Source organism: Pseudomonas sp. RIT409 (assembly GCF_003052515.2).
Lineage (GTDB): Bacteria > Pseudomonadota > Gammaproteobacteria > Pseudomonadales > Pseudomonadaceae > Aquipseudomonas.
The window spans coordinates 170,712-286,054 of sequence record NZ_QARE02000007.1 but is presented as its reverse complement, the minus strand read 5'-3'; the positions used below and the strand labels follow the sequence as shown (position 1 = coordinate 286,054).

The following is a 115,343-nucleotide window of genomic DNA, read 5'->3' as shown; positions in this document are numbered from 1 at the left end:
CGAGTGTTTACCTGCGCTGGACGCTTGAAACGGCGCAACCTACGTTGTTCAAGGCCCTCAACGCCCGGCTGGAAGTGCTGGTCGCCGACGCTCATCAGGCGGGCGTGACGTTGGTCTTTTCGGCCTATGGCCCTCACTGGGAGCTGAAGCTCAGTGGTTGCGCCGAACCCTTTCCCGCCATCCTCGAACACGCGTTACAGCTACTGGCGCAGCCTATCGCTCGGCTCCAAGTCCCCCATGGTCAGGCAGCACCTTCTCCGAAGCTGATGCCCATTCGTCAGTTGCTCAAGACGCTACCTGATCATTATTTGAACAGCGCAGGCAGTGAGCAGGGCCACGATGTGCAAGCCGTGTGGGACCGGGCGCACTGGATCGGTTTCGCTGTCGGGCTCCATGGTGACGCTCGCAACGCGCTCGCTTGCGCACTAACGCGCACGCCGGGCACTCCAGTCACCGGCGCGCTGCATCTCGGTAAAAGCGCGACCTTGCCGCGATGGGCGGTGGAGCCCTCAGACTCGTCTGAAGATGCCGTGCTCCTGTTCTTGCCCACACCGTCGGGAAGCATCGAGGAGGAAGCGGTGTGGCGGGTGTTCGCCCAGTTGATCCAAGGCCCGTTCTATCAACGCCTGCGTGTGGAACTGCAACTGGGGTACGCCGTTTTCAGCGGTTTCCGACAGATCGCGGGGCAATCCGGGCTGCTGTGGGGCGTGCAATCGCCCACTGTGCATGTCGCGCAGTTGGTCGAACACGTCCGCGAGGTGCTGAATGGGTTACCCGCACTGGTAGAGCGAGCAGATCTGAATGCAGTAGCCGAAACGCTCAAAACTCAGCTCACACTCACCGCCCAAGACGGCCAAGCCGCCGCCGAGACGCTCTGGCAAGCTCATCTGGCTGGCCACGGTGCCGATTACCCCGAACGACTGCAACATTCGCTTTCACATTTACACCGCCAATCGTTGGGCGAGATCGCCAGTGGGGTAGCGCTACCTCAAGCACCGGTGCTCTACTTGTCCAACCGCGCGCTGCCAGGCGGGCTGCGGCTTGTACAGGCGTGATCATTGCTCGGTGTGCAAAACGCTTTATCCGATATTTCACCGTTGGCAAGCCGAGATTTTTAGTAACATAGCCGCCTAAGCATTTGAACGTCTCCTCGTGCAGGCGTACTAACGCTGTACCTCTCACCGTTGCATTCAATTGGAAGGAGTCTCCCATGTCGTGGACTAAACCTGCTTACACCGACCTGCGCATCGGCTTTGAAGTCACCATGTACTTCGCAAGCCGTTGATCGACGCGCGATGAAAAGCCTCGGTTCGCCGGGGCTTTTTTATTACAGGATTCAAGATTTTCGGGCCGGACAGCGCCGTTCTCCGGCTCATGGGTTACGGAGCACACATGCACATCCAGATTCTCGGGTCCGCAGCGGGCGGCGGCTTTCCTCAGTGGAACTGCAACTGCGCCAACTGCGCCGGTTTTCGCGACGGCAGCCTGCGAGCACAGGCGCGCACTCAGTCATCCATCGCGTTGTCGGATGACGGCGTGAACTGGGTCTTGTGCAACGCATCTCCCGACATTCGCGCACAACTCCAGGGTTTCGCCCCCATGCAGCCCAATCGCGGCCTGCGCGACACTGGCATCAGCGCGATCATCTTGATGGACAGCCAGATTGACCACACCACCGGACTGCTGAGCCTTCGCGAAGGCTGCCCGCATCAGGTGTGGTGCACCGACATGGTCCACGAAGACCTGACGACCGGTTTTCCGCTGTTCAACATGCTCAAGCATTGGAATGGTGGCCTCGTCTGGAACCGAATCGAATTGCAAGGCAGCTTCGTGGTTCCAGCCTGCCCTAACCTGCGCTTTACGCCCTTTCCCTTGCGCAGTGCCGCACCGCCCTACTCGCCGCATCGATTCGACCCTCATCCAGGGGACAACATCGGGCTGGTCGTCGAGGATCTGCGCACAGGGGGCACCCTGTTCTACGCACCAGGGCTTGGCCAGGTCGATGAACAACTGATGGAGAAAATGGGCAGCGCCGATTGCTTGCTGGTGGACGGCACGCTGTGGGACGACGACGAAATGAAGCGCCGAGGCGTGGGTACCCGCACCGGCACAGAGATGGGCCACCTGGCACAGAGTGGCCCCGGCGGCATGCTCGCCGTGCTGGAAAAGCTGCCCAAGCCGCGCAAGGTGCTTATCCACATCAACAATACCAATCCGATTCTCGACGAGGACTCCCCCGAGCGCGCCGAGCTGGCGCGACGTGAGGTGGAAGTAGCGTTCGACGGGATGAGTATTGCGTTGTAACCACGGAACGGATCAACCGAAGGAAACTGCCGAGATGAGCGACCAAAAGCCACTGTCCCCCTCCGAATTCGAACAGGCGCTGCGCGCCAAGGGCGCGTATTACCACATCTATCACCCCTACCATGTGGCCATGTACGAAGGCCGCGCGACGCGGGAGCAGATTCAGGGCTGGGTCGCCAACCGCTTTTACTACCAAGTGAACATTCCGTTGAAGGACGCCGCTATTCTGGCCAACTGTCCGGACCGGGAAGTCCGTCGCGAATGGATTCAACGCCTGCTCGATCATGATGGCGCACCTGGGGAAGACGGCGGGATCGAAGCCTGGCTGCGCCTGGGTCAGGCCGTGGGGTTGGACCCCGATCAACTGCGCTCGCAGGAACTGGTCCTGCCTGGCGTCAGATTCGCCGTCGACGCTTACGTGAACTTCGCCCGCCGAGCCACTTGGCAAGAGGCGGCGAGCAGTTCGCTCACTGAGCTGTTCGCCCCGCAGATCCACCAGTCTCGCCTGGACAGTTGGCCCCAGCACTACCCTTGGATCGACCCAGCGGGCTACGAGTATTTCCGCACGCGTCTGGGTCAGGCCCGTCGCGATGTCGAGCACGGCCTGACCATAACCCTGCAGCACTACACTACTTGGGAGAGTCAGCAGCGCATGCTCGAAATCCTGCAGTTCAAACTCGACATTTTGTGGAGCATGCTGGATGCCATGACCATGGCCTACGAGCTGAACCGCGCGCCCTACCACAGCGTCACCGATCAACGGGTCTGGCATAAAGGAATCGCCCTATGAGCTTCAATCGTCAACAAGTGCCCAACTGGCGCCGGGGGTATCGTTTTCAGTTCGAACCGGCACAGAATGGCCACGTGCTGCTGTACCCCGAGGGCATGATCAAACTCAACGAAAGCGCTGCGGCGATAGGTGGCCTGATCGACGGTCAGCGTGACGTGGGCGCGATCATTGCGATTCTCGACGAGAAATTCCCCGGCGTTCCGCAGTTGGGCGAAGACGTCGAGCAATTCATGGAGGTCGCCCGTGCCGAACACTGGATCGAACTGGCCTGATGCAATGAGCGAGCAGTCGACCGTTGGCAGCTCCAATGTCCACATCCCGCCCACGCCCCCGGTCGGCCTGCCGCTGTGGCTGCTCGCCGAACTGACCTACCGTTGCCCGCTGCAATGCCCGTATTGTTCCAATCCTTTGGATTTCGCCCGGCAAGGGGCCGAACTGACGACCGAGCAATGGTTCAAGGTAATGGCCGAAGCCCGGCAGATGGGCGCGGCACAGATCGGCTTTTCCGGTGGTGAACCCTTGGTCCGCCAGGACTTGGCGGAGCTGATCCGCGAGGCTCGTAGGCTGGGCTTCTACACCAACCTGATCACCTCCGGCATCGGCCTGACCGAGCAGAAAATCATCGATTTCAAGGCCGCCGGCCTCGACCATATCCAGATCAGCTTCCAGGCCAGCGACGAGCAAGTGAACAACATGCTCGCAGGCTCGAAAAAGGCATTTGCCCAAAAGCTGGAAATGGCCCGGGCGGTGAAGAAACACGGCTACCCGATGGTGCTTAACTTCGTCACGCATCGTCACAACATCGACCGAATCGACAAGATCATCGAACTGTGTGTGGCCTTGGAAGCGGATTTCGTCGAATTGGCCACCTGCCAATTCTATGGGTGGGCACATTTGAACCGGGTTGGGCTGCTGCCCACTCGAGCGCAACTGGAGCGCGCCGAGCGGATCACCAACGATTACCGGGCACGCCTTGCGGCGCAAAACCATCCGGTCAAATTGATCTTCGTAACGCCTGATTACTATGAAGAACGGCCAAAGGCGTGCATGAATGGCTGGGGCAACCTGTTCCTGACCGTCACCCCCGATGGCACGGCCCTGCCTTGCCATGGCGCACGCCAGATGCCGATCCAGTTCCCCAACGTGCGCGACCACAGCCTGCAGCACATCTGGTATGACTCGTTTGGCTTCAATCGCTTTCGCGGCTACGAATGGATGCCTGAGCCGTGCAGGTCTTGCGACGAGAAGGAAAAAGACTTTGGCGGGTGCCGCTGCCAGGCATTCATGCTGACGGGAGATGCCAGCAACGCGGACCCGGTGTGCGCCAAGTCGCCACAGCACAGCTTGATCACCCAAGCGCGTGAAGAAGCCGAGTATGCTAACCAGACCATCGAGCAACTGGCCTTCCGCAATGAACGAAACTCACGCCTCATCGCCAAATCCTGACCTGTTCACTGCCGCCCAGGCCGTGGCGGCGGGCATCGATTTCGCCGAACTGAGCGCCAGCCCTGCGGGCCTTTTCTGGAGTGAATTTCGCCCGCAGGATGCCGCTTCGCGCATCTGGCGCTGGCGCAATGGCGACAAGATCTGTTTGACGCCAGAGGGTTTCAGCGTTCGTAGTCGGGTCTACGAATACGGCGGTGGCTCGTTCTGCGTGACAGACAACGCGGTGGCATTCGTCAATGAGGCGGATCAGCAGATCTACGTGCAGGCGTTCGAGGGCGGGCTCCCCGAAGCACTGACCACCGACGACAAACGCTACGGCGATGTCCGATTCGCTCACGGACAGATTCTGGCGGTCGAAGAAGACGGCGATGTCCATCGACTCGTCGCCATCGATTTAGCGGACGCCCAGCGCCATGTCCTGGCCGAAGGTGCCGACTTCTACGCGTCGCCGGTGATGAGCCCTGATGGCAATCGACTTGTCTGGATCGAATGGTGGCGGCCTCATCAGCCGTGGACATCGACCCGTCTGATGAGCGTCGAGCGCCACAACGGTGGAAACTGGGGCCGGCCGCATTGTCTGGCAGGTGGACTGGGGCTGGAATCACTCCAGCAGCCGCGCTTCGATGCTTGCGGCCGTCTGTACTGCCTGACCGACCGCGCCGGCTTCTGGCAGCCGTGGGTCGAGACCCTGGAAGGCCTCAAAGCCTTGCCCGCCGCCAGCGCCGATCACGCGCCCGCGCCCTGGCAACTGGGGGGTTCGACCTGGTTGCCCATTGACCACACTACGTACCTGGCGACGTGGTCGGAAGATGGCGTAGGAAAGCTGGGCATCCAGTCAGCCAGGGGTGATTTGGACGATTTCAGCAGCAGCTACAGCCGGTTTCGCAGCTTGGCCATGGACGATGACTACTTGTATTGCATTGCTGCGTCGGCAGTCAGCCCCTCGGCGGTCCTGGCGATCGGGCGCACGGACAAAAACATTCGTGTGTTGGCAGGCGGCGTCGCGCCGCTGCCCCCGACACGCATCAGCCAGCCACAAACCCTGCGCTATCCCAGTGGCGGCGAAGAAGCCCATGGCTACTTTTACCCGGCCATGAATGGCGAAGAGAAACCGCCGCTGGTGGTGTTCATCCACGGCGGCCCGACATCTGCCTGCTACCCAGTGCTCGACCCGCGCATTCAATACTGGACGCAACGAGGCTTCGCGGTGGCCGACCTCAATTACCGAGGCAGTACCGGTTACGGACGCGCCTATCGGCAGGCGCTGTTTCTGGAATGGGGTGTGGCGGATGTCGAAGACGCTTGCGCAGCCGTGGAGTATTTGGGCGACCAAGGGCTGATCGACCCTGACAAGGCGTTCATACGCGGGGGCAGTGCAGGCGGTTACACGGCGTTGTGTGCGCTGGCGTTCAAAGACGTGTTTCGGGCCGGCGCCAGTCTTTATGGGGTCAGCGACCCTTTGGCATTGGCCGAGGCAACACACAAGTTCGAGGCGGACTACCTGGATTGGCTGATTGGCGATCCCGACATCGACATGGCTCGTTACAAGGAACGCACGCCGCTGTTACATGCCGATCGCATCACGGCGCCCGTCATCTTCTTCCAGGGCGAACTCGATGCGGTGGTCGTCCCGGCGCAGACTCGCGATATGCTCAACGCACTGTTGGACAGAGGGATTCTTGCGGAGGGGCATTTCTACCCGGATGAGCGCCATGGCTTCCGCAAGGCCAGCAATCAGGCCCACGCACTGGAGACCGAGTGGGCGTTTTATCGCAAGGTGCTTGAGGGGTGAGGCAGAGAGTCCGTCGCCCGTAGCAGCACGGCTGCTACAGACGAAAGCATGAGCCGGCAGGCTTATTTGCGGCTGGCGATGATGTACACGGCATGAACGATGCCGGGAATATAGCCCAAGAGCGTCAGCAGGATGTTGAGCCAAAAGGCCCCGCCGAAACCAACTTGCAGGAACACGCCCAGGGGTGGCAGCAGGATGGCGAAGATGATGCGAATGATGTCCATGGGAAAGGCTCCTGAGTGAGTTCGCGGCCTGTGAGGCCGCACAGTCAATCGACCTTGTTGGCACACAGGGGTTCCGCCTGACATGTCAGCAAGCCATTACCTGATGGCAAAAAAACGCCCCGCACCTATTTTTCCGGTGCAGGACGAGGCGTACGCAACGCAAGACGGTATAGGGTCGCTTCAAGCCATCAAGCCACGGGGCAGAAGGGCGCGCTGCGGTCGAATTGGCGCGACCGAGTACGCCGCGCGCACATCGGAAGATGGCTGCTGAACGTAGCCAGGCAGCACATTCATGGGTGCCATGCACGCGTGATCTCTTGCAAGCAGCGCCGCGATGCGCGGGCTGCGATTGGAGTGATCGCCCACCACGACGATGTCCCCGCGAACGCCATAGGCCTCCTCGCACAACAGGCCGCCAAGCGGGCCAGGCGTGCCGCGTGCCACATTGAGGATCAGCAGGATGTTCAACGCCCGGCATAACCGTTCCATACCCCGCACATAGGTGTGAGTGGCTGGCGTCACCACGGTTTCGCCCTGTATGGGCTCCAGAACGATGGCCACCGTGCGGGAATCCACGGCTGCTTCGACGGCGGCCAGATCGTTGAACGGGACACGGCAGAAATCGGTCGCGAGGGATTCGAGCAGTCCATCGAAACGGCCGCCGCTGGCCGAAAGCACGCCACAATGCCCGCGCCGGTGACGTTCGCCCCATAAGCGGGCAAGCTTCATCGCACCCGTAAAAGCGTCGTACTCGGCAGCGAAGAACCCGGCCTCATCGCTGCCGGTGCGCTGGCGCAGACGTTCCAAGGGCGGCAACAGGCTGGAAGGTTCGGCGACAGAAGAGGGCGATTCGGCGACTGAGCGCAGTCGTTTGAACAGGTTCATGCGCGCAATCCCTCGAGTGGCAGGCCAAGCAAGCGATCGCTCCAGTCCTCGACGCGACCGGTGCGCAGGCGTTTCAGGGCAATGTCCCGCCAGCGGGTCGACAATACCGGGCAATCGACAAGTTTCTTGAGGCCCGCGTGTTCGAGCGGCTCCTGGAAAAAACTGCGCAACGCCCAGGCCACGGTGAGGCCGGGGTAGCTGCGCTGAATAAGCTGGAACTCGTCCTCGGGGCTGACAAAGCCGGGTTTCAACACGCGATAGAACCAGCCACAACGGCCCGTTTCCTGGGCATGCTGGGGCAACCCTTCGATCCCCCAGCGGTGGCTCAGCCGGTAGCAAGGGGAGCGTGGCTGGCTGATCTGCAGAAGTGCCTCGCCCCAGCGAAAGAGATCCCCGAGGCAGGCATGCTCTTCGGTCAGCCCGCTGGACGACAGGTTTTCCCCAAACGCGGGCGCGCACCAGTCAACGTTCGGGTAATGCTTGCGCCAGTAGGCGTAATGCTCGGAAGGGTAATGGTGCAGGGCGCGTTCAGGCCCAGTGTGGAAGCGCGGATCGCCGTGCTCATCGGTGCCCAGCCCTTGCGGCCATAGCCATAAGCGTCGGTCCAACCGGTGCTTGTCGATATCGCTGATCAATCCATGACCCAGATTTTTCGCTTTACCTATGTAAACACCGTCAACACGAACACTGTTCATTCTGCCGCGAGGTCCTGTAACCCTGGAGAGTTGCGGGTAGACTATGCGTCAGCCAGGCAAACGACCATTTCGATTTTCCAGCCATTTCGATAAGCAGGGCTTATGGATTTCCGCCAACTGCGTTATTTCGTCGCGGTCTACGAAGAAGGCCATGTGGGGCGTGCGGCCGAACGGTTGTCCTTATCCCAACCGGCACTGTCGCAACAGATCCGCCTGCTCGAACACAGCCTCGATGTGAGCCTGTTCGAGCGCATTAGCAAGCGTTTGCTGCCGACCCTGGCCGCCCACACGCTGTACAACCACGCCGTTCCGTTGCTGGAGGGTATGCAGCGGGCACGCGATGCGCTGCGCAACTTCAAAGGTCAATCGCAAAGGACGCTGGCCATTGGCGTGATGCAGACCGTGCATTCGAGCCTGGTTCCGCAAATGCTGGAGCATGTGCGCAAGGAGCAGCCACATCTGGTGGTCCAGATTTACGAGTTGAGCGCGATGGAAATTGAACGACGTCTGCTCAACGGCTCGCTGGACATCGGCATCAGCTATTTGCCACCACGTCAGCCGGGGCTGCACGGACTGATGCTCTACGAAGACGAACTCAAGCTCGTCATCCCGGCCAATCATCCGTTGCGGGATTTCAAAAAAGTCTCGATGAGCCAGGCAGCCGAGCTGCCGATGTTGTTACTGGGTGAAGAATTCCAAGTGAGGCAGATCTGGCAGACGCAACTGAGCAATCTGGGGCGCCGCGCCCACGTCCAGGCCGAACTGAACAACATGGCGGGCATTCTCGACAGCCTCGCCCACATGAAACTGGCCACGGTGCTGCCGGGGCGGGCCGAGGGCATCCAAGATAATGAGGAGCTGTTGTGGAAGCCCCTGAGCGAGCCGCGAGTTCCACTGCAGATCGGGCTGGTCTACCGAGACGCACAACGGCAGCAAGCCACGTTGGCATTGTTGAAAACGGTGTTGGATGAGGTAGAGCAACCGGTGATCGTGCCCTGATCGACCGATACGGCAGCCATATACTCGCGTGAGGCTCAACGTGACACCCCAAAACCGATTTCCGGCATGCAGATAAAAGAAAACCCCGCCGAAGCGAGGTTTTCCAGACTGTTTCCCTTTTTGACTTCCCTTTCGCCCCACCGTCCTGGTAGGCAATCCTTACGTGTCCGTGTTATCTGTTTGCGCATCCTGCGCGACGTCCATGTGTGTAGATTAATGTTGGATCCATTAAAACGGTAGAGCTATTTTTCCAACACGTCGTGTAAGCAAAAGCTTACACGATGAGGACATTCAGAACTCAGAAGCGTCCAGCAGGTAGAGCGGTTCGCTCCCCGCCTGTACGGAGGCGGCGAGCGAGTGAATTCTCGGCAACAGCCGCGCGAAGAAGAACCGTGCAGTGCCTAGCTTGCTGGCGTAAAAGCTTTCCTCCGATGCCTTGTCGAGAGCGGCCTTGGCCGACATCGCCCACATATAGCCATAAGCGGTGTAGCCAAAGGCATGCAGATACTCGACGGACGCCGCGCCAATTTCATTCGGGTTGGATTTCGCGCGATCCAAGACCCAGTCAGTCAGTTCGTCCAGCTTAGTCAGCGCCATGGCCAAAGGCTTGGTGAATTCACTCAGAGCGCTGTCAGACGCCGCAATGAACTGGCGAACTTCATCGGAGAACAACCGGTAGTACGCCCCGCCGCTGGCGACGACTTTGCGCCCCATCAAATCCAGCGCCTGAATGCCGTTGGTGCCTTCATAGATCTGGGTAATGCGTACATCCCGCACCAACTGCTCCTGCCCCCATTCACGGATATAGCCGTGGCCGCCGAACACCTGTTGGCCATGGACCGTAGTTTCAAGACCCATGTCTGTCAGAAAAGCCTTGGCCACGGGAGTCAACAGTGCGACTAGGGCATCAGCGCGCTGGCGCGTCTCGGCGTCTTCGCTGTATTTGGCGATATCCAGCTGCAGCGCGACGTAGGTCGAAAACGCGCGGCCACCTTCGTTCAGCGCCTTCATGGTCAGCAGCATGCGACGTACATCGGGGTGCACGATAATCGGATCGGCGACCTTATCCTTCGCCTGAGCGCCGGTGGGTGCGCGGCTCTGCAGTCGATCACGGGCGTATTCGATTGCGTTCTGATAGGAGCGCTCACCCGAGGCCAGACCTTGAATACCCACGCCCAGGCGTTCGTAGTTCATCATGGTGAACATGGCGGCCAGCCCTTTGTTGGGCTCGCCGACCAGGTATCCCTCGGCCTGATCGAAATTCATTACGCAGGTGGCTGAGGCCTGAATCCCCATCTTGTGCTCGATGGAGCCGCAGGAAACGGCGTTGCGCGTTCCAAGGCTGCCGTCGTCATTGACCAGAAATTTCGGTACCAGGAAGAGCGAAATGCCTTTCGGCCCGGCTGGCGCATCCGGCAGTTTGGCCAGTACCAGGTGAATGATGTTTTCAGTGAGGTCATGCTCCCCACCCGTGATGAAGATCTTGGTGCCGCTGATCGTGTAGGAGCCGTCAGCCTGTGGCTCGGCCTTGGTGCGGATGATCCCAAGATCGGTGCCCGCATGAGCCTCGGTAAGGCACATGGAGCCTGCCCAGATTCCCGCGTACAGGTTAGGCAGGAATTTGGCTTTCAGGGTTTCGCTGGCGTGGGCATTGATGGAAACGCAAGCCCCCGACGTCAGCATCGGGTACAGCCCGAACGCCAGACTGGACGAGTTGACCATCTCCTCGACCTGCGCCGACACTGCCTTGGGCATGCCCATGCCACCAAACTCCGGGTTGCCCCCTACGCCCACCCAACCGCCTTCGGCGTAGGTCTTGTAGGCCTGCACGAAGCCTGCTGGAGTGGTCACGACGGTATCCTTCCAATGGCATCCTTCTTCATCGGCCGCTCGGCTGAGCGGCGCGACGGATTTGCCAGTGACCTTGCCTGCCTCTTCGAGGATCGCCTCGACGGTTTCCGCATCCACGGTTTCAGCCAATTCGGGCAGCGAGGCCCACAGGCTGGAGACGTCGAATACTTCATTGAGGACGAAGCGCATATCGCGCAACGGCGCTTTGTAGTCAGCCATGGCAAACCTCGCAAACAGCAACAGATACCCGGAAAGAGGAGCACCGCAGGTCATCGGCGGCGCCAAGTGTGTCAGCTGGCTCGAGTGTACAGGAACACCATTTGCGACACATAGGGTCAGGTAGTGACCATTTATCAATTAATGGTCACGAACAGATGAGCCCCGCCCTTTCGCCTCTACCAAAAAGGTCAAGGTGCTGCTTGATCACGTAGGAGAGAAAGGAGATCAGCCGACGGCAGCCATTCGGACAGCGCCGCGCTTGGTGGTCTGGCCGTATGCGATGACGCAATTCCGACCGGCGCCCTTGGCGGCGTACAGGGCCTGATCCGCAGCTTTGAGCACTTCTTCAGGATTGCGATGCTCTGGCTGACGTTCGGCAACGCCAATGCTGACGGTCACGGAAACGGTTGACGCTTGCGAACCGGCCCGGCGTTGACGCCCCTGCTGATCATCCTGGGGGCGGTTTTCCTGGTTGCGCAGGTGGATCGCGTAATTGGCGATGGTTTCGCGAATGACCTCAAGGTGAGGCATGCATTCGTCCAGCGTCTTGCCAGCAAATACAATGGCAAACTCTTCACCGCCGTAGCGGTAGGCGCGGCCGCCGCCATTCGTGATTTTGGACAGTTTGCTTGCCACCAGACGCAAGACTTGATCCCCCACGTCATGGCCGTGGGTGTCATTGAATTTTTTGAAATGATCGACATCACTCATGGCCAACACGTAATTGCGCCCCAGCCTCTGCATGCGTTCGTTGAGGGCCCGACGCCCGGGAAGGCCGGTCAACTCATCGCGAAACGCCATTTGATAGGCTTCATGAGCGACAGCCGCGGCAATCATCAGCATCACCTGACTGCACATGATGTTCAGCGTGAATGGCAGGATGAAGGTTTTCGGCAGCGCCCAGAACAACCCGAGCAGCCCCACGATCTGTGCGGCGTGCAAGGGGCGCGGCTTACGGACGTACTGCGTGATCAGGATCGCGAATGCGATGAGGAAGGTCGCGTAGGACAGCTGAATCAGACTCATCCATTCGCCATGCAGCGAGGGCCAGCGAATGTCGGCCAACCAGGCGAGCAGCGCCTCGGGAAAGCTCTGCTCAAGGCCCAACGCAACGCCCCCAACCGCCACCAACACCGCGAGCCGCGCAATCAGATCCTGGCCGAGGTGAGTGCGTTCTTCCCACGCGGCAAACAAGCCGTACATCACCGGCAACAGCAGACAGCAGAGGTGAAACACGACCGCTGCATCTTCCCGAACCTTGCCATGGTCGCGGTAGTAGTCCGTCTGCGTATCGAGCAGAAAATACGCGACGTAGACCGTCACCATCAAAAACAGCTCACGCTGACGCTTGTAGACACCGCAATACGCACCACCTAGCAACAGCACCAAGGTCGGCAGCACATTGAACAGTGACGTGAAGAACACATTGAGGTCCTTCACGTAGGCGGCAGCAAGCCCGGCGATAAATAACGCCAGCGACGGTAAAAAATGGCTGATCCGTGCAGTGGATGCGCCCAGCAAAAGGACTTTCTCCAACCCAAGTGAGGCGAGTGTAATTCAAAATGGCACAGTGCCTGTATCGGCGAGGTGCACAATATGATGAGAAAAAAGTGTGATTGGGTTGCACGAGAGCCGAAACGTGAAAACAAAAAAAGCCGCTGGGCCCGAAGGACCAGCGGCTTTGAACACAGACCGGACGTCGATCAGTACGCCAGACCGAAGTGCTCCTCGTTCATGTCCATCAGGTTACCGGCGCCCGACAGCATGGCCGCAACGTGAGTCCGGGTGCGTGGAAGGATGCGCTGGAAGTAGAACCGGGCGGTTTGCAACTTGGCGGTATAGAACGCTTCGTCTGTGGTGCCGGCAGCCAGCTTCTCGGCAGCGACCCGCGCCATGTCGGCCCAGAAATAGGCCAGACACGCATAACCTGAGAACATCAGGTAATCCACGGAAGCGGCGCCGACTTCTTCGCGGTCTTTCATGGCTGCCATCCCGACCTTCATGGTCAGCTCGCCCCACTCTTTGTTCAGCGCCGCCAATGGCGCGATGAACTCACTGACCGCTTCGTTGCCTTCCTGGGCCTGGCAGAACTTGTGGACAATCTTGGTGAAGCCTTTGAGCGCCTCGCCCTGCGTCATCAGCACTTTACGGCCCAGCAAGTCGAGGGCCTGCACGCCCGTGGTGCCTTCGTACAGCATCGAAATACGGCTGTCACGGACGTTCTGCTCCATGCCCCACTCGGCGATGAAGCCATGGCCACCGTAGATCTGGATGCCATGGTTGGCAGACTCGAAACCGACCTCGGTCATGAATGCCTTGGCGATCGGCGTCATGAACGCCAGCAGGCCATCGGCTTGCTTCTTGGCCTCGGCGTCTTCGCTGTACTTGACGATGTCCACCTGCTTGGCAGTGAAGTACACCATCGCCCGCGTGCCCTCGGCGAAGGCTTTCATGGTCAGCAGCATGCGACGCACATCAGGGTGCACGATGATGGGATCCGCCGCCTTGTCTGGCGCCTTCGGGCCGGTCAACGAACGCATCTGCAGGCGCTCACGGGCGTATTTCAAGCCACCCTGGAAGCCGATTTCGGCATGGGCCAGACCTTGAAGCGCCGTTCCCAGACGCGCGGTGTTCATGAAGGTGAACATGCAGTTCAGGCCTTTGTTCGGAGGCCCGATCAGAAAGCCTGTCGCGCCGTCGAAGTTCATCACGCAGGTGGCGTTGCCATGGATGCCCATCTTGTGCTCGATGGAACCGCAATTCACAGCGTTACGCTCACCGATGCCACCTTCGGCATTCGGCAGGAATTTAGGAACGATGAACAGCGAGATGCCCTTGGTGCCGGCCGGGGCATCTGGCAGGCGGGCCAGCACGATATGGACGATGTTGTCGGCCATGTCGTGTTCGCCAGCGGAAATGAAGATTTTGGTACCCGACACTTTATAGGAGCCATCGGCCTGAGGCTCGGCCTTGGTGCGCAGCATGCCAAGGTCAGTACCGCAGTGAGGCTCGGTCAGGCACATGGTGCCGGTCCACTCGCCGGACACCAGCTTGGTCAGGTAAGCCTCTTGCTGCTCGGGGGTGCCGTGCTCGGAGATCGTGTTCATCGCGCCATGGGACAGGCCGGGGTACATGCCCCACGACCAGTTCGCTTCGCCGACCATTTCGCTGACCGCCAGACCCAGCGACTCCGGCAGCCCCTGACCACCGTGGGCGACGTCGTGAGCCAGGCTTGGCCAGCCGCCTTCGACGAATTGCTTGTAGGCCTCTTTGAAGCCGGTCGGGGTTTTCACGCCCGACTCGCTCCAGGTGCAGCCTTCGGTGTCACCGACGCGGTTCAACGGGGCCAATACCTGCTCACAGAATTTGGCGCCTTCCTCGAGAATGGCGTCGACCATGTCAGGCGTGGCGTCCTGGCAGGCTGGCAGACTCTGATAGTGCGCTTCATAGCCAAGCAGTTCGTCACGAACGAAGCGAATATCACGCAAGGGAGCCTTGTAGTCAGGCATAGCGATAAACCTCTGCTGATGAATCCTGGAAATTGGCTGACCGTCGGGTCACGGTGGGGGCCTACCCCATTCCACATGGCCGGACATTGCCGAAGGTCAAACAGGTGTTTGAAACATACGTTTACGCCTGGCTCGTTGTCAAGGGCGGAACCAAAACCTTTCTTCTCCGATCAGAGGGACGCCCATGCACCGCGCGCACGCGACGACCACAATCGGCGGGGCATGAGGATCAGTTTAGTCGAGCGGACACGCCGGGGCGGCTCATCAAAAGCTGCGATTCGGTCGCGTGATAGGGCGTTATTCAGAGCGAGAAGGGAAATGCGAACGTGCGCCGAAGCGCACGCTGGGGAACAGGTCAGGCGTAGGTGTCGATCAGTGTGCCGAGCATTTCATCGCTGGCTTTTTCAACTTTGACGCCAGCCATGACTTGAAACTTGCCTTCGGCCATCTCAACAACATTGGACGCCAGATCCGAACGATCCGGGCGCTCGACCGCTCGCAGACGTTCAAGTTGATAGTCGGAAGACTGACTACGGCCCGACACCTCGCTCGCTGGACTGGCCAGTTGTGTCGCAGCCTGATCCACTCGGTCCTGACCCACCTGGATGGCGGTCAACCCCGGATACAGCGTGTTGTTCAGAGAAATCTGCATGACCTGAGTCCCTTGTTCAAAAAACGAACAACGTCATTAAACCAGTAACGACGGCGAAACACCCAGCAAAAAGACTAATGGCATTGGGCCTTGTGATAGAGGTCACAGCTTGGGACCGCTCAGGCGTGCGTCCTGCCAACATTCCCGCTAATCCAGCAACTCCAGATGCAGATGCCCCGCCACCGTTTCCGGCGTGGGCTTTTTCAAGTGGGGGACGCGTCCCAAGCAGGGGGCAGGCAGCCGTTCGGCCAGGGTCGCGAGATTCTCTTCCAGCCGGGAAGTCTTCGGATCGATGATGTTGGCCACCCACCCCGCCAGTTGCAATCCGTCAGAGGCAATGGCTTCAGCGGTCAGCAGCGCATGGTTGATGCACCCCAGGCGCACGCCCACCACCAGAATCACGGGCAACCGCAGCGCAATGGCCAAGTCCGAAAGGTTGGCTTGGTCTGCCAGCGGGACGCGCCAGCCTCCCGCGCCTTCGATCACGGTGAAGTCAGCGTTCTTCCCCAGAATGTGGCGCATAGGCTCGAGCAGCGATTGCACGGTCAGCGCAATGCCCGCTTCACGGGCGGCCAGATGCGGGGCGATGGCCGGCTGCAGGGCAACCGGGTTGACCTCGTTGTAGGTCAGTTCAACCGAGCACTCCCCGCGCAATGCGACGGCATCTGAGTTGCGCAGGCCTTTAGGCTTCACATCGCAGCCCGATGCGACGGGCTTACCTGCCGCCGTGCTCAATCCGGATTGCCGGGCCGCATACAGCAGCCCGGTGGAAATGGTGGTCTTGCCCACCTCGGTATCGGTTCCCGTGATGAAATACGCAGCACTCATCGTGGCGACCTTTCGTTCAGATGTTTTCAAACTGTTGCCCACTGACTATAGCGCTCGGGTGAGCGACGCTGGTGAAGCTCATCATTCTTTAAACCGTTGCTGTTTTTTCCAGCACGGCATAAACGACCTGATAAGTCGCCGGCAGCCCGTTTTCCTTCCGGTAGCCTTCGTACGCCGCGACCAGCCTTTGAATACGCGCCCTGCCGGTCAGCCCGTCTGGACGCCCTGGATTGATATTGTGCGCGCCCAGTGCCTTGAGCTCATGGGTCAGGCTGCGGACATCCGGGTAGTGCAACACATGAGGTAACACATTTACGCTGCGGACCTGCATGCCGCTGGCGGCGCACAGTCGTTGGTACTCCTCCAACGCCCTGAACCGGTTGACATGCACCCGACCATCCACTGCTCGCCAGCTGTCGCGCAACTCCTGAAGGGTGCCGACGCACAGGCTGGCAAAACCCAATACCCCACCCGGCTGCAACACGCGCTTGGCCTCGGATAACACCGCGGCAAAGTCCCCACACCACTGCACAGCCAGGCTGGAGAAAATCAATCCGACACTGGCGTCCTTCAACGGCAGGTTTTCCGCATCACCGGCGAGGTAATGCTCCGCACCGCCCAAAGGCCTGGCGTGTTGCAGCATGCCTTCGGCGATGTCCAGCGCGATGCCTTCGCTGTCGGGGAAGCTCTGGGCAAGCAGGCGGCTGAAGTATCCCGTGCCGCTGCCCAGATCCAGCCAACGCGCAGGGGACGTGGCGGGCAGACGCGACATGAGCTCGGTGCCCACCGCGCGTTGCAGTTCTGCAACACTGTCGTAACTGGCTGCGGCCTTGGAAAACGATGCAGCCACCTGGCGCTTGTCGGGCAGATGATTTTGGAAGTTCGCCTGTTTCTGCTTCACGGCCTTGAGCACCGCACAGTGGGAAAGATCAGTCATCACCGGACTCGTGTAGGAACGCCTGGACCGCTGCCGCGACGCCATGAGGGTTTTCGAGAATGAACGCGTGGCTGGCCTGCTCGATGACACCGACTTCTATGTCCGGCATCAGCGTCAGTAAATCCGCAGACGCCTCGGCCGGCACCAAGGCGTCCAGGCCACCGAACAAATGCAACTGGGGGCCCCGATAGGTGTGCAATGCTGCACGGGTGTCCATTTGTTCGAGCAATTTAAGGCTTTCGATCAGCCCCGCGCTGGAGGCCAATGGAGCACCGGCCTTGAGCTGCCGGGACAGAGCGCGAGGCTCTTCGGCGCCTTGTACGCACAATAAGCTGAAACGCTTGAGGGTGTTCTGCGGATCGGTCTTGCAACCGGCAATGAAGCCATCGAAGTCCGTCTGGGGCATCGCATTCGGCCACTGGCTGCGGGCGACGAAACAGACATTGCTGGCGAACGTCGCCAACCCGCAACAACGTTCGCCGCGGCGCGCGGCCAGCTCGGTCGCCAGCATGCCGCCTAATGACCAACCGCCAAGCCAGGCATTGTCCGGAAGGGTGGCATCCAACTCGTCGAGCCATTCGTTCAGGTCGTCGCTTTGCAAGTCCGGCAGGGGCTCGATGTCAACGTGCAGATGCTCGTCGAGTCCGCGCAACGCCGCCGCCAGCGGCTCCAGTGGAGACACGCCAAGCCCCCAACCAGGCAACAGGATCAATCGATCACGCATCGTAAGGCTCCTCCGGTTCATCCCTGCCGTTCGAGTCAAGCGCCAGCAACGGATAGCACTGCTCCAATGCTTGCAACAATAGCTGCACTTGAGCAGCGCTGTGTGCCGCAGACAAGGTCACCCGCAGTCGAGCACTGCCGACGGGCACGGTAGGCGGGCGGATCGCAGTGACCATCACCCCCCGCTCGCGCAGCATCTGCGACAAGCGCAAGGCCCGGTCACTGCTACCGATGAGGATCGGCTGGATCGGGGTGAAGCTGTCCATCAGCCTCAGTCCCAATGCCTGCGCGCCTTCGCGGAACTGTTTGATCAGCGATTGCAGATGCTCGCGACGCCAGTCTTCCGTACGCAGCAATTCAAGGCTTTTCAACGTTGCACAGGCCAGTGCGGGAGGTTGGCTGGTGGTGTAGATATAGGGCCGAGCGAATTGGATCAGGGTCTCGATCAGTTCCTCGCTCCCGGCCACGAAGGCCCCAGCCGTGCCAAAGGATTTGCCGAGCGTGCCGATCAGCACCGGGACGTCGTCGACAGTCAGTCCGAAGTGCTCGACGATTCCCGCGCCTTGCGCGCCCAGTGGGCCGAAACCGTGAGCATCGTCGACCATCAGCCAAGCGTTCCTCGCCTTGGCAGCCCGGGCGAGTGCGGGCAGATCGGCGACATCGCCGTCCATGCTGAAGACGCCGTCAGTTATCACTAACGTATCGCCAGTGGCTTTTTCCAGGCGGCTCTTGAGGCTGTCTGGATCGTTGTGCAGATAGCGCGAAAACCGCGCGCCGCTGAGCAACCCCGCGTCGAGCAGCGAGGCATGATTGAGGCGGTCTTCCAGGACGGTATCACCCTGCCCCACCAAAGCGGTGACGGCACCAAGGTTGGCCATGTAGCCATTGGAAAACAGCAACGCGCGCGGGCGCCCGGTGAATTCGGCCAACGCCTCTTCCAGTGCATGGTGCGGCGTGCTGTGGCCGATCACGAGATGCGATGCTCCCCCGCCAACGCCCCAGCGCTCCGCGCCGGTTTTCCAGGCGTCGATGACGGCAGGGTGACTGGCCAGCCCCAGGTAATCGTTGTTGCAGAACGCGAGCAGCGGCTTGCCGTCGACTACCACTTGCGGGCCTTGGGGGCTCTGCAGCAGCGGACGTTGTCGGTAGAGGTGCTCGGCACGCCGGGCAGCGAGACGTGCGCTCAGATCGAAGGACATGCAAGCCTCGTGAATTCTAATCGCGGAATCAAAATGGACGCCGCGCCTGAAAGAGCGAACCGGGCCATGATCGCAAAGCCGCGCCCAAGCCCAGCATGGGTGAAATCGCTCCCACAGGGAGTGTGTCGATCAATCAACTGAGTAACGTCGACCTTAAACTGCCGCGTCGTAAAACAGTTCGCTGCTCATTTGCTCCACCAATGCCTGCTCGATCGCCGCTTGATGCACCTCGTCCGAATGCTCTTCGCGGGCTTCCGGCTGAATCCCGAGCCGGGAGAACAAGAGCATGTCTTTGTCGGCCTGTGGGTTGGCAGTGGTCAGCAGCTTGTCGCCGTAGAAGATCGAGTTAGCACCGGCGAAAAACGCCAAGGCCTGCATTTGGTCATTCATCGCCTCACGGCCAGCTGAAAGGCGGACGTGCGATTTCGGCATGAGAATGCGCGCCACGGCGAGCATCCGAATGAAATCGAAGGGATCGACGTCCTCCGCATTGGCGAGCGGCGTGCCCGCGACTTTCACCAACATGTTGATGGGCACCGACTCGGGGTGCTCTGGCAAGTTGGCCAACTGAATCAGCAGGTTGGCGCGATCGTCCAGCGACTCACCCATGCCCAGAATGCCGCCCGAACAGATCTTCATGCCCGCGTCACGCACATAGGCCAGCGTTTCCAAGCGCTCGCTGTAGGTGCGGGTGGTGATGATGCGCGTGTAGAAATCCGGCGAGGTGTCCAGGTTGTGGTTGTAGTAGTCCAGCCCGGCCTCGGCCAGGGCCTTGGTCTGATCCTGATCGAGCTTGCCGAGCGTCATGCAGGTTTCCAGCCCCATGGCTTTCACGCCTTTGACCATCTCCAGCACATAGGGCATGTCTTTCGCAGAGGGGTGCTTCCAGGCGGCACCCATGCAGAAACGGGTCGAACCAATGGCCTTGGCGCGCGCCGCTTCCTCCAACACTTGCTGGACCTGCATCAGCTTTTCTTTTTCAAGCCCGGTGTTGTAATGGCCGGACTGAGGGCAGTACTTGCAGTCTTCCGGGCATGCGCCGGTTTTGATCGACAGCAGCGTCGAGACTTGAACACGGTTAGCGTCGAAATGAGCGCGATGCACGGTTTGCGCCTGAAACAGCAGGTCATTGAAGGGCTGTGTGAACAACGCCTTGACCTCGGGTAAGGTCCAGTCGTGACGCAAAGTGGCATTGATACTGGCGCTCATGGGCGGCTCCTTCATGACTTTTAGGCGAGTACCCGGGCGGCTCGCTCGGCAGGCGATACCAGAAAAACCACAGGCATAACACGGATGTTCGGCATATTTAAGGAAGTCCTATGCGCTGTCAACCACACGAAGGAGGCCAGGTTTACATCTGGTTAAAAAACGTACAGACCTGTTTGCTGTGCGACGAGCGAACGGATACCCCGCTTCCCATTTGCACCGCGTGTGAAAGCGAGTTGCCATGGTTGATCGACTTCTGCGACCACTGCGCGCTGCCCATGCCGATGTCCGGTTTGACATGCGCGCAATGCGTTCGACACCCACCAGCCTTCAGCGAAGTTATCGTGCCGTGGCTGTACGACTTCCCTATCGACGCGCTGGTCACACGCTTCAAGCACCAAGGCAAATGGCCGCTGGGGCGCTTGCTGGCTGAACTCCTCAGCCAGACATTGCGTCACCGCTTCGACGAAGACCTCGAGCGCCCGGAGTTGCTGATGCCCGTCCCTCTGGCCGATGGACGATTGCGCCAACGCGGTTACAACCAGGCCGCCATGATCGCGAACTGGTTAGGTTCAGTGATGAACCTCGACGTGGATGAAACCCTGGTCAAGCGGATAAAGGACACGCCTGCGCAGCAGAGCCTGAACGCCAAAGCCAGGAGACGGAACCTTCGGGATGCGTTCGTGCTGCCAATGCCGGCGAAGGTGTCCGGGAAACACATCGCGCTGATCGACGACGTCATGACAACCGGCTCGACCGCCGACACCCTGGCTCGACTGCTGCGACAGGCCGGTGCAAAACGGGTGGATCTGTATTGCTTGGCGCGCACAGCGAAGCCCGGACAGTGAAATCGAAAGACCTGCGCGCAAAGCGCTCGATCAAGCAGCGCTGCCGCACCTCAAGCGCTACCGAACCCAGACCACCTTCAGTCACCGCTTGCTGAAAAATTTTGGATTACACTGACGCTCCTATTCATTCACCCTCTGCCGACCCCCAGCATGTCTTTGCCTCCTTCCCTCACTCAACACATGGTCCGCCGCCCGCATCGCATCGCGCTGTTGCAGCACATTGCCGAGCAGGGCTCGATTACCCGTGCCGCGAAGAGCGCGGGGTTGAGCTACAAGGCGGCTTGGGATGCCATTGATGAGCTGAACAATCTGGCGCAGAAGCCGCTGGTCGAGCGCAGCGTGGGCGGCCGCGGGGGTGGCGGGGCGAAACTGTCGAATGAAGGCGAACGGGTTCTGCGTTTGTACCAGCGTTTGCAGGCCTTGCAGACTCAGCTCCTGGAGACGCCCGAGGCATCTGACGATCTGGCGTTGTTGGGCCGCCTGATGCTTCGCACCAGCGCACGCAATCAACTGCACGGCGAAGTCGAAAGCATTACGCCATTTGGGCGCAATGACATGATCAGACTAATCATGGCAGGGGACCTGCGGATCGACGTGCAAGTCACTCGCGACAGCAGTCAGCGGCTAGGGCTGGAAAAAGGCGTTCACGTGTTCGCTTTGATCAAGGCCAGTTGGTTGACCATGATGCCCGCCGGCCACGCCGTAACAACTGGACACAATTGCCTGTCTGGCAATATCGAGGCGGTGCTTGAGGGGGAGGACGGCCCAAGTGAAGTCAAAATAGCGCTTTCAGGCGGTCAGATATTGTGCGCGATGGCGGAGCCCGATCATCTCAACGCTTTGAATTTAAAGCAGGGCAGCGAAGTGGACGTTCATTTCGCCCCATCGTCCGTGTTGATCGGCACGCCGCTGTAATCGTAGGCAGGGTGGGGCATCGACGCTCAGTGCTGTCATTGAACGGACACAATAGCGTCATCCGGGCTGAATAAGGTTTGCGCCAAAACCGCAGGAAGCCCCGTGATGAAATTATTAGCAGAGCATCAGCCCACCGACCTCGAAACCCTCGTCACTCGTCATGACACCGGCCTGACCCGCCGAGGCTTCATTGGCGCGGGCGCACTGTGCGGCGCCGCGATGTTTCTGGGTGGCAATTTGCTGAGCCGCAGCGTGTTGGCCGCGAGTGTCGGCGCAGGCCATAGCGCGCTGATGGGCTTTGACAGCATCCCCTCCTCTACCGCAGACAGCATCACCCTGCCGCCAGGGTACACCGCTTCTGTGTTGATCAGCTGGGGCCAACCCTTGCATAAGGGCGGCCCCGCATTCGACCCCCGCGGCCAAGGTACGGCCGAGGCTCAAGCGCTGCAATTCGGCGACAACAATGACGGCATGAGTCTGTTCACTTTCCCGGGTGACAACCCCTCCACCGCCAAGCGCGCACTGTTAGCGATCAACAATGAGTACACCAATTACCGCTATCTCTTCGACCACGGCAAAAATCCGCAATCGGCTCACGACGTGGAAAAAGCCCTGGCCAGCGAAGGGGTTTCGGTCATTGAAGTACAGCGTGAGGGCAACCAATGGCAATTTGTCCAGGGCTCACCCTACAACCGGCGCATCCATGGCAACACGCCGCTTCGCCTCAGCGGCCCTGCCGCCGGCCACGCTTGGTTGAAGACCGCTGCCGATAGCACGGGTACACGTGTGCTGGGCACCTTTCAGAACTGCGCTAATGGCAAAACACCATGGGGCACCTACCTGACGTGCGAAGAAAATTTCACTGACTGCTTCGGCAGCAGCGATCCAGCTCAGACGTTCGATGCAGCAGCCAAGCGTTACGGCGTCGTGGCCACCAGCAAGGACGTGAACTGGCATCCTCATGACCCGCGTTTCGACGTGGCGAAGAACCCCAACGAAATGAACCGCCACGGCTGGGTGGTGGAAATCGACCCGTTCGACCCTTCGTCCACGCCAGTCAAGCGCACCGCCCTGGGCCGATTCAAGCATGAAAACGCAGCTGTCACCGAAGCCAAAGACGGCCGCGTGGTGGTGTACATGGGCGATGACGAACGCGGCGAGTTCATCTACAAATTCATCAGCCGCGACACAATCGATCGGAGCAAACCCAAGGCCAATCGAAACCTGCTCGATCACGGCACGCTGTATGTCGCGCAGTTCGATGACGGCGATGCCGATCCGGACCATCCCAAAGGCAGTGGCCGGTGGATTGAGCTGACCCATGGCAAGAACGGCATCGAGGCTTCCAGCGGCTTTGCCAGCCAGGCCGAGGTGTTAATTCACGCGCGCCTGGCCGCCAGCGTCGTCAAGGCCACGCGCATGGACCGCCCGGAATGGATCGTGGTCAGCCCCACCGATGGGCGGGTGTATTGCACGCTGACCAATAACGTCAAACGGGGCGAGGACGGGCAGCCCGTCGGCGGCCCGAACCCGCGGGAAAAGAATCAATACGGGCAGATTCTGCGATGGCAGGAAAAGGGGTCGGATGCGGCGGCGCTGGCATTTTCATGGGATCTGTTCGTCGTCGCGGGTAATCCGGAGGTGCATGCGGGCACACCTCAAGGCGGCTCCAGTCAGATCACGCCGCAAAACATGTTCAACAGCCCGGACGGGCTGGGTTTTGACAAGGCGGGTCGCCTGTGGATCCTCACCGATGGCGACTACTCGAATGCGGGAGATTTTGCAGGCATGGGTAACAACCAGATGCTTTGTGCCGACCCCGCCAGCGGAGAAATCCGTCGATTCATGGTGGGCCCGGTTGGTTGCGAGGTGACGGGGATTACCTTCGCACCGGATCACAAAGCGCTGTTCGTGGGAATCCAGCACCCCGGGGAGAAAGGCGGCTCCACCTTCCCAGAGCATTTGCCGAATGGTACACCCAGATCCTCGGTGATGGTGATCACGCGCGACGACGGCGGGGAAATCGGGGGCTAAGTCAGCAACCGGAATGCACGACGCCACTCCTCAGCGTCTGGAGAGCGTCGGCACGCGTCAGGCGCCCTCTAAACAGGGGCTGCCGTGCAATGGCCGTCACGCGGTGTGTCGGCCAAGCCACGGCTGAGTTACCATCACTGGCCCGACGCGGCCCCTGCCGCGCGCAGGAGTCAGTATGGCCCACCCCTTTGAAACACTTACCCCGGATCTGGTGCTGGACGCGGTCGAGAGCATCGGCTTCGTCAGCGACGCGCGTATTCTGGCGCTCAACAGCTACGAGAACCGCGTCTATCAAGTCGGCATCGAAGATGGCCAGCCACTGATCGCCAAGTTTTACCGTCCCGGTCGCTGGACCACCGAGGCCATCCTCGAAGAGCACAGCTTCACCGCCGAGCTCGCCGAGGTGGAAATCCCGGTCGTAGCGCCCCTTGTCCACAATGGCCAGACGCTATTCGAACACGCTGGGTTTCGCTTTACGCTCTTCCCCCGAAGAGGCGGTCGAGCACCGGAGCCCGGCAATCTGGATCAGCTTTATCGCCTCGGTCAGTTGTTGGGGCGTATCCATGCGGTAGGCGCTGCGCGTCCGTTCGCACACCGCGAAGCGTTGGGCGTGAAGAACTTCGGTCAGGACTCACTGAACTACCTGCTGGAACATGACGCGATCCCCCGCAGCTTGCTCCCTGCTTACGAATCCGTTGCCAAGGATTTGCTCAAGCGTATCGAAGACGCCTATGCCGCGATCCCGCATCAGAACATCCGCATGCATGGCGATTGTCACCCCGGGAACATGATGACCCGCGATGACATTTTCCATATCGTCGATCTGGATGACTGCCGCATGGGGCCTGCCGTTCAGGACATCTGGATGATGCTCGCCGGCAGTCGTCAGGATTGTCTGAGCCAGTTATCGGAACTGATGGACGGCTACAACGAATTCCACGATTTCGACCCGCGCGAACTTGCGCTGATCGAACCGCTGCGAGCATTGCGCCTGCTGCACTACAGCGCGTGGCTTGCTCGTCGTTGGGACGACCCTGCTTTCCCCCACAGTTTTTCCTGGTTCGGTACCGAACGCTATTGGGGAGATCAGGTGCTGGCGCTGCGAGAACAACTGGCGGCGTTGAACGAAGAACCGTTGAAGCTGTTTTGACCGCTACCGCATCACAAAAACACTTGCCGAAGGACCACCCATGCAAGCTGCCAACCCGCGTCGCGGGTACGTTCTGGGCCTCAGCGCCTACATCATCTGGGGGCTGTTTCCGATCTACTTCAAACTGCTGTCTGCCGTGCCTGCCATTGAGATCATCGTGAACCGCGCCATCTGGTCGGCCGTCTTCGGCTCGCTGCTGCTGCTCGTGTGGAAACACCCCGGCTGGTGGCGTGAGTTGCGGGAGAACCCTCAACGCCTGGCGATTCTCACCGGCAGCGGTTCGCTGATCGCCATCAACTGGCTGATCTACGTCTGGGCGGTGAACAACAACCACATGGTCGAGGCCAGTCTGGGGTATTTCATTAACCCGCTGATCAACGTGATGCTGGGCATGGTGCTGCTGCGCGAGAGGCTCCGCCCGCTGCAATGGGTGGCGGTGACGTTCGCGCTGATCGGCGTGTTGCAGCAGGTCTGGCAGGTCGGCAGCCTGCCTTGGATTTCGCTGGCCCTGGCCCTCAGCTTCGGTTTTTACGGTCTGATCCGCAAAAAAGCGCCGGTGGCAGCGCTCCCGGGCTTAGTGGTTGAGACTTGGATTCTGGTGCCGCTTGCGATCGGCTGGTTGTTGTTCAACCCGATGGCGCACAGCGCGCAGGCCGAATTCTGGACGACATCAGAAGCCATCTGGCTGGCCGCAGCAGGTCCCGTCACGCTCGTCCCGCTGGTGTGTTTCAACGCGGCTGCTCGGCATTTGCCCTACGCCACCCTGGGCTTTTTGCAGTACATCGCGCCGATGCTGGTCTTGTCACTCGCGGTCTTGGTGTTCGGCGAACAACTGCCCTCCACCACCGTTGTCACCTTCTGCTTCATCTGGGCGGGGCTGATTGTCTACAGTGCCGACGCCCTCATGGCGACCCGACGACGCGCGCAACGCTGATCAAAAAACAACCGCTTCGCTACAGGCCAGCCTGCTTGCGGCCTGCAGCGATGTTTGCTCAGGTTATCCACACCCTCGTTCAACCTATTTGTGCACAAGCCGACGAAATTGCCTGTTTTTTGATCAATCACATCAAAGGCTTGCAGCGCAAGGGCCGCATACGGGTGTCCGCAGGTTATCCACAGGCAGACGCATCAAAAAACTGAATAAGTGCCTCATGGGTATCGAGAGGCTGGCTTAAAGAGGGTCGTGCTCCAGGTTCAGCTCCACCATCAACTCATCGGCCAAGGTCTCAAGCCGTTCCTGTAACGTCTCCAGCGAAAGGCCCGCGGGTAGGCCCAGCAACGCGTGGGCACGAAACAGCAGCTCGCTGCTCATCGGGGCCGGCTCCACGCTCGTCTCCAGTTCTTCAACGTTAACCCCCTGCTCGGACAACACTCGAGACAGGTCACGCACGATTCCGGGCCGATCGTTTCCCACCAACTCCATGCTGATCGGCTTCCACGCATTCACTGGCTCATTGCCCAATTCCGCGAATTGCACGCGAATGCCGTGGATCGTCAGTTCTTGCAAAGCCGCCTTCAAGGCAGGTTGGCCCTCGAGGGGCGCCCCGATGCGCACGATCCCGGCGAACTGCCCCGCCAGATGGCTCATACGGCTTTCCAGCCAATTGCCGCCGTGATTTGCGATGCATGAGGCGATCCGCTCGACCACCCCAGGTTTGTCGGGGGCGAATACAGTCGCAATGAGATAGTCCATGGTCCACTCCTGGTGGTCTTGTGGGTTCAAGCCGATTAACGAAGCCTGCACAGGGATCGACCGAGTATAGGCAACCGCACCCAATGCGCGATTGAGGCCTGAGGAAACATTTTGTGTACTATTTCTTCAAATCCATGGAACAATTCACCCTCTTCTTGAGAACATCCGTAACCTTGATGTGACTCTGCGAAGAGATTCAGTCGCTTGGTGACATATTTAGTCTGATTTTCACAACGCAACTCATCATGTAGTATCCGGCAGCGTTCACTACATAAGCACTACCACAACGAAGAAACAATGCCTGACTTAGCATCGCCGCCCCTGAAAGCCTGTTCCGCAAAGTGGATCACGCCTCATTTCAGGTTACCCCTTCGGCCCAGCCGCCTGACAGGGCATGTTCTGGCAAGGGTAAGCGGCGATCACGATGGCTTTAACAAGAGAGCGCTCGAAGCGCACATAGCTGAGCAGAGTGAGGCAAGCAATGACTGAACACGTTCAAGTCGGTGGCCTTAAGGTCGCCAAAGTCCTTCTGGAATTCGTGAACAACGAGGCGATCCCCGGGACCGGCATCGACGCCACTGCATTCTGGGCAGGTGCCGACAAGCTGATCCATGAGTTGGCCCCGAAGAACAAAGCCCTGCTCGCCAAACGTGACGACTTCCAGGCGCGCATCGACGCCTGGCACCAGGCCAATGCCGGTAAAGCGCACGACGCCAAGGCCTACAAGGCCTTTTTGCAGGAGATCGGCTACTTGCTGCCGGAAGCGGCAGACTTCCAGATCACGACGCAAAACGTCGACGAAGAAATAGCCTCCATGGCCGGACCGCAACTGGTGGTCCCGGTCATGAACGCCCGCTTCGCCCTCAACGCATCCAATGCCCGTTGGGGCTCGCTGTACGATGCGCTGTATGGCACCGACGCCATCTCCGAAGAAGGCGGCGCGGAAAAAGGCAAGGGTTACAACAAGGTTCGGGGCGATAAAGTCATTGCGTTCGCTCGGGCGTTTCTCGACGAAGCCGCCCCTTTGGCGACCGGTTCCCACGTCGACTCCACCGGCTACAAGATCGTCGACGGGGTGCTGATCGTCGGCCTCCAGGACGGCAGCAACACCGGTCTGAGTGATGACACGCAACTCATCGGCTTTCAAGGGGAAGCCGCGGCCCCCACTGCGCTGCTCCTGAAGCACAATGGCCTGCACTTCGAAATCCAGATCGACGCTGGCAGTCCAGTCGGCCAGACCGACGCGGCAGGGGTCAAAGACGTGCTAATGGAAGCGGCGCTGACCACGATCATGGACTGCGAGGACTCCATCGCCGCCGTCGACGCCGAGGATAAGGTGGTGGTCTATCGCAACTGGCTGGGCCTGATGAAGGGGGATCTGGCCGAAGAAGTGGCCAAAGGCGGTACAACGTTCACCCGCACCATGCATCCGGATCGGGTCTACACCTCGCCAAAAGGCGAGCCTGTGACGCTGCATGGACGTTCGCTGCTGTTCGTGCGCAATGTCGGGCATCTGATGACCATCGACGCGATTCTCGACAATCAAGGTAATGAAGTGCCTGAGGGCATTCTCGACGGTCTGCTGACCAGCCTGGCCGCCATCCACAACCTCAAAGGCAATACCTCCCGAGCCAACAGCCGCACGGGGTCGGTGTACATCGTCAAACCGAAGATGCATGGTCCGGAAGAGGTCGCGTTCACCCACGAACTGTTTGGTCGCGTCGAAGACGTGCTGGGCCTGCCGCGCAACACGCTGAAGGTCGGAATCATGGATGAAGAACGACGGACGACGGTCAATCTGAAAGCCTGCATCAAGGCCGCAAGCGAGCGCGTCGTGTTCATCAATACCGGTTTTCTGGATCGCACCGGTGACGAGATCCACACCTCTATGGAAGCAGGCCCGGTCGTGCGCAAGGCGCAGATGAAGGCCGAAAAGTGGATTGGCGCTTACGAGAATTCCAACGTCGATATCGGCCTCAAATGCGGCCTGCCAGGGCGTGCGCAGATCGGCAAAGGCATGTGGGCCATGCCAGACCTGATGGCCGCCATGCTCGAGCAGAAAATCGCTCACCCCTTGGCCGGGGCCAATACCGCCTGGGTGCCATCACCGACCGCCGCGGCGCTGCACGCCTTGCACTATCACAAGGTCGATGTGTTTGCCCGTCAGGCTGAACTGGCGCAGCGCGCACCGGCATCGGTGGACGATATCCTGACCATCCCGCTGGCCCCGAATACCGACTGGACACCTGAAGAAATCCAGAACGAATTGGACAACAACGCGCAGGGCATCTTGGGGTACGTGGTGCGCTGGATCGATCAAGGCGTGGGATGCTCGAAGGTGCCGGACATCAATGATGTCGGCCTGATGGAAGACCGTGCAACGTTGCGGATCTCCAGCCAGCTCATCGCCAACTGGTTGCGCCACGGCGTGGTCAGCGAGCGCCAGGTGATGGATAGCCTCAAGCGCATGGCGCCGATTGTTGACCGACAAAACGCCCATGACGCGCTATACCGCCCGCTCGCACCGGACTTCGACAGCAATATCGCCTTCCAGGCGGCGGTCGAATTGGTGATCGAAGGCACGAAACAACCGAACGGCTACACCGAGCCGGTGCTGCATCGCCGCCGCCGCGAGTTCAAGGCCAAAAACGCTCGCTGAGCCGGGGAAACGAAGACGGTGTGTCTGCCAGGCACACCCTCTTTTTTATCGGCCAGGACCGACTGCGTGCCTTCGGCCATCACGCGAGAGACTGGACTACGGATCGACACTTGCCGTCATGCCATCCCCAACTCGCGTTTCACCACCTGCAGCAACTGCTTGGTGTTGATCGGCTTGAGCAGAAAATCCACCACGCTGAGGTGCATTGCGTCGATGGCATCGCGCAAGTGAGCGTCGCCCGACACGATAATGATCGGCATCGCAGCGCGCTCCGAATCCCTGACCTGGCGAATCAGGTCCAGACCGTCGCAAGGGGCCATCCGCAGGTCAGTGATCAACAGCGCTATGGAAGGTCGGGTCTGCAGCAAATGCATGGCGCTGGTCCCGCCCGCCGCCGTGATGCAACTGATGTCATTGAGGCTGAGAATCTCGGCCAGAATTTCCCGGGCATCCTTATCGTCATCGACGATCAGCACCCGTTGTGGCGATTGCGATGGAGGCGCCAGCATGACCTCATTGAGGGCATCGCGCTCTTCATCACTCAAAATGTCGTGATCGAACATACCCGTCTCATCTTCCCGTCGACTTCATACTGACAGCGTCATCAGACCGATACGCTGCATCCCTTTGCTGGCTTGCAACCAGACCTTCACAGCCGTTACGTGATGCGGTTCTACACCAAGCGAACATCGCACTCCACTGTCGATTGGATGCCTAAGACTTACGTCCAATGGGCACTGCCCGATAAGCGGTTGACCATGGGGCCATAAAAACAAGCGGTATCGGTCATGAGCAAAGCGGACGCTTTCACCCAGGCAGGCAAGACAGCCGTGCTGCAGAACATTCACGGGACCATGCAATTCCTGCAAAAATTCCCGCCGTTCAGCCAGATGGAGCACGCCCACCTCGCCTACTTGGTCGAACAATGCCAGCTGCGTTTCTACGCTACGGATGAGAGCATCATCAAGCCTGGCGATGGGCCAGTAGAGCACTTCTACATCGTCAAGCAAGGTCGCGTCGTCGGAGAGCGCCCGCACTCGGCCAAGGGCGGCACTGAAACCACATTCGAAATCACCACCGGCGAATGTTTTCCATTGGCCGCCCTGCTGGGCGAACGCGCCACCCGGACCGAACACCTTGCAGGTGAAGATACGTTCTGCCTGCAATTGAACAAACAGGCGTTCATCAAGCTGTTTGCGCTTTCCAGTAGCTTCCGCGACTTTGCGCTGCGCGGCGTGAGCAGTCTGCTGGAGCAGGTGAACCAGCAAGTCAAGCAGAAGGCGGTGGAAACACTGGGGACGCAATATTCCCTGAACACGCGGCTGGGTGAACTGGCGATGCGACACCCCGTGACCTGCTCCGCGGACACGCCCCTGCGCGACGCGGTCAAACTGATGGACGAGCAACAGGTGGGCAGCATCGTGATCGTCGATCAAGCCAAGGCACCCTTGGGCATCTTCACCCTGCGTGATTTACGGCAGGTGGTGGCCGACGTCCACGCCGACTTCGCAGACCCCATCAGCCGCAGCATGATTCAATCGCCTTTCCATCTGAGCCCGGATGCCAGTGCGTTCGATGCGGCCATCGCCATGACGGAACGGCACATCGCCCACGTCTGCCTTGTCAAAGACAACCGCCTGTGCGGCGTGGTCTCCGAGCGTGACCTGTTTTCCCTGCAGCGAGTGGACCTGGTGCACCTGGCACGCACCATTCGCACCGCCCCGCGTATCGATGCACTGAGCAACCTGCGCGGCGATATCGTGCAGTTGGTGGATCGCATGCTGGCCCACGGCGCTTCGTCGACCCAAATCACCCAGATCATCACCTTGCTCAACGATCACATGGTCTGTCGGGTCATCGAGCTGACACTGGAGGAAAAAGGCGACCCCGGTATCCCGTTCAGTTGGCTGTGCTTCGGCAGCGAAGGGCGTCGCGAACAGACCCTGTACACCGATCAAGACAATGGCATTCTTTTCGAAGCCAGGGACGCGGCCCATGCCGCCGAGATTCGCGGCCGTCTGCTGCCAATCGCCGATCGCATTACCCAAGCGCTCGCGCTGTGTGGCTTTGCTTTGTGTAAAGGCGGAATCATGGCCAGCAACCCTGAGCTGTGCCTGTCACGCATTGAGTGGGCGCGTCGCTTCAGCGGCTTCATTCGTGAGGCGACCCCGGAGAACCTGTTGTCGTCCAGCATCTACTTTGACTTGCGGGTGGTCTGGGGCGATGAGAGCGGTGGCGAGCAACTGCGCCAAAGCATTCTGGACCAAGTGGCAGACAACAAGCTGTTTCAGCGCATGATGGCCGACAACGCCCTGCGTCAGCGACCGCCGGTGGGGCGTTTCAAAGACTTCGTGGTAGCCCGTAAAGGCAGCGAAAAAGACACGCTGGACCTCAAGACCCAGGGACTGACCCCGTTCGTCGACGGCGCCCGGCTGTTGGCGCTGGCCAATGGCGTGCCCGCCAACAACACCCTTGAACGCCTGCGCCAACTGGTCGCGAAGGGCGTCATCGATCCGCTGGATGGCGCCGCTTATGAAGAGGCGTATCACTTCATTCAGCAGACCCGAATGCAGCAGCACCAGCTACAGGGCCGACAAAACCTGCCGTACTCGAACCGGATCGACCCGGATGTGTTGAACCATCTGGATCGGCGCATCCTCCGTGAATCGTTTCGACAGGCGCAGCGTCTGCAATCCAGCTTGACCTTGCGTTATCAACTTTAAGCGACCGATCGATGAAGCTGTTTCAGTGGTTCAAACACGCCAGGCACAACCCGGCACCCGAGTTGCTCGCCGAACACCTGCTGCGCCTCAGCGAGTTGCCTCAAGCAGCGCCGCTCGGCGACACGTCGCTGCGCGACCAGCGCTGGGTGGTGCTGGATCTGGAAACCAGCGGCCTGAACATGAACCGCGACCAGGTGCTGTCCATTGGCGCCGTGGTGATCGAAGACGGTGCCATTGATCTGGGCCAGCAGTTCGAGCGCACGCTCCTGCGCGCCGATCACAAACTCAGCCCAAGTGTATTGATTCACGGTCTAGGGCCCGATGCGATCGCCGCAGGCAGTGAGCCTGTCGAGGCGCTGCTGGACTTCATGGCATTCGTCGGCGACAGCCCGCTGCTGGCATTTCATGCGCCCTTCGACCAGCACATGCTGGGCCGGGCGCTGAAAGAAAGCCTTGGCTACAAGCTGCAGCATCCATTCTTCGACGTGGCAGACATGGCGCCGCTGTTGTGTCCCCAGGCCTGTGCGCGTCAAGCGGGGCTGGATGACTGGACGGCTTTTTTTGGTTTGCATGCCCAAGAGCGTCACCATGCCAGTGCCGACGCGCTGGTGACCGCCGAACTGGCGCTGATCCTCTTCAGCCATGCGCGAAAGCAGGGAATAAACAGCCCCTTACAGTTGGAGCAATGCCTGGCGAAATGGCGTCGAAGACAGCAGTCGCATTCATTCTGAAGGGCAATGCCGTCATCGTCGGACCGGGGCGCTTTGGCACGTGCGCAACAAGCCTGGCTAGACTGGAAGCGATGGGCACCATTCCTAAGCACCTTCAGCCGACAGCATCCGTTCCCAATTCCCACAACAATTGCTCGGCTCGTTCCGATAAGCGCCAATTGCCAGCATTCAATCGCTCTGACACAATCGCGAATAATTCTCGTTAGTTACTTTGTTTTTTTCGGTGCCCTTGTGTCGTCATTCCAAAGTCCTCAACATCAGCTCGTCGGAACGCTCTATCGCGATCATCGCAGCTGGTTGCTGGCTTGGCTGAGACGAAACGTCGCTTGCCCGCAACGCGCCGAAGACCTGAGTCAGGACACCTTCACTCGCCTGCTTGGCAGGGAGCGCCTGGACACTCCCCGCGAACCCCGGGCGTTTCTGTTGCAGGTGGCCAAAGGACTGCTGTTCGACCATTTCCGTCGCGCGGCGCTGGAACAGGCCTACCTGAACGAACTGATGCTGATTCCCGAGGCGGAACAACCGTCGCTGGAGCAGCAACAATTGATCCTCGAAGAACTTAAAACCATCGACCGTTTACTGGGCAAGCTTTCCAGCAAGGCAAGGGCCGCGTTTCTGTACAGTCGGCTGGACGGCATGAGCCACGCCGAAATCGCGCAAATGATCGGGGTCTCCGTTCCCCGCGTGCGCCAGTATCTGGCCCAGGGGACGCGCCAGTGCTATGTCGCCCTGTACGGCGAACCGACATGAGCATCAGCACCCGCCCCGTCTCATCCAAAGTGCTCGACGCCGCAATCGCTTGGCAGCTCTGCCTGGACGGTGGACAAGCCAGCGAAGCGGACCGCGAGGAATTCGCCAAATGGTATGCAGCCAGCGACGAGCATGCCCGCGCCTGGAGACAATTGGGGATGCTCGACCAGCGTTTCGCCAGCACCACCGGCCCCGCACGGTCAGCTTTGATCCGCTCGCGCGAAGGTGTCAGCCAGCAGATGCGCAAGCTGGGGCGCGGCGTGGCCGGTATCGCGATCGCCCTGGGGCTGACCCTGGTCCTGGGCGAGCGTTTTGTGCCGATCGACTACTGGCTGGCGGACCAGCGAACGGCCACCGGCGAGCAACGTACCATTCGGCTGTCCGACCACACCTTGATCCGACTCAACACCCACAGCGCGCTGGACGTGAAGTTCGATGCCAAGCAGCGTCGGATCATTCTTCAGGCAGGCGAAATTTTCGTCGAGACCGGCAGCCATAACGACCCCAGGCCGTTCATCGTCGAAACAGACGAAGGGCAGATGCGCGCCCTGGGAACGAAATTTCTGGTCAAGCGCCGGGACGACGGCACACTGCTGAGCGTCCTGCAATCGGCCGTGGCCGCGCATCCTCGCGCCACCGGTAACGAAATGATCCTGCACGAAGGCCAGCAGATGCTCATCCAGCGCCACAGCCTGGGCCCGATGGTAGCACTGGAGCCTGGCGCCGATGCGTGGCTGCGCGGGATGTTGGTGGTGGATAACGCCCCCCTCAAGGACGTTATCGCGGAGCTGAGCCGCTACCGGCCCGGCTACCTGAGCGTGGCGCCCAGCGTCGCGGACCTACGCATCACGGGCAGCTTTCCACTGAACGACACTGACCTGGCGCTCAAGGCGTTGACGCCCACGTTACCTGTGGCCATCGAAGCTCGGACCCACTGGTGGGTGACCGTGATCCCCAGCGACACCCGGGAAACGCGCAAGCTCTAGATTCAAGCGCTAGGCCGAACTCGCGCGCAAAGCGGCAGCAATCTGTGCTCAAGCGACAGACCTGACCTCACACGCGCCTGCGATGGAACCGTCATGCAACCGATCGCCCAATCCACCCCCGCCCTGTCAGCGGCGGTCAAAAAATACGTCAAAATGTAAATCTAAATTATTTTCGATTCGGCTCTATCACTTTGTCCTTTTCGTTCGGCACATAGGCATTGAGAACCCTTCCACTCAGGAGCCGCCCATGTCTCGCACGCTTCAAACCTATCTGCGCCCGAGCCTGCTGGCCGTCGCTGTCGCCCTCGCTTCGCCCCTGGCAAGCAACCCATTGCTGGCGGCCTCGCAGGCATCGAGCGTTCGTGCCTACAACCTGCCTGCCGCCGCGCTGTCGACCACGCTGACCCAGATCGCCAGCCAGGCCGGTGTGGCCCTTTCGCTGGACCCCGCCTTGGCGGCCGGTCGCACCTCGGCGCCTGTCCAGGGTCAGTTCGACGCACCGGGTGCGATGGCTCAGGCCTTGCGCGGCACCGGCTTGCAACTGAGTCAGACCACGGCCGGCACCTACAGCCTCGTCGCCGCGCCGGAAGGTGTGATGGCGTTGCCGGAGACCAGCATTCAGGGCCGTCAGGATGGTCTTGAAAGCGCATGGGGGCCTGCCGAGGGCTATGCCGCCACTCGCACCGCAGCCGGTACCAAGACTGACACTGCACTGGCCGAGGCGCCCCGCTCGATCTCGGTCGCGACCCGTCAGCAAATGCAGGACCGCGCCGTTCAGAATCTCGATGACGCGGTGCGTTACATGCCGGGCGTGGTGGCCAGCAGCTACGGCAGCGACACGCGGGCCGAGTGGCTGAAGATTCGCGGCTTCGAGCCGACCCAGTTTCTCGATGGCCTGCCATTGCCGAAAGGCGCTTACGCAATGCCGAAAATGGAAACCTGGGACTTGGAGCGGGTAGCCGTGCTGCGCGGACCGGCGTCTTCGGTGTATGGCCAGACGCCGCCTGGCGGCCTGGTGGACATGGTCAGTCGTCGTCCGCAGGCCGAAGCCAGCCATGAGGTCCAGGCTCAGGTGGGCAGTTATAACCGCAAGCAAATCAGTTTCGACAGCACGGGCAAGATCGACGATGCCGACACGTTCGAATACCGTGTCAGTGGCGTCGTCCGCGACAGCGGCACCAGCGTCGACCATATCGACGACAAGCGTTACAACATCGCGCCCAGCCTGACCTGGAACATCGATCCAGACACCAAGCTCACGTTCCTGAGCATGTTCACCCGGGACGATACCGGTGCGACCAGTCAATTCCTGCCTCTGCAAGGCACGCGTCTTTCCACGCCCGCGGGCAAGGTCGGCAGCCACGAGAACCTCGGTGATCCGGACTGGGAGTTCTACGACCGGACCTATTATTCGCTGGGCTATGCGTTCGAACACCGCCTCAATGACGTGTGGCAATTCCGCCAAAACCTGCGCTACACCAAGAGCGATCTGTCGTTCCAGACCATCACCTCGGGAGGCAGTGCGTTTGCCGTCCAGGACGATGGCACCTTGAGCCGCGGTGCCAACGTGGTCAACGAGGACATCAGTCAGTTCGCGCTGGACAACAACTTCGAAGCCAACTTCGACACTGGCGTCATCAAGCACACGTTGCTGCTGGGCGCCGATTACCAGCGCATCAACCACAATTACAAATGGCTGTTCGGATCGGCGCCCGATGGCAACATCATCACCCACCCTTATGGTCTCGACTTCAGCAACGTCTCCTATTTCGCATTTCAGAACTACAACCAGAAAACCGATGATTTCGGCGCCTACGTCCAGGATCAAATGGCGCTCGACAATTGGCGCCTGACGCTGGGCGGTCGCCAGGACCTGCTCAAGACCAAAACCAAGTTCTACAACCTGGCCGATGACCGCGACGATCGCACCGACAGTGCCTTCACCGGCAACGCGGCTCTGAGCTACGTCTTCGACTCAGGCTTCACCCCGTATATCTCCTACGCAGAGTCGTTCCAGGCCGAGCAAGGTGGCGCGGCCAACGCCCAGACCGGCCAGAGCAGCGCCTTCAAGCCGGGAACCGGCAAGCAATATGAAGCAGGCATCAAGTATCAGCCGCCAGGCACCGACATGCTGTTCACGGCCGCCGCGTATGACCTGACCCGCCGTGACATCGTGCTCAGCGACACCTTCGGCACGTCCCGCCCGTTGGGTGAAGCAAAAGTGCGCGGTTTCGAACTGGAAGCGGTCGGTAACGTCACTGACGAGCTCAAGCTCACAGCGTCCTACACCTACGCCAACAGCAAAATGACCAAGGTCACTGACCCGCGTGACAAGAACCGTCCACTGCCGCTCGCCCCGGAAAACGCTGCCTCGGTATGGGCTGACTACACCTTTCATACCGGGCTGCTGGATGGCTTCGGACTGGGCTTCGGCGCACGCTACATCGGCGAAACCGACAACATCGCGATCGGAAGCCTGGACTTCGTGCGAGACACCGACGACGGGCACAGCTCGTCCTATACGGTTTACGACGCTGCCGTTCATTACGACCTGGGACGCATGAACACTTCGCTCAAAGGCCTGAGCGTGGCGGTCAATGCCAATAACGTGTTCGACAAGGAATACCTATCCACCTGTGACGGTTTCTACTGCTATGCCGGCGACCGCCGCAATGTACTCGCCAGCGTGAACTACAAATGGTAATCGCTTAGAATCCCATTGCTGAAAACAAGGGCCGCTCGCTACAGCGGCCCTTTTTGCTTTCGCTCAACCGGGTACCCGCACCATGAAGAGCCAAACCATCCGCCGCTGGTCGTTCATTCACACGTGGAGCAGCCTGATCTGCACGCTGTTTCTGCTGATGCTGGCGATCACCGGTCTGCCGCTGGTGTTCCATCACGAGATCGACCATTTGCTGGGTGATGCCCCGCAAATCAAGGAAATGCCGGCCGATACCCCGCGCATGGACCTTCAGCGATTGGTGAAATCCGCTGAAGCCCATCGTCCCGGCGAGGTCGTCCAGTACTTCGGCTGGGATGAAGACGAACCCAACGGCATGTACGCCTTCATGGGCAAAACGGCGGGCGGCGATCCCAACGATACCCACACGTTCATGCTGGATTCGCGTACTGGGGAAGCGGTCGAAACGCCCTCGGCCAACGGCGGCTTCATGATGGTGATGCTGCGTTTGCATGTCGATATGTACGCCGGGTTGCCCGGAAAGCTGCTGTTGGCGTTCATGGGTTTGCTGTTTGTATTAGCGATTGTTTCCGGAGTGGTGCTATACGCCCCCTTCATGAGACGGCTGGATTTCGCCACCGTGCGCCCGAACAAATCGACGCGCGTGCGCTGGCTCGACCTGCACAACCTGATCGGCGTCGTGACGCTCACCTGGGCCTTTGTCGTGGGGTTGACCGGCGTGCTCAACGCCTGCGCCGATTTGGTCATCGCCCAATGGCGCAATGATGCGCTCGCGGCGATGGTCGCGCCTTACCACGATGCTCCGCCACTGACCGAACGCGCCCCGGCCACCCGCCTGCTGGACATCGCCAGAACTGCCGTGCCCGGCAGTGAACCGTCGTTCATTGCGTTTCCCGGCTCGCGGTTTTCCAGCGAGCACCACTATGCGGTGTTCATGAAGGGCAGCACCCACCTGACGTCGCATCTGCTGACCCCGGTATTGATCGATGCGAAGGACCTGAGCGTCACCGCGATCGTCAGCAGCCCGTGGTACATGGATGCCTTGCTGTTGTCGCAGCCCTTGCACTTCGGCGATTACGGTGGAATGCCCATGAAGATACTGTGGGGCCTGCTCGACGTACTGACCATCATCGTGCTCGGCAGCGGTCTTTATCTGTGGTGGGTACGTCGCCGTGCAGCGGCGGGCGCGAATGTCCCTCAGGCGGTGGAGGCGGCATGACTCGACACAAGAAACACCCCGCCTTCTGGAAAACCTTCGGCAACCCGATCTGGATCGCGCTGCTGACTGCCACCGGCCTTTTCGCCGCATTGTTGGGCGATGGCGCCTGGGATGTGCTGTCGTGGCTCGGCATGGGCATTCCGGCGTGGTTGAGTCTGAAGGGGCTATTGGTTCGGCGCCGGGCCTGATCCGCACCGGATCGGCACAAGGGTGGCTGCCTTGTGAAAAATGGCGTGCGAATCGGGCTCATCCATCCACACGCCATGCCGACACAGTGAAGGACGCCGAGCCGATGACTCGTTTGGTGGCCAGTTTGAAAAGAGGAATGTCAATGTCTGCCCCCAGCATGACGCTGTACTACAGCGCCGCTTCGCCTTTCGCACGCAAAGTAATGCTTCTGCTTCACGAAACCGGCCAGACAGATCGGGTCAGCCTCAAACCAGTCACCGTCACGCCGGTCAGCCCCGACGCGCAAGTCTGTCACGACAATCCCTGCGGCAAGATCCCAGCCCTGCGTCTGGCGGATGACAATGTGATTCACGACAGTCGGGTCATTCTCGATTATCTGGATCACCAGCATGTCGGCAATCCGCTGATACCGCGGGATGGATTCGCGCGCTGGAGACGCCTGACACTGGCCTCGCTGGCGGATGCCATTCTCGACGCGGCGGTGTTGATTCGCTATGAAACCTATCTGCGCCCCGAAGCGAAGCGCTGGACCGACTGGCAGGACAGCCAAGGGGAAAAAATCTTTCGCTCGCTGTCCTATTTCGAAACCGAAGCGGTGACCGAGTTGAGTTCGAACTTCGACATCGCAGCGATCAGCCTCGCCGCCGCCCTGGGCTATCTCGATTTCCGCCAGCCGGACCTGGGTTGGCGCAGCAGCTTCCCACGGCTGGCCAACTGGTTTTACGAGATCAGTGAGCGGCCCTCGATGAAGGAGACGATGCCGCCCGCGTAACGGTCTGCGGTGTCGTCAGCACTCTGGCTTGTCGGCGGTATACCGGCGCGCCGGGTTCACCGCTGCGCCAAACTCGCGCAGGGCCTTGGCGCCGATCAGCAGCGGGTAGTTGAAGTGGCTACGGTCCACCAGGTTGACTTCGACGGTGCGCTTGACGTCACCCAGGCACAGCTCCAAGTCCACGACTGGACGCTTGGTCGGGTCGACCGGCTCGTCTTCATCTTCGCCATCCGACCGCCCTTTGATGCGGCTGATGCGCGACACCTTGTGTTCATAGACCTTGTTGTCGGCATCTTTGGTGGCGAGACGGAAGCGCACCCAGTCATCGCCATCACGCTTGAACATTTCGATGTCCTTGGCCGACAGCGAGGCGGTGAGTGCGCCGGTGTCCATCTTCGCCTTGAAGGTTTCACCCAGCTCAGAAACCTGGATGTATTCGTAACGGCCATAAATCGTGGGCTCAGCGGCCATGACGGGCAACACCAGCAAAGACAGAAGCGCCAGAAGGGATTTCACGTAACCATTTCCTCTCGATGGTGGGACGTTGCATGAGCCCGATTTTAGACCGCAACTTTGCGTAGGGTTCGCTTACAAACAAACATCGTGACCCTACAGGTAATCAAGTGAAACATTTGTCGGCGACAGTCGGATTTGGCTCAGATGCTCAGGCTGCTTATCATTGCCGCCCCACTCCCGACCTTGAGTGATGTATGCGTTATTTGCTCACCGGAATTGCCGTTACCTTGTTGCTGCTGCTCAACACGTTGGTGTTGTTCGGACCTCTGATGGTCTTCGCGCTGCTCAAACTGGTGTTTCAGAGTGAAATGCGCGATCGCTGCTCATGGGCGGTCATGTGGATCGCCGAGACCTGGATCGAGATCAACAAGCTGATTTTCAGGCTGTGCATTCCGACACGCTGGGAGATCAGGGGCGATGAAAATCTGCGCGGCGACACCTCTTATCTGGTCATCAGTAACCACCAGTCGTGGGTGGATATCCCGGCATTGGTGCAGGCGCTCAACCGCCGCACGCCGTTCTTCAAATTCTTTCTCAAAAAAGAGCTGATCTGGGTGCCGTTTCTGGGGCTGGCGTGGTGGGCCCTGGATTACCCGTTCATGAAGCGCTACAGCAAGGCCTTCCTGGCCAAACACCCGGAGCTCAAAGGGCAGGATCTGGAAATCACCCGCCAGGCCTGCGAACTGTACAAACGCCAACCCGTGACCGTGGTGAACTACCTCGAAGGCACCCGTTTCACGCCCGCGAAGCATGCCGAGCAGAAATCGCCCTATCGCTACCTACTCAAGCCCAAGGCCGGTGGCGTCGCCTTCGTGCTGGCTGCCATGGGTGAACAACTGGATGCCATCCTGGACGTGACCGTGGTGTACCCGCAGCCACACATCCCAGGCTTCTGGGAGTTGATCTCCGGCCAGGTGCCCCGGGTGATCGTCGACATCGAGACCCGCGTACTCGAACCCGCGTTATGGCAAGGCGACTATGAGAACGATCCGGTATTTCGTGAGTATGTGCAGGAATGGGTCAACCAGCTGTGGATCGAGAAGGATGAGCGCATCGCGGCGCTGCGGGAAGACGGCTCGCGCTCCTGAAGCGGTGCAAGGCCTCCAAAGGGGGCCTGTGCGCGGCTATCTCAGAGCCGCCGAGGTCTTCGTCGACGGGCCTGAGATGTCACCGGAAAGCTTGCCCGGCAGGGTTGCCAATGGCTTCGTAGTTATTTCGCGCCCCAGACTCCACTCAGCGCCGACAGGGCCGATCCACTGGCACCTTGCTGCCCGAGGTACTGCAGGATCACCGGGACAAACTGGCTGACCATCCCACTGTCCATGCCCAACGCGCTGAACGCCTTGTTCACGTCGCCCATGCTCTGCACGTTGCCCAGCGCATTGTTGACCGCCGATTGGCTTCCCGCGTTGCCGAGCATGCCACTCAGCCCTCCCAAGCTGCCGAGGGCGGAGGTGCCGGACAGCTGATCAAGCCCGGGTACCGATTGACTCAGCTGTGAGAAGTCATTGCTGGAAAGCTTGTTCTTGGCCAGCCCCAGGAGTGCGCCGGTGCCACCCACCGCCTGTTGCGGCGTCACGTTCAATTGGCTACCCAGTGCGTTGAGCAGGCCAGCGGCTTCCGGTGCGGCCGTGGCTTTCTGCTGACCACCGGTGGCATTGGAAACGGCATTGGCCGCGTCATTCAGATTGAAAGCGAATACCGGGCTGGTCGCCAGCGCCATCAATGCCGCCAGCGAGACACCGCGCGCGACTCTCATCGAAACCTTCATTGCATTCACCTCACTTTCCAGGAAACCCTGCCACCGAGAAGAATGGCATGGCCGGATAAACACGCGTTGGACCATGACCCGGAAGGAAGTTCAAACAGTCACGCGACTGGCATGGGTCGCGCGCGACAGCGCCAGTCACCGAGTATCGAGCAACCAAGTGCTTGGTCCACGTTGCGCAATAAGCAATCTCGTGGTTACTTCCAATCGATAGCAAAACTGTCATTTCTGACAGTATGCGGAAATAAACGACCTTCGCAGAATGACTACTTCAATGACCCCAAGGAAAACTCATTATGCGAAACGGACTCATGATCGTGCTGACGAGCTTGTGCATCGTCAGCTACTCCTACGCAGATGTTTCTGTCTGCCCAAAAACTTCAGACATAAAGGCTTCTGCCTTCACATCCCCCGACACGCCGGCGCCTTACAACGAAGGCTTCAAATATGAGGCGCCCGCCTCTGGCGGTAAAAAGTGGGAAGGTGAAACGATGGCCACCAGCGATACGTTTCTGGAGCCAAAATACGAGTTGAAACCTCTGTCCGTGGAGGAACAACCTGCAAAAACCATTTGCAGCTATGGCGGTAAGACGATTGAGCAGAATGGCGAAAAGTCCACGCCTTACCTGAAGATGACGCTGGCAAAATAAATGAAAAAAGGCGACTCACAGGTCGCCTTTTTTATGACAGACAAATGGTTTACGCCGCGCTGAACATCTTGTGCGGGTCGATCACGAATTTTTTTGGCACGCCTGCATCGAACTCGCCGTAACCGCGTGGTGCATCGTCCAGGCTGATGACCTGTACGCCCACCACTTCGGCGATATTGATGCGGTCCCACATGATGGCTTGCATCAAGGCGCGGTTGTATTTCATGACCGGGGTCTGGCCGGTGTGGAAGCTGTGGGATTTCGCCCAGCCCAGGCCAAAGCGCACGCTCAGCGCACCGACCTTGGCCGCAGCGTCCACGGCGCCTGGATCCTCGGTCACATACAGCCCAGGAATACCGATCTTGCCGGCCACTCGGGTCACCTGCATCAGCGAGTTGAGCACGGTGGCCGGGGCCTCATGCTTGGCACCTTCATGACCATGGCCACGGGCTTCAAAACCCACCGCATCGACAGCGCAATCCACTTCGGGCTCGCCCAGGATTTCGACGATCTGCTCATGCAATGGCGTGTCCTTCGACAAGTCGACCACTTCAAAACCCTGTGCCTTGGCGTGAGCCAGACGCGCCGGGTTGAGGTCACCCACGATGACGACGGCAGCACCCAGCAGGCGAGCCGACGCCGCCGCGGCCAGACCGACCGGGCCAGCACCGGCCACATAAACAGTGCTACCGGGGCCGACGCCAGCCGTCACCGCACCGTGGTAACCGGTGGGCAGAATGTCGGACAGGCAGGTCAGGTCACGGATCTTTTCCATGGCCTTGTCACGATTTGGCAGTTTGAGGAGGTTGAAGTCGGCGTAAGGCACCAGCACGTACTCGGCCTGGCCACCGGTCCAGTCGCCCATGTCGACGTAACCATAAGCGCCACCGGCACGGGCCGGATTGACGGTCAGGCAGACGCCAGTGTGTTGTTCCTTGCAAGACCGACAGCGGCCGCACGCCACGTTGAACGGCACGGACACCAGATCACCGATTTTCAGGTTTTCGACGTCGCTGCCCTTCTCGACCACTTCGCCAGTGATCTCATGGCCCAGCACCAGGCCGACTTGAGCAGTGGTACGACCGCGAACCATGTGCTGGTCCGAGCCGCAGATATTAGTGGATACCACGCGCAGGATGACACCGTGCTCGATCTTCTTCCCACGCGGGTCTTGCATTTTGGGATAGTCGATCTTCTGTACTTCGACCTTGCCTGCGCCGAGATACACCACACCACGATTACCAGACATGCTTTTCACCTCGCTGAATTGTTTTTATGGATACAGCTGTGTAGCGGAGAAATGCGTTGCTTGGGTGTTGCCGCAACGCAATGGTTGCTCTGGGTATTTCGTTAGATTTTGATCGTTTGTTGATCATTCCTACGCTCTGCGTGGGAATGCCGCTCGGGACGCTGTGCGTCCTTCCCGTGGGACGCAGAGCGTCCCGGGATGCGTTCCCATGCGGAGCGTGGGAACGGTCAACGATCATGTGTCGTTTACAGCACCACTGTGCGATTGGCGTTGAGAAACACCCGACGCTCAATGTGATACCCCACCGCTCGCGCCAGGGTCAGACATTCGATGTCGCGACCTTTGGCGATCAGGTCTTCAGGGTAATGACTGTGATCCACCACCTCGACGCCCTGAGCGATGATCGGACCTTCGTCCAGGTCGTTGTTGATGTAATGCGCCGTCGCGCCAACCAGCTTCACGCCCTTGTTATAAGCCTGGTGATAGGGTTTGGCGCCTTTGAAGCCCGGTAGCAGCGAGTGGTGAATATTGATGGCCTTACCGTCGAGCTTGCGGCACAACTCCGGTGAGAGCACCTGCATGTAGCGGGCGAGGATCACCAATTCAGCGCCAGACGACTCGATCACCTGCCAGACCTTGGCTTCCTGCGCCGGCTTGTCGTTCGGATCGAGCGGGAAGTGGTAATAGGGGATGTCGTGCCAGCGCGCCAAGGGTTCCAGATCCGGATGGTTGGAAACCACCGCGACCACGTCCATCGACAGTTGGTTGATGCGCTGGCGGTACAGCAGGTCGTTGAGGCAGTGGTCCGCCTTGGAGACCATGATCACCACTTTGGGCCGATAATTCGGCGCCGTCAGCTCGAAGTTCATGCCAAAGGCATTGGCGCGCTCGCTCAAGCCCGAGCGGAACGACGCCTCATCGAGGCCGTCCGGCTGACGGAATTCGACGCGAATGAAAAAGCGGCTGGAGAGCCGATCATCGAACGAATGGTGCTCGGTGACGTAGCAACCCTGCTCGAACAGAAAGCGCGTCACCGCATCCACCGTGCCCAGCACACTGGGGCAGTCGGCGGTCAGAATCCAGGTATCGGGGGCGCGGCTCATACTTTCTCCTCAATCGCGGATCGTTCCCACGCTCTGCGTGGGAATGCGGTTCAGGACGCTCCGCGTCCATCACATGAGACGCAGAGCGTCCCGGGATGCGTGCCCACGCGGAGCGTGGGCACGATCAAAATTCGCTGTAGGAGCGCGCTTGCCCGCGATTGGGCCGCCGCGGCGAATCAGGCAGACTGCGTCACCGGTAATCGCGGGCAAGCGCGCTCCTACAGGGTCAGGCAGCGATACCGAGACCGTATTCGGCGCTCGCATCCTGCAGCCACAACCACCAGTAATCGGCGAAGCTGCGGCGGATGACCAGTTCCCAGGTCTCTTCGCCGGTACGGCGAATCACCAGTTGCGACTTGGCGAAGACAGTGCCCACCGCTTTGCCCACGGGGAAGTTGCTGGGGTGTACGTCGTAGCTGGTGGACTTCATCAGCACATCACGCACGTTCGGCCCCGTCAGCTCCAGCAACGACTGGCCACCGGAAACGTTCACGACCTGAATGTGCAGCCCCGCCAGCGCTTCGCGCAGCTTCTGCTCGGTGGCGAACTCCTCGCCGGTCGGCACGATCAGCAGCCATTCGTCCGGCCCCATCCATTGAATCGAGCTTTGGCCGCTGGACACCAGCGTCAACGCGGCGGGCAGTTCCATGCCCAGCGCTTTGTGTACCCCGGCAGCGAACGCCGGATCATGGGCATCGCCACGAAGGGTCAGGTGGCCCAGCAGTTTTTTCTCGCGCAGCACCACACCGGGGTTAGTGCGGCCTTTGCCGACCAGGCTTTTCAGGTCGGCGTGAAACAGTGGCGACTCGGCTTTGACGTCGGTCGATGGCCGCTGTTGGTAAACGTTGGCTGTGGTCATAAAGCACCTGTCTTGGATTCTGTTGTATCGGCCCTGTAGGAGCGCGCTTGCCCGCGATGGCGGTGTGTCAATCGACATCAATGCCGGATGGTATGACGCCATCGCGGGCAAGCGCGCTCCTACAGGTCGGGACCGTGGAGCGGGCTGATATCCGCTTTTACTCCACGTTCTGCCGGTCACCCTTCGGATCGAAGAACACCGAGGACACGATCTCCGCCTCGATGACGCTGCCGTCCGCTTGTGGCGAGAACACCCGTTCGCCCATGCGCTTCAGACCGCCCTTGACCACACCCATGGCGAACGAATAACCCAGCGAGTTCGCCGCGTAGCTCGACGTCACGTGGCCGACCATGGTCATCGGGATCGACTGCTTGGGATCGAACACCAACTGCGCGCCTTCCGGCAGCCATTTGTTCGGATCGATCGGTTTGAGGCCGACCAGTTGCTTGCGATCTTCCCGCACACAGTCTTCGCGTGCCATGCCGCGCTGACCAATCCACGAGAACGGCTTGGTCCGACCCACGCACCAGCCCATGTTCAGGTCATCGGGCGTCATTGAGCCATCGGTGTCCTGGCCCACGATAATGAAGCCTTTCTCGGCACGCAGAACGTGCATGGTTTCAGTGCCGTACGGGGTCAGGTTGTACTTCTTGCCCGCCTCGGCGATTTTTTCCAGAACGCCCATCGCGTAGTCGGCCTGGATGTTCACCTCGTAGGACAGTTCACCGGTAAACGAGATACGGAACACACGGGCCGGCACCCCGGCCACGAGCCCTTCTTTCCAGGTCATGAACGGGAAAGCTTCGCGGTCCAGATCGATGTCGGTCACTTCGCTGAGCAGCTTGCGGCTATTCGGGCCCGACAAAGTCAGGGTCGCGTAGTGGTCGGTCACCGACGTGAAGTAGACCTTCAGATCTGGCCACTCGGTCTGCTGATAGATCTCCAGCCACTGCAGGACGCGAGCCGCGCCGCCAGTGGTGGTGGTCATGATGAAGTGGTTGTCGGCGACGCAGGCGGTGACACCGTCGTCGAAGACCATCCCGTCTTCTTTACACATCAGGCCGTAACGCGCCTTGCCCACGTCCAGTTTGGTCCAGGCGTTGGTGTAGATGCGGTTCAGGAACTCGCGCGCATCAGGGCCTTGGATGTCGATTTTGCCGAGGGTCGAGGCGTCCAGCAGGCCGACGCTGTCACGCACGGCTTTGCATTCGCGGCGGACGGCAGCATGGATGTCCTCGCCCGCTTTCGGGAAGTACCAAGGACGTTTCCACTGACCCACATCTTCGAATTCGGCGCCGTTCTTGACGTGCCAGGCGTGCAGCGCGGTGAAGCGCACAGGCTCGAAGATATGGCCACAGTGACGACCGGCCACCGCGCCGAACGTTACCGGCGTGTAGTTCGGGCGGAACATGGTGGTGCCCATCTCCGGGATGGACACGTTCAGCGAACGGGCCGCGATGGCCAGACCGTTGACGTTACCCAGTTTGCCCTGATCGGTACCGAAGCCCAGTGCGGTGTAGCGCTTGACGTGCTCGACCGATTCAAAGCCTTCACGGGTCGCCAGTTCGATGGCGGCCGCAGTGACGTCGTTCTGCAAATCGACGAATTGCTTCGGCGCTCGGGACGTGCCCTTCTCGTGCGGTACCTGGAACATGGCCAGCGTGGGTTCTTCCACGCGGCTCAGCGCTTTCGGAATCACGCCTTCCACAGGTTGAAAGCCCGCTTCGGTGGATGCGCGAACACCGCCCTCGAAGCCGTCAGCCAGCGCATCGCCGAGGGCGTACACACCGTTCACGCCACCTACGCACACGCGCTTCTGCGGCGCCTCGCCCGGTACAAAACCCAGGATATCCTCTCGCCAGATCGGTTTGCCGCCCAAATGGGACGCCAAGTGAACGACCGGGCTGTAACCGCCGGAGCTGGCGATCAGGTCGCAATCAAGCCATTCGCCGGGGCTGGTCACTTTGTGTGCCTTGACGTCGATGGCCGCCACGCGGGCACCACTGACGCGCTTGCTGCCCCGGGCCTCGATCACAGCGCTGCCGGTGAGGATACGAATGCCTTTGGCACGCGCCTCTTCGACCAACGCGCCCCGTGGATTGTGGCGAGCGTCCGCAACGGCGACCACTTGCAAACCGGCGTCGAGCCAGTCCAGGGCCACACGATAGGCGTAGTCGTTATTGGTCGACAGCACCAGCTTCTTGCCTGGGGCCACACCGTAACGGCGGACATAAACCGAAACGGCACCGGCCAGCATGTTGCCCGGCACGTCGTTGTTTGCGTAAACCAGCGGACGCTCGTGGGTGCCGGTGGCCAGCACGACGCGCTTGGCGCGAACGCGGTGCATCCGCTGACGCACCTGACCGATCGGGGCGCGATCGCCGAGGTGATCGGTCAGACGCTCATGAATGGTCAGGAAGTTGTGGTCGTGATAGCCGTTCACCGTGGCCCGTGGCAGCAGGGTCACGTTAGCCAACCCCTTGAGCTCGGCAACGACGGTCGCAACCCACTCGGCGGCAGGCTTGCCGTCGAGGCTCTCGCGGCTGTCCAGAAGGCTGCCACCGAACTCTTCCTGTTCGTCAGCGATGATCACACGAGCACCGCTGCGCGCAGCAGCCAGCGCCGCCGCCAGGCCTGCAGGGCCGGCACCCACCACCAGCACGTCGGCGTGGTGGTTCATGTTGTCGTAGGTGTCTGGATCGTTCTCGGTCGGCGAACGGCCGAGACCTGCGGCCTTACGAATGTATTTCTCGTAGGTCATCCAGAACGATTGGGGGTACATGAAGGTTTTGTAGTAGAAGCCCGGCGGCATCAGTTTGCCGCCGACTTTCCCGAGAATCCCCATCACATCGGTGTTCACGCTCGGCCAGCCATTGGTGCTGGTGGCGACAAGCCCAGCGTACAGTGCCTGCTGGGTGGCGCGAACGTTTGGAATCTGGGTCGCTTCAGTCGCGCCGATTTGCAGTACAGCGTTCGGCTCTTCGGCGCCCGCTGCGAAAATGCCGCGAGGACGCGAGTACTTGAAGCTGCGACCGATGATGTCGACGCCGTTGGCCAGCAAGGCCGATGCCAGGCTATCGCCTTCGAAGCCTTGATACGTCTGGCCGTTGAAGTTGAAGTTCAGGACCTTGCTGCGGTCGATACGGCCGCCATTGGGCAGACGATTGGACTGGCTCATGCTTTATCTCCCTTTCCGACCGCGGGCACCGGGTTCACAAATTGCGGTTTGGTGCCAATCAGATAGGTTTCGAGAATTTCGTAAGTCACGGTGTCACGCGTGGCGTTGAAGTACTGACGGCAACCGGCCGCATGAATCCACAGCTCGTGGTGCAGGCCGCGCGGGTTGTCGCGGAAGAACATGTAGTCGCCCCACTGTTCGTCGGTGCAGGCGGCCGGGTCCAATGGACGCGGAATGTGCGCCTGGCCGGACGAGTGGAATTCCTCTTCGGAGCGCAGTTCGCCACAGTGAGGACAGAAGATGTGCAGCATCGGGATTTCTCCTGTAAGTGGTTAGTGCGCGACCGCAGCGGCGCCGTGCTCGTCGATGAGCGCGCCGTTGTGGAAACGGTCGATTGAGAACGGTTTGGCCAATGGGTGCATCTCGCCTTTTGCCAGGCTCGCGGCGAAGACGTTGCCCGAACCTGGCGTGGCCTTGAAGCCACCGGTGCCCCAACCGCAGTTGAAGAACATGTTCGGAACGGGCGTCTTGGAGATGATCGGGCATGCGTCCGGCGTGGTGTCGACGATGCCGCCCCACTGGCGGTTCATGCGCACGCGGGACAGGACCGGGAACATCTCGACGATGGCCTGGATGGTGTGCTCGATCACGGGGTACGAGCCGCGTTGGCCATAGCCGACCCAGCCGTCGATCCCGGCGCCGATTACCAGGTCGCCCTTGTCGGACTGGCTGATGTAACCGTGAACGGCGTTGGACATGATGACGCTGTCGATGATCGGTTTGATCGGCTCGGACACCAGTGCCTGCAGCGGATGCGATTCGACCGGCAAGCGGAAGCCCGCGAGTTTGGCCATGTGACCAGAGTTACCCGCCGTCACCACACCGACGCGCTTGGCGCCGATGAAACCTTTGTTGGTTTCAACGCCGACGCAAACGCCATTTTCCTTGCGGAACCCGATGACTTCAGTCTGCTGGATCAAGTCCACGCCCAACGCATCAGCGGCACGGGCGAAGCCCCAGGCCACCGCGTCGTGACGCGCAACACCGCCACGACGTTGAACCGTCGCGCCGATAATTGGATACCGGGTGTTCTTCGAGCAGTCCAGGTAAGGAATTTCTTCAGCGACCTGTTTGGCGTTCAGCAGCTCGCCATCGACGCCATTCAGGCGGTTGGCGCTGACACGACGCTCGGAATCACGCATGTCTTGCAGGGTGTGGCACAGGTTGTACACCCCGCGCTGGGAGAACATGACGTTGTAGTTCAGATCCTGCGACAGGCCTTCCCACAGTTTCATCGCGTGTTCGTACAGATGGGCCGATTCGTCCCACAGGTAATTGGAACGCACGATGGTGGTGTTACGGGCGGTGTTGCCGCCCCCCAGCCAGCCTTTCTCGACCACGGCCACGTTAGTGATACCGTGCTCTTTGGCCAGGTAATACGCGGTCGCCAGACCGTGACCGCCGCCGCCAACGATGACCACGTCGTACACCTTCTTAGGGGTCGGCGTGCGCCACATGCGTTGCCAGTTTTCGTGGTGGCTGAGGGAGTGTTTGAAGAGGCCGAAGCCCGAGTAATGCTGCATGGTGCGACTCCTGACTCAGCGGTAAACCGGGAAATCGGCGCACAGCGCGGCGACCTGGCTCGCAACATTGGCCTCGACATCGGCATCGCCGAGGTTGTCGAGAATGTCGCAGATCCAGCCTGCCAGCGTGACGCATTGGGTAACTTTGAAGCCGCGAGTGGTAACGGCCGGGGTGCCGATGCGCAGACCCGAGGTCACGAATGGCGACTGTGGGTCGTTGGGTACGGCGTTCTTATTGACGGTGATGTGCGAACGGCCCAGTGCGGCGTCGGCATCTTTACCGGTCAAGCCCTGACGGATCAGACTGACCAGAAACAGGTGGTTGTCGGTACCGCCCGAGACAACGTCGTAACCGCGATCGATGAACACCTGAGCCATGGCCTGGGCGTTCTCGATGACCTGCTGTTGATAAGCTTTGAAACCTGGCTCCAGCGCTTCCTTAAAGCAGACAGCCTTGGCGGCAATGACGTGCATCAGCGGGCCGCCTTGAGCGCCAGGGAATACGGCGGCGTTCAGTTTCTTTTCGATTTCTTCGTTGGACTTGGCCAGGATCAGACCGCCCCGTGGACCGCGCAGGGTCTTGTGGGTCGTGGTGGTGACCACATCGGCGTACGGCAGCGGGTTCGGGTACAGACCAGCAGCGACCAGACCGGCCACGTGCGCCATGTCGACGAACAGCAGCGCGCCGACTTTGTCAGCGATCTGGCGGAAGCGAGGGAAGTCGAGGGTTTTCGAATAGGCCGAGAAACCGGCGACAATCATTTTCGGCTTGTGCTCGACTGCCAGACGCTCGACTTCGTCGTAATCGATCAGGCCGGTGGTGGTGTCGATGCCGTACTGAACAGCGTTGTAGAGCTTGCCCGAGGACGACACCTTGGCGCCGTGGGTCAAGTGGCCGCCGTGGGCCAGGCTCATGCCCAGAATGGTGTCGCCGGCTTGCAGCAGAGCCAGGTAAACGGCGCTGTTGGCGGACGAACCGGAGTGTGGCTGCACGTTGGCATAGTCGGCGCCGAACAATTGCTTGGCACGCTCGATGGCCAGTTGCTCGACCTTGTCAACGTATTCACAGCCGCCGTAGTAACGCTTGCCCGGATACCCCTCGGCGTATTTGTTGGTCAGGCCGCTGCCCTGAGCCTGCATCACGCGTTTGCTGGTGTAGTTTTCCGAGGCGATCAGCTCGATGTGATCTTCCTGACGCTGCTCTTCGGCATTCATTGCCGCCAACAGTGCATCGTCATAACCCTGGATTTGGTCTTGCTTGCTGAACATCGCGGTTCTCCCAGCGGCGGCGCGGCGCCTGAGTTGTCGAGTCAGAGCGTTTGAATCGCTCTTTGATGGCGATACTAGGGCTGACGCAAACAGACCAGATGCCTACGCACGCCACGCAAAGGCGCGTTTACGACATGGGTTTGGAGAGACCGGCAGATGCGCGATTACGACACCCTTTTTGATCGTTCCCACGCTCCGCGTGGGAATGCATCTCGTGACGCTCTGCGTCACTGCGGTAGAGGGCGCAGAGCGCCCGAGACGGCGTTACCACGCGGAGCGTGGGAACGATCAGTTTCAAACAAAAAATCCCCGGGCTGGGCCGGGGATTTTTAGAGGAGGCGATGTCGCAATCAGACCGGTTTGCCTGGCAGCAATCCGTCGGCCCTGAACATTCCGCGAATACCGCGCACTGCCTGACGAATCCGGTCCTGGTTCTCGATCAGCGCAAAGCGCACGTGGTCGTCGCCGTATTCGCCGAAACCGACACCCGGCGAGACACACACTTTGGCTTCGGCGAGCAACTTCTTGGCGAATTCCAGCGACCCTAAGTGCGCATAGGCCTCTGGAATCTTGGCCCATACGTACATCGACGCTTTCGGGTTTTCCACCATCCAGCCCAGTTCGTGCAGGCCCTTGACCAGCACATTGCGGCGCTGGCGGTATTGCTCGGCGATGTCGAGCACGCATTGTTGATCGCCTTCCAGCGCCGCGATGGCCGCCACTTGCAGCGGGGTGAAGGTGCCGTAGTCGTGATAGCTCTTGATCCGTGCCAATGCGTTGACCAGTTCCGGATTGCCGACCATGAAGCCGATCCGCCAGCCGGCCATGTTGTAGCTCTTGGACAGGGTGAAGAACTCGACCGCAATGTCCTTGGCGCCCGGCACTTGCATGATCGACGGGGCTTTCCAGCCGTCGTAGACGATGTCGGCGTAGGCCAAGTCGTGAACCACCAACACGTCGTACTGTTTGGCCAGCGCAACCACGCGCTCGAAGAAGTCCAGCTCCACGCACTGCGCGGTCGGGTTGGACGGGAAGCCCAGAATCATCATCTTCGGCTTGGGAATCGAGCCGCGAATGGCCTTTTCCAGTTCGGCGAAGAAGTCCACGCCCGGAATCAGTGGTACAGAACGCACCTGCGCCCCGGCGATCACGGCGCCATAGATGTGAATGGGGTAGCTGGGGTTCGGCACCAACACCGTGTCGCCTTGATCGAGGGTGGCGAGCATCAGGTGCGCCAGGCCCTCTTTCGAGCCGATGGTGACGATGGCTTCGCTTTCGGGATCGATGTCGACCTCGTAGCGGGTTTTGTACCAACTGGAAATCGCCCGACGCAGACGTGGAATGCCACGCGAAGTCGAGTAGCCGTGAGTGTCTTCACGTTGGGCGACAGTGACCAGCTTCTCGACGATGTGCGGCGGCGTTGCCCCATCGGGGTTGCCCATGCTCAGGTCGATGATGTCTTCACCACGACGGCGAGCGGCCATTTTCAGCTCGGCGGTGATGTTGAACACGTAAGGGGGGAGTCGATCGATGCGCGCAAAGCGGCGCGGCGAACCTTGGTCAGCCATGAGAGCCTCTAGAAGACGTAAGCGCCCGGAACCGTCCGAGCGACGCTGGCCACTGCGGTGGCCTGTGCGGAAGATAAGGGCCGTGATGGCGGTTTGTCTACAGCGATTTATCCGCTGTCGTCGCACGAATCCGACATCACACATCCCTTGGAGCAGTCCAGCTTTCTTCAGTCTTGTAGGAGCGCGCTTGCCCGCGAATCGCGGAGTGCCCGTGACGAATTTGTCGCCTGACACATTGTCATCGCGGGCAAGCGCGCTCCTACAGGATCAGCGCTCGCAGGGCGTACAACATCAGGAAATGCAGCGGATAAATCAGGTAGGCCCACCTGCGCATTGGCCAGACCCCGAATGCAGGTCGCCATCGCAACAAAGCCAGCCCCAACGCCGGTCCGAGTAAACAGCTGACCAACGCACCGATGGCTATCGGGTCGCCCCAGAGCATGCCGTCGATGATCTTCGGCCACTCGTTGCTCAACAGGCACACCACCCCAGGGACCACCGCCAGCCACAACGAGCCACGCAACACCAGCAGAAAAGCAGTGGGCAGCAACACGCCGAACGCACCGAACATCAGTTGCGGCGCAAACACCACGCCCGTGACCAACGCCAGAAGCCCCAACAACCGCGCCTGCCACGAACGGGCAATGGCGCCCTGTGCGACCAGCAAACCCAACGCCAAGGTGGGCAGAACATTGAATGTGGTCACCTCGTCCGCCATGAACAGCCGATATGGAAACTCTGCAAGCACGGAAAAAACTGCGAGCCATGTCAGGTATTTCCAACTCACGCGGGCACCTGTCGAACCTCGTCCGACGTTCATCGCAATTGCCAGGCAAAACCAAGCAAACGCCAGACGTCCCGGTACGTAGAGCCAGTTCGCCTGCCAACCGACATACCGCAAATGGTCCATGACCATGGTCAGCACCGCCAGCCACTTGAGCAGATCCAGTGCCCTGTCGCGTACCGGGCCAATCGCGGACGATGCCTCGCTTACCACACTGTTTTGCTCCTCGACTGTTTTCATAAATGTTCTGACGCAAGAATGCATGACCAAACCGTTCGTTCTTGGTTACAGTCCCAGCCTTCGATTACAAGGAACCGGCCATGTCAGACCAAAGCCAGCAGTTTGCCAGTGACAACTACTCGGGCATCTGCCCGGAAGCCTGGACGGCGATGGAACAAGCCAACCATGGACACCAACGCGCCTATGGCGACGACCAATGGACAGCACGCGCCGCCGATCAATTCCGGCAGCTATTCGAGACCGACTGCGAAGTGTTCTTCGCCTTCAACGGCACGGCGGCCAACTCGCTGGCCCTGTCGTCCTTGTGCCAGAGTTACCACAGTGTCATCTGCTCCGAAACGGCCCACGTCGAAACCGATGAATGCGGCGCGCCGGAGTTCTTCTCCAACGGGTCGAAGCTGCTGACCGCCCGCAGTGAGAATGGCAAGCTGACACCCGCTTCGATTCGCGAAGTTGCGCTCAAGCGCGCGGACATCCACTACCCCAAACCTCGGGTCGTGACCCTGACTCAAGCCACGGAAGTCGGCAGCGTCTATGTGCCGCAAGAGCTCAAAGCCATCAGCGACACCTGCAAGGAGCTAGGCCTGAACCTGCACATGGACGGCGCGCGTTTCGCCAACGCCTGTGCCTACCTGGGCTGCACGCCTGCTGAATTGACCTGGAAATCAGGCGTCGACGTGCTGTGCTTCGGTGGCACGAAGAACGGGATGGCGGTGGGCGAGGCGATTCTGTTTTTCAATCGAAACCTGGCGGAAGACTTCGATTACCGCTGCAAGCAGGCCGGCCAGTTGGCGTCGAAGATGCGCTTTCTGTCAGCACCGTGGGTCGGACTGCTGGAAAACGACGCTTGGCTCAAACACGCCAGTCACGCTAATGGGTGCGCGCAACTGCTGGCAGAGTTGGTCAAGGACATCCCGGGTGTGGAACTGATGTTCCCGGTGCAGGCCAACGGCGTGTTCCTGCAATTGTCGGAAGCAGCCATCGCCGCGCTGACTACCCGGGGCTGGCGCTTCTACACCTTCATCGGCCGCGGCGGCGCGCGGTTCATGTGCTCGTGGGACACCGAAGTGGCTCGCGTACGAGAATTGGCTGCGGATATCCGCTTGGTGATGGGCGCCTGAGAACAGAAGTGCCCCCTCCCCCCCTTGCAGGAACGCGCTTGCCCGCGACCTGTAGGAGCGCGCTTGCCTGCGACGGCGGTGGTGAATCCACCCCATTCATCGCCTGAAACACGGCCGCCGCAGGTGAGCGCGCCTGTAGGTGAGCAACGCATTCACCCTTGGGCGATGGTCTTCTCGATCACCTCGACCGTTGCACTGACCTGCTGCTCATACCGGCTCAACTCAGCCGCATGCTGCTGGTTGAGTTCGATCTGTTTCGAGCACAGGTTCAACGCGGCCAGTACCAGCAGACGGTCACCGATCAGGGTCGGGTAGTTGCGCTTGGTTTCCGACAATGCGGATTTGAGCAACACCACGGCGTCCATCAGCGTCTGCTCCTGACCTGTCGGCGCCTTGATCGTGTAATCGTTGCCAAGAATGGATATGACCTTGGTGGTGTCGCGGTCGTTGATCATGCATTGACCGCGCTGGCGCTGGTGGCCCGGTCAACCAACGCCTGGATGCGGGCGGCCGTAGCGCCCTGCTTTTCTTCCTGCTCCAGCAAGCTCAACTGCAGGCTGTCGTTTTCATCCCTGGCGTGTTTCAACTCTTGGGCCAGTTGAGCGTTCGTGTTCTGCAGCTCCTGATTTTGCTGTACCAGGTCACTGACAAGCTTTTCCAATTGGCTGAGGGATGCTTCCAACATTTTGATTTTCCAGGCAAATTTCAAAGGGCGCGTACGATAAAGAAAAGTCACTCCAGCTACCAGTGAAATCAGGGCACTCACGCCACAACACCGACCAGAAAAAGCACATCTTTCACTTCAATTGCGCAAACGCATAACGGACCCGATTGACTACGATTTGCCCCTGTTGTTCCTGCTGTTCGTCAGGTCGGACCGACTGCGGCATAAGCGCGCAGGCCTCACCAAAGAGTTCAAGTGTTGCGCGGCCTGACCGATAAGGCAGGCATTCCTTATTCACTTCCCTCTCTGCACGCACGGATCGCGGCTTTCTCAGGAACCGTCATGTCCCTTCGCAATATGAATATCGCGCCCCGCGCTTTTCTGGGCTTCTCCATCATTGGCCTGTTGATGCTGGCGCTCGGCATCTTTGCGCTGTCGCAAATGAGCAAAATCAACGATGCCACCGAAACCATAACCTCCAACAGCATGCCGAGCATCAAGGCACTGGATAAGCTGACCGAAGCCAGCATTCGCCTGCGAGTACTGTCATACCGCCTCATGCTCAATCGCGAAGCGGATACGCAGCAGAAAACCCTCGAATTGCTGGCCATGCGCAATCGCCAGATCGAGGAGGCACGGTCTATCTACGTCAAATTGATTGCCTCGCCAGAAGAACAAGCGACTTATGATCAATACATAAAATTGCTGAATGACTACCGCCAGCTTGAAGAGCGCATGAAATCGCTCAGTGGCGCCAGCAAGCTGGATGAGTTGGCCAAACTGCTCAACAACGACTTGCAGACCAACTCCGACCAGATGAACACCGTCCTGGCGAAACTGGTGGACATCAATACCCAGCAACTCAATGATGCCAAACGGACGGCTTCCGATCAGTATTCCACCGCAATCACCATGGTCGTCACTCTGCTGATCGTCGCCACGCTGCTGACCTTGCTGTTCGCCTGGCTGCTCACCCAGAGCATTACCCGCCCTATCGCTTCGGCGCTGCACGCCGCTGAAGAGATTGCCGAGGGCGACCTCAGCCGAACCATCCATGCCGACGGCACGGACGAAGCGGGCCGACTGCTGGCAGCCATGTTGAAGATGCAATCCAGATTGCGCGACACCCTGCAAAGAATCTCGGGCTCCGCTTCGCAACTGGCCTCAGCCGCCGAAGAGTTGAACGCTGTCACCGACGAAAGCGCGCGTGGCCTGTCGCAGCAGAACAATGAAATTGAGCAGGCCGCGACCGCAGTCAATCAGATGACCAGCGCTGTGGAGGAAGTCGCCCGCAACGCCGTAAGCACGTCTGAAGCCTCGAAAAACGCTACCGCTTCCGCCAGCGACGGGCGTGATCTGGTTCAGGAGACTGTCAGTGCCATCGTGCGAATGAGCAGTGACGTTCAGGGCACCGCGACGCTGATCGGTAACCTGGCCGACGAGTCCCGTGATATCGGCAAGGTGCTGGACGTGATCCGCGGCCTGGCCGACCAAACCAACCTGCTGGCCCTCAACGCCGCCATCGAAGCGGCCCGGGCAGGTGAAGCCGGACGCGGGTTTGCCGTCGTAGCAGACGAAGTGCGTGCCTTGGCTCATCGCACCCAGCAGTCGACGAGCGAAATCGAGCGCATGATTGGCAGCATTCAAGGCGGCACGGAGCAAGCCGTGAACTCCATGCGCAACAGCACAGAGCGCGCGGAGTCGACGCTGAATATCGCCAAAGGCGCAGGGGTTGCGCTGGACACCATCAACAGCGCGGTGGTGGAAATCAACGAACGCAACCTGGTCATCGCCAGCGCAGCCGAGGAACAGGCACAAGTAGCGCGTGAGGTGGACCGCAACCTGGTCAACATCCGCGACCTGTCCACTCAGTCGGCGACCGGCGCCAACCAGACCAGCGCGGCCAGCAACGAGTTGTCTCGCCTGGCGGTGGATTTGAACGGGATGGTCGCGCGGTTCAGGTTGTAAGCCGCGGACATCGCCCTGTAAGACCGCGCTTGCCCGCGAATATCAACCCGTAGGAGCGCGCTTGCCCGCGATGGCGGAGTGTCAGGCAACAGATTTGCCACAGACACACCGCCATCGCGGGTAAGCGCACCTACAAGGTCATGCGTTCAATCTCAATACTCGATCCGAACATCCCCTTTCGGCACACTGCAGCACGACAGGATGTAACCCTCTTCCACATCGTCATCGGTGATGCCGCCGTTGTGCTCCATCTCCACTTCGCCGCTCAGTTTCATGACTTTGCACGTCCCGCAAATGCCCATGCCACAGGCTTTCGGGATCATCAGGCCCAACTTGGCCGCAGCAGCGTGCACGGTTTCGCCCGGTGCGACGCGGATACTCTTGCCGGTGTCGGTGAACTCCACCTGATGCAATTCCGCCACATCGACTTCCGGCGCTTCGGCGGCCTGCTCGGCCTGTTCGACGGCGTCGGCACGGGCCTCTGGCGGGGTCGCCCCAAAAGACTCCTCGTGATACTGGGCCATGTTGAAGCCGTTGGCCTCAAGCAGGCGCTTCACGGCGTTCATATAGGGTGTCGGGCCGCAGCAGAAGACTTCACGGTCCATGAAGTCGGGCGCCATCAATTCCAGCATTTTCTGATTGAGGTAGCCGCGGTAGCCGGCCCACGGCTCACCCAGCCCGTGTTTCTCACAGACGATGTGCAGTGAGAAGTTGTTGATCCGCGACGCCATCTGCTCGAGCTCGCGATGATAGATGATGTCCTTGGGCGAGCGGGAGCTGTGCACGAAAACCATGTCGACGTTTGCGTTGGTGTCGTAATACCAGCGGGCCATCGACATGACGGGCGTGATCCCAACGCCGCCGCTCAGGTAAAGAATTTTCGGATTCGGGAAGTCGATGGCATTGAACAGCCCGACCGGCCCATGCACCGCCAGCTCTTGGCCTTCGTGCAGGTTGTCGTGCAGCCAGTTGGAGACCTTGCCGCCTGGTACACGCTTGATGGTGACCGAAAAGCTGTACGGCACCGATGGCGAGCTGGAAATGGTGTAGGAGCGCATGACCGGCACGCCTTCGATTTCCAGCTCCAGGGTGACGAATTGGCCCGGCTTGAAGAAAAACAGGATCGGCTGGTCAGCCATGAAGCAGAAGGTGCGAACGTCCCAGGTTTCCTGGATCACTTTGACGACCCTCACCACGTGACGGCCATTGGCCCAGGTCTGCGTGTTGACCGGATTTAGGAAACTCTGGGACATGCTTACTCTCCACGGCCGCCTGTCGGCCTCTTATGGTGGCGATTCTGCGTAACGCACAGGACGCCTATTTACCTATCAGCGACATTCACATACTTATGGCGACCAGCCCCGATCTATAGGGCTTACGTAGTCGGAAACGGATTCGGCCATGTCGCCCATGGATAAGGTTCACGTCGCGCCCGGCTCCACACTCGCGGCTAAATCGAGACACATTATTTACACCCATAAACATGAGCGACAGCGTGAAGGTCGCCTCGCGTGCCAGCAACACAACACAACCGTATTAGCCACATTTCTAGATCGCTGAAAGCGCGGTCTGAGGACTTGAACGATGGACGTCACCGCAACGCTGAGCCTGGGCGATCCGCTGGAACCTGCACGCAAGGCAACCGCCGAGATGCTTCAGACCCGCGAGCGCACCTACTCGCTGCCACAGCCTTTCTACAACGATGACCGCCTGTTTGAAATCGACATGCAGGAAATCTTCCAGAAGGAATGGCTCATCGCGGGCATGACCAGCGAAATTCCGGCCAAGGGCAACTTCCTGACCCTGCAAGTTGGCAAGAACCCGATCCTCGTCGTTCGCAAGCCGGACGGCTCGATCAACGCGTTCCACAACGTGTGCCGCCACCGCGGCTCGCGCCTGTGCACCAAAGAAAAAGGCAAGGTCGCCAAACTGGTGTGCCCATACCACCAGTGGACCTACGAGCTCGACGGTCGTCTGCTGTACGCGGGTACCGAAATGGGCGCCGACTTCGACATGAAGGACTTCAGCCTCAAGCCGGTGCACTGCAAGGTTTCTGGCGGCTACATCTTCATCAGCCTCGCGGAAAACCCGCCAGCCATCGACGAGTTCCTGCAGACGCTCAATCACTACATGGAACCGTACGACATGGAAAACACCAAGGTGGCGGTGCAAACCACCTTGATGGAAAAAGCCAACTGGAAGCTGGTGATCGAAAACAACCGCGAGTGCTACCACTGCAGCGGCTCGCACCCTGAACTGCTGAACACGCTGTTGGAGTGGGACGACACCAACGATCCGCGCGCCGACCAGAAATTCAAGGACCATGTGGCCGAATCCGCCGCCGCGTGGGAAGCCGAGAAAATCCCTTACCTGCACAAGAGTTTCGGCCTGCGTAACCGCATCGTGCGCATGCCACTGCTCAAAGGCACCGTTTCCATGACCATGGACGGCAAGCAAGGCAGCAAGAAACTCATGGGCCGCATCCAGAACCCGGACTTGGGCTCGATGCGCATCCTGCACCTGCCGCACTCTTGGAACCACTGCATGGGCGACCACGTCATCGTGTTCACCGTCTGGCCAATCAGCGCCCAAGAGACCATGGTCACCACCAAATGGCTGGTGCACAAGGACGCCGTCGAAGGCGTGGACTACGACATCGCGCGCTTGCGCGAAGTCTGGGACGCCACCAACGACCAGGACCGTCTGCTGGCCGAAGAAAACCAGCGGGGCATCAACTCCATTGCCTACCAGCCTGGCCCGTACTCGAAGACCTATGAATTCGGCGTGGTCAATTTCATCGACTGGTACAGCGCCAAACTGCTGGAGAACATGGGAGCCGAGCCTGCGCCGTACTTGAAGGGTGTGGCGGTTAACCACGAGTAAGGCTTCAAATCGATCGCGCTTGTACCGACGTCATCGCGGGCAAGCACGCTCCTACAGGTGGGCGAGTCCACTGTGGAAGCGCGCTTGCCCGCGATGCGTTTTGGAGCGGCACCTAGACCTTGAGCAAAAAACGCTCAATCTTCATTCACATCCCTGCGGATGCCTCTCCTTGGCGTGTAGACATAACTTACGCACAGCTCAGCCCACAGCTAGGGTGTGAAACTCGATCCGATCCCGTGTAAAAGCCTGGCAAAGCCTAGACTTATTCACCCCGACGTAAATCAAAAACCCTTGATCATCTTTTAACCAACTCTCCGCAGCCCTCGTCATATAAGGGCTGAAGCAGACCGCAAACACCTTATCCACAGAGCCGCCAACAGAGATTGTGTGCAACTCAAAGGTTCTTGCCTAAGGCTGTGGAAAAAATTCGTACGCAGCAGGAATAAATTCCAGTTCGCCAAAAAAATACCGGATCGATTAAATAGTGATCAAATCTCTGCAAGCCGCTCGCAATGGGCCTTTCAGAACGTAGCGAACAACTTATACACACGGGCGCTCACAGACATTGTGGGCAAATACCATGACCGCTCAGGGCAGTTGTAGCGAAAAAGCCTTCGAAAACCGTGGGATAGCTTGGTCACTTTTTAAACAAAGGCCTGCAGAGCCCGGACAGTAAGGTGTTCGGAGATGGCCGAACAGCTTATCCACAGGCAGATCAACAAAGATTGGGGGTATGTGGACAGGCGATAGGGCTGACAGATGAGAATCGTCCGACAACGTCGTTTCTGGAAGGGCCCTAAACTCGCCACCTTCGAAATCAGACGAGGAGCATTCAACGGCGCCACAGGGAGCAGGGGCGCCTTTACGCTTGATGAAGAAGCGCTTAACGAACCACCCCCTCCTCCACCAACAACTTCAAAATCGCCGCAGCGCCTTCCTGTGGACTCACGCCCTTGAGCACCTGCCCACCGCCACCACTGGCCTTCGCCGTCGCAGCCTTCATCCGGTCCGCACCACTCTTCGCCTTGATGACTTTCAGGCGCTTCGGACGCGGTTTGGCCGGGGTGAGTTCGGCGCCTGTGAATAACTCGTCGATGGTGACTTCGATCTGTTCCACATCCAACGTTCCGCGCTGCGCCGGGCCAAAAGCGCTCTGGCGAGGCTTGGGCGCGGCGTTATCCACAGTGGCGAGAAACGGCAGACGGACTTTGAGGCGGCGGCGTTGGCCGCGTGGCAAGGCTTGCAGCACTTGGGCGGAGCCGTTGCTGATGGACTCCACTTCAGCCAGGCCCACAACCAGCGGCCAGCCGAGTTTTTCGGCCAACAGGTAAGGCAACATGCCTGAGCCTTCTCCGGTTTCGGCCTGAGTGCCCGCGAGCACCAGTTGAACGCCGGATTCGCGGATGTAGTCGGCCAAGCCTGGCAGTGCGTCGGCGCCTTGGGGCTGGTCGAGCACATGCAGCTCTTTCAAACCCATACCGAGGTAGGCACGCAACGCTGGCTCGTCGGCGTTACCCGCGTGGAGGACGTGCAAGTTATCCCCAGCCAATCTGAGCCCCAACTCGACGGCTCGTGCATCTTGCTCGGCGCGGCGCGGACGACCCGAGGTCGGGTGCGCGCCGATGGAAACGAGGCTGATCGCGTGCAAGGAGCTTTTATCCACAGAGAGGTTCTTTTCAGGCTGCATCGCGTTTCGCCTCATTACGGTAGGCCTCGATCGCCTCAATCAGCGCGTTGAGAATCTCAGCGCTTTCGCCGATCACTGACAAGTCGGCACGCTTGATCATGTCGCAGGTGGGATCGAGGTTGATGGCCACCACTTTGTCGCAAGCACCGATGCCTTGCAGGTGCTGGATCGCCCCCGAGATACCGACCGCCACATAGACCCGGGCCGTGACCCAGGTGCCGGACGCACCGACCTGACGGTCACGGGTCATGAAGCCATCGTCCACCGCCACGCGGGAGGCGCCTTCGGTGGCACCGAGCGCGGCGGCCGTACGGTGAAACAGGTCCCAGTCTTTGACCCCATTGCCACCAGAGAAAATGAACTCCGCTTCAGCCATGGGGATAAGTGCCGGATCGACCGCCACGGCCCCAAGGTCCTCAATGCGAGGCAGGCTGCGGGCGATGGTTGTGGACAACTCAACCGGTATCGCTTCATGGCGGGTCTCGCTGACCGGATCGGCGCACTCGGCAGCGGCCAGAATCAGGCGTGAAACCGGACGGGCGATGTCTTCACGCCCTGCACCTGCGCGACCTGTAGCTTGTTCGTCCTTGACCTGCCAGACACGCGTCGCCGGGCGTTCGCCCAAGCTGGCAGCGAACCGACGCCCCAACTCGCCACCACCGGTGCGACTGTCAGGCAGCAACCAGTGACGTGGATCGAACTGGTTATCCACAGCGCGTAAGCCCTGGACGCGTTGCTCGGGTGCATAACCGGCGAATTCAACACCGTCCAGCACCAGCAGCCGGTCAACGCCTGCCGTGTCGAACGCGTTTTCCTTATGCTCGCCAAAGACCACCGCCAGCACTGCGCCATCGTTCCCTGCCAGTCTGTGAGCCAGGCCCAACAGATCGCGGTCGTGGCTGCTCAGGCGGCCCCCGACCATGTCCGGCACGACGGCGATATAGAAGGCAGGCTCGGCGATGTGATGAAGCGGCAATTGTGCTTCAACCGACGCTGAGCGCTTGGTGGTGCCACCTTGTTGCGCGCCACTGCGGTCGATGCGCTTGATGCCGTTGGGCCCGATGAACCCAATGCCGTGCACATTCTTGCGAATGATGCCATTCGGCCCCATCCAACTGCTTTGCGCGGGCTGCATCGCAGCGTGCAAGGGATGAAGCCGGTTGCGGGCAATCCACTCGGCTCGAGGGTCACGGCGGATAATGTCGCTCATCAGTGCGCCTCCGCAGGTTCACGTTTGACGGGTGCCGGTTTGGTCGGCGCTGCATCTTCTACCAACGCATCGGCGACCAGTTCGGCGAGGTCCTTGATCATCGGTCTTGGCTCGACCACGCCTTCCAGCATCGCCGTGCATTGTGGACAACCCACGGCCACTAGCTCGGCGCCGGTTTCGCGGATGTCTTCCATGCGCATGTCAGGGATACGTTGTTTGCCCGGAATGTCGGTGATCGGCGCACCGCCACCGCCACCGCAGCAGCGAGAGCGGAAACCAGAGCGCTGCATTTCCTTGACCTCAATGCCCAACGCCTTGAGTACCTGGCGCGGTGCCTCGTACTCGCCGTTATAGCGGCCCAGATAGCACGGGTCGTGGTAGGTCACGCTGGAGCCTTTGTGCTGACCAAGGCTTAGCGCGCCGTCACCGATCAGTTCCGACATGTAAGCGCTGTGGTGCTGCACGAGGTAGTTGCCGTCGAAAGCGCCGTATTCGTTTTTCAGCACATGGAAGCTGTGCGGGTCGCAGGTGACGATACGGTTGAAGGTGTATTTGGACAGCGTTTGAATGTTGCGTTTGGCAAGCATCTGGAAAGTGGCTTCATCGCCCAGACGACGTGCCACGTCGCCGCTGTCGCGCTCTTCCAGGCCCAATACGGCGAAGTCGACTTTAGCGGCTTTCAGTACTTTGACGAACGCGCGCAGGGTGCGTTGGTTGCGCATGTCGAACGCACCGTCACCCACCCAGAACAGCACGTCGGTGCTCTTCTTGTCGCTCATCAAGTTGAGGTTCAGATCAGCCGCCCAGTTCAAACGCCCGCCAGGCGCAAAGCCGCCCGGGTTATCGGTGGCGATGAGGTTTTCCAGCACTTCGGCGCCCTTGTTCGGCGTCGCGCCTTTCTCAAGGGTCAGGTGACGACGCATGTCGACGATGGCGTCCACGTGCTCGATCATCATCGGGCACTCTTCGACACAGGCACGGCAGGTGGTGCATGACCACAGCGTTTCGGCATCGACCAGCCCGTTGACGATGGGTTGGTGAGGATTGCCGCCATGCTCGCCGACAGGCTTGCCTGGGTAGGGGCTTCCGGCAAATTTCGCGTCAGTGCCACCTGCCAGTCCGACGACCATGTCCTGAATCAGTTTTTTCGGGTTCAGCGGTTGGCCTGCGGCAAACGCCGGGCATGCCGCTTCGCACTTACCGCATTGCACACAGGCGTCGAAGCCCAGCAACTGGTTCCAGGTGAAGTCCTTGGGTTTTTCCACGCCCAAAGGGGCGCTCGGGTCTGCCAGATCCAGCGGTTTGAGGCCCGTGGAACGGCCGCCGCCAAAGCGCTCGGCGCGGCGGTGCCAAGCCAGATGAAGAGCGCCGGCGAAGGCGTGTTTCATCGGTCCGCCCCAGGTCATTCCGAAGAACAGCTCGGAAACACCCCACAACACGCCAATCCCAAGAATGATTGCCAGTAGCCAGCCACCGAAGTTTTCCGGAAGGATGCCTGCAACGGGCAAGGTCACCAGAAAGAACGAACCGGAAAAAGCCAACAGGCTTTTCGGCAGGCGCATCCAGGGGCCTTTCGACAGGCGGGCGGGCGGGTTGAGTCGACGTTTGTAAACGAAGAGCGCGCCGACGAACATCACCGCGGTCATCAACAGCAGCGCATAACCGAGGATGCGGTTATGCAGGCCGAAACCGTGAACCAGGATCGCCAGTGCGATAGAGGCCACCGCTCCGCCCGCCGTCGCAACGTGGGTGTTGGCGATGTATTTATCCCGCGCGACCACATGGTGCAAATCGACCATGTAGCGTTTGGGCATGGCCAGCAGGCCGCCGATCAGATCGACCTTGGCCGCACGCCCGTTGCGCCATAGGGCCACCCGCCGCAGAGCACCGAGGATCGCAAGACCCAAGGCGGCGAACAGCAGGATGGGAAGAAGGGTATTTAACATGGGGAGCTCCCGCAGAACTCAGGGTCAAGCACGATGATCGTTCCCACGCTCTGCGTGGGAATGCCGCCGGGACGCTCCGCGTCGCTTCGAACGCAGACGCGGAGCGTCATGGGCAAGCGTTACCACGCGGAGCGTGGGAACGATCAGATCGCCGATTAGAAGTCTTTACACAGCCGCAGTGCGTCGTAGATGGCAGCGTGGGTATTACGCTGCGCCACGCAATCACCGATACGGAACAGCAGGTAGCCTTCACCCGGTTGGCTCAACGAGGGTTGTGGCTGGATCGCGAACAAGGCTTCGATGTCGATCTGGCCCTTGTTGCGCGAGCCTTCCTTGAGGCCGTAATACAGCTCTTCGTCAGGGCGCACGCCGTTTTCGATGACCACCTGATCGACCACCCGCTCCTCTTTGGCGCCGGTGTATTCGTTCTCCAACACGGCCACGACCTTATCGCCTTCGCGATAGACTTTTTCCAGCATCATGTCCCCGGTCATGATCACTTCTTTCGGGTACATGCTGCGGTAGTAAGTCGGGAACGAGGTACCGCCGATGGCGACGCCCGGCTTGATGTCATCAGTGACGATCTCGACCTGGCTGCCCTTGTCCGCTATGAAGTCAGCCACCGACATCCCGGTGAATTCGCAGATGGTGTCGTACACCAGCACGTTCTTGCCGGGGGCAACTTTGCCGTCGAGCACGTCCCAACTGCTGACCACCAACCCCTCGGCCGCGCCCCAGTGTTCGTTCTGCTCCAGGAATGGATGACCACCGACGGCCAACACCACGACGTCAGGACGCAAGTCCATGATGGTCGGAATATCCGCCGCCGTGCCCAGGCGAAGATCGACCTTCAGCCGCGCCAGCTCCAGTTGATACCAGCGGGTGATACCGGCGATCTGATCGCGCTGCGGCGCTTTCGACGCCGTGACGATCTGCCCGCCAATCACGTCCTTTTTCTCGAATAGGGTGACGTCATGGCCGCGTTCCGCGGACACCCGCGCTGCTTCCATTCCCGCAGGACCGGCACCGACGATCACCACTTTGCGTTTCACGCCAGTGGTTTTCTCGATGATGTGCGGCAGGCCCATGTACTCGCGGGAGGTCGCGGCGTTCTGGATGCACAGCACGTCCAGGCCTTGGTACTGTCGGTCGATGCAGTAGTTGGCACCCACGCACTGACGAATCTGGTCGACCTGGCCCATCTTGATCTTGGTGATCAGGTGCGGGTCGGCAATGTGCGCGCGGGTCATGCCGACCATGTCCACGTAGCCGCCTTCCAGAATGCGCGTGGCCTGGTTCGGGTCCTTGATGTTCTGTGCGTGCAGAACCGGGGCCTTGACCACCTCTTTGATACCGGCCGCCAAGTGCAGGAACGGCTCCGGTGGATAACTCATGTTCGGAATGACGTTGGCCAGGGTGTTGTGCGTGTCGCAACCCGAGCCCACCACACCGATGAAGTCGATCATGCCGGTCTGGTCGTAGTACTTGGCGATCTCTTTCATGTCTTCATGGCTGAGACCGTCCGGGTGGAATTCGTCACCGCAGATGCGCAGGCCCACGCAGAAATCGGGGCCCACTTCCTTGCGCACGGCCTTAATCACTTCCAGACCGAAACGCATGCGGTTTTCGAAACTGCCGCCCCATTCGTCGGTCCGCTTGTTGACCCGCGGGCTCCAGAACTGGTCGATCATGTGCTGGTGCACCGCCGACAGCTCAACACCGTCCAGGCCGCCGGCCTTGGCACGGGCAGCCGCGCTGGCGTAGTTGCCGATCACACGCCAGATCTCTTCCGGCTCGATGGTTTTACAGGTTGCGCGGTGCACCGGTTCACGGATGCCCGAGGGCGACATCAGCGTCGGCCAATGGTCGCCGTCCCAGCGGGAACGACGGCCCATGTGGGTAATCTGGATCATGATCTTGGCGCCGTGCTTGTGCATGGCGTCGGCCAGATTCTGGAAATGCGGGATGATTTTGTCGGTTGCCAGGTTGACCGACTTCCACCAGCCCTGCGGGCTGTCGATGGCAACGCTCGACGAACCGCCGCAGATGGCCAGACCAATACCGCCTTTGGCTTTCTCCTCGTAGTACTTCACATACCGGTCGGTGGTCATGCCCCCGTCTGTGGCATAAACCTCGGCGTGCGCGGTACTGAGAACGCGGTTGCGGATTGTCAGTTTGCCGATCTGGATCGGCTGAAACATTGCTTCGAAAGCCATCTCACGGTCCTCGGCTTACAACGGTTTTACGACGAACAGGCCATCTTCGTGGCCCTCTTCCGATCCGCCGTACACCTGTTCGGCTACAGTGCGAACGGAGCTGCCTTTGGCAGCGAGAATCTGGTCCATGGCGCCTGCGAACCAGCCGGTGAACATGTAGTCGACCTTGCGACCGACCTTGCCGTAGACGTACACGAAGGCCGAGTGCTCGAGCTTGACGCTGCAAGTGCCCTTGTCCAGGTCGATATCCTGAATCTTGAACAGGCCCCAGCCACGTTGGGACAGACGGTTCATGTAGTGCTCGAACACCGCGACGCCTTCGATGCCATGGCATTCGGCCTCTTTCTCGCACCAGTGCCAAGCGGACTTGTAACCGGCCTTGTAGAGGATCTCGGCATAGGCGTCGGCGCCCAATACTTCCTCGATGCCCATGTGGTTGTTCACGAAGAAGTGGCGGGGCACGTACAGCATCGGCAGGGCATCGGTGGTCCAGACACCGGTCTCGCTGTCGACTTCGATGGGCAATTGCGGGGCGATCTTGGCCATGGAAACTTAACTCCAGAAAATTTATTTGGTTGAAAACAAAGCACGTTGCTTTGCTTTTAAAGATGTTCGCCGGTGGTTTCAGCGCCTTACCGAGCAAGGTCAAGAGCAAGGAAGGACCGGAGCGAAAGGTGAGGCAGTACGCATGGACGGCGAACCTTTCGCGAGGCCCTGAGGTAGCTATTGGCCCGCGCAGTAGGCGCTGGGCGGCCTACCTCATTCGCCCCAGACGTCGCCCAGAACCCTCACCCAGTTCTCGCCCATGATCTTGCGCACAACGCGCTCCGAATGGCCGCGTTTGAGCAGGGTTTCGGTCAGGTTCGGGAATTCGCCGACGGTGCGGATGCCCAGCGGGTTGATGATCTTGCCGAAGTTGGTGAGGCGACGGGCGTAGCCCTTGTCGTGGGTCAGGTACTCGAAGAACTCCTGACCGTGCCCCTGGGTAAAGTCGGTGCCGATGCCGATGGCGTCTTCGCCGACGATGTTCATCACGTATTCGATGGCTTCGGCGTAGTCGTCGATGGTCGAATCGATGCCTTTGGCCAGGAACGGCGCGAACATGGTCACGCCGACGAAGCCGCCGTGGTCGGCGATGAACTTGAGCTCAGCGTCTGACTTGTTGCGAGGGTGTTCTTTCAAGCCTGAAGGCAGGCAGTGGGAATAAGTCACTGGCTTCTTCGATTCGAGGATGACCTCTTCGGAGGTCTTGGAACCGACGTGGGACAGGTCGCACATGATGCCAACGCGGTTCATTTCCGCGACGATTTCACGGCCGAAGCCCGACAGGCCACCGTCGCGCTCATAGCAACCGGTGCCGACCAGATTCTGGGTGTTGTAGCACATCTGCACGATGCCCACGCCCAACTGCTTGAAGATCTCGACATAGCCGATCTGATCCTCGAACGCATGGGCGTTCTGGAAGCCGAACAGGATGCCGGTCTTGCCCAACTCCTTGGCCTTGCGGATGTCGGCGGTGTTGCGCACCTGGATCACCAGGTCGCTGTTCTCCCGGATCAGCTTCTGGCTGGACGCAATGCTGTTGACGGTCTGCTGAAAGCCCTCCCACACCGAAACCGTGCAGTTGGCCATGGTCAGGCCGCCTTTACGCATGTCTTCGAACAGCTCACGGTTCCACTTGGCGATGATCAGCCCGTCAATAACGATGCTGTCGGCGTGTAATTCGGCTGGGCTCATCAGGCTGTCCCCTTTAAGTTAATCACGCACCGAATCGTCTGTCGGCGCTTTGGGGCCAGCATATGCCTGCGGGTCGGACGAGCCGGGTGCAAAAACGACAGGGGAATTGCCGAAAGCGTCAAGAAGCGACAGAGGGCAACCGCATATGCCTGCGGCCTGCGTTTGTTAACTGTTCTTTGCCGCGCGCTTGGGCGAGAATCTTGCGCATCAATGAATCGGGAAGCCCCAATGAAGACGACTTTTCTGGCTCTGGCTCTATTCGCGACAGGTGCACACGCAGCGAGCAACCCTGACGCAACGCCCTGCGATGGCGTGGATGAAGATAAACAGACTCTGGAATGCTCGGTGTACAGCCGCGACACCGCCGTCAAATTGCTGGATGAGAATTTCCAGAATCTGCTGGAGCGGGTGAATGTGCAGTTCGGCGCCAACAAGACCCAGGCTGATGAATTCGCCGCCAAACTGAAGACCGCCCAGGATGCCTGGAAAAAACTGCGCGACGCCGACTGCGCCGTGGAAGTGTTCCCTGCCAAGCCGGGCACCAAGGAATTCAACATTGGCCAGAACGACTGCCTGGCGCGCATGAGCGACGAACGTTCGGAGTACTTGGAAAGTATCGCGCAGTCTGAGTGACCCCCGAATGGGTTACCCTGACGCTTTTCAAGGCTCAAGGTCAGCACATGAACATCTGCGGCGTAGAAATCAAAGGCAGCGAAGCCATTTTCGCTGTCGCCACTCGCACGTCCGGCGCGCCCGAACACCTGCCGCTGGCAACCAAAAAGATCGCCCTCGAAGACGATGACGAAGCGGCCAACGTCAAAGCCTTCGCCCGCCAAGTCGCGTCCTTCGTCCACGAAAACGCCATCACCCACATCGCGATCAAGAAACGCAGCAAGAAAGGCGAGTTCGCCGGCGGCCCGACCACGTTCAAGATCGAGACCGTCTTTCAATTGCTGGATGCCTGCGAGGTGGTGCTGCTGTCACCCCAGACCATCAATGCGCAGATGAAGAAGCATAACTTCGAACTGCCTGCGGCCCTGAACAAGTATCAGCATGAGGCCTATAAGGCGGCGTGCTCCGCCCTGATGAAAGGCGTGAAATAGTGCACCCGTGCTGCGAGAGTGAATTCATTCACCCTCATCAGGCAGGACTCACTGAGCTTGTGCTTTTGCCGGTACGCCGAGGCGCTGCCAGGAAAAGTCCCGATGAGTAATCATGCAGGCCTTAACCCATCAAACCTCGCGCGATGGTGAGCGCGAGACCTTCGCGCCTGAATACAAAGCCGATACGCTTTGCCATGTTCTATACCCGATTATTGTCACAACCCTAATTTATGGTCGGAGGTGTAATTCACCCTAATCGGGCGTCAAACGACCTTGGACTCACGCACGACTCGTCCACGATCCTCCCGCGGGCACACCCCATGGCGCGCCTTGTAACTGCGCGTGAAATACGACGGCGACTCGAACCCGCAAGCAATGCTGACTTCCAGTACGCTCATCTCACTCTGGCGCAGCAATTGCCGGGCTTTTTCCAGGCGTAGCCCAAGGTAGAAATTGCTCGGCGTGTCATTCAGGTGCAAACGAAACAGTCGTTCCAACTGGCGGCGCGTCACTTGAATGCCCTCCGCCAGCTCGAGCGTGTTCAAGGGCGGCTCGGTGTGCTGCTCCATCATGCCAATCACTTGAACCAGCTTCTTGTTGTTGATGCCATAGCGGGTCGCGATCTGCATGCGCTGGTGGTCCTTGCGCTGGCGGATTCGACCCAGCACGAACTGCTCAGACACCTTGATGGCCAGATCAGGGCCATGGGCCTGACCGATCAAGTCGAGCATCAGATCAATAGACGCCGTACCGCCTGCTGAGCTGATGCGCCGTCGATCGATTTCGAACAATTCCTGAGTGGCCTGCAACCCGGGGTAGGTTTCCTTGAAGGCGTTCAGGGCCTCCCAATGCAAGGTCAAGCGGTAACCCGCCAGCAACTCTGCTTCGGCCAACACGAAGCTGCCTGTGTCAATCGCGCCCAGGACCACGCCTTCCAGATCGAGCCGCCGCAGCCAGTGTTCCAGCGTAGAGGAATAGGATTTCAATGGATCGACGCTGCTCATCACGCACAGCGTCGCGCCTTTCTTGAGCGGCTCCAGGGCGGCATCGGCGTTCACGGACATGCCGTTGCTGGCGATGACCGGCCCGCCATTGACGCTCAACACATGCCAACGGTACAGCTCACCACCGAACCTGTTGGCCACCCGCAACGGTTCGATGGCCGACACGAACCCCATCATCGAGAAACCGGGCATCAGCAGAAAGTAGAAATCCTGGGGCATCGTCGAAAAAGTCCTTGAGAGCACCGCCGCCTCCTACAAGGCTTGATGGCACATCACTACACCTGTTCCAACAGCCAGGCAATAACACAGGTCGCTACCGTGCAAGAGCTTGTCGCCGCTGTGCGTTTTGAGCGGCCTTGGGCTGCGTAGTTTTGCACCTCAAAAGCGGGTGACGAAAACCCGCCTCTCACACGCTCTGGCCTGCAAGGAACCTCGCTCATGAATCACGACGTCATCATCACCTGCGCACTCACCGGTGCTGGCGACACGACCGGAAAAAGCCATCTGGTCCCGATCACACCCAAACAGATCGCCGAAGCGGCGGTCGAGGCGGCCAAGGCCGGCGCCACCGTCGTGCATTGCCATGTGCGAGACCCGCAAACCGGTAAATTCAGCCGCGACGTCGAGCTGTACCGCGAAACCATGGACCGCATTCGCGAGGCCGACATCGATATCATCGTCAACCTGACGGCTGGTATGGGGGGCGATCTGGAAATCGGCCCGGGCGAGCGTCCGACCGACTTTGGTCCAGCGACCGATCTGGTTGGCCCACTGGCGCGCCTGGCCCACGTTGAAGCGCTGCTGCCCGAAATCTGCACCCTGGATTGCGGCACGCTGAACTTTGGCGATGGCGACACCATTTATGTCTCCACTCCCGCGCAATTGCGGGCCGGCGCCAAACGCATCCAGGAGCTGGGCGTCAAGGCCGAGCTGGAAATCTTCGATACCGGGCACCTGTGGTTCGCCAAGCAAATGATGAAAGAAGGCCTGCTGGACAATCCCCTCTTCCAACTGTGCCTGGGTATCCCATGGGGGGCTCCGGCTGACACCACCACCATGAAAGCGATGGTCGACAACCTGCCCGCCGACGTGGTCTGGGCCGGTTTCGGGATCGGCCGCATGCAGATGCCGATGGCGGCACAGGCCGTTCTGCTGGGCGGTAACGTGCGGGTCGGCCTGGAAGACAACATCTGGCTGGATAAAGGTGTGCTGGCGAGCAACGGCGCACTGGTCGAACGCGCCAGCGAAATCCTCAGCCGCATGGGCGCGCGGGTCATGACGCCCGCGGAAGGCCGCGTGAAGATGGGCCTCAAAAAACGCTTCTGATCCAGATCCAACACCTTCCCTGTAGGAGCGCGCTTTGTCTGGGCCGCACCCGGACGATTGCGGTGTGTCAGAGAAACATCTGGCACAGACAGACGGCGATCGTCCGGGTGCGGCCCAGACCAAGCGCGCTCCTACGAATCCTCTGCGAATTCGAGATCCTTTATGACCTTCATCACCAACATCAAAACCTTCGCAGCCCTGGGCAGCGGTGTCATCGGCAGCGGTTGGGTCGCTCGCGCACTTGCCCATGGTCTTGACGTCGTGGCATGGGACCCAGCACCCGGTGCAGAGGCGGCATTGCGCAAGCGCGTCGCTAACGCCTGGCCTGCCCTCGAGAAGAAAGGCTTGGCCCCAGGGGCTTCGCAGGAGCGGCTGCGCTTCGTGGCGACCATCGAAGAATGCGTGCGCGACGCTGACTTCATCCAGGAAAGCGCCCCGGAAAGGCTCGAGCTCAAACTGGATCTGCACAGCAAGATCAGCGCGGCAGCCAAACCCAACGCAATCATCGGTTCCAGTACGTCAGGCCTGCTGCCATCGGAATTCTACGAAAGCGCAACGCACCCTGAGCGCTGCGTGGTAGGCCATCCGTTCAACCCTGTGTACCTGCTGCCATTGGTCGAAGTCGTCGGCGGCCAGCGTACGGCGCCAGAAGCAGTAGAAGCTGCGATCAAAATCTATGAGTCCCTCGGCATGCGCCCACTGCATGTGCGCAAGGAAGTCCCAGGCTTCATCGCTGACCGCCTGTTGGAAGCGCTTTGGCGCGAAGCCCTGCATTTGGTCAACGACGGCGTGGCGACAACGGGCGAAATCGACGACGCCATCCGCTTCGGCGCCGGCCTGCGCTGGTCCTTCATGGGTACGTTCCTGACCTACACCCTGGCTGGAGGCGACGCCGGTATGCGCCATTTCATGTCGCAATTCGGGCCTGCACTGCAATTGCCATGGACATACCTGCCCGCGCCCGAGCTCACTGACAAACTGATCGACGACGTGGTGGACGGCACCAGCGAACAACTCGGCAGCCATAGCATTTCCGCCCTGGAGCGCTACCGCGATGACGCGCTGCTGGCGGTGCTGGAAGCCGTCAAGAAAACCAAAGAGAAGCACGGTATGGCGTTCGAGGACTGATCCCCGACCTCGTTGTTCGAACCAACGCTGTCACGGGCAAGCGCGCCCCTACTGGAGAGCGCCATCCTCTGTAGGAGCGCGCTTGCCCGCGACAAGGCCCGCCCGGCCCATCCACGGACTACAGACTTAATCCGGTAACGACTATGCCCGCTTTGACCACCTACAACACCCCGATCATCCAGGATTGGGTCGACTACAACGGCCATCTACGCGATGCGTTCTATCTGCTGATCTTCAGCTTCGCCACCGACGCGTTCATGGACCGCATTGGTCTGGCCAGCGATGACCGCGCGGCCAGTGGTCACTCTTTGTTCACGCTCGAAGCCCATATCAACTACCTGCACGAGGTGAAGCTCGGAGAGGAGGTTGAGGTCCGCACCCAGATCGTCGCCCATGACAGTAAGCGGGTGCAGCTTTACCACAGCCTGTACAAAGTCGGCGGCGATACTGAGCTGGCCGCCAGCGATCAGATGTTGCTCCATGTGGATCTGGCTGCCGGGCCAAGGTCGGCCCCCTTCAGCGAGCAGTCGCTGGAGGCATTGCGAGTACTGGTTGAAGTGCAGCACGATCAACCGGTTCCGGCCTATATCAATCGCACCATCGGCCTACCCGCCAAACCCTGAACCACCAGTAGGAGCGCGCTTGCCCGCGAAGAACGATGACGCCGTTTGCCTGACGGACCGAAGCGCTTGAATCGCGGGCAAGCGCGCTCCTACAAATTCCGACAGCACAGCGTCCAGACGGCGGACGATGTCCAATCGTGCAAACAAAAAAAGCCCGCATCGCTGCGGGCTTTTTCATGCCGATCAAATAACGATCAGTTGACCTTGGCGTTCAGTTCGCCTTTGGCATAGCGTTCGAACATCTTTTCCAGCGAGATGGGTTTGATCTTCGAAGCATTGCCGGCGGTGCCGAACGCTTCGTAACGGGCAATACAGACATCGCGCATGGCCGACACGGTCTTGGCCAGGTATTTACGCGGGTCGAACTCGCTCGGGTTCTTGGCCATGAACTCGCGGATGGCGCCCGTAGAGGCCAGACGCAGGTCGGTGTCGATATTGACCTTGCGCACACCGTGCTTGATGCCTTCAACGATTTCCTCGACCGGCACGCCGTAGGTTTCTTTGATGTCGCCGCCGTATTCATTGATGATTTTCAGCCATTCCTGAGGAACGGACGACGAACCGTGCATCACCAAGTGCGTGTTTGGAATGCGCTTGTGGATTTCCTTGATGCGCTCGATCGCCAGGATATCGCCGGTGGGCGGCTTGGTGAACTTGTAGGCGCCGTGGCTGGTGCCGATGGCGATGGCCAGGGCATCAACGTTGGTTTTTTTCACGAAGTCGGCGGCTTCTTCGGGGTCGGTCAGCATCTGGCTGTGGTCCAACTGGCCCTCGGCGCCGACACCATCCTCTTCGCCTGCCATACCGGTTTCCAACGAACCCAGAACGCCCAGCTCACCTTCGACGGACACGCCGCAGGCGTGGGCCATGGCGACAACGCGCTGAGTGACGTCGACGTTGTATTCGTAAGTGGTTGGGGTCTTGCCGTCGGTGCCGAGCGAGCCGTCCATCATGACCGAGCTGAAGCCCAGTTGCATGGAGCGCTGACAGATGTCAGGGCTGGTCCCGTGGTCCTGGTGCATGACCACCGGGATATGAGGGAATTCTTCGATCGCAGCCAGGATCAGGTGACGCAGAAACGGTGCGCCTGCATATTTGCGCGCACCGGCCGAAGCCTGAACGATCACCGGGGAATCGGTCTTGTCGGCCGCTTCCATAATGGCGCGCATCTGTTCCAGGTTGTTCACGTTGAATGCAGGAACGCCATAACCGAATTCGGCGGCGTGGTCCAACATCTGGCGCATGCTGATAAGTGCCATTGTCTGTCTCTCTCCCGGTAGGGTCGTTGATCGCGTGTGCCTGCCGTAACGGCGGCTATTCAAATTATAGGGGCGGAAAACCTACGGACTCGCCCGGTATTACATCGGTCGGATTACCCTGCGCCTTACGGCGCCTTGCAACCGCGACCGATCAAATCGTTGGTAGCGTCCCAGTACACCAGGCCTTCGCTGCCCTTATTGTCAAAGGCCAGCACACCGTTGCTGTAAAGCGCTCCGGAAGCACCGGGCGCGGACTGCAGACGGAACACCTGCTCGCTTTGGTTGAGGCGAACATCGACCTCTTTCTTCGCGGCGTCAGCGTAGCGCCAGTAAACCTCGGCCTTGCTGTCGCAGACCCAATGTGTCCACGACGCCGCCGGTTCAGACGCCTTCATGCTGGCACAACCGCCCAGCAGCACCAGTGTCGCAAGGGCAATCAAACCTTTCATTACCACTCCCGAACCCCCTGCGAAACGGCGTACTCGCCTTCGTTCGATCGCCAGGGGCGATTCTGTTTCTGATGTTCACGCTCGCCATCGGTTCAGATTCAGCGACAGGCTACCGGACCGACAGCGGGCATGAACTCGTATTTTTCCCAGACCTCGGGGCCGCCTCGTTTGTACACGATCGGCACGGTTTCAGCCTGCCAGCCCGCCTGATAGCAACTGACCTGAAGTGGCGCGCTGTCCAAGGCCGTCTGCGCTTCGGGCTTGCTTGAACAGCCGACGAGCAAACCCGCCATGATTAATAGCGGTAATGGCTTGACCATGTCACTCCCCTTCACCTTGGCCTGATGCTCAGGCCTTGGCGCGTTGTTCCAGAACTTCCACGGCCGGCAGTACCTTGCCCTCGACGAATTCGAGGAACGCACCACCACCCGTAGAGATGTAGGAGATCTTTTCGGCCACGCCGTATTTGTCGATGGCCGCCAATGTATCGCCGCCGCCAGCGATGGAAAACGCTTCGCTGTCAGCGATGGCCTGGGCCAGAACCTTGGTGCCATTGCCGAACTGGTCGAACTCGAAGACACCCACTGGACCATTCCAGAGGATCGTCTTGGAGGACTTGAGCAGATCGGCGAATTGCGCAGCGGTTTTCGGGCCGATGTCGAGAATCATGTCGTCGTCGGCCACGTCGGCGATGGCTTTAACGGTCGCTTCGGCATCTTGAGCGAACGCTTTGGCGACCACCACGTCGACGGGCAGCGGCACGCTGACTTTGGCCGCGATCGCTTTGGCAGTGTCCAGCAGGTCCGGCTCGTACAGCGACTTGCCGACCTTGTGGCCGGCAGCGGCCAGGAAGGTATTGGCGATACCACCGCCAACGATCAACTGGTCGCAGAGGGTGCTGAGGCTGTTCAAGACATCCAGCTTCGTCGACACCTTGGAGCCCGCAACGATCGCAGCCATCGGCTTGGCAGGGTTGCCCAGCGCCTTGCCCAAGGCCTCCAGCTCGGCCGCCAGCAGCGGACCAGCAGCAGCGACCTTGGCGAATTTGGCCACACCATGAGTCGAGCCCTCGGCGCGGTGAGCGGTGCCAAACGCATCCATCACGAACACGTCGCACAGGGCTGCGTATTTCTGCGCCAGGTCATCGGCGTTTTTCTTTTCGCCTTTGTTGAAGCGTACGTTCTCGAACAGCACGATATCGCCCGCCTTGACGTCGACGCCGTCCAAGTAATCAGCAACCAGCGGAACTTCACGACCCAGTGCTTTGCTCAGGTAGTCGGCAACCGGTTTCAAGCTGTTTTCAGCGGAGGATTCGCCCTCGGTCGGGCGACCCAGGTGCGAGCAGACCATGACGGCAGCGCCCTTTTCCAGCGCCAGTTTGATAGTCGGCAGCGAAGCAAGAATGCGTGCGTCGCTGGTGACGACACCGTCCTTGACCGGGACATTGAGGTCTTCGCGAATCAGCACGCGCTTACCTTGCAGGTCGAGGTCGGTCATCTTCAACACGGTCATGTGGCGTTCCCTGTTTATTACTGTTGTTAATGGATACTGCGCAGATAGTGATCAGCGACATCCAGCATTCGATTGGCAAAACCCCATTCGTTGTCGAACCACGCCAGAACGTTCACCAGCCGAGGGCCCGAGACCCGTGTCTGACTGGCATCGATGATGGCCGAATGAGGGTCATGGTTGAAATCACAACTGGCGTGCGGCAATTCGGTGTACGCCAGCAGGCCTCTGAGCGGGCCCGTGGTGGCAGCCTCGCGCAGAATCCGGTTGATCTCTACGGCGTCCGTGTCACGCGCAACCTGCAGCGTGATGTCCAGGCATGAGACGTTCACCGTCGGCACACGAACTGCTTTGGCCTGAATTCGGCCTGCAAGTTCCGGAAGCAACCGCTCGATCCCCCGTGCCAGACCGGTGGACACCGGAATGATCGACTGGAAGGCCGAGCGGGTGCGACGCAGGTCCTCATGATGATAGGCGTCAATCACAGGTTGGTCGTTCATGGCCGAGTGAATCGTGGTGATGGTCACGTATTCCAGGCCCAGTTCTCGGTTCAGCAGGTCCAACAACGGCACGCTGCAATTGGTGGTGCAGGACGCCGCGGACACCAGCCGTTCTTCGCCCGTGAGCGTTTGCTGATTGATGCCGTAGACGATGGTGGCATCGACATCCGCTTCGCTGGCCATCGGCTGGGAAAATAATACTCGGGGCGCGCGGGCGGCGAGGAATCGGTCGCCATCGGACCGTGTGTGGTACACACCGGAACACTCCAACACCAGATCCACACCCAGGGCGCTCCAGTCGATACCTTCCGGCGTCGAGCTGCGGAACACTTTGATGACATGATCGTTGATGTGCAGAAAATCACCCTCGACCCGCACGTTACCGGGAAACCGGCCATGGGTTGAGTCGAAGCGAGTCAGGTATTCGAGGCTGGCCATGTCGGCCAGATCGTTGATCGCCACCACCTCGAAACCCGCGTTCGCCCCGCGCTCGCACAGCGCGCGCAGAACGCAGCGACCAATGCGACCGTAACCATTGAGGGCAACTTTGAAAGGACGTGGTTGAGGCATGGGGACTCTCGCAAATGCGGGCGTTGCATAGATCCCTGTAGGGGCGTGCTTGGCCTGGGCCGCACCCGGACGATTGCGGCATGTCTGTAACACCTGTGGTGAATGACACGACGCAATCGTCCGGGTGCGCCCAGGCCAAGCGCGCTCCTACACAAGGGGGAGCGCAGGCTTATTCGTCTTCCAGCAGCTCTTCGGCAGTGTTGATGACGTTCTCCAGCGTGAAGCCGAACTCTTCGAACAGGGCAGGCGCAGGCGCCGACTCGCCGAAGGTCGTCATGCCAATCACACGGCCTTCCAGGCCAACGTACTTGTACCAGTAGTCGGCGTGCGCCGCTTCGATCGCGATACGCGCGCTGACTTCGAGCGGCAGAACCGATTGCTTGTACAGCGCGTCCTGCGCTTCAAAGACGCTGGTGCACGGCATCGAGACCACGCGTACGTTCTTGCCGGCTGCGGTCAGCTTGTCGAATGCCTGGACCGCCAGCCCGACTTCCGAGCCCGTGGCGATCAGGATGAGATCAGGCTCGCCATTGCAATCACGCAGCACGTAACCGCCGCGGTTGATGTTTTCCAACTGCAGGGCATCACGAGTCTGATGCGGCAGGTTCTGACGAGAGAAAATCAACGCCGACGGACCATCGTCGCGCTCGATGGCGTGTTTCCATGCCACCGCGGACTCCACCGCGTCGGCTGGGCGCCAGGTGTCCATGTTCGGTGTGGTGCGCAGGCTGATCAATTGTTCGATCGGCTGGTGCGTCGGGCCGTCTTCGCCCAGACCGATCGAGTCATGGGTGAACACATAGATCGCACGCTGTTTCATCAACGATGCCATGCGCACGGCATTGCGCGCGTATTCCATGAAGATGAGGAAGGTTGCGCCGTACGGCACGAAACCACCGTGCAGAGCGATGCCATTCATGATGGCGCCCATACCGAACTCGCGTACGCCGTAGTGCAGGTAATTGCCGCTGGCGTCTTCACCGGTGATGCTCTTGCAACCTTTCCAGATGGTCAGGTTGGAGCCCGCGAGGTCTGCCGAACCGCCCAGCAGTTCCGGCAGGAGCGGGCCGAGGGCGCCGAGGGCGTTCTGGCTGGCTTTGCGGCTGGCGATGGTCTCGCCCTTGGCATTGACCTCGGCGACGTAGGCAGCGGATTTCTCGGCGAAATCGGCAGGCAATTCACCGCTCATGCGACGAATCAGCTCATTTGCCAATTCAGGGAAAGCGGCGGAGTAAGCTGCAAAGCGCTGGTCCCACTCGGCTTCGGCGGCCAGGCCTTTTTCCTTGGCGTCCCACTCCTTGTAAATGTCGGCAGGGATTTCGAAAGGGCCGTGTGTCCATTTCAGCGCTGCACGGGTCAAGGCAATTTCGTCGTTGCCCAGTGGCGCGCCGTGGCACTCTTCCTTGCCCTGCTTGTTGGGCGAACCGAAACCGATGGTGGTCTTGCAGCAGATCAGCGTCGGCTTGTCGCTCTTGCGAGCGGTGTCGATGGCGGTCTTGATTTCGTCGGCGTCGTGGCCGTCGACATTGCGGATCACCAGCCAACCGTAGGATTCGAAACGCTTCGGCGTATCGTCGGTGAACCAGCCCTCGACCTCACCGTCGATGGAAATGCCGTTATCGTCGTAGAAAGCGATCAGCTTGTTCAGGCGCAGGGTGCCTGCGAGCGAAGCGACTTCGTGGGAAATACCTTCCATCATGCAGCCATCACCCATGAACACGTAGGTGTGGTGGTCGACGATGTTGTGGCCCGGCCGGTTGAATTGCGCGGCCAGCGTCTTCTCCGCGACAGCGAAACCGACGGCATTGGCGAAGCCCTGACCCAACGGGCCCGTGGTGGTTTCGACGCCAGGGGTGTAGCCATATTCAGGATGGCCCGGCGTGCGGCTGTGCAACTGGCGGAAGTTCTTCAGATCGTCGATGGACAGGTCGTAGCCGGTCAGATGCAGCAGCGAATAGATCAGCATCGAACCGTGACCGTTGGACAGAATGAAACGGTCACGGTCGGCGAACTTCGGATTGGCCGGGTTGTGCTTCAGGTAGTCCCGCCAGAGGACTTCAGCGATATCCGCCATGCCCATCGGGGCACCTGGGTGGCCGCTGTTGGCCTTTTGCACGGCATCCATGCTGAGTGCACGAATGGCATTGGCACGCTCACGACGGCTTGGCATCGCTGATCTCCTGAGGCAGAAAGAGTGGATCTGAAAAAGGCGGCCATTTTCCCTCAGGCATTGCTTCGGAGCAATGACAGATAAAGGCTCTGACGCGATTTTCCACGGTTGCGCAGGATATTTCTGCGGTGCGCGAGGGTTTTGTCCCCGAACGGCGTGGCCCCGGCTCGCCAAAGTCGTCGGCAACCAATCAATATCAAAACTTTTTGATATTGGCCTTGCGGCTCGTGCGGCGGATAACTAGACTGCCTGACTTATGAATCTCAGTGCGCCGACCATCATTCATGAGCAAAGCGACGAACTGGCAGCCTTGTGCAAGGCCGCTGGCGATCCGTTGCGGCTGAATGTATTACGCGCCCTTTCCAACGATTCCTTTGGCGTGCTGGAGCTGGCGCAGATTTTCGCCATGGGTCAATCGGGGATGAGCCACCATTTGAAAGTGCTGGCGCAGGCCGATCTGGTAGCCACTCGCCGCGAAGGCAACGCGATCTTTTACCGTCGTGCCCTGCCCCATATCGACCAGGTCGGCGGCAAGCTGCACGCGGCTTTGCTGGAAGAGGCCGACAACTTGACACTGCCTGATGACGTACGGGCTCGCATCGGCCTGGTTCATCGCCAGCGCGCCAATGCCAGTCAGGACTTCTTCGCGCGCACTGCCGAAAAATTCCGGGCTCAGCAGGACCTGATCGCAGGACTGGCCCAATACCGCGACAGCCTCCTGTCGCTGTTGGACAAACTGAGTTTCGATGCCGACGCCACCGCAGTGGAAGTCGGTCCTGGGGACGGCGGCTTTCTGCCTGACCTCGCACAACGCTTCCGGCATGTCACGGGGCTGGACAACAGCCCGGCCATGCTCGATCTGGCGCGCACGCTTTGTGAACAGAAGGCACTGGACAATGTGGAGCTGAAACTGGCTGACGCGCTGTCCATCGCGAATGTTTCGAGCGACTGCGTTGTCGTGAACATGGTGCTTCACCACTTTGCAGCGCCAGCTGACGCATTGAAGCAACTGGCCAACCTGTTGCAACCAGGCGGCAGTCTGTTGGTGACGGAGTTGTGCAGCCACGACCAGAGCTGGGCCAAGGAAGCCTGCGGCGACCTCTGGTTGGGATTCGAGCAAGAAGATCTGGCCCGTTGGGCCATCGCTGCGGGGCTGGTCCCCGGGGAAAGCCTGTATGTGGGCTTACGTAATGGTTTCCAGATTCAGGTTCGCCATTTTCAGCGGCCGGCTGGCGACATTCACCATCGGTAACACTCAGGAAAACCGTCGAGATGAGCGAATACTCCCTTTTCACCTCCGAGTCCGTGTCCGAAGGGCACCCGGACAAAATCGCCGACCAGATCTCCGATGCGGTGCTGGACGCCATCATTGCTCAGGACAAACACGCACGCGTTGCAGTGGAAACCCTGGTCAAGACGGGCGTCGCCATCGTAGCGGGCGAAGTCACCACCAGCGCATGGGTGGACCTGGAGCAGATCGTTCGTGACGTGATCAGCGACATCGGCTACACCAGTTCCGACGTCGGCTTCGACGGCGCGACCTGCGGCGTGATGAACATCATCGGCAAGCAGTCTCCGGACATCAATCAGGGCGTTGACCGCGCCAAGCCCGAAGATCAGGGTGCAGGCGACCAAGGTTTGATGTTTGGCTATGCCAGCAACGAAACAGCCGAGCTGATGCCCGCACCGATCGCGTTCTCTCACCAACTGGTGCAGCGTCAGGCGGAGGCTCGCAAATCCGGTCTGCTGCCCTGGTTGCGTCCGGATGCCAAATCCCAAGTCACCTGCCGCTACGAAAACGGCATCGTGGTCGGCATCGACGCGATCGTACTGTCGACCCAGCACAACCCTGAAGTGTCGTATGCCGATCTGCGTGAAGGCGTGATGGAACTGATCGTCAAGAACGTGTTGCCTGCCAACCTGCTGCATAAGGACACCCAGTTCCACATCAACCCAACGGGGCAGTTCATCATCGGCGGCCCAGTGGGCGACTGCGGCCTGACCGGCCGCAAGATCATCGTCGACAGCTACGGCGGCATGGCACGCCACGGCGGCGGTGCGTTCTCCGGCAAAGATCCGTCCAAGGTTGACCGTTCGGCGGCATACGCCGGTCGTTACGTCGCCAAGAACATCGTTGCCGCTGGCCTGGCCGAGCGTTGCGAGATTCAGGTCTCCTACGCCATCGGCGTCGCTCAACCAACTTCGATCTCGCTGAACACCTTCGGCACCGGCAAGATCAGCGATGACAAGATCATCAAACTGGTCCGCGAGCACTTTGACCTGCGCCCATACGCGATCACCAAAATGCTCGACTTGCTCCACCCGATGTATCAGGAAACCGCAGCCTACGGCCACTTTGGCCGCACGCCGCAGACCAAGACCGTGGGTGAAGACACCTTCTCCACCTTCACTTGGGAAAAAACCGACCGCGCCGACGCCCTGCGCGCTGCTGCTGGTCTGTAATCCCTCAGCGGTTGTTTATGGAAAGCCCCTGACGATGCGAGTCGTCAGGGGCTTTTTTGTGCGACATGAGATCCCCGCAGTAGCGTGGCTCACTGACGGAGGCGTGCGCACGATCGCTACCGCTGGCAAGCCGTGCTGCGCGGGGCCATGCAATATAGCGATTGGCGATCAACCCTATCGCGAACTCAACTAGCCGTAGCGCCCTAGTCCCGACCTTCCGCTGCTAGCCTTTTCTGACACGCAGCAAATCGCTTGCTAATCGAGCGTTACGCCTTGCCGTTCATGGATGACGCTTCCCGCCTCTACGCAAAGGACAGCGCAATCATGGCCGATACAAATACCTCCAGCGATACAACCCCTCAACCCGCCACGTACGCCAGCCTGTTTCCGGAGCAATTGGCCAACCGGTGCTCCCCGGATGCGCTGGAATCCAACAATGGTCCCATCGCGTACCTGTACGCCCTGTATCAACAGGCGCTGGAACTGGAAGCCACCTCCACATCAGATAAACGCTTCACGCTCGCCCAACGCCGCCCCGACATCGCAGAATTGGTGCTTAGTCGTGAGGGGCTTGAGAAAGAAGTGCCTCCGCTGACCCTCGCTATCAAAGCGCTGACTCGTCAAGCCAACATGCATGTCGAGTCAGTAAATGCTGCCGAAAAAAAGGCCGACAGTGACAAAGGCGCCACCAAAGACAAGGTCCCCTTTAGATCAAAAGGGCTGGCGGAGAGGATCAGCGAAAGCCAGTGTCGGGCCGGACTGCCATTCCACTATCCGCTGGAGCAGATTCAGGCTGTCTTGAGACACAAAAAAATTCCGCTTTTCGATCTTTTGCAAAGGTCGGAATATTCGTTTCCCAACTTTTGTAAGGACAATCTGCGCACCGACGAGCTCAGACAAGTCATGCGCAATGCGACCGGTTTTAGCCCATCACTGCAAGCGCTGCTGCTTGACGCCACCAGCGCAGACGCCGAGGGCTTTCTGAGCGCACGCTTTGGCGACGCAGCCACGCTTGAAAACCTCAACAAGGTTGCTTTTTTCTGTCAGAGGACAGGGCTCAAGACTGAAGACGTGTTGGACCTGTTGGCCATCGCCGGTATCGACGACAACGCCAGCGAGGGCAAAACCGCCGTCAAGCGCTCAGACGCTTATGCCCCCCGCGACAGCACTGTCGATAGCAGTCGTTATGGCGCAGCCTTCATAAACAATGGCACTTCACCTGCCCTCACACTGCGAGACATCAACGCAGAGGCAGGCATCGAACTGTCCATCACCGGCACCACAGCCGCTCATTTTGGCCGGGCTCACAAACTCATCCATTTGCGGCACACGCTTAACCTGTCGTTCGCTGAAACCGACCTCTTACTTATGTCGATACTGCGTGCAGAAGGCCAGAGCAAAGACTTTCATATCACCGCCAATACGTTGCGGGCGCTGGGCGTATACCGCTATTTCAAAGAGGCCTATGGCGTAACGGCCGAGCAATTCTCTGCATTAGTCCATCAGGTCACGCCCTACGCGGTCGGTGATCAAGTACCGTTTCTGGATCGAGTGCTCGATGGTCCCGGAGCTGGCCTGCAGGCACAGATCAACGACCTGATGGTGATTGATGATGCAGCGTTCGATCCTTCTGCCACCGATGACGCTGGCAACAACGCCGCACGGGGGATTATCGGTCAATTGAGCAAGGCATTCGGTGCGGATGAGCAATGGCTCAATGCTTCCCTGATACAGATCAAACAGGCATTGGGAATCAAGACGTTCACAAAATCGCTGGACCTGGTCTCATCGCTCTATCGTTTAAGTCGGTTGCCTCGCCTGTTGCGCATGACGCTCGGTGAAGGCACCAGCCTAATCGCCTTGTTGGCGAGCGACACCAACTCAGTGCTGGGCACTTTGGCCGGTCGAGGGCGGATCACCGACGACCCAGAAAACGCCGATATTCTTGATGTGCTGATTGCGCTGGCAAACATCGAACGATGGCTGCGCACGAACAACCTGAAGGCTTCGGCAGTGCTGGCGCTAGTCTCCAAACCTCAACCGAGCGCCATGATTCTGTTCGAGATCGAGAAGGCTCGCGAACGGTTTCGTACCGATGGAGAACCCGATGTACTAGGCGTGACGTTGTCGCAGGAAAAAATCAAGACTGAGCTGGGCAGCACCGCTGCACTCAAGTCTTCGACAGACACTTGGCAAACGCTGCTGAAGGACTATCTCGATGAAAAAGGCCTGATTAAAGAAAGCTTGCCAGCGGAAAAGCCCCTCAAAGAAGCGCTGGGCACTCTGCTAAAAGGCAAGCTTGCAGACAGTAATTCAGACACGACCCAAGCCTCCGAAACACTTGCCTCACTACTAATCAACGCCCGCGTCCAGCAGGAAGATCTGGCTAAGTCCATTTTCACCAAAGCATTTGCTGACGTGTTGGCAAGCTCATCTTCAGCGTCTACTTACGCCCTACCGATTCTCAAGTGGATCAAGAGCAGTGCGGCAGGTCTTCTTGCAGAGGTAATGCAGCCTGTCCCGATAGACGCGAAGCAGATGACAACGTCACTCAAGTTTTGGACGGACATTACCCGGTGCAGCTTCGCCGTCAAGCTGACCGGCGTTAGTCCGGCAGGGCTTGAAGCATTGGCTGAACATCCTGAGTGGCTTGATTTTGAAGCAGACGTCGTATCGGGGAACGATGCTACAACAACTGAGCCTAGAGCCATTAACTTGAGCCTGCACTATCAGCTCACTCGCTACCGCGACTGGATAGCCCTCTGCCGTAAGAGCGGATTCGAGGAACAAGATGCACTTGATTACTTATCCAGCATGAAAGACACATCGGATGTTGGTGAAGTGCAAGTGGCAGCCGCCAAGATGGGAAAACTGATTGTGTGGCCGGAAAGCGAAGTAGTGATAGCGATGCCACAGATTGCGAAACCTCAACATAAAACCAAACCGGGAACTTTTGACGACTTCGTTACTACAATGTCTGATGAAGAGCGGAAGTTCTACCGAAAATCAGATGGACGGATCGATATCAAAAAGATGCTATACGATCTTCATTGGATACGCGCGGGATATGTTTACAAGAACCGAGCCCAAGAATCAACCGTGGTAAAGCTTCATAAATACGCTGAAACGCTTACATCAGCAACGCTGGAAGTCACTCAAAGCCAATACAATGAGTGCAACCAAACCGAAACATGGGGGAAACGTTTTTCAGCTGAAGAACGTCTGGCCAAGAAACCGTATCAGGTCATCATCCTGAAACTCAAGGTCTATCAACCCGACGACGATTATGATGGCGACCCAGTACCCATCACACCCACAACACTGGGTGACATAGATTTTATTTTGCGCCTGCAATCGCTATGCAATCGTACAGCGCTCTCTTGCCAATCACTGATAGACCTCTCTTGGCTAAATGAGGGCTCAAGCTTCGACGAGTTTCAGAGCATCGGCCAGTTGCTGTTAGCGACCTGCACAGACGATATACGTGCGCTCGTGGAGTCCGGCCTACTCGAGCAATGGCGGGATGCCTTGATTCACTATTTACTCGGCTACTGGGTTCCCAAAAAGATTTCCAGTACAACCTCGATCACTGATACTGACGAGCTATGCAGCTATTTCCTCACCGACATCGGCACCTCTTGGGAAGCCAAAAAAACCACGGTCATCACACAGGCCATCGCCAGCCTGCAGCATTACCTCTTCCGCTTGTTCTCGCACCTCGAACCCGGATACGAAACCGCTAATGTGCCATCCTCCGCCAACCAGCAATGGAAACGGTATCTAAGTCAGTACGGCACCTGGAAAGCCTGGCGAGCACAGATAAATCATCCAGAAAATCTCATCTACTACGCCAACCGCCCCAACAAGAGCAACACTTTTCAGGAGCTTGAAGTCGAGGTCAACCAAGGTAAGCTGGACACTGAGTTACTGGAAACTGCCGTTTGCAACTACCTCACCAAGTTCGAACGGCTCAGCAATTTGCAAATTGTCAGTGGCTACCTGGATGGTCGCGATCCACTCAACGATACGTATCACCTGATTGGCAAGACCAACGCCTCGCCCACTGAGTACTATTGGCGCTCAGTCGACATGGGGCTGCGCGACGATCAACAAAGGCTGAGTCCGCTGGCGTGGAGTGAGTGGAAGAAGATCGATCTGACAGTAACTGGCGTCATTGCGCAAAGCCAATATATTGAGCAGTTTGACAAGGTGGATGCGGACGGGAAAGTACAGAAGGATGACAAAGGTAATGTTTTAAAGGATTCCAGTAAAAATGTAACGCATACCTGCGACGCCATCCGCCCCGTGATCATTGCGGGGCGTCCTTACGTGTTCTGGGTCGAGCGTGGTACCACTGGCTTGCCCAGCAACGACGGGAAGAGCCAGACACCTACCCAATTCAAGAAACTGTCGGTCCAGTATACGTATTTGCAAAGCGATGGTTTCTGGAGCACAGCTAACGAGCTGATCTGCCTGGATGGCACCGAGGACGGTCAGCGTCGGAGCGACAAAGAACATAATTTTTTGAAAGATGAATCATATATCCCCGGTTTGATTGTTTTCGTCAATACGGAGAATGAACGTCGGCAAGATCCGTGGCTAACTGTCATCCTGCACGATTGCAGAAAACCTGCAGCAGGGCCAGGAAACATCAATAAAGACTACTTTGTTGAAATGAGAGACCTGTTACTCATCAACAGAAAGCAATTACCCGTAGAATCACTTGAAAAACTGACCAACGTCACGTTAAAAACCTATGAAGACATACGTTTCGTGCAACACATCTACGACGGCACATCAAGCTCGCTCACCGCCCTAAAACCACCCAAACACACAAAATTAGATGGCCTTATATACGGTGTCTTATTCAATTTAACCTCAAACATAAAACTCGCCACAACGGCCACTGCTCCCCAGAAAAGAAAAGTTTTCAAACCTTATTCTTCACGCGACGCAACAGCACTGACACTAGAATCAACTCATCGCATTGTGGTGCCCGCCTATGTAAAAAACATGTCCGAAACCGTAAAAGAAAAATTGAAAGCGGCCGCTGCGACTTTTGATGATGCGAGAAAATCCTATGAATATTCAAAAATCTATCATTCCGAAAAAGCATCTCACGCGATAATAAAATCAACTTTTGAGAAAGCTGAAAGTTCATTATTAAAAGTTACCGAAGCTATTTTATCCAGTATTGCTTCAAAGGCAATGACATTTAAAATAGAACTGCCATTCACCACGAAGAAAACATTAAAAATTGAAGCACACTACCAATACGATGACGCTCCTCTTAAACATGCCTTGAGCGCTTTTGGCGTTGAAATAAAATCTCCCAGCGACCTAAATTTCGAGCCCCTCGCCGAGGGTCAGCTTGCCCACATAACAACACTATACGACTACACAGAAGAAGGAACTTACGAATTCCAGGCATACATAATTTTAGATGGAATAAAAGTTTATGAGACCCACTACACGTATGAAATTTCAAGTAGCAAGACAGACGAGTCGTGGAATGTCGCCATACTCAACAACACCGAACAGGCTCAATACCTGGACCTTACGTCAGTAGACGACCGCTCAGTTGATATCCCAAAACGCATCCGCCTAAACACCCTGTTCGGCAAGCAACTCGTTGCACGGGCATCGCAGAGTGTCGAACGCGCCCTAGCGTGGGACACCCAAAAACTGAAAGAACCCACTATCGATGAAAACGTTCCCAACCCGTCGGTAGACTTCCACGGCGCCAACGGTATCTATTTCCGCGAACTGTTCCTGCACCTCCCTGCACTCATCGCCACCCGCCTCACCGAACAACAACAGTTCGAAGACGCAGAAAGCTGGTACCTGCGCAACCTGTTCGACCCTTATCGGGCGGTAGCTGACGATGACGGGCGCCCCGCGTACTGGAACACGCGGCCATTGGCCGAGGTGGGCACACTCACGTCCGAGCTGAACAAGCCGGTCGATCCCACGGCGCGCGCATTCATTCTGTCTCGCTACTATCGGCAAGCGGTGTTTCTGGGGCTGGTCGAGAATTGGCAGCGCCAAGGCGATCACTATTACCGCCAGCTCACGCTTAGCAGCCTTAACCACGCCTGGCTTTGCTATCAACAGGCGTTGAAATTGGTCGGACCTCTTCCTGAGCGCACGGAGGTCTCCAGGTGGATCCCACTCAAACTCTCCGATATCGACGAATCGCTCTTCTTTACGCCTATCAATCAACGCGTGCTCGACGCACGTAAGACCCTTGAGCGCCGCCTATACCAACTACGTCACGGCTTGACTATCGACGGTAAAGCTTTGCCTGACCTGGGCTGGAGGGACGAGGAAGTAGACCCATTCGCGTCCGCTAGAGGTGGCCTGAGCATCATTGCCACCACTTACAACAGCGGCCGAACGCCCATCCCGGCCTATCGCTTTCGCCAGATCCTGCCAACCACTCGCGCGGCGGTACAACAGCTGCTCGACTTTGGCCGACATTACATGAAGCTGATGGAAGACGAGTTCAACACGACATTTTCGGTTTTGATGAAGTCTCAGGAAATCAGAATGTCCGATTTCGCGCTGCGGCTAGGCAAAGAGGCTATCAGTGCGGTGCTCGCGAACAAACAGACATTGCAACTGGGCCTTCGCGCCGCTGAGGCACGCAAAGCACGCTTTGAAGCGCTATTGGATGTTGGAAAGTCACCCATGGAAGAAGCGGCTACCGGTTTGTCCATCGTTGCCAAGGTGACACAAGCCGCTGCCGTCCCTTTTGAGATCACCGCAGGTATTGCTGCCGCCATGACGCCTACCATTTTTGGCATGGCCTTTGGCGGCAACAAACCCGAGCAGCCAATGGCAAGAACTGCGTCCACGCTGCTCACCACCAGTAACATTGCCGATTTTGCTGCGGGGCAGCTCATCGCGGAAGCGGGCTATGAACGCCGCGCCAGCGAGTGGCAATTCGAGATGGAGCAGGCGAATTGGGATATCAAAGCCCTCTCCCAACAAATCGAGCAAGTCGATATAGAACTGAACGCGGCGACCATCAGCCTTGAAGAAGCCAAGCAAGAACGTGCAAATCTCGACGAAGCGTACGTCGCCATGACCACCGGCTTCACCATCATCCCAATCTACAACTGGCTGGTAGCCCGGCAAGAACTGATCTATGGCAAAGCTTACGACGCGGTACTGTCGCTTTGCTTGGGCCTGGAGGCAGCGTGGCGTTACGAGATTGGCGATTACAAACGCAATGCCTTTATCAAAACCAGCGCTTGGAGCGATACCTACAAAGGCATGTTGGCAGGCGAGTCTCTGCTGGTCGATCTGCAGGAGATGGAAAACGCCTATCTGTCAGCCAATGAGCGGCGGCTGACCATCAAGAAAAGCTTCAGTCTCACCAAACTACTGACCAGTAAAGGCTTGACCAGTGGCCTCAACGGCCTGGCAACGAATAAACCTTTGCTGTTCGAGTTCAAAGCCTCGGATTTCGACAAGAACTATCCCGGTCACTACCTGCGCCAGCTCAAGCACGTTTCGGTGTCGTTCATCCTGAAAGAGGGCAGCAAGGCGGAAGAGATGTCAGCGATCCTGACCCAGATCGGCAACTCCACGTTGATCGAACCTCACGCGAAAGGTGCGGAGTATTACTACGGCGAAGGCAAAGAACCGCCTGCCAGCATTAAGCGCAACTTGCGTGCGCAGCAGCAGATTGCACTGTCGTCGCTGGTGTCCGAAGACGGGTTAGGGTTTGCGCCGGGAGAATGGGTCTACGAGCTGATGTTTCACGACGGACGCTATCTGCCCTTCGAAGGCACCGGCGCCATTTCGCAATGGCAACTGGAAATCCCGGACATTGAATGTGCCGAGTCGTTGAAGTCGGCGGTGTCGGATATTCAGATCAACCTTGTCTACACCGCACTGGACGGGGGAAGCGAACTCGTCACGAAGGTCCGTGAGCTTTACAGAGAAGCGAAGAAAGCCTGACCCCATGTGGCAGCACAGCTTGTCGGCGGTGGCGCCGCATGATCGCAACCGTCGGCAAGCCGTGCTCCTCGCGCGAAGCCTTAACGTGAGGCGTTGCTGATCGCCAGAAGATTGTTGGGGCAGGGGTCATGTTCAGGGCCTAACAGGCTGGAATAAAACGGCAAGCGTCGTCAGCTCCATGGCAGGCGTCCTTTAATCGGCCTCTGTATGCCGTGGGTGAAATACCCGTTTGCACTCGCCTGAAATCCGCCTAAGGGCCAGTCAGGCTGCGATGCAGCACCTGGCTGTAATGGCGCTGGAAAAACCCGTTAACCGGATTGTGCAGGAAACAATGCGGCTGAAATCCTAGCCTTGGGGCCCTGTCCTCATTCAGCAAGGATGCGCCCATGCTGCTGTTTCACCGCGCTGCCCTCTGCGCAGTAATGACCCTGTTGTCCGCCACCGTGTCTGCTCAGTCCTGCCCCGACTGGCCGTCCGGCAAAGTTCGGGATGAGATAGCGGCCTTGCAGGCGCAAGTCGCGGGCTGGGACGACAGCTATCACCGGGAAGGGGTTTCGCTAGTGGCGGACGAGCTGTATGACCAGTCCATTCAGCGACTGGCGCAGTTGAAGGCGTGCTTCGCAGCTCCAGGCCTACCCGAGGCGGATCCACTAAAAACCGCGACAGGCTTGCATGCTCACCCCGTGCCACACACCGGCGTGCACAAATTGCCGGACGAAGCCGCCGTGCAGGGCTGGCTCAAGGGCAAAACAGGTCTGTGGATTCAGCCGAAGGTCGATGGGGTGGCGGTCACGCTGATCTACCAAGGCGGGACGCTGGTCAAAGCCATCAGCCGAGGCGATGGCCTCAAGGGGCAGGACTGGAGTGCACATGCCTTTCATATCGGTGCGATTCCTCGCACGCTGCCCGTACAACAATCCGTGGTGCTACAGGGCGAGCTTTACTGGCGGCTGACCGACCACGTGCAAGCCCGGGCTGGCAGCCTCAATGCACGCAGCAAAGTGGCCGGATTGCTGGCACGAACGGCTATCACCGAAGCCGAGGGCGCGCAGATTGGGCTGTTTGTCTGGGACTGGCCACAAGGCCCTGCCGACATGCGTGAACGCTTGAGCAGCCTGCGCACCATGGGCTTTGACGACGCCGTGACACTGAGCGAGCCGTTCGAGCGTTTTGAACAGGCCAGAGCGTGGCGGACGCACTGGTACGAAAATCCGCTGCCGTTCGCCACGGATGGCGTGATTTTACGTCAGGGGCACCGTCCGCCTGCGGAGCGTTGGCAAGCCAAGGCACCTTACTGGATCGCCGCTTGGAAGTACCCCTTCGCTCAGGTGCTGGGGGACGTGCGCAAGGTGCATTTCAACGTGGGGCGCAGTGGCAAGGTCACACCCGTGCTGGAAATAGCGCCGGTTCAACTGGACGACCGAAAGGTCACACGGGTCAGCGTCAGTTCTCTCAAACGTTGGCAATCCATGGACATCCGTCCCGGTGATCAGGTGGCAATCAGCCTGGCGGGATTGACCATTCCAAGACTGGATGGCGTGGTCACTCGCAGTACCGAACGGGTGTCGATGATTGTCCCTCAAGCTGCGGACTACCACGCGCTGAGCTGCTGGCAACCCACTGAGGGCTGCGAGAGCCAATTCCGCGAACGGCTGAAGTGGCTCAGCGGCAAGAAAGGCCTCGCCATGAGCGGGGTTGGCCCTGGCACATGGGACAGGCTGATCAGCGCAGGCGCGATAGAAGGTTTGCTCGACTGGTTGCGCCTGGACAGTGCACAACTTGTGAACATTCCCGGCATCAGCGAGCAAAGCAGCGCTAAACTGTTGAACAGTTTTCAGGGCGCTCGCGAACAATCCTTCGAAGTTTGGCTCAAAGCCATCGGCCTGCCGCCCACAGCGGGCGCGAGCCTGGGTGATTCCTGGTCTGCGTTGTCGGCCCGCAGCGCCGATCAATGGCAGGCCGAACCTGGCATTGGCCCGGGTCGTGCGAAACAGCTCACGGCGTTTTTTCAGGATCCGCACGTGCAGGCATTGGCCACGCAGCTGCGGGAGCAGGGTATTCAGGGTTTTTAGTCTTTTTTTGTCGGGGCGGTGTTCAATTTCCCGCCCAAGCAGTTATTCAAGGAGCAGTCATGAAAGTGTTTTCCTCTCTGATGGTGTTCGCCGCCTGTGGGATGTTGGCGGCCCCGTCGTTCGCCGCCGAGCCGCTGTGCGAGGCCAAGCGCGGCGAGATCCAGGCCGGCATCGAGCAAGCCAAGGCAGCCGGAAACAGCGAGCAACAGGCCGGACTCGAGAAGGCGCTTGCCGAGAACACCGACCACTGCACCGATGCGGGGCTGATCAAGGCACAGGAAAAGAAAGTGTTGGAGGCCAAACAGGAAGTCGGCAAGCGCCAGACGGACCTGGACAAAGCGATGAAGAAAGGCGATGCGGACAAGATCAACAAGCGCAAGGACAAACTGGCCGAATCGCGCAAGGCGCTGCAGGACGAACAGCAGAAGCTGGAAGAGATCCAGCCGGACGAGGATGACGAGTAAAGCAATAGCCAGAGGGCAAACGCTCCTCGCTCGTGCCTGTTCAGTGGTCGCGAAACTCCTTGTGACACACATCGCAGGCGTCTTCGACGTTATTCATCGGCGGGATCATGTTCGCTGGCGTCAGCGGAAGCGTTCGCGTGGCGATGACCAATTCTCCGGTCCGGGCCTCCAATGCCCGGGCCAACTCCTGAAAGCGCGCCTGCCGCTGCCAGACCGCATCTTTGGCGCTGGTATTTTCTGACTCTTTCACTGCGGGAAAATGCTTCCAGGGCTCGTGGGACAGCCCATCGAGCTTGACCGCACCTTCGGCGAATTTCGCCCCGTCGAACGGCAGCCGCCCCCGCAACATGCCACCCGTATCTTCGCTGGTTTTGAGCATCTGCTTGAAGATGGCCTTGCGCTGGCCCAGCGGGGAATTGGGGTCCACCGCGCCGCAGGCGCTCAGCGCAAACAGGGCGAGCATCACCAGCCCATGGGTTTTCAACGCGACGCTCTTTGACTTCATGGCGACTACTGGCGAAAAAAGGGTCGCCAGTATTGCCGTGTGCGCTCGAAAACCCAAGTGAATGATCAGGCAGGGGTGCCGACGGATACACCGAACAGAGCAATCACCAACCCCAGGCCGATGAACCACACCAGCGAGCGCAGCGCTGCGAGGTCGGCGAGGTAGAAAATGATGTAGAGCAGCCGAGTGGTCACGAACAGTACCGCCAGCACATCAATTGTCACCAACTGAGCGACACCGGCAATGTGGGCGATGATCACCCCGGCAGCGAAACCGGGAATGGCCTCGAAGCTGTTTTGCTGCGCGGCGTGGGCTCGACGAGGCAGGCCTTCGAGGCGCTCCAGAAAGTCTCTTGGGTTGTGGTTGTCCCGCAGGGCGAACTTGCCGCTGCCAAACTTGGCGATCGACGTACACGCGAGCGGCAGTAGAATCACGATCAACACGCACCAAAAGGCAACGGTCATTTGCGTCTTCCTTTTTAAAATATGAGCTTTTTTATTTAAAAGTTGAGCTTCATCAGAAGCATACCGAGCAATACCAGCCCACAGGCTAAGAGCCGGGGCCGACCGAAAGGTTCTTTCAGGTAACGCATCCCGAACAACACCACCAGCACGACGCTCACTTCACGCAGCGCCGCGGCCTGAGCCACTGACCCTATCTGCATCGCCCACAACACCAGCGCATAGCTGAACAACACGCAGAAACCTACGCTCAGCCCCAGTTTCCATTGCTCGCGCCAGAACAGCAGGAACACTGGACGCTTTCTGACCAGCGCCAGCAGAGGGAATGGCCAGGCGCTGATGAATGTGAGCCAGACCAGATAATCCAAGGGCTCGATCCCGCGCTTGAGTGCTTGCCCGTCGATGAAGGTGTAAGAGCCGATGCACAAGCCGATCATGCCGACCACTGGGAGCATCGACCACGGTAGACGATGACCACCGCCGCCCTGCCACAGCAGGCAGATCATGCCGCAGGGAATCAGCAGAATGCCGAGAATCTGTTGAAGGGTCAGGTGTTCGCCAGCGAAGATCAAAGTCAGCGCCAGAACCACCAGCGGTGACAAGCCACGCATCAAGGGATACACCAGCCCCAAGTCACCCACCCGGTACGCCCTGATCAGCAACACGCGATAGAGCAACTCGAAGAGCGCCGACGCCACCAGCCACGGCCAGATGGGCCAGGCAGGCGGGGATACGAATCCCAGCGCGAGCACCGCAAGGACAAAGGCCACGATGTCCATACTGGCAATGACCAACAAGCGCTCGGCGCTGAATTTGATGAGCGTGTTCCAGGTGGCATGCAGCACAGCCGCGATCAAGACCAAGGTTGTCGCCAGCACACGCTCTCCTTATCCGCTCTGTCCCGCAACCGGGCAAATTTTTTGTTTTCCGGGGCAGCAGTGGCGACGCCCGGTGGTCCGTGACGCCTGAGGATAAAGGATTCGCAAGAGCGGAACACGCACTGCGTATGGGTGGGTATCGATGTGCTTCGCTGCTGCGGCAGCGCCGACGATTGGCTAAGATGCCAGCCATCGCGGTCGGACCGACTGCACCGCAATGCCCAGGAGCCTGAATGTCCAGCGAAGAAGACACCACCGTCAGTGGTGCAGCGCCCATGATTCCCGATCAGCGCCGTGAGCTGATGCTGCGTCAGCTACGCAAACACCAGGTGCTCAGCGTGCATCAGCTGATGGAGATGTTCGATTGCTCGCACATGACCATTCGTCGCGACATTGCCTTGCTCGAACAGAGCGGTCGCGCGTATTCCGTCACAGGCGGCGTGCGGATCGCCAGCCAGGTTCACAGTGAACCGAGTCACCAATCCAAGGCGGTGGTCGAACTGCCGCAAAAGCAGGCGATGGCTCGTTTGGCCGCTGGGCTGCTCCATCCCGAAATGACGGTCTATCTCGATGCGGGCACCAGCACGCTGGAAATCGTCCCGCACATTGTCGCGCTGTCGGGCATGACCGTAGTGACCAACGATTTCGGCGTAGTCAACGCGCTGGCTGACGCCACCCACGTCGACGTCATCCACACAGGCGGCCTGCTGGACCACCCCAATCGCTCGTGTGTGGGAGGCCTCGCCGCCGCAACGTTACGTCACCTGGCGACCGACGTTGCATTCATGTCCACCAGCTCGTGGGACCTGCAACGCGGGACCACGACCCCCTCGGCGCTCAAGGTCGAGGTCAAACAAGCGGCCATGCAAGCGGCGTCGCGCAGTGTGCTGCTGACCACCAGCTCCAAATACGGCACGTTCGGCATGTACAAGGTCGCCAGCCTCGAGCAGTTCGACGCGATCATCACCGATGACGGGCTGGCTCAGGCTGCGGCTGACAGCATTCGGGCCCAGGGGGTGGAGTTGATGTTGGCGTCGGTGGACAAGCGCTGAGTGCTACTTACTGGCAGGGGCAGGCACGCTACCGAATTTGGCGTGCCTGCCATTTTTTCAAGATTGACGCACCGCCACTCAGTGTCAAGGACGAAATAACCGGAATACACCTACACCAACGTTCAGCTATCTTGATTCAGAACATCGCCTTGTTTCTACTCATCAACGTATCTCTCATTCAAGTATCGTATCGGGACAAATACTTTTCATACTCACTGATACCCTCAGCGTCCCCCTCCTTAAGCTCAGGTGGTAACCGTGTTTTTTTCTCGGGAATCGATTCTTCTTGACTATCAACCGGTGTAGATGCAGTACTGCTCGCTGACTCATCAGCAATGACGCCCAAATCACAAGTTAATTCAGGGCCCTCTTCAAACTGACCGCTGATTCCCTGATTCACAGCCACATAGAATTTCACCTTTTCATTGGCGGCCCTTTTCCCCAAGCCCTCGATCTTCAACGTTTTGTCTGACACTGGGTGTTTTCCCAGGTCGAGATCCAAATGCTCGTACTTCCCTGACACGCCACCGTGACCTATCCGTACAGTGTTGGAAAAGCCTGCATTCCCTCTGTTGAATGGGGCGCTGACTTTGAGTGTGCCGGAAAACTTATAGCCTGGACTTCCCACCGCCTCGACAGTGCCAGAAAAATAAGCTTGAGACCCAAAAGACGTTTTATCTAATTTGAATTCGATCGCAGACATGGCGATAATCTCCATATGAATTAGCACTCCGACTACCGAAATATTCGGTCAGCCATACACTCACTATCAACCAAACCATGTAAACATCAAGCCAGCAGAGAGAGAAAATAAAAAACCCTGACGGACGGCGAACTAATGCACTAACAAATAAGCAACCGCAATAACCTCACACCCCCATATAGCGATTTATCTAAACCTGTCGAAATCAACAACACCACTGACATCGCCAACCAATATATAGACTACTCAACTTGCTTATATGATCGCCTAGGCTATCGAACAAAGATCGAAAAGATCTGTATGTGAATGGAGATGCTGGGCTGCGGCTGACAGCATTCGGGCGCAGGGGGTGGAGTTGATGTTGGCCTCCGTCGACAAGCGCTGAGCTCACAGACACCCCAATCCGTAGGAGCGCGCTTGCCTGCGATCACGGCGTCTCATCCATATTTCCTCATCTGACACACCGCGATCGCGGGCAAGCGCGCTCCTACAGCCAGCCGGTTTTGTACATAACAGCGCTACGTCCAGGGACAAAGATCTCCGTACAGCGTTTAACACGCTCCAAGCCCTGGCTCACAACCGGGGGCTTTTTGTGCCTGGTCAAAAAATGAACAATGTTAACTTTTGTGAAAATGAAAAATTGCTTCACATTATCCGCTCGCAGGTTCACTATCTTTAACAGATCAGAACAAACACCGTTCGAGTGCTGGCAAAACTTCGGCGCTCAACCCGAGGAGAGACACATGGATAACAAGAACGTTGGCGTGATCGGACTGGGTGCCATGGGCCTCGGCATCGCGCGCTCCCTGTTGCGCAGCGGATTCAATGTTCATGCCTGCGATGTCCGTGCAGCGGTCACCGAGCAATTCGCCAGCGAAGGGGGTGTTGCCTGTGCGACCCCCGCCGCTATGGCTGCAAGTTGCGACGTGATCATTACCGTCGTGGTCAACGCCGAGCAAACCGAAACCGTCCTGTTTGGCGAGCACGGCGCGGTTGCCGCGCTCAAGCCGGGCAGCCTGATCATCGGTTGTGCCACCGTCGCCCCAACCTTCGCCATCGAGCTGGGCCAGCGCCTGACTGAAAAGGGTCTGCTGTACCTGGATGCACCGATCTCCGGCGGTGCGGCCAAAGCCGCTGCCGGTCAGATGACCATGATGACCTCCGGCCCTGCCGAGGTGTACGCCAAAGCCGACGCCGTCCTCAATGGCATGGCAGGCAAGGTTTATCGCCTGGGCGACGTCCACGGCCTGGGTTCGAAAGTCAAAATCATCAACCAGCTGCTGGCGGGAGTGCACATCGCTGCAAGCGCCGAAGCCATGGCGCTGGGCCTGCGTGAAGGCGTCGACGCTGACGCACTGTACGAAGTGATCACCAACAGCGCTGGCAACTCATGGATGTTCGAAAACCGCGTGCCGCACATCCTCAAGGCTGACTACACACCGCTGTCGGCTGTGGACATCTTCGTCAAGGATTTGGGCCTGGTACTGGACACAGCCCGCGCGAGCAAATTCCCACTGCCGCTGTCGTCCACCGCGCACCAGATGTTCATGCAGGCATCGACCGCAGGTTTCGGCCGCGAAGACGACTCCGCCGTGATCAAAATCTTCCCGGGCATCACCCTGCCGGGCGCCAAAGCCGCCAACGACTGAGGAAACGCAGATGAGCACCACGACTCCGCGCCCTCTGCTGGGCTGCATCGCCGACGACTTCACAGGCGCCACTGACCTGGCCAACATGCTGGTACGCGGCGGTATGCGCACTGTGCAAAGCATTGGCATTCCGAGCGCCGACAGCCTGTCGGAGCTGGACGCCGATGCCATCGTCATCGCCCTGAAATCCCGCACCACGCCGGCTGCCGAAGCGGTCGAGGAATCGCTGCAAGCCCTGCAATGGCTGCGTGATCGTGGCTGCGAGCAAATTTTCTTCAAGTACTGCTCGACCTTCGACTCGACCGCCAAAGGCAACATTGGTCAGGTCAGCGAAGCGCTGCTCGACGCACTCAGCAGCGACTTCACCCTTGCCTGCCCTGCGTTTCCAGAGAATGGCCGGACGATCTTCCGTGGCCACCTGTTTGTGCAGGACCAGTTGCTCAATGAGAGCGGTATGCAAAACCATCCGCTGACCCCGATGACCGACGCCAACCTGGTGCGCGTGCTGCAATCGCAGACCGAGAAAAAAGTCGGCCTGCTGCGCTACGACAGCATCGCCAAAGGCGTGGAAAGCGTGCGTGCGCGTATCGCGGAACTGCGCGCTGACGGCGTGACCATGGCCATCGCCGACGCACTGTCTGACGCGGATTTGTACGTGCTGGGCGAAGCCTGCGCCGACCTGCCACTGCTGACCGGCGGTTCGGGCCTGGCGCTCGGCCTGCCGGGCAACTTCCGCAAGGCGGGCAAGCTGCGTGATATCGACGCTGCTCAGCTTGAGTCAGTCGACGGTGGTGAAGTGGTGCTGGCCGGGAGTGCCTCGGTGGCCACCAATGGTCAAGTCGCGGCGTGGCTTGAAACCAAACGCCCTGCCCTGCGCATCGATCCTCTCGCGCTGGCCGATGGTCAGCCGGTGGTCGAACAGGCACTGGCCTTTGCTCGCGACGCAGGTCAGACCGTGCTGATTTACGCCACCAGCAGCCCGGATGAAGTCAAAGCCGTGCAGCAGCGGTTAGGTGTCGAGCGCGCCGGTGCGATGGTCGAGCAGGCCTTGGGCAAAATCGCCAAAGGCTTGCTGGAATCGGGCGTGAAGCGCTTCGTCGTCGCAGGCGGTGAAACCTCGGGGGCCGTCGTTCAAGCGCTGGGGGTGAGCCTGCTTAAGATCGGTGCGCAGATCGATCCAGGCGTTCCGGCGACCATCAGCAGCGGCGAGCAACCGCTGGCACTGGCGCTGAAATCCGGCAATTTCGGCGGCCGTGACTTCTTTGACAAGGCGCTCAAGCAGCTTGCAGGCGGTGCCAAATGAGTACCGAGAACAAACTGCGCGAAGAAATTTGCGACATCGGTCGTCTGCTGTTCGGGCGCGGCTACACCGTCGGCAGCGCAGGCAACATCAGCGCGCGGCTTGACGATGGCTGGCTGATCACTCCGACCGATGCGTGTCTGGGTCGCCTGGATCCAGCCGCGATCGCCAAGGTGAATCTGTCCGGGGAATGGGTATCGGGCGAGAAGCCATCCAAGACCCTGATGCTGCACCGCGAAGTCTACGACCGCAACCCAGCGGTCGGCGGCGTGGTACACACCCACTCGACTCACCTGGTTGCGTTGACCCTCGCGGGCGTCTGGCAACCGAATGACATTCTGCCGCCCATCACCCCGTATCAGGTCATGAAAGTCGGTCACATCCCACTGATCTCGTACGAACGCCCTGGCTCTCCGAAAGTGGCCGAACAGGTGGCGAAACTGGCGAACAGCGTGCGAGGCGTAATGCTTGAGCGGCTGGGGCCGGTGGTCTGGGAAAGCTCTGTGGCCAAGGCGGCCTACGCCCTGGAAGAGCTGGAAGAGACTGCGCGCCTGTGGCTGATGAGCAATCCCAAGCCCGAGCCGCTGGACGCAGCGGCACTGGAAGATCTGCGTCAGGCCTTCGGCGTGACCTGGTAACGGCCTTCAACAGCGCTTGACCGAAGGCCGTTTTGGCGGCCTTCGGCAACCCGGTTCGCCGGAAACAATAACAACAGGACATCCCACACGACATGACCCCACTACTTCTCATGACCATCGCTGGAGCCGGTATCGCGCTGTTGCTCCTGCTCGTACTCAAGTACAAATTTCAGCCATTCGTGGCCCTTATGCTGGTGAGCATCATCGTCGCGCTGGTCGCCGGGGTTAAACCGGCCGACCTGGTGACCACCATCGAAGGCGGCATGGGCAAAACCCTCGGCCACATCGCGATCATCATCGCGTTGGGTGCCATGATCGGGCGCATCATTGAACTGTCCGGCGGTGCAGAAGCGCTGGCCAAGACATTGATCGATCGCTTCGGCAACAAGCGCACGCCGCTGGCGTTGACCGTGGCCGGTTTCATGGTTGGCATCCCCGTGTTCTTCGAAGTGGGCGTGATCATCCTCATGCCACTGGCGTACGGCGTTGCCCGCGCAGCCCGTAAGCCGCTGCTGATCTTCGCCCTGCCAATGTGTGCGGCGCTGCTGTCGGTTCACGCCTTCCTGCCACCGCACCCGGGCGCTGTCGCGGCCGCCGGTCAACTGGGCGCTGACCTGGGCCGCGTGCTGATGTTCGGTATCCCGATCGTCGCGGTGCTGTGCCTGATCGGCTATGTCATTGCCGGTCGTATGACCCGCAAGACCTTCCCGATGACCGACGACATCCGCAGCGAAGTCTACGGTCCGCACATCACCAACGAAGACCTGGTGGCGTGGGCCAACAACGATTATTCCAACGCCAAGGAAGCCACCCACACCCAAGCACTGGGTCTGGAAGAAAGTGCCAGCAGCCTGGCCGCTCGCTTGCCAGCAGCGCCAGCACCGGGCGCGGGCCTCATCGTCGCGCTGATCTTGCTACCGATTGTCCTGATTCTGCTGGGAACACTGGCAACGACCCTGTTGCCAGCCGATTCCGGCCTGCGCAGCGTGCTGACGGTTCTCGGCGCGCCGCTGGTCGCGCTGCTGATCGACACCCTGCTGTGTGCCTGGATTCTGGGGTCGCGTCGCGGGTGGAGCCGTAGCCAGGTGTCTGACGTGATCGGTTCGGCGCTGCCCGGCGTGGCGATGGTGATCCTGATTGCCGGTGCGGGTGGTGTGTTCGGTAAAGTGCTGGTCGATACCGGTATCGGGGCGGTCGTGTCCGACGCCCTGCGCAACACCGGGCTGCCGGTTCTGGCACTGGGCTTCATCCTGACGCTGCTCTTGCGCGCCGTCCAAGGCTCGACCACCGTGGCGCTGGTGACCACCGCCGGTATTCTCAGCCCATTGATCGCGACCCTGAACCTCAGCGCCAACCACATGGCCCTGCTGTGCCTGGCCATGGGCGGTGGCGGTCTGGCCATGTCCCACATCAACGACGCCGGTTACTGGATGTTCACCAAACTGGCAGGCCTGAATGTCGGTGACGGCCTGCGCAACTGGACGTTCCTGGTGACCGTTCTGGGTACACTGGGCTTCCTGTTCACTTTGCTGCTCTGGCCTTTCGTTTAAGCCTTTCTGGAGACCCACATGCCTCGTTTTGCAGCCAACCTCAGCATGCTGTATCCGCAACACGACTTTCTCGACCGTTTCGCTGCCGCGGCGGCAGACGGGTTCGAGGCAGTGGAGTACCTGTTTCCGTACGATTTCACGGCGGCCGAAATCAAGCAGCGCCTGGTGGACAACAAGCTGACTCAAGCGCTGTTCAACGCCCCGCCGGGAGACTGGGCCAAAGGCGAACGGGGAATCGCCTCGCTGCCGGGTCGTGAGCAAGAGTTCCGGGCAGGCATTCAGAAAGCCCTGGAATACGCAGCAGTGCTGGGTAATGACCGCATTCATGTGATGGCAGGGCTGCTGCCGAGCGAAGATCTGCGCGAGAAACACCACGCGGTGTATATCGAGAACCTGCGCTACGCAGCGCAGGAAGCAGCCAAGGTGGGGATCACGGTGCTGATCGAACCGATCAATACCCGCGACATGCCAGGCTTCTTCCTGAATCGCCAGGATCAGGGTCAAGCGGTGTGCAAGGAAGTGGGTGCCGACAACCTGAAAGTGCAGTTCGACTTCTACCACTGCCAGATCGTGGAAGGCGACGTGATCAGCAAACTGCGTCGCGACTTCGCGGGCGTCGGCCACATCCAGATCGCGGGGGTACCGGATCGCCACGAGCCAAATCTGGGCGAAGTGAACTATCCGTGGATTTTCGAAGAAATCGACCGCCTGGGTTACACCGGCTGGATCGGTTGCGAGTATCGTCCGAAAGGCGATACCAGCGAAGGGTTGCAATGGCTACGGGGCTGGAAAGCCAGCAACCCAGCGTAACGCTGCACTGATCGTTCCCACGCTCTGCGTGGGAACGCTTCACCGGACGCTCTGCGTTCACCCGGCCTGACGCGGAGCGGCAGAAGCTGCATTCCCACGCAGAGCGTGGGAACGATCTTCACAACGGTGGCTACTCCCCGATCACTTCTTCCTTGAACTGATCCTTGATGTACGTAATCTCGGTCTTGCCATGCGGCGCTGGCAGACCGTCCTCCCCCAGGTTCACGAACACCATTTTGTCGACCGTCAGGATGCTCTTGCGGGTGATTTTGTTGCGCACTTCGCACATCAGGGTGATGGATGTGCGACCGAACTCAGTGGCCGTGATGCCCAGCTCGATGATGTCGCCCTGACGCGAGGCGCTGACGAAATTGATCTCGGAGATGTACTTGGTCACCACCCGCTGATTGCCCAGTTGAACGATCGCATAGATCGCCGCCTCCTCGTCGATCCAGCGCAGCAGGCTGCCACCGAACAGCGTGCCGTTGGGGTTGAGGTCTTCGGGCTTTACCCACTTGCGAGTGTGGAAATTCATGATTCGCTCCTGTCATCTGCCTCTTGATGACCAGCATAGTGCCAGCCCTGGGCATTAACCTCCATTGAGCATCGACTATGGTCTCGATTAGTCGCTCGTCATTTATCTGAACGCGCCTCTTGGGCTGAACCAGAGACGCCGCTATACTCTTCCCCGCTTCAAAAAACGGTCATCACCGCTTGATACCGTTTTCCCGCCACCTGTCCGAGGGGCGCTGCAGCAGGTCAGTCCTGTCAGGCTCGGATGGGGCGTTGTCTGCTCGCTTCGGGCAGGCCTTAAACGCACAACGGCGCCCATTCGCACACTACGAATGGAGACTCTTCATGAGCGCTGTACTGACGCCCAATGATTTCAACGACTACAAAGTCGCGGACATTTCCCTGGCTGCCTGGGGCCGTCGCGAAACCATCATCGCTGAATCCGAAATGCCTGCCCTGATGGGCCTGCGTCGCAAATATGCCAGTGAGCAACCGCTCAAGGGCGCAAAGATTCTCGGCTGTATCCACATGACCATTCAGACTGCCGTGCTGATCGAAACCCTGGTTGCCCTGGGTGCCGAAGTACGCTGGTCGTCCTGCAACATTTTCTCGACTCAGGATCAGGCCGCTGCCGCCATCGCCGCTGCCGGTATTCCGGTGTTCGCCTGGAAAGGTGAAACCGAGCAAGAGTACGAGTGGTGCATCGAGCAGACCATCCTGAAGGGCGGTCAGCCCTGGGACGCCAACATGATCCTCGACGACGGCGGCGACCTGACCGAGATCCTCCACAAGAAATACCCGCAGATGCTGGAACGCATCCACGGCGTGACCGAAGAGACCACCACCGGCGTTCACCGCCTGCTGGACATGCTGGCCAAAGGCGAGCTGAAGATCCCCGCGATCAACGTCAACGACTCGGTCACCAAGAGCAAGAACGACAACAAATACGGTTGCCGTCACAGCCTGAACGACGCCATCAAGCGCGGCACCGACCACCTGCTGTCGGGCAAGCAAGCGCTGGTCATCGGCTACGGTGACGTGGGCAAGGGCTCGGCTCAGTCGCTGCGTCAGGAAGGCATGATCGTCAAAGTGACCGAAGTGGACCCGATCTGCGCGATGCAAGCCTGCATGGACGGTTTTGAAGTGGTTTCGCCTTTCATCAACGGCGAAAACGACGGCACCGAAGCCAGCATCGACAAGGCCCTGCTGGGCAAGGTCGACCTGATCGTGACCACCACCGGCAACGTCAACGTCTGCGATGCGAACATGCTCAAAGCGCTGAAAAAACGCGCCGTGGTCTGCAACATCGGTCACTTCGACAACGAAATCGACACCGCTTTCATGCGTAAGAACTGGGCATGGGAAGAAGTGAAGCCTCAGGTGCACAAGATTCACCGCACCGGCGCTGGCGAGTTCGACCCACAGAACGACGACTACCTGATCCTGCTGGCCGAAGGCCGTCTGGTGAACCTGGGCAACGCCACCGGTCACCCAAGCCGCATCATGGACGGTTCGTTCGCCAACCAGGTATTGGCTCAGATTTTCCTGTTCGGCCAGAAGTACGCTGACCTGAGCCCGGCCCAGAAAGCCGAGCGCCTGACGGTCGAAGTCCTGCCGAAGAAACTGGACGAAGAAGTCGCGCTGGAAATGGTGCGTGGCTTCGGCGGCGTCGTGACCAAACTGACCAAGACCCAGGCCGACTACATCGGCGTGACCGTCGAAGGCCCGTTCAAGCCGCACGCTTACCGGTACTAAAAGCAGCGACAAGCTACGAGCGGCAAGCAAGTGCGTTATCGGCGTTCTTGCTTGCTGCTCGCGGCGCCCAAATCGTCCAAGTATTTTTGCAGCACCAAGCGTTAAGCGAGAAGTCGCAGAGAGTGGGCGCTACACCCTCTTGCAGCTTGCAGCTTATAGCTTGCCGCTGGAGGTTCCCTCCGATGTCGCAAGACCGTCGCTACAGTTTCGAGTTCTTCCCGACGAAGACCGACGCGGGTCACGAAAAACTCATGGCCACTGCCCGCACCTTGGCCAGCTATAACCCCGACTTCTTCTCCTGCACCTATGGTGCGGGTGGGTCCACGCGTGACCGCACGATCAACACCGTGTTGCAGCTGGAAAAGGAAGTGAACATCCCCTCCGCCCCGCACCTGTCGTGCGTGGGCGACGGCAAAGCCGATCTGCGCGGTCTGCTGAGCCAGTACCAGGACGCGGGTATCAAACGCATCGTTGCCCTGCGCGGCGACCTGCCGTCCGGCATGGGCATGGCCAGCGGTGAACTGCGCCACGCCAACGACCTGGTGAGCTTCATCCGTGAAGAAACCGGTGGCCATTTTCATATCGAAGTGGCGGCCTACCCGGAAATGCACCCACAAGCCCGCAGCTTCGAAGAAGATCTGAAGAACTTCGTGCGCAAGGCCAACGCCGGTGCGGACAGCGCGATCACCCAGTATTTCTTCAACGCCGACAGCTACTTCTACTTCGTCGAGCGCGTGCAGAAAATGGGCGTTTCGATCCCTATCGTGCCGGGCATCATGCCTATCACCAACTACAGCAAACTGGCGCGCTTTTCCGACGCCTGCGGTGCAGAAATCCCGCGCTGGATTCGCAAACAGTTGGAAGCCTACAACGATGACTCGGCGAGCATTCAGGCGTTCGGCGAGCAAGTCATCACCGAAATGTGTGAGCGGTTGTTACAGGGTGGCGCCCCTGGTCTGCACTTCTACACCCTGAATCAGGCCGAACCCAGCCTTGCGCTGTGGAACAACCTGAAGCTGCCCCGCTGAATGGCGGGAATCCATCTCGGACACGCCGGTCACTATAGGGTAATGTTCGCGCGGCAGGCTGATCGCAGATAGCCTGCCAATGCCCTACCGAGACGGATTCAAGCAGTTGAGTGTTCATCAGAAAGCAAACTTACGCCCGCAACTGGTTTACCTGGTATTCGGCGCACAGACCTACCATCAGGAAGCGGTGTTCAGCATCGCAAGCGCCTTGGCGAAAGCGGGTGGCGCCTCAGAGCGCCCGTTCGACATCCAGGTGTTCAGCGACAACCCCGAGCCCTATCACCGCTTGCCGGTGAGGGTTCGCCCGATCGATGCCGCCATGCGTCACGCCTGGAGCGGCCCGCATCACTATCATTTCCGCTGTAAGCACGTCGTTGCCCGCCAAGTGTTGGAAGAAGCGGAAAAAGCAATCCTCATCGACACCGACACATTCTTCCGGGCAAGCCCCATGGCGCTGTTCGACAGGGTTCGCCCAGACAGCCTGCTGTGCAATGCCTTGCACCTGCGCTATGACGAGTGCAAAGAAACCATCCTCTATACCGCGCTGGCCGATACGCTGGCTCAACGCGGGCTCGCCGACGATGCGATGCGCCTGGTGAATTCGGGGGTGATCGGGCTGACCCATGAAAATGCCTGGGTGCTGGACGCGTCCATCGACTTGATGGATGAGTTCTTCCCGATCACGCCAGGCGCCATCACGCTGGAGGAGTTCTGTCTTGGCGTCGCCGCCTACCGAACCTTACGGACCGAGCAGTGCCCCGATTTGATCCACCACTACTGGAGCCGCAAAGAGCTGTTCCGGGCCAAGGTTCGCGCTTGGCTGCACAAGCACCGCGATGACCCGGTCAGCCCCGAAGCGCTGGCCGACACCGCAAACGTGTCGATCCATCTGCCCCGCCCTCCCGCTTGGCAGCGTTTGTTGTACAAGAGCGCCACCTTGGCGGTGCCCAAGCCGCAACGTCAGTTCGTGCGGGAAGTGCTGTATGGCTGCTGCGCCCATGCGAACGAGTTCGACCGCGCCTGCTCAGCGGTCTGGTGGGAAAAGGCGTTCAATAACGCGCAGTCGCGTCTGGACCAGCCGATCGCCCCTGGCCAACTTCATCAATGGCTCGAACACTGGGCCGTTCGACGGCTGCTCGGTCGCCAGCGCGTGGAGATCTACCAGCATCTCGTCAGGGTCCGGAAAGCGTCGTAAATGCGCTGCCGGGCCGAGTCGGAAGGTTCCGCTTGGGCTTGCCTCTTCTCATCGCGCGGCGCGCGTCGTACTCTCACCCGATGCCGCTGACCCTCCGACTCCTGCTCCCACTATTGCTCGCCTGCCTGAGCGCAAACGCTCTGGGCGAAAAACTGCGCATCGTGACCGAACCCTGGGCACCCTACGCCATGGTGGACAATGGCCGTGCTTCGGGGCTGGACTATGAAACGACGGCGATTGTCTTTCAGCGGCTCGGCATCGAGGTGCAGTGGCAATTCCTGCCATGGAAGCGCTGCCTGATGATGCTGCAGCGAGGTGAAGCCGACGGTGCGCTGGACATTTTCAAAGCCACCGAACGCGATGACCTACTGCTGTATCCCAGCGAAGCGCTGTCCGAGGTGAACTGGGTGCTGTTCCAGGCCGATGCGCGGCCCCACGCATTCAATCGCCTGGAAGACCTCAAAGGCCTGACGATCGGGGTCTCGCCGGGTTATCTCTATAGGCCCGATTTCGACCATTCGACGGACTTCACACGAGAGCCGGCCCCCAGTCATGAAGCCAACTTCGGCAAGCTGATTCGCGGTCGCATCGACCTGCTGGTGACCGACCGTCGATTGGGCCAGCAGATGCTGGAACACCTGGGGCTGCGGGACCAGGTCAGTCAGCTTCCGACGGTTCTGAACACGCGTGAGCAATACCTCGCGCTGCGACGCAACGCTGGCATGGACCTGCTGGCGCAGAGGTTCGGGGCAGAGCTCAAGCGTTTCAAGCGCGAACCGGCCTACGCACAACTGGTGGCGCGCTACACGGGCGAGACGCTGCTGGCACCCGTCGACGCCCATCAGGTGTCACCTGCAAGAGACAACAACGACACCGTTGAGCAGCGCGAACGCAGCGCATTGTGATTGCTCTGTTATACTCCGGCGTTCCCGCCAGGCTTACGCCCGGATACTCGGTCTCCCAGAAGACTTCTCGATCACGTCAGCAGCGCATTTTCGTTCACGCGCCCTGCCACGAGTTGAACTTACAGACCCCGGGATCGCGCGCCGATTCGTGCAGCGCAGATCATTCCTATTCGGGCCCCTTGGCCCCAACTTAAGACAGGATTACTCATGTCCTTTGCTTCCCTCGGTCTCTCCGAGGCTTTAGTCAGCGCCATCGAGGCTGCTGGCTATACCCAGCCTACTCCGGTGCAACAGCGGGCCATTCCCGCCGTGTTGCAAGGCCGCGATCTGATGGTCGCCGCTCAGACAGGTACAGGTAAAACCGGCGGTTTCGCGCTTCCGATTCTGGAGCGTCTGTTCCCCGCCGGTCACCCGGACAAATCCCAGCGTCACGGCCCACGCCAGCCGCGCGTCCTGGTCCTGACCCCTACGCGTGAACTGGCCGCACAGGTTCACGACAGCTTCAAGATCTACGCCAAGAACCTCAAGTTCGTCAGCGCCTGCATCTTCGGTGGCGTTGGCATGAACCCGCAGGTCCAGGCAATGGCACGTGGCGTGGATGTACTGGTCGCCTGCCCGGGTCGGTTGCTCGATCTGGCCGGTCAAGGCAGCGTCGACCTGTCTCATGTCGAGATTCTGGTCCTCGACGAAGCCGACCGCATGCTGGACATGGGCTTCGTGCACGACGTGAAGAAAGTCCTCGCGCGTTTGCCCGCCAAACGTCAGAACCTGCTGTTCTCGGCCACGTTCTCCCCCGACATCACGGCCCTGGCCGGCAAGCTGCTGCACAATCCCGAGCGCATCGAAGTCACACCGCCCAATACAACGGTCGAGCGCATCGAGCAGCGGGTGTTCCGCTTGCCCGCCAATCACAAGCGCTCACTGCTCGCCCACCTGATCACCCAGGGTGCGTGGGAGCAGGTGCTGGTGTTCACACGTACCAAGCACGGCGCCAACCGCCTGGCCGAGTACCTGGACAAGCACGGCCTGAGCGCTGTCGCGATCCACGGCAACAAGAGCCAGAACGCCCGCACCAAGGCCCTGGCGGACTTCAAGGCCGGCAGCGTGCGCATCATGGTCGCGACCGACATCGCAGCGCGCGGCCTGGACATCGATCAGTTGCCTCATGTGGTCAACTTCGAGCTGCCCAACGTCGACGAGGACTACGTGCATCGCATTGGCCGTACCGGTCGGGCAGGCCGTACGGGCGAGGCGATCTCGCTGGTGGCACCGGATGAAGAAAAGCTGCTCAAAAGCATCGAGCGCATGACCAAACAGAAGATCCCCGATGGCGATCTGATGGGCTTCGACATCAACGCCGTCGAGGCGGAAAAGCCTGAAGTGCGTGAGCGTCCTGACGTGCGCAACCCACGCAATGGCCGCGCTCAGCGTGGCGAAAACGCCAACGGTGGCCGCAAGGACAAAGGGAAGGACAAGGGCAAGGAAAAACCAGCGACTGCCGCGGCTGCCGAAGGCGAACAACGCCCGGCACGCAACCAGCAGCGTCGGCAGAAGCCTCGTCAGGGCACGCCATCCGCTGAAGCGAGTTCGTCTCGTGCACCCGCCCCCCGCGCGGATCGTGACCCGGAAGAGTTCCTGGATGACGAGGTGGATAACTTCGGTAACCGTGCCGATTACGTCAGCCCCTATCAGAACAAGAACCCGTCTGGCCGCAATCGCCGTCCGGGCGCCCCTGCGGCAGGCCCGTCGCAAGCGCCTCGTGGACAGTCGCCGGGGCGTAACGGTTCGCGTAGCGGGTCAGGTAGTGGAGCGAGCAACGGTGCTGGCGCAGGTGGCCAGGGCAAGCGTAACGGCCAGCCGCGCAATGGTTCCGGCCGCCGCGAGGATGCGCCGCGCAACCGCCGTCCGTCCCGCGAAGATCAGTCGACCCGTCAGGAGCCTGCAGTCTCCAACGCCCGTGACGGGCAACCAGGGCCAAAGATCGTGCACAAGGAATCCAAGGTCGATCGATTCCCATCTGCCGAGATGCTGGACCAATTGCCTAGCCGCCCACGCGGCGAGAAGCCGGCGCTGCTGACGCGTAATCGCGACAACTGAACCCCGCGGTAACGAAAACGCCGACCCTAGGGTCGGCGTTTTTGTTGGCAGCCCGTTTTACTTGGCTTTCACACCTTCGAACGAGATATCGAAGGTTACGGTGTCGGACTGCGGGCCCAAGTCCATCATCTTGCCGAAATCGGAGCGCTTGATGGTGGTCGTGCCGTTGAAGCCAGCGCGGTAGCCGCCCCATGGATCCTTGCCTTCGCCGTTGAAGACAGCCTTGATGACGACCGGCTTGGTGACGCCGTGAAGGGTCAGGTCGCCAGTGACGTCAGCCGTATCTTTGCCATCAGCGTTTTTGCCGGTCGACTTGACGCTGGTGGAGACGAACTTGGCGTCAGGATAGGTCGCGACATCCAGGAAATCCTTGCTGCTGATGTGCTTGTCGCGTTCAGCATGGTTGGTGTCGATGCTGGCGGTTTTGATATCGATGCTGATCTTGCTGTCTTCAGGCTTGGCGGCGTCGAAACTGAAGGTACCGCTCCAGTCTTTGAACGTACCGGTGATGAAGCTGTAGCCCAAGTGGCTGATCTTGAAATCGATGAAAGCGTGCTGGCCTTGCTTGTCGATGGTGTAGTCAGCGGCCATTGCGTGACCAGCCGACAGCAGCGCAGAACCCAGAGCCAGTGCAGCAAGTGTCTTTTTCAACATGCGTCGTCTTCCTTTTGAGTTGAATTCAGGCCTTGCGGCCAAGCATACGTATGAATGTGGCATCACGGTCGATGAAGTGATGCTTCAAGGCGGCCAGCCCGTGGAGTACCGCAAAGATCACCAGCGTCCAGGCCAGGTACAGGTGCACTTCACCGGCGACGTCTGCCTGGTTGGGCAGTCCGCTGATCAGCGCAGGCACTTCAAACAATCCGAAGACCGGAATTCCGACGCCGTCGGCGGTGGAAATCAGGTAACCGGCGAACATCACCAGGAACAGGTCCAGATACAGGAACGCGTGGCCCAGCTTGGCAGCGGTCCTGACGAACCGGCTGTGGCTTGCCGGTGCGGGCGGTGGCGGGCTGAACAAGCGCCAGACCACGCGAAACAGCATGACCAGAAACAGCGTGATGCCAATACTTTTGTGCAGATCCGGCCCCGCCTTGCGCCACGCATCGTAATACCCCAGACCCACCATCCACAGGCCTAGGGCAAACAATCCGAAAACCGTCAGGGCGACGCCCCAGTGCAAGACAATGCTGACCCAGCCGTAGCGTGAAGAAGAGTTGCGTAACTGCATGCTAGCGATCCTTGAAAACAGCCTGTTAAAGCTGTGAGAAAGACTATCGGTTTACCTATCGAAAGAAAGCGCAAATTTTCGCTTTGAAATATCGGGAAATACGATTGAAATTTCCCGTCACATTGTTCGGCGCGAGGGATTAACGGAACGTTATCTCCGTCCTCGGTCAACGCCGACACAGGGAACCAATCCCGTGGTCGCGCAAAGCCTCATCACCTGATTCAGGGTGGCCTACCTTTCATCACTCTAGACGCTGTCATGGGGCAGACAAAAAAAAGCGCGGTCTGTGACCGCGCCTTTTCACTGCCCGAATGGGCGATCAGTTGTTGGTGTTCGCCGCCGGTGTGGCTGCCTTTTCCGTCGTCGCTTTAGCAGGTGCCTTCTTGGCAGCCTCGGTTTTGGCTGCAGGTTTGTGCGTCGTCGCGGGCTTGGTCGGCGCTTTCTTAACGGGCTCCTTGTGGGCCGGTTCTTTCTTGGAAGGTGCCTTTTTCGCAGGTTCGACAGCAGGCTTGGCGGGTTCGACCACCGGAGCAGGTGCAGTGACCGGCGCTGGAGCAGGCGCTGGGGCCGGAGCCGGAACGGGTGCTGGCTCGGGTGCTTTCTCGACCGGCTTCGGCTCGGACTTGGATCCGCCGAACAGGTTGGAGAAGAAACCGCCGATGCCTCCGCTGCTTTCTTTCGTTGCAGGTTCGGGCGCTTTTGCAGGTTCGACTTTCACTGGCTCGAACGACTTGCCTGCTGCCAGGTCCTGCACCTGACTCGCGGCCCGCTGCCCTGTGCGCAATGCACCTTCCAATGTCCCGGGATAGAGGGTATCCGTGTGCTCGCCAGCGAACGCAATGCGCTGCAGCGGCCTTTCCCACAGGCGCCAGTACTTGCTGATCTGCCCTGGTCCAAATGCCAGATACGCACCGCCCGTGGACGGATCGACGCTGGAGCGGCGGATCTCGTAACCGGTAAACGCACCGCGCGCCTGAGGATAGAACGCATGCAAGCGGATCAGCACCTGATCCACCATTTGCTTGTCACCGAAAGCCTGCATGATGCGCGCGTTGTCTCCAGAGAGGTTGATCACCGCGTTCGCGCCGCCTTTCAAGGCAGGCTCGATCCACAACATGCCCAGCCCAGTGTTGCTGTAAATTTCGCCAGACATACGGGCTTTGCTGTCCCAGACCGGCGTCTTGAACTTCAACATGATCTGGTCATGCCAGCCATAGTTGGTGCTTTTGATCGCGCCCTGATGCTGGGCATCCAGTGCCGGGGTCAGTTGAATCTTGCTCAGCGCGCGCAGTGGCACAGCCAGCACGACGTATTGCGCTTCGTAGCCGACGGAGCCGACCTTCACGGTCACGCCGTCCTTGTCCTGGCTGATGGCCGAGACCGGGGAGTTGGTCTTGATCACTTTCAACTGTTTGACGAACGCCTCGGCCAATACCGCGCTGCCACCCGGCAGGCGAGCGGCACGGCGATCACGGTCATCCACGTTGCGATTGACCCGTGACTGCTGTGCAAAATACAGCAACGACAGGCGCGAAGGCTCGTCATAGCGGGTACGGATCTGCTGGTTGATCAGTTGCCGGGCGGTGGGTGGCAGACTCAGGCGGTCCAGCCAGTTGGCCACGTTGATCTGGTCCAGTGCGAACAGAGTGCTGTTGGCCGCTGGATTTTCCGGATCTGAAATGGATCTGGCCAGGTCGTCCAGCGTCGCCTCGTAGCGCTTGATCGCTTCGGCGGTGGCTGGTTGTTTGGCCGCCAGATCGGCCGCCGAGAAGTACTCACCCTCGATGAGGTAACCCGGCGTGCGTACGAATTCGGGCGCGGGCACTGGCTTGAGGTTGAAGCGATCCAGGTACTGGTTCAGGACCGGTTGCGCCTTGGCGTTGCCGATCCATTCACTGCCCGCCAGGCCGGACCGGCCGCCGACCGCAGGCTTGGCTTCCAACAGCGTGACCTGCCAGCCCTTGTTTTGCAGCTCATAGGCAGCCGTCAGGCCCGCCAGACCGCCGCCGACGACAATCGCCGTGTGCGGCTTTTCCACAGCAAGCGCCGAAACGCTGACCAGCCCAACCACCATCAGCGCACAGGCGCGCAGCCAACCAGAAAGCATTCAGCGAACTCCGGAATGAACAAGGAAATAGCGGATTTTTCCAATCCGTCTTTTCAGGAGCGCGCAGGATACGCCAGCCGCTTGAGGCCCGCCAGCAATGTCCGTCGAGCCCTTTTCCGGCAGCAAAGGTTGTCCCGCTGGCGTGCATTGCATAGGCTTGCGCGATTGTTTCGCCCTCGCCCCGCGCGAGCCGTACCTGGAGATGAACGATGGGCCTCAATGACCAGTGGATGCAGCGTGACCTCAAGGTCCTTTGGCACCCCTGTACGCAGATGAAAGATCATGAACACCTGCCGCTGATTCCGATCAAGCGGGGTGAGGGGGTCTGGCTGGAGGACTTCGAAGGCAAGCGTTATCTGGACGCCGTCAGTTCCTGGTGGGTCAACGTGTTCGGCCACGCCAACCCGCGTATCAATCAGCGCATCAAGGATCAGGTCGATCAACTGGAGCATGTGATCCTCGCAGGGTTCAGCCATCAGCCGGTGATCGAACTGTCCGAGCGGCTGGTGGCCATGACGCCGGAAGGGCTG

General features: G+C 59.5%; 98 protein-coding genes and 1 riboswitch (2 of these 99 cut by a window edge). Of the genes, 49 read left to right on the top strand and 49 right to left on the bottom strand.

The genetic code is table 11. The features are described from left to right. From DBP26_RS11980 to DBP26_RS11950, 7 genes are all read left to right on the top strand, one after another. Positions 1 to 1,055 carry part of the coding region annotated (locus DBP26_RS11980) for an insulinase family protein (protein ID WP_177411045.1) on the top strand (this coding region is incomplete at its 5' end). Its footprint begins 305 nt before the window's first position, so 1,055 of the 1,360 annotated nt are shown. Between the two features lie 155 nt (positions 1,056 to 1,210). Continuing rightward, entirely contained in the window at positions 1,211 to 1,285 is a 75-nt protein-coding gene (gene pqqA, locus DBP26_RS11975; RefSeq protein ID WP_003422658.1) for a pyrroloquinoline quinone precursor peptide PqqA, read from the top strand. A gap of 107 nt (positions 1,286 to 1,392) precedes the next feature. After that, positions 1,393 to 2,304 carry a pyrroloquinoline quinone biosynthesis protein PqqB gene (pqqB, locus tag DBP26_RS11970; protein WP_108237791.1) on the top strand — a complete coding sequence of 304 codons (912 nt, stop codon included), beginning with the start codon at positions 1,393 to 1,395 and terminating at the stop codon, positions 2,302 to 2,304. Positions 2,305 to 2,338: 34 nt separating this feature from the next. Then, positions 2,339 to 3,094, top strand: a complete 756-nt coding sequence (pqqC, locus tag DBP26_RS11965; protein WP_108237790.1) for a pyrroloquinoline-quinone synthase PqqC — start codon at positions 2,339 to 2,341, stop codon at positions 3,092 to 3,094. Next, complete coding sequence (gene pqqD / locus DBP26_RS11960; protein ID WP_108237789.1) at positions 3,091 to 3,366, top strand: pyrroloquinoline quinone biosynthesis peptide chaperone PqqD; 276 nt, start codon at positions 3,091 to 3,093, stop codon at positions 3,364 to 3,366. Before pqqC ends, pqqD begins: the two co-directional genes overlap by 4 nt. Positions 3,367 to 3,370: 4 nt before the next feature. Continuing rightward, positions 3,371 to 4,540, top strand: coding sequence for a pyrroloquinoline quinone biosynthesis protein PqqE (gene pqqE / locus DBP26_RS11955; RefSeq protein ID WP_108237788.1), 1,170 nt, complete (start codon positions 3,371 to 3,373; stop codon positions 4,538 to 4,540). Continuing rightward, entirely contained in the window at positions 4,506 to 6,332 is a 1,827-nt protein-coding gene (locus tag DBP26_RS11950) for a S9 family peptidase (RefSeq protein ID WP_108237787.1), read from the top strand. The genes pqqE and DBP26_RS11950 overlap by 35 nt, the downstream gene beginning before the upstream one ends. A 62-nt stretch (positions 6,333 to 6,394) precedes the next feature. Here the strand turns inward: DBP26_RS11950 and DBP26_RS11945 are convergent, their stop codons facing one another. The 3 genes from DBP26_RS11945 to DBP26_RS11935 all read right to left on the bottom strand — a co-directional run bounded on the left by DBP26_RS11945 (position 6,395) and on the right by DBP26_RS11935 (position 8,136). Beyond that, complete coding sequence (locus DBP26_RS11945; protein WP_108237786.1) at positions 6,395 to 6,556, bottom strand: YqaE/Pmp3 family membrane protein; 162 nt, start codon at positions 6,554 to 6,556, stop codon at positions 6,395 to 6,397. Positions 6,557 to 6,736: 180 nt separating this feature from the next. Continuing rightward, a complete protein-coding gene (locus DBP26_RS11940; protein ID WP_108237785.1) occupies positions 6,737 to 7,441 on the bottom strand; it encodes an aminotransferase class III-fold pyridoxal phosphate-dependent enzyme in 705 nt (234 codons plus the stop codon). Then, positions 7,438 to 8,136 carry an MOSC domain-containing protein gene (locus tag DBP26_RS11935; RefSeq protein ID WP_108237784.1) on the bottom strand — a complete coding sequence of 233 codons (699 nt, stop codon included), beginning with the start codon at positions 8,134 to 8,136 and terminating at the stop codon, positions 7,438 to 7,440. The genes DBP26_RS11940 and DBP26_RS11935 overlap by 4 nt, the downstream gene beginning before the upstream one ends. Positions 8,137 to 8,238: 102 nt before the next feature. On the opposite strand from DBP26_RS11935, the gene DBP26_RS11930 reads away from it, so the two are divergent. Next, entirely contained in the window at positions 8,239 to 9,135 is an 897-nt protein-coding gene (locus tag DBP26_RS11930; protein ID WP_108237783.1) for a LysR family transcriptional regulator, read from the top strand. Between the two features lie 291 nt (positions 9,136 to 9,426). On the opposite strand, the gene DBP26_RS11925 is transcribed toward DBP26_RS11930, so the two are convergent. From DBP26_RS11925 to bioB, 9 genes are all read right to left on the bottom strand, one after another. Then, on the bottom strand, positions 9,427 to 11,205 hold the full coding sequence (locus DBP26_RS11925) for an acyl-CoA dehydrogenase C-terminal domain-containing protein (RefSeq protein ID WP_108237782.1): 1,779 nt from the start codon (positions 11,203 to 11,205) through the stop codon (positions 9,427 to 9,429). 225 nt (positions 11,206 to 11,430) lie between these two features. Next, positions 11,431 to 12,726 (bottom strand): GGDEF domain-containing protein, encoded by a 1,296-nt coding sequence (locus DBP26_RS11920; RefSeq protein WP_108237781.1) that lies wholly within the window; start codon positions 12,724 to 12,726, stop codon positions 11,431 to 11,433. Between the two features lie 182 nt (positions 12,727 to 12,908). Further along, positions 12,909 to 14,714 carry a phenylacyl-CoA dehydrogenase gene (locus DBP26_RS11915; protein ID WP_108237780.1) on the bottom strand — a complete coding sequence of 602 codons (1,806 nt, stop codon included), beginning with the start codon at positions 14,712 to 14,714 and terminating at the stop codon, positions 12,909 to 12,911. A 355-nt stretch (positions 14,715 to 15,069) separates the two neighbouring features. Next, a complete protein-coding gene (locus tag DBP26_RS11910; RefSeq protein ID WP_108237779.1) occupies positions 15,070 to 15,366 on the bottom strand; it encodes a pyrroloquinoline quinone biosynthesis protein PqqE in 297 nt (98 codons plus the stop codon). 147 nt (positions 15,367 to 15,513) lie between these two features. Further along, positions 15,514 to 16,194, bottom strand: a complete 681-nt coding sequence (gene bioD, locus DBP26_RS11905) for a dethiobiotin synthase (protein WP_108237778.1) — start codon at positions 16,192 to 16,194, stop codon at positions 15,514 to 15,516. Between the two features lie 88 nt (positions 16,195 to 16,282). Beyond that, positions 16,283 to 17,131 (bottom strand): malonyl-ACP O-methyltransferase BioC, encoded by an 849-nt coding sequence (gene bioC, locus DBP26_RS11900; RefSeq protein ID WP_108237777.1) that lies wholly within the window; start codon positions 17,129 to 17,131, stop codon positions 16,283 to 16,285. Next, positions 17,124 to 17,855, bottom strand: coding sequence for an alpha/beta fold hydrolase (locus DBP26_RS11895; RefSeq protein ID WP_108237776.1), 732 nt, complete (start codon positions 17,853 to 17,855; stop codon positions 17,124 to 17,126). The genes bioC and DBP26_RS11895 overlap by 8 nt, the downstream gene beginning before the upstream one ends. Beyond that, the gene (gene bioF, locus DBP26_RS11890) at positions 17,848 to 19,053 is read right to left on the bottom strand and encodes an 8-amino-7-oxononanoate synthase (RefSeq protein ID WP_108237775.1); all 1,206 of its coding nucleotides are present in this window, start codon (positions 19,051 to 19,053) and stop codon (positions 17,848 to 17,850) included. Before bioF ends, DBP26_RS11895 begins: the two co-directional genes overlap by 8 nt. A 153-nt stretch (positions 19,054 to 19,206) precedes the next feature. Continuing rightward, a complete protein-coding gene (bioB, locus tag DBP26_RS11885) occupies positions 19,207 to 20,262 on the bottom strand; it encodes a biotin synthase BioB (RefSeq protein WP_108237774.1) in 1,056 nt (351 codons plus the stop codon). Between the two features lie 110 nt (positions 20,263 to 20,372). On the opposite strand from bioB, the gene DBP26_RS11880 reads away from it, so the two are divergent. The 5 genes from DBP26_RS11880 (at position 20,373) to rarD (ending at position 26,140) form a co-directional block, all read left to right on the top strand. After that, positions 20,373 to 21,107, top strand: coding sequence for a ComF family protein (locus tag DBP26_RS11880; RefSeq protein ID WP_108237773.1), 735 nt, complete (start codon positions 20,373 to 20,375; stop codon positions 21,105 to 21,107). Between the two features lie 150 nt (positions 21,108 to 21,257). Then, positions 21,258 to 22,022 (top strand): TOBE domain-containing protein, encoded by a 765-nt coding sequence (locus tag DBP26_RS11875; protein ID WP_108237772.1) that lies wholly within the window; start codon positions 21,258 to 21,260, stop codon positions 22,020 to 22,022. A gap of 105 nt (positions 22,023 to 22,127) precedes the next feature. Next, on the top strand, positions 22,128 to 24,056 hold the full coding sequence (locus DBP26_RS11870) for a PhoX family phosphatase (protein ID WP_108237771.1): 1,929 nt from the start codon (positions 22,128 to 22,130) through the stop codon (positions 24,054 to 24,056). A gap of 175 nt (positions 24,057 to 24,231) precedes the next feature. Then, positions 24,232 to 25,206 (top strand): serine/threonine protein kinase, encoded by a 975-nt coding sequence (locus tag DBP26_RS11865; RefSeq protein WP_108237770.1) that lies wholly within the window; start codon positions 24,232 to 24,234, stop codon positions 25,204 to 25,206. A 40-nt stretch (positions 25,207 to 25,246) separates the two neighbouring features. Then, positions 25,247 to 26,140: an EamA family transporter RarD gene (gene rarD, locus DBP26_RS11860; protein ID WP_108237769.1), complete on the top strand. Its 894-nt coding sequence runs from the start codon at positions 25,247 to 25,249 to the stop codon at positions 26,138 to 26,140. Positions 26,141 to 26,377: 237 nt separating this feature from the next. Here the strand turns inward: rarD and DBP26_RS11855 are convergent, their stop codons facing one another. Continuing rightward, entirely contained in the window at positions 26,378 to 26,899 is a 522-nt protein-coding gene (locus DBP26_RS11855) for an ACT domain-containing protein (RefSeq protein WP_108237768.1), read from the bottom strand. A 481-nt stretch (positions 26,900 to 27,380) separates the two neighbouring features. On the opposite strand from DBP26_RS11855, the gene DBP26_RS11850 reads away from it, so the two are divergent. Then, positions 27,381 to 29,558: a malate synthase G gene (locus DBP26_RS11850; protein WP_108237767.1), complete on the top strand. Its 2,178-nt coding sequence runs from the start codon at positions 27,381 to 27,383 to the stop codon at positions 29,556 to 29,558. A gap of 116 nt (positions 29,559 to 29,674) precedes the next feature. Here DBP26_RS11850 and DBP26_RS11845 read toward each other — a convergent pair whose 3' ends face one another. Continuing rightward, positions 29,675 to 30,121 carry a response regulator gene (locus DBP26_RS11845; protein WP_108237766.1) on the bottom strand — a complete coding sequence of 149 codons (447 nt, stop codon included), beginning with the start codon at positions 30,119 to 30,121 and terminating at the stop codon, positions 29,675 to 29,677. Between the two features lie 225 nt (positions 30,122 to 30,346). Here DBP26_RS11845 and DBP26_RS11840 point away from each other — a divergent pair, with 225 nt between their 5' ends. The 8 genes from DBP26_RS11840 (at position 30,347) to DBP26_RS11805 (ending at position 39,629) form a co-directional block, all read left to right on the top strand. After that, a complete protein-coding gene (locus DBP26_RS11840) occupies positions 30,347 to 32,281 on the top strand; it encodes a putative nucleotidyltransferase substrate binding domain-containing protein (RefSeq protein WP_108237765.1) in 1,935 nt (644 codons plus the stop codon). A gap of 11 nt (positions 32,282 to 32,292) precedes the next feature. After that, positions 32,293 to 33,012: a 3'-5' exonuclease gene (locus tag DBP26_RS11835; RefSeq protein ID WP_108237764.1), complete on the top strand. Its 720-nt coding sequence runs from the start codon at positions 32,293 to 32,295 to the stop codon at positions 33,010 to 33,012. 231 nt (positions 33,013 to 33,243) lie between these two features. Next, the gene (locus DBP26_RS11830) at positions 33,244 to 33,762 is read left to right on the top strand and encodes an RNA polymerase sigma factor (RefSeq protein ID WP_108237763.1); all 519 of its coding nucleotides are present in this window, start codon (positions 33,244 to 33,246) and stop codon (positions 33,760 to 33,762) included. Further along, positions 33,759 to 34,748: a FecR family protein gene (locus tag DBP26_RS11825; protein ID WP_108237762.1), complete on the top strand. Its 990-nt coding sequence runs from the start codon at positions 33,759 to 33,761 to the stop codon at positions 34,746 to 34,748. Before DBP26_RS11830 ends, DBP26_RS11825 begins: the two co-directional genes overlap by 4 nt. A 247-nt stretch (positions 34,749 to 34,995) precedes the next feature. Continuing rightward, positions 34,996 to 37,452, top strand: coding sequence for a TonB-dependent siderophore receptor (locus tag DBP26_RS11820; protein ID WP_108237761.1), 2,457 nt, complete (start codon positions 34,996 to 34,998; stop codon positions 37,450 to 37,452). Positions 37,453 to 37,534: 82 nt separating this feature from the next. Next, the gene (locus DBP26_RS11815) at positions 37,535 to 38,668 is read left to right on the top strand and encodes a PepSY-associated TM helix domain-containing protein (protein ID WP_108237760.1); all 1,134 of its coding nucleotides are present in this window, start codon (positions 37,535 to 37,537) and stop codon (positions 38,666 to 38,668) included. Next, positions 38,665 to 38,856, top strand: coding sequence for a hypothetical protein (locus tag DBP26_RS11810; RefSeq protein ID WP_108237759.1), 192 nt, complete (start codon positions 38,665 to 38,667; stop codon positions 38,854 to 38,856). The genes DBP26_RS11815 and DBP26_RS11810 overlap by 4 nt, the downstream gene beginning before the upstream one ends. Positions 38,857 to 38,999: 143 nt before the next feature. Continuing rightward, a complete protein-coding gene (locus tag DBP26_RS11805) occupies positions 39,000 to 39,629 on the top strand; it encodes a glutathione S-transferase (protein WP_108237758.1) in 630 nt (209 codons plus the stop codon). A gap of 15 nt (positions 39,630 to 39,644) precedes the next feature. Here the strand turns inward: DBP26_RS11805 and DBP26_RS11800 are convergent, their stop codons facing one another. Beyond that, complete coding sequence (locus DBP26_RS11800) at positions 39,645 to 40,145, bottom strand: ATP-dependent zinc protease (RefSeq protein WP_108237757.1); 501 nt, start codon at positions 40,143 to 40,145, stop codon at positions 39,645 to 39,647. Positions 40,146 to 40,339: 194 nt separating this feature from the next. Between DBP26_RS11800 and DBP26_RS11795 the strand changes: the two genes are divergently transcribed. After that, complete coding sequence (locus DBP26_RS11795) at positions 40,340 to 41,233, top strand: acyltransferase (RefSeq protein ID WP_108237756.1); 894 nt, start codon at positions 40,340 to 40,342, stop codon at positions 41,231 to 41,233. Positions 41,234 to 41,355: 122 nt separating this feature from the next. Here DBP26_RS11795 and DBP26_RS11790 read toward each other — a convergent pair whose 3' ends face one another. Further along, positions 41,356 to 41,904 (bottom strand): DUF2780 domain-containing protein, encoded by a 549-nt coding sequence (locus DBP26_RS11790; RefSeq protein WP_177411044.1) that lies wholly within the window; start codon positions 41,902 to 41,904, stop codon positions 41,356 to 41,358. Between the two features lie 320 nt (positions 41,905 to 42,224). On the opposite strand from DBP26_RS11790, the gene DBP26_RS11785 reads away from it, so the two are divergent. Then, positions 42,225 to 42,563 carry a hypothetical protein gene (locus tag DBP26_RS11785; RefSeq protein WP_256601222.1) on the top strand — a complete coding sequence of 113 codons (339 nt, stop codon included), beginning with the start codon at positions 42,225 to 42,227 and terminating at the stop codon, positions 42,561 to 42,563. 49 nt (positions 42,564 to 42,612) lie between these two features. Here the strand turns inward: DBP26_RS11785 and fdhA are convergent, their stop codons facing one another. The 9 genes from fdhA to DBP26_RS11740 form a co-directional block, all read right to left on the bottom strand. Continuing rightward, complete coding sequence (fdhA, locus tag DBP26_RS11780; RefSeq protein ID WP_108237753.1) at positions 42,613 to 43,812, bottom strand: formaldehyde dehydrogenase, glutathione-independent; 1,200 nt, start codon at positions 43,810 to 43,812, stop codon at positions 42,613 to 42,615. A gap of 245 nt (positions 43,813 to 44,057) precedes the next feature. Next, positions 44,058 to 44,915 carry a formyltetrahydrofolate deformylase gene (gene purU / locus DBP26_RS11775; RefSeq protein ID WP_108237752.1) on the bottom strand — a complete coding sequence of 286 codons (858 nt, stop codon included), beginning with the start codon at positions 44,913 to 44,915 and terminating at the stop codon, positions 44,058 to 44,060. Between the two features lie 226 nt (positions 44,916 to 45,141). Next, on the bottom strand, positions 45,142 to 45,774 hold the full coding sequence (gene soxG, locus DBP26_RS11770) for a sarcosine oxidase subunit gamma family protein (protein WP_108237751.1): 633 nt from the start codon (positions 45,772 to 45,774) through the stop codon (positions 45,142 to 45,144). 157 nt (positions 45,775 to 45,931) lie between these two features. Next, positions 45,932 to 48,952: a sarcosine oxidase subunit alpha gene (locus DBP26_RS11765; protein WP_108237750.1), complete on the bottom strand. Its 3,021-nt coding sequence runs from the start codon at positions 48,950 to 48,952 to the stop codon at positions 45,932 to 45,934. Then, a complete protein-coding gene (locus DBP26_RS11760; protein ID WP_108237749.1) occupies positions 48,949 to 49,263 on the bottom strand; it encodes a sarcosine oxidase subunit delta in 315 nt (104 codons plus the stop codon). Before DBP26_RS11760 ends, DBP26_RS11765 begins: the two co-directional genes overlap by 4 nt. 21 nt (positions 49,264 to 49,284) lie before the next feature. Then, a complete protein-coding gene (locus DBP26_RS11755; RefSeq protein ID WP_108237748.1) occupies positions 49,285 to 50,535 on the bottom strand; it encodes a sarcosine oxidase subunit beta family protein in 1,251 nt (416 codons plus the stop codon). Between the two features lie 15 nt (positions 50,536 to 50,550). Further along, entirely contained in the window at positions 50,551 to 51,804 is a 1,254-nt protein-coding gene (glyA, locus tag DBP26_RS11750; RefSeq protein ID WP_108237747.1) for a serine hydroxymethyltransferase, read from the bottom strand. Between the two features lie 350 nt (positions 51,805 to 52,154). Next, positions 52,155 to 53,372: an alanine transaminase gene (alaC, locus tag DBP26_RS11745; RefSeq protein ID WP_108237746.1), complete on the bottom strand. Its 1,218-nt coding sequence runs from the start codon at positions 53,370 to 53,372 to the stop codon at positions 52,155 to 52,157. 259 nt (positions 53,373 to 53,631) lie between these two features. Next, entirely contained in the window at positions 53,632 to 54,396 is a 765-nt protein-coding gene (locus DBP26_RS11740; protein ID WP_108237745.1) for a TraX family protein, read from the bottom strand. Between the two features lie 80 nt (positions 54,397 to 54,476). On the opposite strand from DBP26_RS11740, the gene DBP26_RS11735 reads away from it, so the two are divergent. Continuing rightward, positions 54,477 to 55,517, top strand: coding sequence for a low specificity L-threonine aldolase (locus DBP26_RS11735; protein ID WP_108237744.1), 1,041 nt, complete (start codon positions 54,477 to 54,479; stop codon positions 55,515 to 55,517). Positions 55,518 to 55,669: 152 nt separating this feature from the next. Here the strand turns inward: DBP26_RS11735 and DBP26_RS11730 are convergent, their stop codons facing one another. Then, the gene (locus tag DBP26_RS11730) at positions 55,670 to 55,972 is read right to left on the bottom strand and encodes a cell division protein ZapA (protein ID WP_108237743.1); all 303 of its coding nucleotides are present in this window, start codon (positions 55,970 to 55,972) and stop codon (positions 55,670 to 55,672) included. Continuing rightward, entirely contained in the window at positions 55,969 to 56,202 is a 234-nt protein-coding gene (locus tag DBP26_RS11725) for a hypothetical protein (protein ID WP_108237742.1), read from the bottom strand. Before DBP26_RS11725 ends, DBP26_RS11730 begins: the two co-directional genes overlap by 4 nt. Before the next feature lie 321 nt (positions 56,203 to 56,523). Here DBP26_RS11725 and DBP26_RS11720 point away from each other — a divergent pair, with 321 nt between their 5' ends. Next, the gene (locus tag DBP26_RS11720; protein WP_108237741.1) at positions 56,524 to 58,149 is read left to right on the top strand and encodes a methyl-accepting chemotaxis protein; all 1,626 of its coding nucleotides are present in this window, start codon (positions 56,524 to 56,526) and stop codon (positions 58,147 to 58,149) included. A gap of 152 nt (positions 58,150 to 58,301) precedes the next feature. On the opposite strand, the gene gbcB is transcribed toward DBP26_RS11720, so the two are convergent. Continuing rightward, positions 58,302 to 59,402: a glycine-betaine demethylase subunit GbcB gene (gene gbcB, locus DBP26_RS11715; RefSeq protein ID WP_108237740.1), complete on the bottom strand. Its 1,101-nt coding sequence runs from the start codon at positions 59,400 to 59,402 to the stop codon at positions 58,302 to 58,304. A gap of 331 nt (positions 59,403 to 59,733) precedes the next feature. Here gbcB and gbcA point away from each other — a divergent pair, with 331 nt between their 5' ends. Further along, the gene (gene gbcA, locus DBP26_RS11705) at positions 59,734 to 61,032 is read left to right on the top strand and encodes a glycine-betaine demethylase subunit GbcA (RefSeq protein WP_108237739.1); all 1,299 of its coding nucleotides are present in this window, start codon (positions 59,734 to 59,736) and stop codon (positions 61,030 to 61,032) included. Between the two features lie 883 nt (positions 61,033 to 61,915). Here the strand turns inward: gbcA and DBP26_RS11700 are convergent. The 6 genes from DBP26_RS11700 to DBP26_RS11675 all read right to left on the bottom strand — a co-directional run bounded on the left by DBP26_RS11700 (position 61,916) and on the right by DBP26_RS11675 (position 69,828). Beyond that, entirely contained in the window at positions 61,916 to 62,719 is an 804-nt protein-coding gene (locus DBP26_RS11700) for an electron transfer flavoprotein subunit beta (RefSeq protein WP_108237738.1), read from the bottom strand. After that, entirely contained in the window at positions 62,709 to 63,929 is a 1,221-nt protein-coding gene (locus tag DBP26_RS11695; protein WP_108237737.1) for an electron transfer flavoprotein subunit alpha/FixB family protein, read from the bottom strand. The genes DBP26_RS11700 and DBP26_RS11695 overlap by 11 nt, the downstream gene beginning before the upstream one ends. Then, entirely contained in the window at positions 63,929 to 65,875 is a 1,947-nt protein-coding gene (gene dgcB / locus DBP26_RS11690; protein ID WP_108237736.1) for a dimethylglycine demethylation protein DgcB, read from the bottom strand. Before dgcB ends, DBP26_RS11695 begins: the two co-directional genes overlap by 1 nt. 155 nt (positions 65,876 to 66,030) lie before the next feature. Beyond that, positions 66,031 to 68,091 (bottom strand): dimethylglycine demethylation protein DgcA, encoded by a 2,061-nt coding sequence (dgcA, locus tag DBP26_RS11685; protein WP_108237735.1) that lies wholly within the window; start codon positions 68,089 to 68,091, stop codon positions 66,031 to 66,033. A gap of 15 nt (positions 68,092 to 68,106) precedes the next feature. Then, the gene (locus DBP26_RS11680) at positions 68,107 to 68,637 is read right to left on the bottom strand and encodes a DUF5943 domain-containing protein (protein ID WP_108237734.1); all 531 of its coding nucleotides are present in this window, start codon (positions 68,635 to 68,637) and stop codon (positions 68,107 to 68,109) included. Between the two features lie 213 nt (positions 68,638 to 68,850). Beyond that, the gene (locus DBP26_RS11675; protein WP_062385364.1) at positions 68,851 to 69,828 is read right to left on the bottom strand and encodes a dipeptidase; all 978 of its coding nucleotides are present in this window, start codon (positions 69,826 to 69,828) and stop codon (positions 68,851 to 68,853) included. A 228-nt stretch (positions 69,829 to 70,056) separates the two neighbouring features. Between DBP26_RS11675 and DBP26_RS11670 the strand changes: the two genes are divergently transcribed. Next, the gene (locus tag DBP26_RS11670; protein ID WP_108237733.1) at positions 70,057 to 70,461 is read left to right on the top strand and encodes a lysozyme inhibitor LprI family protein; all 405 of its coding nucleotides are present in this window, start codon (positions 70,057 to 70,059) and stop codon (positions 70,459 to 70,461) included. A 47-nt stretch (positions 70,462 to 70,508) separates the two neighbouring features. Then, entirely contained in the window at positions 70,509 to 70,931 is a 423-nt protein-coding gene (locus tag DBP26_RS11665; RefSeq protein WP_108237808.1) for a DUF3010 family protein, read from the top strand. 263 nt (positions 70,932 to 71,194) lie between these two features. Here DBP26_RS11665 and DBP26_RS11660 read toward each other — a convergent pair whose 3' ends face one another. Beyond that, positions 71,195 to 72,154, bottom strand: coding sequence for a GlxA family transcriptional regulator (locus tag DBP26_RS11660; protein ID WP_108237732.1), 960 nt, complete (start codon positions 72,152 to 72,154; stop codon positions 71,195 to 71,197). Positions 72,155 to 72,373: 219 nt separating this feature from the next. On the opposite strand from DBP26_RS11660, the gene DBP26_RS11655 reads away from it, so the two are divergent. From DBP26_RS11655 to DBP26_RS11645, 3 genes are all read left to right on the top strand, one after another. Beyond that, the gene (locus DBP26_RS11655; protein ID WP_108237731.1) at positions 72,374 to 73,261 is read left to right on the top strand and encodes a 3-keto-5-aminohexanoate cleavage protein; all 888 of its coding nucleotides are present in this window, start codon (positions 72,374 to 72,376) and stop codon (positions 73,259 to 73,261) included. Positions 73,262 to 73,423: 162 nt separating this feature from the next. Next, on the top strand, positions 73,424 to 74,389 hold the full coding sequence (locus DBP26_RS11650; RefSeq protein WP_108237730.1) for an L-carnitine dehydrogenase: 966 nt from the start codon (positions 73,424 to 73,426) through the stop codon (positions 74,387 to 74,389). Positions 74,390 to 74,532: 143 nt separating this feature from the next. Beyond that, the gene (locus DBP26_RS11645; RefSeq protein ID WP_108237729.1) at positions 74,533 to 75,012 is read left to right on the top strand and encodes a thioesterase family protein; all 480 of its coding nucleotides are present in this window, start codon (positions 74,533 to 74,535) and stop codon (positions 75,010 to 75,012) included. 194 nt (positions 75,013 to 75,206) lie between these two features. Here the strand turns inward: DBP26_RS11645 and fba are convergent, their stop codons facing one another. The 6 genes from fba to tkt all read right to left on the bottom strand — a co-directional run bounded on the left by fba (position 75,207) and on the right by tkt (position 81,469). After that, positions 75,207 to 76,271: a class II fructose-bisphosphate aldolase gene (fba, locus tag DBP26_RS11640; protein WP_108237728.1), complete on the bottom strand. Its 1,065-nt coding sequence runs from the start codon at positions 76,269 to 76,271 to the stop codon at positions 75,207 to 75,209. Positions 76,272 to 76,396: 125 nt separating this feature from the next. Then, positions 76,397 to 76,720, bottom strand: a complete 324-nt coding sequence (locus DBP26_RS11635; RefSeq protein ID WP_108237727.1) for an MliC family protein — start codon at positions 76,718 to 76,720, stop codon at positions 76,397 to 76,399. 98 nt (positions 76,721 to 76,818) lie between these two features. Next, complete coding sequence (locus DBP26_RS11630) at positions 76,819 to 77,040, bottom strand: hypothetical protein (protein ID WP_108237726.1); 222 nt, start codon at positions 77,038 to 77,040, stop codon at positions 76,819 to 76,821. Positions 77,041 to 77,068: 28 nt separating this feature from the next. Next, positions 77,069 to 78,232 (bottom strand): phosphoglycerate kinase, encoded by a 1,164-nt coding sequence (locus DBP26_RS11625; protein ID WP_108237725.1) that lies wholly within the window; start codon positions 78,230 to 78,232, stop codon positions 77,069 to 77,071. A gap of 26 nt (positions 78,233 to 78,258) precedes the next feature. After that, entirely contained in the window at positions 78,259 to 79,299 is a 1,041-nt protein-coding gene (gene epd / locus DBP26_RS11620) for an erythrose-4-phosphate dehydrogenase (protein WP_108237724.1), read from the bottom strand. A 169-nt stretch (positions 79,300 to 79,468) separates the two neighbouring features. Next, a complete protein-coding gene (gene tkt / locus DBP26_RS11615; protein WP_108237723.1) occupies positions 79,469 to 81,469 on the bottom strand; it encodes a transketolase in 2,001 nt (666 codons plus the stop codon). Between the two features lie 256 nt (positions 81,470 to 81,725). On the opposite strand from tkt, the gene DBP26_RS11610 reads away from it, so the two are divergent. From DBP26_RS11610 to DBP26_RS11590, 5 genes are all read left to right on the top strand, one after another. Next, positions 81,726 to 82,721, top strand: coding sequence for a metalloregulator ArsR/SmtB family transcription factor (locus DBP26_RS11610; protein WP_108237722.1), 996 nt, complete (start codon positions 81,726 to 81,728; stop codon positions 82,719 to 82,721). Positions 82,722 to 82,741: 20 nt separating this feature from the next. After that, positions 82,742 to 83,932, top strand: a complete 1,191-nt coding sequence (metK, locus tag DBP26_RS11605) for a methionine adenosyltransferase (protein ID WP_108237721.1) — start codon at positions 82,742 to 82,744, stop codon at positions 83,930 to 83,932. Positions 83,933 to 84,256: 324 nt separating this feature from the next. Further along, positions 84,257 to 91,900: a neuraminidase-like domain-containing protein gene (locus tag DBP26_RS11600; protein WP_158541421.1), complete on the top strand. Its 7,644-nt coding sequence runs from the start codon at positions 84,257 to 84,259 to the stop codon at positions 91,898 to 91,900. Positions 91,901 to 92,322: 422 nt separating this feature from the next. Next, positions 92,323 to 93,972: an NAD-dependent DNA ligase LigB gene (gene ligB / locus DBP26_RS11595; RefSeq protein ID WP_256601286.1), complete on the top strand. Its 1,650-nt coding sequence runs from the start codon at positions 92,323 to 92,325 to the stop codon at positions 93,970 to 93,972. 59 nt (positions 93,973 to 94,031) lie between these two features. Next, positions 94,032 to 94,436: a DUF1090 domain-containing protein gene (locus DBP26_RS11590; protein WP_108237718.1), complete on the top strand. Its 405-nt coding sequence runs from the start codon at positions 94,032 to 94,034 to the stop codon at positions 94,434 to 94,436. Between the two features lie 40 nt (positions 94,437 to 94,476). On the opposite strand, the gene DBP26_RS11585 is transcribed toward DBP26_RS11590, so the two are convergent. The 3 genes from DBP26_RS11585 to DBP26_RS11575 all read right to left on the bottom strand — a co-directional run bounded on the left by DBP26_RS11585 (position 94,477) and on the right by DBP26_RS11575 (position 96,280). After that, positions 94,477 to 94,899 carry a cytochrome c gene (locus DBP26_RS11585; RefSeq protein WP_108237807.1) on the bottom strand — a complete coding sequence of 141 codons (423 nt, stop codon included), beginning with the start codon at positions 94,897 to 94,899 and terminating at the stop codon, positions 94,477 to 94,479. A 107-nt stretch (positions 94,900 to 95,006) separates the two neighbouring features. After that, the gene (locus DBP26_RS11580) at positions 95,007 to 95,405 is read right to left on the bottom strand and encodes an MAPEG family protein (protein WP_108237717.1); all 399 of its coding nucleotides are present in this window, start codon (positions 95,403 to 95,405) and stop codon (positions 95,007 to 95,009) included. 35 nt (positions 95,406 to 95,440) lie between these two features. Then, positions 95,441 to 96,280 carry a DMT family transporter gene (locus DBP26_RS11575; protein WP_108237716.1) on the bottom strand — a complete coding sequence of 280 codons (840 nt, stop codon included), beginning with the start codon at positions 96,278 to 96,280 and terminating at the stop codon, positions 95,441 to 95,443. 233 nt (positions 96,281 to 96,513) lie between these two features. Between DBP26_RS11575 and DBP26_RS11570 the strand changes: the two genes are divergently transcribed. After that, positions 96,514 to 97,332, top strand: coding sequence for a DeoR/GlpR family DNA-binding transcription regulator (locus tag DBP26_RS11570; RefSeq protein ID WP_108237715.1), 819 nt, complete (start codon positions 96,514 to 96,516; stop codon positions 97,330 to 97,332). 178 nt (positions 97,333 to 97,510) lie between these two features. Here DBP26_RS11570 and DBP26_RS11565 read toward each other — a convergent pair whose 3' ends face one another. Then, complete coding sequence (locus DBP26_RS11565) at positions 97,511 to 98,035, bottom strand: hypothetical protein (RefSeq protein ID WP_146749662.1); 525 nt, start codon at positions 98,033 to 98,035, stop codon at positions 97,511 to 97,513. Positions 98,036 to 98,649: 614 nt separating this feature from the next. Between DBP26_RS11565 and ltnD the strand changes: the two genes are divergently transcribed. From ltnD to otnI, 5 genes are all read left to right on the top strand, one after another. Next, the gene (gene ltnD / locus DBP26_RS11560; protein WP_349254550.1) at positions 98,650 to 99,684 is read left to right on the top strand and encodes an L-threonate dehydrogenase; all 1,035 of its coding nucleotides are present in this window, start codon (positions 98,650 to 98,652) and stop codon (positions 99,682 to 99,684) included. A 10-nt stretch (positions 99,685 to 99,694) separates the two neighbouring features. Then, positions 99,695 to 100,987 (top strand): 3-oxo-tetronate kinase, encoded by a 1,293-nt coding sequence (gene otnK / locus DBP26_RS11555; RefSeq protein ID WP_108237712.1) that lies wholly within the window; start codon positions 99,695 to 99,697, stop codon positions 100,985 to 100,987. Next, the gene (locus tag DBP26_RS11550) at positions 100,984 to 101,622 is read left to right on the top strand and encodes an aldolase (protein WP_108237711.1); all 639 of its coding nucleotides are present in this window, start codon (positions 100,984 to 100,986) and stop codon (positions 101,620 to 101,622) included. The genes otnK and DBP26_RS11550 overlap by 4 nt, the downstream gene beginning before the upstream one ends. A gap of 92 nt (positions 101,623 to 101,714) precedes the next feature. Beyond that, positions 101,715 to 103,172 carry an SLC13 family permease gene (locus tag DBP26_RS11545; protein WP_108237710.1) on the top strand — a complete coding sequence of 486 codons (1,458 nt, stop codon included), beginning with the start codon at positions 101,715 to 101,717 and terminating at the stop codon, positions 103,170 to 103,172. A gap of 18 nt (positions 103,173 to 103,190) precedes the next feature. Further along, the gene (gene otnI, locus DBP26_RS11540) at positions 103,191 to 103,982 is read left to right on the top strand and encodes a 2-oxo-tetronate isomerase (RefSeq protein WP_108237709.1); all 792 of its coding nucleotides are present in this window, start codon (positions 103,191 to 103,193) and stop codon (positions 103,980 to 103,982) included. Positions 103,983 to 104,112: 130 nt separating this feature from the next. Here the strand turns inward: otnI and DBP26_RS11535 are convergent, their stop codons facing one another. Continuing rightward, positions 104,113 to 104,517, bottom strand: coding sequence for a hotdog domain-containing protein (locus DBP26_RS11535; RefSeq protein WP_108237708.1), 405 nt, complete (start codon positions 104,515 to 104,517; stop codon positions 104,113 to 104,115). Between the two features lie 200 nt (positions 104,518 to 104,717). Next, a riboswitch (S-adenosyl-L-homocysteine riboswitch) is annotated at positions 104,718 to 104,819 on the top strand. 21 nt (positions 104,820 to 104,840) lie between these two features. Between DBP26_RS11535 and ahcY the strand changes: the two genes are divergently transcribed. The 5 genes from ahcY to DBP26_RS11510 all read left to right on the top strand — a co-directional run bounded on the left by ahcY (position 104,841) and on the right by DBP26_RS11510 (position 111,475). Beyond that, positions 104,841 to 106,250, top strand: coding sequence for an adenosylhomocysteinase (gene ahcY, locus DBP26_RS11530; protein ID WP_108237707.1), 1,410 nt, complete (start codon positions 104,841 to 104,843; stop codon positions 106,248 to 106,250). A 182-nt stretch (positions 106,251 to 106,432) separates the two neighbouring features. Beyond that, positions 106,433 to 107,278, top strand: coding sequence for a methylenetetrahydrofolate reductase [NAD(P)H] (gene metF, locus DBP26_RS11525; protein ID WP_108237706.1), 846 nt, complete (start codon positions 106,433 to 106,435; stop codon positions 107,276 to 107,278). A 79-nt stretch (positions 107,279 to 107,357) separates the two neighbouring features. Next, positions 107,358 to 108,473, top strand: a complete 1,116-nt coding sequence (locus DBP26_RS11520; protein ID WP_108237705.1) for a hypothetical protein — start codon at positions 107,358 to 107,360, stop codon at positions 108,471 to 108,473. Between the two features lie 80 nt (positions 108,474 to 108,553). Further along, complete coding sequence (locus DBP26_RS11515) at positions 108,554 to 109,378, top strand: transporter substrate-binding domain-containing protein (protein WP_108237806.1); 825 nt, start codon at positions 108,554 to 108,556, stop codon at positions 109,376 to 109,378. Positions 109,379 to 109,585: 207 nt separating this feature from the next. After that, positions 109,586 to 111,475, top strand: a complete 1,890-nt coding sequence (locus DBP26_RS11510) for a DEAD/DEAH box helicase (RefSeq protein ID WP_108237704.1) — start codon at positions 109,586 to 109,588, stop codon at positions 111,473 to 111,475. Positions 111,476 to 111,532: 57 nt separating this feature from the next. On the opposite strand, the gene DBP26_RS11505 is transcribed toward DBP26_RS11510, so the two are convergent. The 3 genes from DBP26_RS11505 to DBP26_RS11495 all read right to left on the bottom strand — a co-directional run bounded on the left by DBP26_RS11505 (position 111,533) and on the right by DBP26_RS11495 (position 114,813). After that, complete coding sequence (locus DBP26_RS11505) at positions 111,533 to 112,129, bottom strand: YceI family protein (RefSeq protein ID WP_108237703.1); 597 nt, start codon at positions 112,127 to 112,129, stop codon at positions 111,533 to 111,535. Between the two features lie 25 nt (positions 112,130 to 112,154). Next, positions 112,155 to 112,706, bottom strand: coding sequence for a cytochrome b (locus DBP26_RS11500; protein ID WP_108237702.1), 552 nt, complete (start codon positions 112,704 to 112,706; stop codon positions 112,155 to 112,157). Between the two features lie 319 nt (positions 112,707 to 113,025). Further along, a complete protein-coding gene (locus DBP26_RS11495; RefSeq protein ID WP_108237701.1) occupies positions 113,026 to 114,813 on the bottom strand; it encodes a flavin monoamine oxidase family protein in 1,788 nt (595 codons plus the stop codon). Between the two features lie 209 nt (positions 114,814 to 115,022). On the opposite strand from DBP26_RS11495, the gene DBP26_RS11490 reads away from it, so the two are divergent. Beyond that, positions 115,023 to 115,343, top strand: the 5' end (the start) of a protein-coding gene (locus tag DBP26_RS11490; protein ID WP_108237700.1) for an adenosylmethionine--8-amino-7-oxononanoate transaminase. Its footprint extends 1,086 nt past the window's final position; the window shows 321 of its 1,407 coding nt (coding positions 1-321); the start codon lies at positions 115,023 to 115,025; its stop codon lies beyond the right edge, outside the window.

What these genes read in the sequence shown, in the direction of transcription:
- DBP26_RS11840 (WP_108237765.1), top strand. Translation starts at nt 30,347, where the DNA reads ATGAGCAAAGCGGACGCTTTCACCCAGGCAGGCAAGACAGCCGTGCTG.
- DBP26_RS11635 (WP_108237727.1), bottom strand. Translation starts at nt 76,720, where the DNA reads ATGAAAGGTTTGATTGCCCTTGCGACACTGGTGCTGCTGGGCGGTTGT.
- DBP26_RS11945 (WP_108237786.1), bottom strand. Translation starts at nt 6,556, where the DNA reads ATGGACATCATTCGCATCATCTTCGCCATCCTGCTGCCACCCCTGGGC.
- DBP26_RS11680 (WP_108237734.1), bottom strand. Translation starts at nt 68,637, where the DNA reads ATGGCCAAGATCGCCCCGCAATTGCCCATCGAAGTCGACAGCGAGACC.
- DBP26_RS11825 (WP_108237762.1), top strand. Translation starts at nt 33,759, where the DNA reads ATGAGCATCAGCACCCGCCCCGTCTCATCCAAAGTGCTCGACGCCGCA.
- DBP26_RS11625 (WP_108237725.1), bottom strand. Translation starts at nt 78,232, where the DNA reads ATGACCGTGTTGAAGATGACCGACCTCGACCTGCAAGGTAAGCGCGTG.
- DBP26_RS11550 (WP_108237711.1), top strand. Translation starts at nt 100,984, where the DNA reads ATGAGTACCGAGAACAAACTGCGCGAAGAAATTTGCGACATCGGTCGT.
- DBP26_RS11740 (WP_108237745.1), bottom strand. Translation starts at nt 54,396, where the DNA reads ATGAAAACAGTCGAGGAGCAAAACAGTGTGGTAAGCGAGGCATCGTCC.
- DBP26_RS11665 (WP_108237808.1), top strand. Translation starts at nt 70,509, where the DNA reads ATGAACATCTGCGGCGTAGAAATCAAAGGCAGCGAAGCCATTTTCGCT.
- DBP26_RS11850 (WP_108237767.1), top strand. Translation starts at nt 27,381, where the DNA reads ATGACTGAACACGTTCAAGTCGGTGGCCTTAAGGTCGCCAAAGTCCTT.
- DBP26_RS11700 (WP_108237738.1), bottom strand. Translation starts at nt 62,719, where the DNA reads ATGCAGCCTGAAAAGAACCTCTCTGTGGATAAAAGCTCCTTGCACGCG.
- DBP26_RS11580 (WP_108237717.1), bottom strand. Translation starts at nt 95,405, where the DNA reads ATGACCGTTGCCTTTTGGTGCGTGTTGATCGTGATTCTACTGCCGCTC.
- DBP26_RS11815 (WP_108237760.1), top strand. Translation starts at nt 37,535, where the DNA reads ATGAAGAGCCAAACCATCCGCCGCTGGTCGTTCATTCACACGTGGAGC.
- DBP26_RS11910 (WP_108237779.1), bottom strand. Translation starts at nt 15,366, where the DNA reads ATGCAGATTTCTCTGAACAACACGCTGTATCCGGGGTTGACCGCCATC.
- dgcA (WP_108237735.1), bottom strand. Translation starts at nt 68,091, where the DNA reads ATGGCTTTCGAAGCAATGTTTCAGCCGATCCAGATCGGCAAACTGACA.
- DBP26_RS11600 (WP_158541421.1), top strand. Translation starts at nt 84,257, where the DNA reads ATGGCCGATACAAATACCTCCAGCGATACAACCCCTCAACCCGCCACG.
- DBP26_RS11915 (WP_108237780.1), bottom strand. Translation starts at nt 14,714, where the DNA reads ATGCCTGACTACAAGGCTCCCTTGCGTGATATTCGCTTCGTTCGTGAC.
- DBP26_RS11565 (WP_146749662.1), bottom strand. Translation starts at nt 98,035, where the DNA reads ATGTCTGCGATCGAATTCAAATTAGATAAAACGTCTTTTGGGTCTCAA.
- DBP26_RS11865 (WP_108237770.1), top strand. Translation starts at nt 24,232, where the DNA reads ATGGCCCACCCCTTTGAAACACTTACCCCGGATCTGGTGCTGGACGCG.
- tkt (WP_108237723.1), bottom strand. Translation starts at nt 81,469, where the DNA reads ATGCCAAGCCGTCGTGAGCGTGCCAATGCCATTCGTGCACTCAGCATG.
- DBP26_RS11875 (WP_108237772.1), top strand. Translation starts at nt 21,258, where the DNA reads ATGTCTTTGCCTCCTTCCCTCACTCAACACATGGTCCGCCGCCCGCAT.
- DBP26_RS11925 (WP_108237782.1), bottom strand. Translation starts at nt 11,205, where the DNA reads ATGGCTGACTACAAAGCGCCGTTGCGCGATATGCGCTTCGTCCTCAAT.
- pqqC (WP_108237790.1), top strand. Translation starts at nt 2,339, where the DNA reads ATGAGCGACCAAAAGCCACTGTCCCCCTCCGAATTCGAACAGGCGCTG.
- DBP26_RS11735 (WP_108237744.1), top strand. Translation starts at nt 54,477, where the DNA reads ATGTCAGACCAAAGCCAGCAGTTTGCCAGTGACAACTACTCGGGCATC.
- DBP26_RS11610 (WP_108237722.1), top strand. Translation starts at nt 81,726, where the DNA reads ATGAATCTCAGTGCGCCGACCATCATTCATGAGCAAAGCGACGAACTG.
- purU (WP_108237752.1), bottom strand. Translation starts at nt 44,915, where the DNA reads ATGAGCCGCGCCCCCGATACCTGGATTCTGACCGCCGACTGCCCCAGT.
- DBP26_RS11515 (WP_108237806.1), top strand. Translation starts at nt 108,554, where the DNA reads ATGCCGCTGACCCTCCGACTCCTGCTCCCACTATTGCTCGCCTGCCTG.
- ahcY (WP_108237707.1), top strand. Translation starts at nt 104,841, where the DNA reads ATGAGCGCTGTACTGACGCCCAATGATTTCAACGACTACAAAGTCGCG.
- dgcB (WP_108237736.1), bottom strand. Translation starts at nt 65,875, where the DNA reads ATGTTAAATACCCTTCTTCCCATCCTGCTGTTCGCCGCCTTGGGTCTT.
- rarD (WP_108237769.1), top strand. Translation starts at nt 25,247, where the DNA reads ATGCAAGCTGCCAACCCGCGTCGCGGGTACGTTCTGGGCCTCAGCGCC.
- DBP26_RS11950 (WP_108237787.1), top strand. Translation starts at nt 4,506, where the DNA reads ATGAACGAAACTCACGCCTCATCGCCAAATCCTGACCTGTTCACTGCC.
- otnI (WP_108237709.1), top strand. Translation starts at nt 103,191, where the DNA reads ATGCCTCGTTTTGCAGCCAACCTCAGCATGCTGTATCCGCAACACGAC.
- DBP26_RS11820 (WP_108237761.1), top strand. Translation starts at nt 34,996, where the DNA reads ATGTCTCGCACGCTTCAAACCTATCTGCGCCCGAGCCTGCTGGCCGTC.
- alaC (WP_108237746.1), bottom strand. Translation starts at nt 53,372, where the DNA reads ATGGCTGACCAAGGTTCGCCGCGCCGCTTTGCGCGCATCGATCGACTC.
- DBP26_RS11805 (WP_108237758.1), top strand. Translation starts at nt 39,000, where the DNA reads ATGTCTGCCCCCAGCATGACGCTGTACTACAGCGCCGCTTCGCCTTTC.
- DBP26_RS11590 (WP_108237718.1), top strand. Translation starts at nt 94,032, where the DNA reads ATGAAAGTGTTTTCCTCTCTGATGGTGTTCGCCGCCTGTGGGATGTTG.
- DBP26_RS11645 (WP_108237729.1), top strand. Translation starts at nt 74,533, where the DNA reads ATGCCCGCTTTGACCACCTACAACACCCCGATCATCCAGGATTGGGTC.
- bioC (WP_108237777.1), bottom strand. Translation starts at nt 17,131, where the DNA reads ATGACTGATCTTTCCCACTGTGCGGTGCTCAAGGCCGTGAAGCAGAAA.
- DBP26_RS11630 (WP_108237726.1), bottom strand. Translation starts at nt 77,040, where the DNA reads ATGGTCAAGCCATTACCGCTATTAATCATGGCGGGTTTGCTCGTCGGC.
- DBP26_RS11730 (WP_108237743.1), bottom strand. Translation starts at nt 55,972, where the DNA reads ATGATCAACGACCGCGACACCACCAAGGTCATATCCATTCTTGGCAAC.
- DBP26_RS11725 (WP_108237742.1), bottom strand. Translation starts at nt 56,202, where the DNA reads ATGTTGGAAGCATCCCTCAGCCAATTGGAAAAGCTTGTCAGTGACCTG.
- DBP26_RS11500 (WP_108237702.1), bottom strand. Translation starts at nt 112,706, where the DNA reads ATGCAGTTACGCAACTCTTCTTCACGCTACGGCTGGGTCAGCATTGTC.
- gbcB (WP_108237740.1), bottom strand. Translation starts at nt 59,402, where the DNA reads ATGTCCCAGAGTTTCCTAAATCCGGTCAACACGCAGACCTGGGCCAAT.
- ltnD (WP_349254550.1), top strand. Translation starts at nt 98,650, where the DNA reads ATGTTAACTTTTGTGAAAATGAAAAATTGCTTCACATTATCCGCTCGC.
- DBP26_RS11835 (WP_108237764.1), top strand. Translation starts at nt 32,293, where the DNA reads ATGAAGCTGTTTCAGTGGTTCAAACACGCCAGGCACAACCCGGCACCC.
- DBP26_RS11670 (WP_108237733.1), top strand. Translation starts at nt 70,057, where the DNA reads ATGAAGACGACTTTTCTGGCTCTGGCTCTATTCGCGACAGGTGCACAC.
- DBP26_RS11545 (WP_108237710.1), top strand. Translation starts at nt 101,715, where the DNA reads ATGACCCCACTACTTCTCATGACCATCGCTGGAGCCGGTATCGCGCTG.
- DBP26_RS11845 (WP_108237766.1), bottom strand. Translation starts at nt 30,121, where the DNA reads ATGTTCGATCACGACATTTTGAGTGATGAAGAGCGCGATGCCCTCAAT.
- DBP26_RS11765 (WP_108237750.1), bottom strand. Translation starts at nt 48,952, where the DNA reads ATGAGCCAGTCCAATCGTCTGCCCAATGGCGGCCGTATCGACCGCAGC.
- fdhA (WP_108237753.1), bottom strand. Translation starts at nt 43,812, where the DNA reads ATGTCTGGTAATCGTGGTGTGGTGTATCTCGGCGCAGGCAAGGTCGAA.
- DBP26_RS11870 (WP_108237771.1), top strand. Translation starts at nt 22,128, where the DNA reads ATGAAATTATTAGCAGAGCATCAGCCCACCGACCTCGAAACCCTCGTC.
- DBP26_RS11880 (WP_108237773.1), top strand. Translation starts at nt 20,373, where the DNA reads ATGCGCTGTCAACCACACGAAGGAGGCCAGGTTTACATCTGGTTAAAA.
- DBP26_RS11650 (WP_108237730.1), top strand. Translation starts at nt 73,424, where the DNA reads ATGACCTTCATCACCAACATCAAAACCTTCGCAGCCCTGGGCAGCGGT.
- glyA (WP_108237747.1), bottom strand. Translation starts at nt 51,804, where the DNA reads ATGTTCAGCAAGCAAGACCAAATCCAGGGTTATGACGATGCACTGTTG.
- metK (WP_108237721.1), top strand. Translation starts at nt 82,742, where the DNA reads ATGAGCGAATACTCCCTTTTCACCTCCGAGTCCGTGTCCGAAGGGCAC.
- soxG (WP_108237751.1), bottom strand. Translation starts at nt 45,774, where the DNA reads ATGACCACAGCCAACGTTTACCAACAGCGGCCATCGACCGACGTCAAA.
- DBP26_RS11935 (WP_108237784.1), bottom strand. Translation starts at nt 8,136, where the DNA reads ATGAACAGTGTTCGTGTTGACGGTGTTTACATAGGTAAAGCGAAAAAT.
- DBP26_RS11720 (WP_108237741.1), top strand. Translation starts at nt 56,524, where the DNA reads ATGTCCCTTCGCAATATGAATATCGCGCCCCGCGCTTTTCTGGGCTTC.
- bioF (WP_108237775.1), bottom strand. Translation starts at nt 19,053, where the DNA reads ATGTCCTTCGATCTGAGCGCACGTCTCGCTGCCCGGCGTGCCGAGCAC.
- DBP26_RS11585 (WP_108237807.1), bottom strand. Translation starts at nt 94,899, where the DNA reads ATGCTCGCCCTGTTTGCGCTGAGCGCCTGCGGCGCGGTGGACCCCAAT.
- epd (WP_108237724.1), bottom strand. Translation starts at nt 79,299, where the DNA reads ATGCCTCAACCACGTCCTTTCAAAGTTGCCCTCAATGGTTACGGTCGC.
- DBP26_RS11535 (WP_108237708.1), bottom strand. Translation starts at nt 104,517, where the DNA reads ATGAATTTCCACACTCGCAAGTGGGTAAAGCCCGAAGACCTCAACCCC.
- DBP26_RS11495 (WP_108237701.1), bottom strand. Translation starts at nt 114,813, where the DNA reads ATGCTTTCTGGTTGGCTGCGCGCCTGTGCGCTGATGGTGGTTGGGCTG.
- DBP26_RS11760 (WP_108237749.1), bottom strand. Translation starts at nt 49,263, where the DNA reads ATGCTGCACATCTTCTGTCCTCACTGTGGCGAACTGCGCTCCGAAGAG.
- DBP26_RS11790 (WP_177411044.1), bottom strand. Translation starts at nt 41,904, where the DNA reads ATGAGAGTCGCGCGCGGTGTCTCGCTGGCGGCATTGATGGCGCTGGCG.
- bioB (WP_108237774.1), bottom strand. Translation starts at nt 20,262, where the DNA reads ATGAGCGCCAGTATCAATGCCACTTTGCGTCACGACTGGACCTTACCC.
- bioD (WP_108237778.1), bottom strand. Translation starts at nt 16,194, where the DNA reads ATGAGTGCTGCGTATTTCATCACGGGAACCGATACCGAGGTGGGCAAG.
- DBP26_RS11930 (WP_108237783.1), top strand. Translation starts at nt 8,239, where the DNA reads ATGGATTTCCGCCAACTGCGTTATTTCGTCGCGGTCTACGAAGAAGGC.
- DBP26_RS11855 (WP_108237768.1), bottom strand. Translation starts at nt 26,899, where the DNA reads ATGGACTATCTCATTGCGACTGTATTCGCCCCCGACAAACCTGGGGTG.
- DBP26_RS11655 (WP_108237731.1), top strand. Translation starts at nt 72,374, where the DNA reads ATGAATCACGACGTCATCATCACCTGCGCACTCACCGGTGCTGGCGAC.
- ligB (WP_256601286.1), top strand. Translation starts at nt 92,323, where the DNA reads ATGACCCTGTTGTCCGCCACCGTGTCTGCTCAGTCCTGCCCCGACTGG.
- DBP26_RS11695 (WP_108237737.1), bottom strand. Translation starts at nt 63,929, where the DNA reads ATGAGCGACATTATCCGCCGTGACCCTCGAGCCGAGTGGATTGCCCGC.
- DBP26_RS11795 (WP_108237756.1), top strand. Translation starts at nt 40,340, where the DNA reads ATGCGTTATTTGCTCACCGGAATTGCCGTTACCTTGTTGCTGCTGCTC.
- fba (WP_108237728.1), bottom strand. Translation starts at nt 76,271, where the DNA reads ATGGCACTTATCAGCATGCGCCAGATGTTGGACCACGCCGCCGAATTC.
- pqqE (WP_108237788.1), top strand. Translation starts at nt 3,371, where the DNA reads ATGAGCGAGCAGTCGACCGTTGGCAGCTCCAATGTCCACATCCCGCCC.
- DBP26_RS11570 (WP_108237715.1), top strand. Translation starts at nt 96,514, where the DNA reads ATGTCCAGCGAAGAAGACACCACCGTCAGTGGTGCAGCGCCCATGATT.
- pqqD (WP_108237789.1), top strand. Translation starts at nt 3,091, where the DNA reads ATGAGCTTCAATCGTCAACAAGTGCCCAACTGGCGCCGGGGGTATCGT.
- metF (WP_108237706.1), top strand. Translation starts at nt 106,433, where the DNA reads ATGTCGCAAGACCGTCGCTACAGTTTCGAGTTCTTCCCGACGAAGACC.
- DBP26_RS11660 (WP_108237732.1), bottom strand. Translation starts at nt 72,154, where the DNA reads ATGCCCCAGGATTTCTACTTTCTGCTGATGCCCGGTTTCTCGATGATG.
- DBP26_RS11785 (WP_256601222.1), top strand. Translation starts at nt 42,225, where the DNA reads ATGATCGTGCTGACGAGCTTGTGCATCGTCAGCTACTCCTACGCAGAT.
- DBP26_RS11940 (WP_108237785.1), bottom strand. Translation starts at nt 7,441, where the DNA reads ATGAACCTGTTCAAACGACTGCGCTCAGTCGCCGAATCGCCCTCTTCT.
- DBP26_RS11810 (WP_108237759.1), top strand. Translation starts at nt 38,665, where the DNA reads ATGACTCGACACAAGAAACACCCCGCCTTCTGGAAAACCTTCGGCAAC.
- pqqB (WP_108237791.1), top strand. Translation starts at nt 1,393, where the DNA reads ATGCACATCCAGATTCTCGGGTCCGCAGCGGGCGGCGGCTTTCCTCAG.
- DBP26_RS11755 (WP_108237748.1), bottom strand. Translation starts at nt 50,535, where the DNA reads ATGCAGCATTACTCGGGCTTCGGCCTCTTCAAACACTCCCTCAGCCAC.
- DBP26_RS11505 (WP_108237703.1), bottom strand. Translation starts at nt 112,129, where the DNA reads ATGTTGAAAAAGACACTTGCTGCACTGGCTCTGGGTTCTGCGCTGCTG.
- DBP26_RS11675 (WP_062385364.1), bottom strand. Translation starts at nt 69,828, where the DNA reads ATGAGCCCAGCCGAATTACACGCCGACAGCATCGTTATTGACGGGCTG.
- DBP26_RS11510 (WP_108237704.1), top strand. Translation starts at nt 109,586, where the DNA reads ATGTCCTTTGCTTCCCTCGGTCTCTCCGAGGCTTTAGTCAGCGCCATC.
- DBP26_RS11520 (WP_108237705.1), top strand. Translation starts at nt 107,358, where the DNA reads ATGCCCTACCGAGACGGATTCAAGCAGTTGAGTGTTCATCAGAAAGCA.
- DBP26_RS11895 (WP_108237776.1), bottom strand. Translation starts at nt 17,855, where the DNA reads ATGCGTGATCGATTGATCCTGTTGCCTGGTTGGGGGCTTGGCGTGTCT.
- gbcA (WP_108237739.1), top strand. Translation starts at nt 59,734, where the DNA reads ATGGACGTCACCGCAACGCTGAGCCTGGGCGATCCGCTGGAACCTGCA.
- otnK (WP_108237712.1), top strand. Translation starts at nt 99,695, where the DNA reads ATGAGCACCACGACTCCGCGCCCTCTGCTGGGCTGCATCGCCGACGAC.